Below are 95,545 nucleotides of genomic sequence, written 5' to 3'. Positions count from 1 at the left end.
CCGCCCGCCCGGCCGGCGGGCGCCGCGGCGCAGCGTGTGCCCGGCGCCGCGGCGCACGGCGAGCGTCGCGGTGCGGGTGCGTTCCGGCGGTGCCTGCGCGGACACCATCCGGTGCAGGTCGGTGCCGGGGGGCACCCGCACGGCGCCGGCGGGGCCGACCAGGCGCACGGTGCCGGCGACCCGCGACAGGCGGAACACCCGCGGCGCGGCGCGGACGAGGTCGTGACCCACCAGGTACCAGCGGCCCCGCCAGGACAGCACGCCCCACGGCTCCACCTGCCGCTCGGCGACCGCCGCCTCGCCGACCTTGCGGTAGGGGAAACGGATCGCCCGGCCGGACTGGACGGCGGCGAGGCACGGTTCGAAGGCGGGCTCGGCGGCGTCGACCCGTGGCTCGAACCCGTCGAGGGCGGCGAGGCCCCCGCCCTCGTCGACCGCCGCACCGCCGGCCGCGAGCTTGCGCAGGGCGCTGGCAGCCGGGCCGGCCAGCGCCGTCGACGACCACAGCGAGCCGGCGAGGGCGAGCGCCGCCGCCTCGTCGGGGGCCAGCGCGATGTCGGGCAGCGCGTAGTCACCGCGGCGGATGCGGTAGCCGACCTCGTCACTGAGCGCCGAGTCGGTGCCGGTCTCCAGCGGAATGCCGATCTCGCGCAGGTAGGCCTTGTCCCGTTCGAACATCCGCCGGAAGGCGTCCTGCTCCTCCGCGCCGACGCCCGGCTCGTATCCCTCGACCAGTTCCCCAAGCTGGGACACGGTGAGAAAACGCGATGTCGCCATCAGGCACATCGTCAGGTTGAGCAGGCGTTCCACCCGGCGCCGGGACACACTCACACAGGCTAGCCGCACCCCGCCCGGGCCCCGACACGACCCTCGAGGTGAGATGCCTCGGCGGTCGTGTCGGGGGGCGCGCCACCGGGGCGCGCACGGTGCCGTCAGGGCTGGGCACCCTCGGCGCCGCCCGCGCCGGAGCCGGCGGAGGCGGGCGCGACGGCGAGCAGGTCCACGACGAACACCAGGGTGTCGTCGGCGAGGATCGTCGGCGGCTGGCCGCCCATCGGCCCGTAGCCGAGCGCCGGCGGGATGGCGATCTCGCGGCGGCCGCCAACGCGCATGCCGTCGATGCCCCGGCCGAACCCGGGGATGGTGCCCGACAGCGGGAAGGTGACGGCCTGCCCGCCGTTGCCGGCCCAGGTGGAGTCGAACTCGTCGCCGTTGCGCCACAGCACGCCGGAGTACTGGATGCGCACGGTGCTCGTGGCCGTGGCCCGCGTGCCGGTGCCGGTCACCAGGTCGCGGGTGACCAGCCCCGTCGGCGCGGCGCCGGAGCCCGCGGCGGCGCGGGGGGCGAGGCTCAGGTCGGTGGCGTTGCGCACCGCGGGCAGCGCGGGGCCGGCGGGCCGCGTGGCGCGCACCGGGGCGGCGCTGGTGCCGTCGGGACCGGTCGACGAGGAGCAGCCGGTGAGCGCGAGACCGGCCAGCGTCGCCGGCAGCAGCAGGGCGGCGGCGAGCGCGCGGGCACGGTGACGGGCGCGGGCGGCGGGCAGGACGGCACGGACGGGCCGCGGGAGGGACGTCACGGACGGGGGGTTCCTCACATGCTGGCGATGAGCTTGTCGACGCGGTCGTCGACGGAGCGGAAGGGATCCTTGCACAGCACCGTACGCTGGGCCTGGTCGTTGAGCTTGAGATGGACCCAGTCGACGGTGAAGTCGCGGCGCTTCTCCTGGGCCCGCTTGATGAACTCGCCGCGCAGCCGGGCGCGGGTGGTCTGCGGCGGGCGGGACTTCGCCTCGAACACGTCGAGGTCGCGGGTGACCCGCTCGACGAGGCCGGCGCGTTCCATCCGGTAGTACAGGCCGCGGTCGCGGTGGATGTCGTGGTACTTCAGGTCGAGCTCGGCGACGCGCGGGGAGGCCAGCGACAGGCCGTGGCGGTGCCGGAACCGCTCGATGAGCACGTACTTCGTCACCCAGTCGATCTCGCGGGCGACGAGCTCGAGGTCGTCGGTCTCGATCGCGAGCAGCGTGCGTCCCCACAGGTCCAGCACCCGCTTGGCGACGGCGTCACCGCCGCGGCGCTCGACGAACTCGACGGCCTTGGCGTGGTACTCGCGCTGGATGTCCAGGGCGCTGACCTCGCGGCCGTTCGCCAGCTTGATCTTACGCTGGCAGGTCATGTCGTGGCTGACCTCGCGGATCGCCCGGATCGGGTTCTCCAGCGTCATGTCGCGCAGCATCACCCCGGCCTCGATCATCCGCAGCACGAGGTCCGTCGAGCCGAGCTTGAGCAGCATCGTCGTCTCGCTCATGTTCGAGTCGCCGACGATGACGTGCAGGCGGCGGAAGCGCTCGGCGTCCGCGTGCGGCTCGTCGCGGGTGTTGATGATCGGGCGCGAGCGGGTCGTCGCCGAGGACACCGACTCCCAGATGTGCTCGGCGCGCTGGGAGATGCAGTAGACCGCCCCGCGCGGGGTCTGCAGCACCTTGCCCGCGCCGCACAGGATCTGCCGGCTGACCAGGAACGGGACGAGCACGTCGGCGAGCTTGGAAAACTCGCCGTGCCGGCCGACGAGGTAGTTCTCGTGGCAGCCGTAGCTGTTGCCGGCCGAGTCGGTGTTGTTCTTGAACAGGTGGATGTCGCCAGCGATGCCCTCCTCCCGCAGCCGCCGTTCCGCCTCCACGAGCAGACCCTCGAGGATGCGTTCGCCGGCCTTGTCGTGGGTGACGAGGTCCGGCACGGAGTCGCACTCCGGGGTGGCGTACTCCGGATGGCTCCCGACGTCGAGGTACAGGCGGGCCCCGTTCTTGAGGAACACGTTGGAGCTGCGTCCCCACGACACGACACGACGGAACAGGTACCGCGCCACCTCGTCCGGGGACAGCCGTCGCTGCCCCCGGAACACACAGGTGACGCCGTACTCGTTCTCCAGTCCGAAGATGCGGCGATCCACGTCTGTGACCCTATGCTCGGATGCCGCCCCGGCGGGGCCAGACGCTCGGGACCACGCTCACCGGGGTGCCGGGCCTCCCGGCCCGCCGCCCGCCGCCGGGTCCGCCGCGCCGTCCGCGCGGGCGTCGACGGTCGGCCCGGCGCAGGCGTCCGCGGGGCGGCTCGGCGGCACCAGCCGGACGCTGCCGGCGGACCCGGGCGCGTCCATCGGCACGGTGCGCTCCAGCGGCGCCGCCGGCTGCGTCGGCTCCGACTCCGCCAACGACGGCCCGGCCAGTGCGGGCCCGGCCAGTGCGGACTGTGTCGCCGGGGACCGGGCCAGACCCGCCTGGGCCGGCGTGGGCTGGGACAGGGTGGGCTGGGACAGGCCGGCCGGGCGCGGCGCGGTGGGAGGCGGCGCCGGGGCGGCGGGCCGCAGCCGGTCGCCGGGCGTGCCGCTCGGCGCCGACGCGCCGCCCTCGCCCACGAACGCCAGCCACAGCCCGACCAGCAGCCACCCGGCCAGCACGGCCACCGGCCGGCCGCCGCCGGCGCCGGCGAAGTAGGACGTCGAGCGCAGCAGCGTCGAACCCGCGCCGGGCGGCGCGAACTGACCGATGCCCCCCCAGGGCCGCGGCAGCATCTCCGGCGCGCTCGCCGCGGCCGACAGCGCCGCACCGACGACGACGACGAGCACGACGCCGACCAGGCCCGCCGTCCCGGCGACCGCCCCGGCGCCGACGACGGGGGCGGCCACCGCGAGGGTCAGCAGCGTCACCACCGCCATCGTCGTCAGGAACGACCCCGGCAGGACGTGCAGCGCGCCGCGCAGCGCCACGGCGCCCGCGAACCCGCACAGCACCGACAGCGCGGCGATGCCGGCCAGGCGCACCGCCCGCGAGCGCACCAGCCGGGTCAGCAGCACCGCGGCGGCGACGATGACGAGCACCAGCGGCAGGTAGCCGGCGGCGAGCCCGCCACCACCCTGGTCGCGGGGCGCGTTCGGGACGACGTCGACGACCGGGATCTCCAGGCCGGGCATGAACACCCGGATGCCCCGGGTGATCGCCTCGGTGACCGCGGGGCTCGCCGCCGACGCGACGCGCAGGGTCAGCCCGTCGTCGCCGATGACGATCGCCGCGTAGGCGTCGCGGTCGCGCAGCGCCCGGTCGGCGGCGGCGACGTCCGGCACGGTGCGCACGGACAGGGCGCCGGGCTCGACCCGGCTGATCTGGTCGGCCAGCGCCGTCGCCGCGGGTTCCGTGCCCACGGTGAGGATCGGCAGGTTCCGGGGCCGCAGGCTGGTCACCGACGTGCCGTACAGCCAGACCAGCAGTCCCATCAGCAGGGCCATGCCGACGGTGATGACGGCGGCGCGCCGCACCCCTCGCAGGCCGAGGACGTCGCCGACCGAGGGCGTGCCGGCCCCGTCGCGGCGGGCCGCGGGAACCGCGACGGCGCCGCTCGCCGCCACCTCGGCCGCCTCGCCGGCCCGGCCCGCCTCCCGCGCCGATCCGCCGTCGGCCACGGGCTCCGCGCCGGTGGCCGATCCCGCGGCGGGCGGCTCGGCGGGCACCACCGCGCCGGTGATGTCGTGGCGGTGGCCGTAGGCGGCGCGGTGCTGCGCCGTCGCGGGCAGTCCCGGCCCGTGATCGTGCACCGGGTAACCCGGATGCGCGTGCGGACGGCCGGGGGCGGCCAGCGGGTCGGGGGCGGCCAGCGGGTCGGGGCCGGTGGCCGCGGCCGCGCCGGAGACCCGGTCGTCGGGGGCGGCCTCGGCCCGCCCGATCCCCGCGGCCGGGTGGCCATCACCCGCCGGAGGCGGGTCGGGCCGCGGGTGGTCCCGCAGGCGCTGGTCGGGAAGAGGATCGTGCTCGCCTGGACGGTCCCGCCCGCCGGTCACCACGGCAGCGCTCCCCCGGACTCGCCGGCCCCGCCGTTCGGGCCCGCCGCCGCGCGCGCATCCGCCGTCCTGTTCGGCCGCGCTCTGCTCACCGCATCCTCCCCTCCGTCCGGCGGAGCCGCCGGGACACCTACGGGAAGTAGCCTGGCGCCTTCGATGGGTCACGTCCTGTCCGACGCTCCCTCGGACGGCGTGTCGCCGCCGGGCGTGTCCCGGCCGATCCGGCCCGACCGGACCGATCCGGGCACGGTCGCGGCGCCGGGTCGGGCCCGGCTCGGCCCCGGCACCGGCACCCACCGGGGCGGTCACGGCGGCGAGAACAGGGAAGGATGGCCGGCATGACAAGCGGAACGAACGACGCGACAGCCCGGGCGGCGCGGCGTGCCGGCGCCCTGAAGAGCAATCTGCGGGTGGAGGTCGACCGGCGGGGCTCGGTACCTCTGACGATCGTCGCCCCCGCCGCGGACGACCCGCCGCGCGGCGGAGTCGTCGTCGTGCAGGACGCGCGGGGCATCACGCCGTACCTGGTGTCCGTGTGCGACCGGCTGGCCGACGCCGGCTGGCTGGCCGTCACGCCGCACCTCTACCACCGCGACGGCTTCGACGAGGTGGACCCGGAGGGCAGCTGGCCGTCAGCCTCGACGACCATGCTCACCCTCACCGGCACGGGCATCGACGCGGACGTGGACGGGGCGCTGGGCCATCTGGCCGACGCCGGGTTCGGGCCGGCGCAGCAGGCGATCGTCGGCTTCTGCATGGGCGGCACGGTGGCCCTGCACACCGCCACCCGCCATCCGCTGGCCGCGGCGGTGTCGTTCTACGGCGGCGGGGTGAGCGAGCCGTACTGGTCGGGGGTGCCGCCGCTGGTGGAGGCGGCACCGGGGCTGCTCGGGCCGTGGCTCGGTCTGTACGGCGAGCAGGACGCGCTCATCACGACCGAGGAGATCGCGGCGCTACGGGCCGCGGTCGCCCGCAGCGGCCGGCGCGCCGAGTTGGTCAGCTACCCGGACGCGGGCCACGCCTTCCACAGTGAGGACCGCGCGGCGACCTACCGGCCGGTCGCCGCGGCCGACGCGTGGACCCGGGCGCTCGCGTTCCTCGACGAGCACGTCCGCCCGCGCTGACCCACGGCGCCGGCGGGTCACGCACCCGCGACCCGCGCGCACGCCACGCCCGCCGCCGGACCTCGCGCGTAGGCGAGGGCGCCCGGCGGCGGGCCCCGGTCAGGAGCTGGCGGTCTGGGCCAGCAGGTCGGACAGGGTGCTGTCGGCGATGCGCTTGAACTGCCGCCGCGCCCGGGTGCGGTCGAGCATGCCGACCTCCAGGTTCGCCGCGGTGAGCACCCGCTCGCCGTTCTGCGGGAGGCCCGGCGGGACGCTGACGGTCAGCGCCCGCACGGCGATGCGCAGGGCGTCGGCGAGGGACTGGCCGTCGCGGTGGTGCTCCTTGAGCGAGGTGGTGACCTGGTCGGAGGCGCCGCCGATGGCGACGAAGCCGCGCTCGTCGGCGATCGACCCGTCGAAGGTCAGCTTGTAGATCTGGTCGTCGTCGCTGCTGCGGCCGACCTCGGCGACGACGATCTCGACCTCGTAGGGCTTGACGCTCTCGGTGAAGATCGCGCCGAGGGTCTGCGCGTAGGCGTTGGCGAGCGCCCGGCTGGTGACGTCGCGACGGTCGTACATGTAGCCGCGGGAGTCCATCAGCCGGATGCCGGCGGTGCGCAGGTTCTCGAACTCGTTGTACTTCCCGACGGCGGCGAACGCGATCCGGTCGTAGATCTCGCTGATCTTGTGCAGGGTCGCCGACGGGTTCTCGGCGACGAACAGGATCCCGTCCGCGTAGGTGATGACGACGACGCTGCGCCCGCGTGCGATGCCCTTGCGCGCGTACTCGCTCTTGTCGCGGACCTGCTGTTCGGGGCTCGCGTAGCCGAACGGCATGGTCACGTCAGCCTCCTGTGCTTGTCGTGCGATCCGCGATGATGGCGCTCACCACGGGTTCCACCTCATCGTCCGCGTAGCGGTGGTACCCGTCGGCGGTGACCGCGGCGACGATCGGGTACAGCCGGCGGATCGGGTCCGGGCCGCCGGTGGCGGTGTCGTCGTCGGCGGCATCGTAGAGCGCCTCGACGGCGATGCGCACCGCGTCGTCCTGGCTGTGGTCGGCGCGGAAGCGCTTCTTCAGCGAGCCCTTCGCGAACACCGAGCCGGACCCGATCGACTCGTAGGCGCGCTCCTCCGACTTCGCGGCCGCGATGTCGTAGGAGAAGATCCGCCCGGCGTCGGTGTCCGGGTCGTAACCGGCGAACAGCGGGACCACCGCGAGGCCCTGCAGCGCCATCGGCAGGTTGCCCTTGACCATGGCGGCGAGGCGGTTGGCCTTGGCGTCGAGGCTGAGCGTCGCGCCCTCGATCTTCTCGTAGTGCTCGAGCTCCACCTGGAACAGCCGGATCAGCTCGGCGCCGACCCCGGCCGTGCCGGCGTAGCCGACGCAGGAGTAGTCGTCGGCGTGGTGCACCTTCTCGACGTCCCGCTGGGCGATCATGTGTCCCTGCGTCGCGCGCCGGTCACCGGCCATGATCACACCACCGGGGAAGGTCACCGCGACGATCGTCGTGCCGTGCGCCACCTCGGTCACCGGCGCCGGCAGGCCCGCGGCGGAACCCGGCAGCAGGTGCGGCGCCGACTGCGACAGGAAGTCGGTGAACGACGACGTCCCCGGCGTCATGAACACAGCCGGTAGACGCCCGGCGCTACCCAATGGATCAGCCACGCATCCCCCTTTCGATAGACGTCCCACACGGGCGGCGGCGTCCCGGCGGCTCCGGGCACCGCGCTGGCGTGCGCATGTGCACAACATAGGGCCATCGGCCGTGGATGCGGGCGGGGAGCCCCGCCGGTCGGATCACGCCGGCGGACACGCACCGGACATCGGCCGCCGCGGCGTACCCGCCGCCCGCTCGACCACCCCCGACGGGCCTCACCGGGAGCACTCCTGGACGGCACCTGCGGGCGAGCCCGCGCCCGCCGGGAGCCGCTTCGCCACGGCCGCGGCACCGCGCCGCACCGACCGCGCAACCCCACAGCCGCGGCGCGACCGCGCGCTCCCGCCGAACGGGCACGCGCCGCAAAGGCAGGGAACCCGGCGGGCACGGGCGAGCGATGCCACAACCCCGGTTCCGGCCGCGCCGTCCGCAGTCCGTTCGGCGGCCCGCGGCGCACCCGCCAGGGCGCGCGGCCGCGACGCCGCCTCGGCGCCTCAGAGCACCCGCGCCGACGAACGGCTCAGAGCACCCGCGCCGAATGGCGGGGCCCGCGCGGGGCCGGCGCGGCCGTCACTCGCCGCCCTTCTGGACGTAGCCCTTCACGAACTCCTCGGCGTTCTCCTCGAGGACGTCGTCGATCTCGTCGAGCAGCGAGTCGACGTCCTCGGAGAGCTTCTCGTGCCGCTCCTTGAGATCGGAGGCGTCCGTCGACTCGGTCTGGACCTCGTCGGCCTCGTCCTCGCGCCGGTTCGTGTGCTGCTGCCCGCCGCCGCTGTCCCTGGTGGCCATGAAGCCCTCCTTCGATCGCCTGGCGCGACACTATCCCGCCCCACCGACACCATCCGCCGGATCGGTGAGAGGTCCACTCCATCACGAACTGGCCGTCTCGTGGCCGCGTCCGCCCAGGGCGCAACCCGTCCGCGCCGGCGCCGTCGCCGCGGCCCACCGACACGGCCCGCGATGGCACCTTCGTGCCCCCGCCGGCCGGCGTCATGCCGCCGGCGGGGCTCAGGTCAGCGCCCGGCGAGCGCGTCGACCAGGTCGGCGGCGGTGGCGCAGCGCTCCAGCAGCTCCCCCACATGGGCCTTGGTCCCGCGCAGCGGCTCGAGGGTCGGCACCCGCTGCAGCGAGTCCCGGCCGATGTCGAAGATGACCGAGTCCCACGAGGCGGCGGCGACCTGCTGCGGGTAGAGCGCCAGGCAGCGGCCACGGAAGAAGGCCCGGGTGTCCTCGGGCGGTTCGGTGATCGCCCGGGTCACCTCGTCCTCGCCGAGGATCCGCTCGAAGCGGCCGCGCTCGACCAGCCGGTTGTACAGGCCCTTCTCCGGGCGCACGTCGTGGTACTGCAGGTCGACGAGCTCCAGGCGGGGCGAGTCCCAGGCGAGGCCGTCACGGCCGCGGTAGCCCTCGAGGATCGACAGCTTCGCGACCCAGTCGAGCTCGCGGGCGCAGCTCATCGGGTCGACCTCGAGGCGGCCCAGCACCGACTCCCAGCGGGCCAGCACGTCGGCGGTCTGCGGGTCGACATCGGCGCCGAAGCGGTTCTCGACGTACTTGCGGGCCTGCTCGTAGTACTCCATCTGCAGCTGGACGGCGGTCATCCGCCGGCCGTCGCGCAGGCTGACGAGGTGCTTGAGCGACGGGTCGTGGGAGACCGCCCGCAGCGCCGCGACCGGCCCGTCCACCGACAGGTCGACGCTGAACCAGCCGTCCTCGATCATCGCCAGGACCAGCGAGGTGGTGCCGGCCTTGAGGTAGGTGGCGACCTCGCTCATGTTCGCGTCGCCGATGATGACGTGCAGCCGGCGGTACTTCTCCGGGTCGGCGTGCGGCTCGTCGCGGGTGTTGATGATGGGCCGCTTCAGCGTCGTCTCCAGGCCGACCTCGACCTCGAAGAAGTCGGCCCGCTGGCTGATCTGGAAGCCGGCCTCGCGGCTGTCCACACCGAGGCCGACCCGGCCCGCGCCGCACATGACCTGGCGGGAGACGAAGAACGGGGTCAGATGGCGCACGATCTCCCCGAAGGGGGTGGACCTGGCCATCAGGTAGTTCTCGTGGCAGCCGTACGAGACGCCCTTGTTGTCGGTGTTGTTCTTGTACAGGTGCACCGGCCTGGTGCCGGGCACGGTCAGAGCGCGCCGGGCGGCCTCGGCCATCACCCGCTCGCCGGCCTTGTCCCACAGCACCGCGTCACGCGGGTTGGTGACCTCCGGCGCGGAGAACTCGGGGTGGGCGTGGTCGACGTACAACCGGGCCCCGTTGGTCAGGATGACGTTGGCCAGGCCCAGGTCGTCCTCGTTCGCCGGGGCGCTCGGGTCGACCGCCGGTTCTCGTGGCAGCTCGAAACCCCGGGCGTCGCGCAGTGGTGACTCCTCCTCGAAGTCCCACCGGGCGCGACTGCCCGGGGCCGACGTCCGGTTGGCGTAGGAGTTCACCACCAAGGACGAGGCCAGCATCTGGTTCGTGTTGGGCTGACCGGGCACCGACACCCCGTACTCGGTCTCGATCCCCATGATCCGGCGCGCGCTCACTCTGCAAGCGTAGGTGCTGCGCGGGCCGTCGGTTGGCCGGACGCCTGCCTTGTTTGCTCTGGGCGATGCGCGCGGAGCTCTCCCACCCCGCACCGATCCGTCCCGGCCGGGGGTGGTTCGGCCCGCCCGGCGCCTGTTTCGCGCCGGGCACGCGGCGGCGCCCGGGACCGAACTCGGTCCCGGGCGCCGTCGTCACGCGCGGTGGGAAGTGCTCCCGCCCGCCCTGCTACAGGTACTGGCCGGTGTTGGCGATGGTGTCGATGGAGCGGCCGGCCTCGGTGCCCTTGGTGCCGGTGACGAGCGTGCGGATGTACACGATCCGCTCGCCCTTCTTGCCGGAGATCCGGGCCCAGTCGTCCGGGTTGGTCGTGTTCGGGAGGTCCTCGTTCTCCTTGAACTCGTCCATGCAGGCGGCGAGCAGGTACTGCATGCGCAGCCCCTTCTTGCCGCCCTCGATGTGCTCCTTGACCGCCATCTTCTTGGCGCGGGCGACGATGTTCTCGATCATCGCGCCCGAGTTGAAGTCCTTGAAGTACAGGACCTCCTTGTCACCGTTGGCGTAGGTCACCTCGAGGAAGCGGTTCTCCTCGCTCTCCGCGTACATCCGCTCGACGACCCGCTGGATCATCGCGGCGACCGTCGCCTCCCGGTTGCCCTCGAACTCGGCGAGGTCGTCCGGGTAGAGCGGCAGGCTGGGCACGACGTACTTGGCGAAGATGTCGCGGGCCGCCTCGGCGTCGGGGCGCTCCACCTTGATCTTCACGTCGAGCCGGCCCGGCCGCAGGATCGCCGGGTCGATCATGTCCTCGCGGTTCGACGCGCCGATCACGATGACGTTCTCGAGCTGCTCGACGCCGTCGATCTCGCTGAGCAGCTGCGGAACGATCGTGTTCTCCACGTCGGAGGACACGCCCGAGCCACGGGTCCGGAAGATCGAGTCCATCTCGTCGAAGAACACGATCACCGGCATGCCCTCGGACGCCTTCTCGCGCGCCCGCTGGAACACCAGCCGGATCTGCCGCTCGGTCTCGCCGACGAACTTGTTGAGCAGCTCCGGACCCTTGATGTTGAGGAAGAACGCCCGGCCGTTACCCTCACCGGTCTTGGCCTCGACCTTCTTGGCCAGCGAGTTCGCGACCGCCTTCGCGATCAGCGTCTTGCCGCAGCCGGGCGGGCCGTAGAGCAGCACGCCCTTCGGCGGCTTGAGCTGGTGCTCCCGGTACAGCTCCTTGTACAGGAACGGGAGCTCCACCGAGTCGCGGATCGACTCGATCTGGCTCTTGAGGCCGCCGATCTGCTCGTAGCCGATGTCCGGGACCTCTTCGAGGACGAGCTCCTCGACCTCGGACTTCGGCACCCGCTCGAAGGCGTAGCCCGAGCGGGGCTCGATGAGCAGCGAGTCACCGACGCGGATCGGCCCGTCGAGCAGCGGCTGGGCGAGCATGACCACCCGCTCCTCGTCGGTGTGGCCGAGCACCAGTGCCCGGTCGCCGCCCTCGAGGACCTCCTTGAGCAGGACGATCTCGCCCTGCCGTTCGAAGGCCCGCACCTCGACCACGTTGAGTGCCTCGTTGAGCATGACCTCCTGACCGGGGGCCAGCCCACTGACGTCGACGCTCGGCGACACGGTCACCCGGAGCTTTCTGCCCTGGGTGAACACGTCGACGGTGCCGTCGTCGTACCGAGAGACGAAGATCCCGTAGCCGCTGGGCGGCTGCGCGAGTCTGTCGACCTCCTCCTTCAGGGTGACGATCTGGTCGCGCGCCTCGCGCAGGGTCGAGACGAGCCTGTCGTTCTGGCCTGCGACCGACGACAGCTCCGCCTGTACCTCCGCGAGCCGTTCCTCCAGCACCCTGACCTGCCTGGGCGATTCGGACAACCTACGCCGCAGCATGGCCACTTCCTCTTCCAGGAAGGCGACCTGCGTCGTGAGCTCGTGTGATTCCTTCTCGTACGCCGACCGCCGTGATTCGGCATCACCTGGACGACCCGTGCTCCCATCGGAGCCAGAGCCCGAACGGGGACCGGACACTGCGCCTCCACCTCCCCCGTGCTGACCGGGACGCACCCACACTACCGTTGTGACCGCCGCTGGCAGGCCGGTCACGCAAGGACGACCGAGCTTTGCCGTAAACAGCGGGTTACGGTGCCATGGTGACAGAAGATCGGAGCCCTGTGGCAACTCCAGCGAAGCCGGGCGTTTCGGCCGACCTGCGCGTGCGGGTCGACCAGGGCGCCTGCACCGGTGACGGCCTGTGCGTCCAGCTCGCTCCGAGCGTCTTCGAGTTCGACGTCGACGGGCTGGCCTACGTCAAGGACGAGACCGGTGACCTGCAGACGTCCGAGGGAGCCTACGTCGGCGTGCCGCTGCCCGTCGTGAACGCCGTCCTCGACGCGGCCGACGAGTGCCCCGGCACGTGCATCTACGTCACGCGCCCCGACGGCACCATCGAGGCCGGCGGCCCCGCCGACTGACCGCTACCAGCCAGCGACCGGCCCGGAGTCGCCCGGCGTGGTCCCCGGGTCCGGCGCGGCCTGGGCGTCGGCGGCGTCGGGCAGGGCGCCCTTGGCGGGGCGGCGGCGGCGCACCGGCGGGGTGACCCCGTCGGCAAGGCGGCGCGCGGTGACCAGGAAGCCGGTGTGACCGACCATGCGATGGCCCGGGCGTACCGCCAGGCCCTCGACATGCCAGTCGCGCATCATCGTCTCCCAGGCCGCGGGCTCGGCGAACGTGCCGTGACCGCGCAGGGCCTCCACGACGCGCGAGAGCTGGGTCGTGGTGGCGACGTAGGCGCACACGACCCCGCCGGGCACCAGCGCGGCGCTCACCGCGTCCACGACGTCCCAGGGGGCCAGCATGTCGAGGACGACCCGGTCCACGTCACGCTCGCTGGTCTGAGCGAGGTCGCCGACGCGGACGGTGTGCGCCGGATGCGGACCGCCGAAGAAGGCCTCGATGTTGCGGCGGGCGATCTCTGCGAAGTCCTCGCGCCGCTCGTAGGACACCAGCCGGCCCGCGTCGCCGATCGCGCGCAGCAGGGAACAGGACAGCGCCCCCGAGCCGACGCCGGCCTCCAGGACCCGGGCGCCGGGGAAGATGTCGGCGTAGGTGATGATCTGCGCCGCGTCCTTGGGGTAGACGACGGTCGCCCCCCGCGGCATGGCCAGCACGAAGTCGACGAGCAGCGGCCGCAGCGCCAGGTAGTCCGTGCCGCCGGTGCTGGTGACGACGATCCCCTCGGGCCGGCCGAGCAGCGCGTCGTGCTCCAGGGCACCGCGATGGGTGTGGAACTGCCTGCCTGGTTCGAGCACGATCGTGTGCCGGCGGCCCTTGGGGTCGGTGAGCTGGACCCGGTCGCCCTTGGTGAACGGGCCCCGCCGGTGCGCCGCACCCGTCGGGCGCGGCCGGTCGAGCAGGGCGTCGCGCTCGTCCGGCGCGGGGGCGGCCAGGGGCTGGTCGCCGGTGGGCTCGGCGCAGCTGTCGCTCAGCGCGGCGTCGAGAACAGGAGTGTCGATGTCCACAGGGGTGTGCTCGGCGTCCAGGGTGAGAGGGGCGGGCGGCGGGGCCTGCCCCGCGGGTCCAGGGGTGTGGTCGGGGGCGGTCACCGGTGGGCCACCATGCGCGCGGCGGCCGCCGGGTCGAGCCGGGCGACGAGGTCGACCATGACGAGCACGCCGACCGGCCGGCCGTGCTGGGTGACCAGGTACTCGGAGGCGGGCACCCGCTGCACGGCGGCGAGCAGGTCCTCGCCCTCCAGGTCGGCGTCGAGCACCATGCCGGGCCCGATCGCCCGACTCACCTCGTCCACGGTCATCCACGGCCTCCGATGCTCGGGCAGCGCGTCGACCGCCGAGCCGTTCATGATCTTGATGGGGCTGCCGTCACGATCGATGACGGCGACGGAGGTCGCGCCGACCTCCTGGGCCCGGCGCAGCGCCTCGGCGAGCGGCACCGCGCCCTCGACGGGCAGCGTGCGGCGCACGAGCCGCCCGGCGGACAGCCCGGGCAGCCGCCCGCGCAGCTGGGCCGCGCGCAACGACTGGAAGGCCGCGAACGCCAGGAATCCCGCCAGAGCATATGTGTAGAACAGGCCGAAGCCGGAGCCGGCGACCGTCGTGCCCCACACGAGCAGCCCCGCCGCCACCAGGAAGCCGCCGTACGCCCCGGCGCGCAGCCCGCGCAGCTTGTCCTTGGTCAGCGCCCACACGCCGGCCACGACCACGCCGCCGCCGTCCAGCGGCAGGCCCGGAGCGAGGTTGAACACGAACAGCGCCAGGTTGATGTACGCGAGGTCGCGCACGGCGACCCCGACGTGGGTGTCCGCCCCGACGGCGAGCAGCACCAGCTCGCCCGCCCCGGCGAGCACCCCGTTGACGGCCGGGCCGGCGAACGCGATCAGGAACATCCGACCGGCGCTGCGCGGCTCGGGCTCGTAGGCGGTGAACCCGGCGAACCCGTGCAGCGTCACCGAGTGCACGACGTGGCCCAGCCGCAGCGCGACGAGGCAGTGGCCGAGCTCGTGGGCCAGCAGGGAGGCGAGGAACCCGACCGAGATCACCGCGGCGATGGCGAGGACCTGACCGTCGGAGGCCGTGGGTAGCCGGTCGCGGATCGACCCGGACATCAGGTAGGCGACCAGCACGGCGAAGATCAGGGCGAGCGGCGAGACGTAGATCGGGACGCCGCGGACGCGGCCGACCATGACGCCGGAGGAGCGGTCCTCCGGGTGACGCGCGACGCCACCCGGGCCGCCCTGGGCATCCGAGCCGACACTGCCGCGCTGATCCGTCATGGATCCGATGCTACGGACCCGATCCGGCGGCGTCTGCCGGCCCTGTGCGCGTCCGTGACCAGCACGCCGTCCGGTGGCGGCACCCCCGGGCCCGCGGGGCCGACCCGCGGCGCTGTCGGTGGCGGGATCTAGGGTCGTGACCATGACGCAGCCGCCGCCCCGGCCCGACCCGGCCACGCCCCGGCCCGGCCCGCCCGCCCACGGGCCCGCGGAGGTGGCGGCGCCCGATCCCACCGCCGCCCCCGGGGGGCGGGAGCTGATCGGGTCACTGTCGCCGTCGCGGGCGGCGGACTTCGTCAGCTGCCCGCTGCGCTACCGGTTCCGGGTCATCGACCGGCTGCCGGAGCCGCCCAGCCCCGCCGCCACCCGCGGCACGGTCGTGCACGCGGTCCTGGAGGGACTGTTCGACCTGCCGCCGGCGGGGCGGACCCTGCAGGCCGCCGCCGAGCTGGTCGAGCCCGCCTGGGCGCGGCTGCGGGAGCGGGAGCCGGCGGTCGGGACCCTGTTCGACGACGACGAGGCGGCGCTGGCGCAGTGGCTGGAATCGGCCCGCGAGCTGCTCGCCGGCTACTTCGCGCTGGAGGATCCCACCCGGCTCGCCCCCGCCGCCCGCGAGCTCTACGTCGAGCATGTGCTGGAATCAGGGCTGCGGCTGCGCGGCTACGTGGACCGCCTCGACGAGGCGACCACCGCGCAGGGGCTCGCGCTGCGGGTGGTGGACTACAAGACGGGCCGCTCGCCGGGGCCGGCGTTCGAGAACTCGGCGATGTTCCAGATGCGGTTCTACGCACTGCTGCTGTGGCGGGTACGCGGCGTGATCCCCCGTGAGCTGCGCCTGTACTACCTCGGGGACCGCACCTGGCTGCGGGCGACGCCGGACGAGGCGGACCTGCGTGCCACCGAGCGGCGCATCGAGGCACTGTGGGCGGCGATCGACCGCGCCCACCGCACCGGCGACTGGCGGGCCACGCCGAGCCGGCTGTGCTCCTGGTGCGATCATCAGGCGCGCTGCCCGGCGTTCGGCGGGACGCCCCCGCCGCTGCCGGCCCCCCGGTCCGCGGCCGCGGCGGCGCTCGCGGAGGCTGTGCCGGCCGTCTGCGAGGCCGACGGCTAGGGGCGGGTCGGGGGACGGCCCGGGCGAACGGGCCTGGCATCGGGTTGTCCACAGGCCCGGGCGGCGCCGAGATGCGGATCATGTCTCGCTCGTTGAGGGATCGGACGATGGCGGCGCAGCTGTCCGGACGAGCCGGGTTGGGCGCGGTGCGGTCCTCGTCGCGCCGATAGACGTACATAGGACGAAGGCACGCTCATGACCCGGCCCCAGGGCGGTCGGGGACACCGACACCCGCCCTGGGGGGCGCGGCGCGCGAGGAGGACGGCTGATGGCCCGACGGACCGGATCATCCCCGGGCGGGCAACGGGACGCGGGCGACGGCGGATCACGCGGCCGTGGGCGGCGCACGGGCGGCGGTGCGACGGGCTCCTCCGGCGTCGCGGCGGCGCGCGCCAGCCAGCTGACGAAGGTCTACGGCTCCGGGGACACGATCGTCACCGCCCTGCGCGGGATCGACCTGGGCTTTCCCCGCGGACGCTTCACCGCGATCATGGGGCCCTCGGGGTCGGGCAAGTCGACCCTGATGCACTGCCTCGCCGGTCTGGACACGGTGACCCGCGGCCGGGTGTTCATCGGGGACGTGGATCTGTCCCGGCTGTCGGACAAGGAGCTCACCCGGCTGCGCCGCGACCGCATCGGCTTCATCTTCCAGCAGTTCAACCTGCTGCCGACGCTGACCGCGGCGGAGAACATCACGCTGCCGCTGAGCATCGCCGGGCGCGCCCCCGACAAGGAGTGGATGCGCACCGTGGTCGACGCGGTCGGTCTCGCCCCCCGTCTGGGGCACCGGCCCCCGGAGCTGTCGGGCGGCCAGCAGCAGCGTGTCGCCTGCGCCCGGGCGCTGGTGACCCGCCCGGAGATCATCTTCGCGGACGAGCCGACGGGCAACCTGGACTCCCGCTCGGGCGCCGAGGTGCTCCAGTTCCTGCGCGACTCGGTGACCGACCTCGGCCAGACGATCGTCATGGTCACCCATGACGCGACGGCCGCCTCCTACTCCGACGAGGTGATCTTCCTCGCCGACGGCCGGCTCGTCGACGCGATCGAGCGGCCGACCGCCGACGAGGTGCTCGACCGGATGAAGCACCTCGACGCCGCCCAGCGCGGCCTCGTCTCCCCCGCCGCGGACACCGGCGGCTACGAGGCCGAGGACGACTACGACGACGAGAGCGACCTCGACGAGGAGAGTTACGGGGCGTCGCGCCACCGCGGCGGCGACCGGGGTGGGCGCTACGACGACGGCTATGACCGCCCGGACGAGGACCCCGCCGACCGGAACCGTCGCGGCCCGCGGCAACCCGGCAGGGACTACCCGGCGCGGGACTACCCCGACCAGCGTTATGGCGACGACGGCGGCGGCGCGGGCGGCTACGACCGGCGCTACGCCGAGCAGCTGACCGGCGAGTTCGACGCGATCCCCGACGGACCGCCCGCGGGGGCGCGGGGGGGCCGCGGCCGGCGAGGGCCGGCGAGGGCCGATCCGGGCGGGAGCGGCGGGGGCGGGCCGCACCCCGGCGAACCGCACGATCCCGACGGCGGCGGTTACGGCGCGCCGTCCTACCGGGAGTCCGGCCGCTACCGCGCGGACGGCCCGGAGTCGGCGGGCTGGGCCTGATCCATGCTGCGCGCGACCCTCAAGAGCCTGCTGGCCCGCAAGGTCCGGCTAGTCCTGTCCATGCTGGCGGTCGTCGTCGGTGTGAGTTTCGTCACGGGGACACTGGTCCTCACGGACACGCTCAACCGGACGTTCGACACGCTGTTCGCCGACATCAACAAGAACGTCAGCGTCGCCGTGCGGGCGGTCAACCAGATCGACCCGTCGAGTGACAACGGCCGGCCGCCGCTGCCCGCGACGGTCCTGCCCGCCCTGGCCAGAGTGGACGGCGTGCGGGCCGCCGTCGGGTCCGTCAGCGGACAGGCCGTGCTCGTCGACCCGCGCACCGGCAAGGCGGCGGACGGCGGTGGCGCGCCCGGCATCGGGACGAACTGGACCGGCGGGCAGCCGACCGCCTCCGAGCAGATCGCCGAGGGCCGCGCACCCGGCCCGGGCGAGATCGTCGTCGACCGGGCGACCGCGCGGTCGATGCACCTCGCCCTGGGCACCCGGATCGTGGTGCAGACCAAGGGTCCGCCCGGTACCTACACGCTGGTCGGCACGTTCCGCGTCGCCGGCCAGGACAGCGTCGGCGGCGCGGCGGTGACCGCCTTCGACACGGCGACCGCCCAGCGGGTGCTGCTGGCGCCGAACGAGTTCAGCGCCGTGCACCTCGCCGCGGCGCCCGGGATCGGACAGGAGCAGCTGCGGGCGCGGGTCGCCGCGGTGCTGCCCGGCGGCGTCGAGGCGATCACCGGCAAGCAGCTCGCGGACGAGAACGCGGGCGCCGTGCAGCAGGCGATCCGGGGGTTCTCGACCTTCCTGCTGATCTTCGCGGCGATCTCGGTGTTCGTCGGCGCGTTCATCATCTTCAACACGTTCACGATGCTGGTGGCCCAGCGGGTGCGGGAGCTGGCGCTGCTGCGCGCGATCGGTGCGAGCCGCCGCCAGGTCCAGCTCTCGCTGCAGGTCGAGGCCGCCATGGTCGGCTTCGCGGGCGCCACCGCGGGGCTCGTCGTCGGGGCAGGCCTCGCCCTGCTGCTGCGGGCCGCCGTCGGCGCGTTCGGGGTGAGCCTGCCCGGCGGGTCACTGGTGTTCAGTCCCCGCACCATCGTCGTCGCCTACGCCGTCGGCGTGGTCATCACCTCGGTGGCGGCGTTCGTGCCGGCACGAAAGGCGGCGTCGGTGCCGCCGGTCGCGGCGATGCGGGAAACCTACGTGCTGCCCTCCCGGTCGCTGCGCCTGCGGGCGATCTCCGGGTTCGCGCTCAGCACGCTCGGCGTGCTGCTGCTGGTGCTGGGCACGGCGTCGGCGGGCAAGTCCGGGGCGACCTCCGTCGGCGTCGGCGCCGCCGCGATCTTCCTCGGGGTGGCCACCCTGTCGCCGCTGCTGAGCGGCCCGGTGATCCGGGTGCTCGGCACGCCGTTCGTGTCGATGTTCGGGACGACCGGCCGGCTGGGGCGGGAGAACGCGATGCGCAACCCGCGCCGCACGGCCTCGACCGCCTCCGCGCTCATGATCGGCCTGGCTCTGGTCAGCGCGTTCGCGATCCTCGGCCAGTCGATCAAGGAGTCGGTGCGGGCGACGGTGACCGACAGTCTCGGCGCCGACTTCTACCTGTCCGCCAAGGGCTTCGGGCAGGGTTTCAGCGGCCAGGTCGCGCGTGACCTGGCCGGCAAGCCGGGCATCGACACCGCCACCGGCCTGCGCGGCGGGCTGGCCAAGGTCGACGGCTCCAGCGTGCAGCTGCTCGCCGGGGATCCCGCCGGCCTGCTCAAGGTTCTGGCGATCAAGAAGGTGTCCGGGGACATCCACGCCCTCGGCGACCGCACGATCCTCGTCGAGGACGGCGTCGCCGCCGACCACCACTTCACGGTCGGCCAGAAGATCCGGGTGGCCTTCCCCGACGGCAGCGAGGACCTCACCCTCGTCGGCACCTACAAGAAGAGCCAGGTCGCCGGCTCCTGGATCATCTCGACCGCCCAGTACGCCCGGCACACCCCCGACGACCTCGACCTGTTCGTCCTGGTCAAACGGGCTGACGGTGCATCACCCGCGGCGGTGCGGGCGCAGATCGACGCGGTGGTCAAGCCGTTCGCGACGGTGGAGGTGCGCGACCAGTCCGAGTTCGTCGCGCAGCAGGAGAAACAGGTCGACCAGCTGCTCGGCTTCATCTACGTGCTGCTGGCCCTGGCGGTCGTCATCGCCCTGTTCGGCATCGTGAACACCCTCGCCCTGTCCGTGATCGAGCGGACCCGGGAGATCGGACTGCTGCGCGCGGTGGGCATGTCCCGCGGCCAGATGCGGGCGATGGTCGTCATGGAGTCGACGATCATCTCGGTGTTCGGGGCGGTGCTCGGCGTGGCCGTGGGCAGCGTCTTCGGCTGGGCGTTGACCCGCGCGCTGGAAGGCCAGGGCATCACCGCCTTCGCCTACCCCGCCAGCACGATCATCGTCGTGATCCTCATCGGCGTGCTGCTCGGCATTCTCGCCGCCGTGTTCCCCGCCCGCCGCGCCGCCCGGATGGACGTCCTGCGCGCCATCTCCACCGCCTGACGCCGGTCGCCCGGGCCCGGCCCGGGCGACGCCGGGCCCCGGGGGACCTTCTCAGACCCGCGTCCGGCTCAGGCCCGCGTCCGGCGCGCGGCCACCAGCTCCTCCAGCAGCCGGGGGCTGACCTCGTGCAGGCTCGCGACCACGGCGGCGAGGCCCTCGGGCAGCGGCGCCCGCCCGGCGTCGCGGCGGGCCACGTCGACGTCCGACGCACGGGCGGCACGCAGGTCCGCGGCAGCCGCGGCGGGCGTGTCCACCCGGTCCGCGGCGGCGGGGGTGGTCAGGTCCAGCAGATCCGGCATGGAGGGCACCATCACCGTGGCGCAGGCGGCGGCGACACCCGCCTGGGCTCCGGACGGGCTGTCCTCCAGCACCACGCAGGAGCGCGGGTCGGCGCCGAGGTGGCGCGCGGCCACCAGGTAGGGCTCGGGGTCCGGCTTGCGCCGGCTCACCTCGTCGCCGGCGACGGTCACCGCGAACAGCTCGCGGCCGATCACGTCGAGCACCGGGTCCATCAGGTCCCGGAACGAGGAGGAGACCAGGGCGGTGGGCACGCCCCCGGCGTGCAGGGCGCCCAGCAGCTCCACAGCGCCGGGCTGCGCCACGATCGCACCGGGCTCGCGGAACAGCTCGGCGGAGCGGCGCAGCAGGAAGCGGGCGGTGTCCGCGACGGCGGCAGGCGGCTGGCCGAGCATCTCGACCATGATCGGCACTGCGGTGTCGATGCCGTGCCCGATCATCGCCCGTTTCATGGCGGGGGTGAACGTGCCGCCGAGACGGGCGGCCGCCTCCTGCTCGGCGACGGTCCAGATCGGCTCGGTGTCGACGAGCAGGCCGTCCATGTCGAAGAAGACCGCCGCGAGGCTACCCACGTTCGCTCCTAGCTCGATTCGGTGCGCACCGGCTGGTCCGGGAACGCACGACACACGGCCCCGGGCCTGGTCGCGACGGGGCCGGCCCGCCGGGACGAGGCCGGGCCGATCGGACAGGACGGCATGCCCGGGGCCAGCCGCGCGGCCGGTCCCGGGCGAAACCCGCCCGGGTCGTATGCTGCCGGACCGATGCCACGATGCCGTCGGTCACCGGAGCGTCGGATCTCACACCGGATCACGGCCGCGGCCGTCGTTCCCGGTGCGCGCCAGGCCGTCCAGAATGCCCTATCGGCGCGGGCCGCCGCTCGCCACCATGGTGAGCGTGATGCCGGTCGACATCCGTGGCGCCGACGCCGGCCGTGCTGCCGGCGGTGACCGGCCGCGCGGGCCAGGACCCGCGGTGGGCTCCGGCGGACCCACCTCACCCCGGGGCCGCGGACGGCGGGATCATGTCCGTCGGCCGCCGGCGTGCGCAGCCGGAACCGGGCATGGCGGGCGGCGGGGGAACGGAGGGGGATGTCTCGACGGCGACAGTCCTCACCGCGACCGTTCACGCTCCCGCGACGGCGGGTATCCGTCCCGAGCCGGTACGGTGCAGCCACCGGGGCGATCCGGACCGGATGTCCCGTCCGCCCCGCGCTGTTCGGCATCGCCAGACCGAGGAAAGGCGTTCCCACGAGAACACCGGCAGACTGGTCCCGCGGGGGTCCCCCACGGGCATGGGAAGGGTCCCCAGCGGATGCAAGGAGGGCTGACGTCGCGGATGTCGGCTCTGGGCAGGAGTCGTCTCCGTGAGGACGTACCGTTGCACTGTCACGGGGGCAGTGGGCCGCCACTGGGCGGCAGGAGGTGGTAGGTGATCGAGTTCTCCGGCGTCGGCCAGTTGCGGTCGCCGGTCGTGGTAGCCGCCTTCGAGGGATGGAACGACGCCGCCGACGCCTCATCGGCGGCCGTCGAGCATCTCGAGACGGCGTTCAAGGCCCGGGTGATCGGTGCCATCGACCCGGATGACTACTACGACTTCCAGGTGAACCGCCCGACGGTGAGTGGAACCGACGGCGCCTCCCGGAAGATCACCTGGCCGACGACACGGCTGTCGGTGGCGCGGCCGCCCAAGTCCGAGACGGACCTGGTGCTCATCCGCGGCCTGGAGCCGAACATGCGCTGGCGCGGCTTCACCGACGAGCTCATCGAGGCGGTGCACGCCCTCGGCAGCGACATGGTGATCTCGCTGGGGGCGTTGCTCGCCGACTCGCCGCACACCCGCCCGGTGCCGATCAGCGGCACCGCCGGGGACGCGGCGACGGCGGCGCGGCTCGGGCTGGAGCCGTCACGCTACGAGGGACCGACGGGGATCGTCGGCGTGTTCGGCGAGGCGTGTGCGCGGGCGGAGCTCGCGTCGGTGTCGTTCTGGGCGGCGGTGCCGCACTACGTGGCGAACCCCCCGTGCCCGAAGGCGACGCTCGCCCTGCTGCGCCGGGTGGAGGATCTGCTCGACATCGAGATCCCGCTGGGTGACCTGCCCGAACGGGCGAAGGCGTGGGAACGTCAGGTCGACGAGCTCGCCGCCGGGGACACCGAGGTCGCCGAGTACGTCCGCTCGCTGGAGTCCCGGGAGCCGGAGACGGCGTTGCCGGAGGCCAGCGGGGACGCCATCGCCCGCGAGTTCGAGCGTTACCTGCGCCGCCGCGGGCAGTGACCACCGCCCGCATCCGGGCGCGTCTGCGTACGCGCCCGGATGCGGATCCGGCGGCGGCCGTGACCGGCCCTCGGGGCCGATCGGGCGGCCGGGCCGCGGCGCGGGGTGCTACTCCTCGACGATCTCGGCGTCGATGATCTCCTCGTCGGCGCCGCGGCGGAAGGGCACGTCGGCGGTGCGCACCGACGCGCGGGGTGGCACCGCGCCGGGCTCGCCGTCGGCGACGTCCCCCTGGCGGTGCCGGCCGGGGGGGCGGCGGCCGAAGCCGAGCGACGACCCACCGGCGCCCGCCGACCCGATGACGGTGCCCGAGCCGTGGCCACGGGCACCGAACGCCCGGGAGGCGGCCGCCGCCGCCCCGGCGCCGTAGCCGCTGGCGCCGTCCGCGGTCGTCGCGCTGTACACACCACCGGACGCGCCGCGCATCGCCGCGGACCCGCTGCCGCCCGCGGAACCGCCCACCCCGCCGCCGTCGGCGTCGCCGGAGCCATGGGCATCCGCCGAGCCGTAGGCGCCGGGGGTGAAGGGGGCGGCGCCATACGCGCCGTACGCGCCGGCATCCGCCTGCCAGGACCCGGCCGTGGGGTCGTCGGCCGCCGGGCCGGCGGGGCCGGATGGGCCGCCAGGGGGACCCGCGACGTCCGCGGGCGCCCAGCCGTCGGCCGCGGGGGGCGGCGTGCCGGCCGGGGCCGCCGTGGGGCGCGTCAGCCCGTCCCCGGGAGGCGCCGAGCCGACCGGTGCGTCACCGCCGCCGGCGGGCCCGGATCCGGGGTCCTGCGCCGCGCCGACGCCCGGCATGCGCCCCCCGGCGGGATCGCCACCGCCCACGCCACCACCGCCCGCCCCACCTCGCACGCCGCCGCCGGGGACACCTCCGCCGGGGACACCTCTGCCGGGGACGTCGCCACCGGGGACGTCGCCACCGGCGCTCGGGGCGGCGCCGGCACGGGCCAGGTCGGTCACGGCCCGATCGACCTCGTCGGAGCCGAGGATGGCGCGCAGCCGCAGCACGGCGCCGATGATCTCGCCCTGCTGGTGGCGCAGCGCGTCGAGCGAGGCGGCGCTGCGGGTGATCTCCTCCCGCAGTTCCAGGTGCCGCTCGGCGGCGATGCGGCGGCTCTCCTCGACCGCGTCAAGCAGCAGCCGCTCGGCCTGGTCGCGGGCCTCGCGGACGATCGGGTGGTTCGCCCCGGCGTCCTCGATGGCCTCCTCGAGCGCCGACTCGGCGATCACCCGCGCGCCGTTGATGATCTCCTCGGCCTCCTGGTGGGCGATGGCGAGCATCTGCCCGATGCGCCCGCCGGCCTGCGCGGCGAGCTGTTCGTCGGCGCCCGCCGACGCGGATCGCTCGCGCTCGGCCTTCAGCGCGCTCTCGGCCGCGGCCGCGCGGGAGGTCACCTGGCTGGCGTAACGCCACAGCGTGGCGAGGTAGTCGTCCACCTGGCGCGGGTCGTAGCCATGGGTGACCTCGTCGAAGGCCGGCCGCTCGGCGCCGGCCCCGGGATCGGTCCTGCGGTGGTGCGCCCCCATCCCTCAGCTCCCTCTGGGTCGGACGGGTTCAAGGTCTACACCGAGCAGTGTGTCAACCAGCCGGGCGACGAGTGCGGGCGCCTCCCCCCCGACTCCCGCGGCGTCGCCATAAGACCGAGCGTGACCGGCCTCGGCGACCGCGTCGCCGCCCGAACCGCCCGCGCGGACCACGGCCCCGTCGGCGAGCGCGGCGGCGGCCCAGGCGTCGACCGCGGCGAGGGCGCCGGGGGCGTCCAGGTCGCCGGCGAGCCGCTCGCGCACGGCGGCCAGCACCGGTGCGGCGTCCGGGCCCGCGGGCAGTGCCACCGCGGCCCGCCAGCGCTCCAGGCGCTCGCGCGCGGCCGGCAGACTCGCCGGCGTCCACTCCCACGCGTCGGTGTGGTGGTGCTCCAGCAACGCCAGGCGCAGCGCCGCGGGGTCGGCACCGGCGCGGCGCAGCCGGGAGACGAACTCGAGGTTGCCGCGCGACTTCGACATCTTGTGCCCGTCGAGACCGACCATCGCGGTGTGCACGTAGCGGCGGGCGAACGGGCGGGTGCCGGCGGCCACCTCGGCGTGCGCCGCGGAGCACTCGTGGTGCGGGAAGGCGAGGTCCGTGCCGCCGCCCTGGATGTCGACGACGCCGAGATGGTGGCGGGCGATCGCCGCGCACTCGATGTGCCAGCCGGGCCGGCCCGCGCCGAACGGCGACGGCCACGACGGCTCGCCGGGCCGGTGCGCGCGCCACAGCAGCGGGTCGAGCGGGTCCTTCTTGCCGGCGCGGCCCGGATCACCGCCGCGTTCGGCGCACAGGGCGAGCATCTCGTCCCGGGGCAGGCCCGCGACCTCGCCGAAGGCGGGCGCGGCGGCGACGGAGAAGTACACGTCGTCATCGACCTGGTAGGCGGCGCCGCAGGCGACGAGCTCGCCGACCATCTCGACGATCATGTCGATGGCCTCGACGACACCGACGTAGGCGTCGGGGGCCAGCATCCGCAGCGCGGTCATGTCCTCGCGGAACAGCGCGATCTCCCGGGTGGCGAGGTCCTGCCAGTCCATCCCGTCGCGCGCGGCGCGTTCCAGCAGCGGGTCGTCGACGTCGGTGACGTTCTGGACGTAACGCACGGCGTGGCCGGCGTCGCGCAGAGCGCGCTGGGCGAGGTCGTAGGTCAGGTAGGTGAAGGCGTGGCCGAGGTGGGTCGCGTCGTAGGGCGTGATGCCGCAGACGTACAGACGCGCCGTCGGCCCGGCGTCCAGAGGGCGCACCGCCGCCGTGGCCGTGTCGAGGATCCGCAGTGGTCGCCCACGGCCGGGAAGGGGACGGATCGGAGGAGAGGGCCACGCCTGCATGCGTGTCAGCGTAACCGCGAACCGTGTGCCCGGCGGGCACAAGACGGGTAAGCCCGCCGTGACCGACCTGCGCAAACGGCCGGCCGGGACGCCGCCGGCCAGATCAGAACGGCGGCCAGGGGATCGGCGGCCAGTCACCGGAGGGCAGCGGGAAGCGGCCCTCGTCGAGCAGCCGGTCCACCCGGGCAGCCAGCGCCGTGATCTCCGTCACCGTGAGCAGCGGTTCGAGTCGCTCCCCGAGCTCTCCGGCGAGCTGGCGGCGCAGGCCGGCGAGCAGGGCGGTCTCCTCGGCGCTCAGCCGCCGGCCCCGCCAGGTCCATAGCAGGGTGCGTAGCTTGCCCTCGGCGTGGAAGGTGACGCCGTGGTCGATGCCGTGGACGCGCCCGGACGGCGCGGGCAGCAGATGGCCACCCTTGCGGTCGGCGTTGTTGATGACGGCGTCGAACAGGGCGATGGCGCGCAGCTGCGGATCGTCGGCGCGGGTGAGGGCGACGAGGTCGACGGTGACGTCGACGTCGATCCACAGCTGGACCATGCCGGGGCCGAACGGCCCGTCCCGCAGCACGGTGGGCGGCACGATGCCCAGCTGCAGCGCCGCGGACACCTCGTAGGCGGCGAACTCGCGGTCGGCGAGGGTGCCGTCGGGGAAGTCCCACAGCGCCCGCTCGCCGCGCACCGGCTTGTAGACGCAGCGCCCGGCCACGTCCCCGGCGGCGATCTCGCAGTAGAGGGTGGCGTTGCTGGCGTCGGTGAGCCGGCCGGTGACGGTGAGCTCACCGCGGCGCAGCAGGTCCAGCGCGGCAGGGGCGTCCAGGCCGCCGCCGTCGATCGGGTCGAGAGGCGGTCGCCGCCCCGACGGGGGGCTCGCCGCGGGAACGGCCATCCGCCCAGTCTCGCCGCCGCCGGGCGATCCTGTCGCCGGGTCGCGGACGTGAGGGACGTCTCCAGGCGCAGCGCCCGCGCCGCCCCGGCCCCTCACGACCGGTGCCCGTTGTGCCGCGGGCAGACGTGGCCGTCGTCGAGCGGAGCGCCGCACAGCGGGCACGGCGCCCGGCCGGCGGCGACCACCCGCCGGGAGCGGGCCGCGAACGCCCGCGCCGACCCCGCCGCCAGCAGCACCCGCACCGCGTCGGGGCCCTCCGGGTCGTCGGTGAAGCCCGCGACGGCGTCGGCGTCGCCGGCAGCCCGCATCTCGACCACGACCCGCTCACCACGCGGGTCCCAGCCCAGGGCGATCGTCGCCGCCTGGAACTCCGGGTCGACGGGCTGCTCGAGGGGATCCGCGTCCACCGGCTGCGCCGCGGGCGCGCGGGCGGCCTCCACCCCGCGGGCGCCGAGCTCGTCGAGCACCTCGGTGACCTGCTCGGCGAGCAGGCTGACCTGCATCTTGTCCACGGCGACGGTGACCAGCCTGGTCTCGTCGCGTACCTGCAGGTAGAACGCGCGGGCACCGGGCGAGCCGACGGTGCCCGCGACGAAGCGCCGCGGCGGGTCGAACACGTGGATCCGGCGCGCCATGGCCGCTCAGCCGGTCCCGGACTCGGCCCCGGCGCCGCCGGTCGGCGGCGACCATCTCCCGGCCCCGCCGCCCACCGCCTCGTCGCGGTCGAAACCGGGATCGGCCCCGCCCCGCCCACCACCGCCGGCCCCCGAGACCGTGCCGGCGGCATCGGGCGCGGCGCCGGGGTCGCGCGGGCCGCCCGGCGCCCCCTCGCCAGGCGGCACGGGCCGCTCGCCGGTCGCATCCTGGCCGGGTGGCGGTGGGAGCAGATCGGCGACGTCGCCGCCGACGTCGTTGAGGCGGCGGACGAACGGGCGCCGCTCGCCGTAGCGCACCACCGTCAGCGAGCACGGGTCGACCGTGATCCGGTGGTACATGTCCAGGTGCATGCCGAGCGCGTCGGCGACGATCGTGCGGATGACGTCGCCGTGCGAACACAGCAGCCAGGTCGCCTCCGGGCCGAGCCGGTCGTTCCACTCCCGCACCGCGGTGACGGCCCGCGCCTGCGTGTCGCGCAGCGCCTCCCCCTCGGGGCCGGGGAACACGACGGCGCTGGGATGGGCCTGCACGACCGGCCACAGCGGGTCCTTGGCGAGCACGGCCAGCTTCTGACCGGTCCAGTCGCCGTAGCGGCACTCGCCGAGGCGCTCGTCCTCGTCGACGCGCTGCGCCTCACCGGAGACCGCCGGACCCGCGGGGCGGCGCGACGCGATGGCGTCCGCCGTCTGCCGACAGCGCTCCAGCGGACTGGAGACGATCGCGGCGAGCGGGACGGACGCGAGCCTCCCGGCGAGCGCCGACGCCTGCGCGCGGCCCCGCTCGTCGAGGCCGACACCGGGCGTCCAGCCCAGCAGGATCGTGCCCGTGACGGCGGTGAGGCCGTGGCGGACCAGCAGCACAGTGGTCACCCGTCCGCCCCTTCCCGGATGCGTGGCGCCGGCCGGCGCCGAACCGGCCAGCCCGCTCCGGCGCCACCACGCTACCCAGCGGGCGTCGCCGGGCGGGCGCCGGTGCGTCGTTACGCTTCCCGGCATGCCCGACGCGTATCCGACCAGCCCCGGCGTGGGACCTGACCCGGTCGGCCCCGGCACCGACTCCCCTCCCCCGCCGACCGCCGGCGACGACGCCGATGGCGGTGGCGCGCCGCCCGACCCGGCGGCGGTGTTCGCCGCGTTCTGCGAGGCCGCCCTGTGGCCGGGGCTGGGCCGCACGACCGCGGCCCGGCTGCCCGCCGCCGGCATCACCCTGCCCGAGCATGTCGACGTCGGCCGGCTGGGGATGGTCGAGGGCGTCACCGGGCCGCGGGCCCGGCGCCTGGCCGACTCCTTCCGCGCCGCCGCCGGCACGTACGCGGTCGTCGAGCTGCTGCGCGCGGCCGACCTGCCGGCCCGGCTGGCCCGCGCGGCGACCGAGCGCCTCGGGCCCGGCGCCGCCGACGCGCTGCGCGCGGACCCGTGGATGCTGCTGGTCGCCGCCGACGCCGAGATCGGCCAGGCCGACCGCTTCGCCCGCCACCGTGGCCTGCGCCGCGACGACGCGCGCCGCGGCCCGGCGGTGCTCACCCACCTGCTCACCCGCGCCGCCTCGCGATCCGGGGACACCGCCGGTCCCTTCGACGCGGTGCTGCGCGCGGCGGCCCGCGAGGGCGTCGCCGACCCGCGTGCGGCCCTGGACACCGCCCTCGACGACGGGCGCATCATCGCCGTCGGCGACCGCATCGCGCTTGAGCGCTACGCGATGGCGGAGCAGTCCATCGCCGACGGCATCGAGCGGCTGACCGCCACCGCCGAGCCGCTGCGCGCCGGCGCCCCCCGCGCCCGCCGCCGCCCCGACCACGACGACGAGGCTGACACCGACAGCTCGCCCGGGGACGGGCCCGCCGCCGCGGCACCCCCGCCGCCGACGGCCCTTCTGTTCGACGATGAGGACGACCCCGACAGCGACGACAGCGACGCCGAGGGCGGCGGCGGCGGGGACCGGACCGGCGGAGGCGACCCTGACGGGGCCGGCACCGGCACGGGCGCCGAGCACGCCCGCGGCACCGGTGGCACCGGATCGGGCGTCGGGGGCACTACCGCCGACGGCTCGGGCGATGCCGGCGTCACCGAGGACGACGCGGGCGCCGACGATCCCGTGGCCGGCCTGGACGGGACGCAGCTCGCCGCCGCCCACGCGGCGTTGGCATGCGGTGTCAGCGTGCTCACCGGCGGGCCGGGCACCGGCAAGAGCCGCACCGTGGCCGCGGTGGTCCGCCTGGCCTGGGCCGCTGACGCCGAGGTCGCGCTCGCCGCGCCCACCGGTCGGGCGGCCAAGCGGCTGGAGGAGCTGTGCGGGGCGCCGGCGAGCACCCTGCACCGGCTGCTCGGCGCGCAGGGCCGCGGCGGCGGGTTCGCCCGCGGCGAGCACAACCCGATCGACGCCGACCTGGTCGTCGTCGACGAGGCGTCGATGCTCGACGCGGAACTCGCCGCCGCCCTGCTCGACGCCTGCGCCGACGGCACCCACCTGATGTTCGTCGGCGACCCGGCGCAGCTTCCCAGCATCGGCCCGGGTCAGGTCCTCACCGACCTGCTGGAATCCGGCGAGGTGCCGGTCACCGAGCTGCGCCGGCTCTACCGCCAGGTCGACGGCGGCGCGATCGCGATGATGGCCGCCGCGGTGCGCGGCGGGGAGCTGCCGCCACCCCCGCCGGGCCCCGACCGCGAGGTCGTCGTCGTGCCCGCGAGCAGCTCCGGCGAGGCGGCGCACCGCGCCGTGCAACTCGTCACCGACTCGATCCCGCGGGCGCTGGGCATCCCCGCCGCCGACATCCAGGTCGTCACCCCGGTGCACGCGGGCCCCGCCGGCACCGGGGCGCTCAACGCCGCGCTCAAGCGGGTCCTCAACCCCGGCTCGGGCGCGATGTCCGGCTTCGACGTCGGGGACCGGGTGGTGGCGACGGCGAACCACATCGACGTCGGCTTCGCCAACGGCGAGATCGGCACCGTGGTCGCCGCCGGCGAGCGCGGTGCCGTGCGGGTCGCTTTCCCGGGCGGGGTCGTGGAGGTGCCCACCGGGCTGTTCGGTGACCTGCGCCATGGCTGGGCCGTCACGGTGCACCGGGCGCAGGGCAGCGAGTGGCCGGCCGTCATCGCCGTCTTCCCGCCGGAAGCCGGCCGGATGCTGACCCGCCCGCTCATCTACACGGCGCTCACCCGCGCGGCGCGGCACCTGTCGATCGTCGCCGTCAACGGGCCCGCGGTGCGCCACGCGGTGCGCAACACCGGCGGCCGCCGCCGTCTGACCTCGCTCGCCTCGCTGCTGGCTGGTCAGGAGGCCGGCGAGCTGGACGAGGATCTCGACGACGGCATCGACGACGGCACCGACGACGGCACCGCGGACCGGACCCCGACGCTGCCCGCGGCCACCTGAGCGCCCGGGCTCCCGCGCCCGCCGCCGACAGCCCGCGTGCGGGCGCCATCGGGAAGGACCCGACAGCCCTCCCGTTCCTGACCGAGAGCGCCGGTGTGGCCCCCGCCATCTCGCGCGACACCCATGTTCCACGCCGGCCTGGCGCTGCTTCTGGCGGGCCTGACGAAGCCATGGCCTCCCGTCCCGCCAGGTCCGGCGTGAGCACGAGGGGCGACGGTGGCGGTCATGGGCCGGTGGCGGCCCGGTGACAGCAGGATGACAAGCTGAGGGCGAGGTGATGGTGGACCGACCTCGCCGCCGCCGGGGCTGGTTCGCGCCCGGCGTTCGGCGTGCCCCTGACAGGAGGCAAGATCGTGCACCATGAGGATGGGTAGCGTTCCCATCGTGGACGCAGACGCAGCGGGGTCGCCGGCCAGCGGCCCTGATGCCGGCTCCGCGCCGGCGCTTCTGCCCGGCCCGCGAGAGCCCGCGGCACCCGCCCCGGACCCGCGTGCCAGCGTCCCAGACAAAGCCAGCGTCCCACACAAGGCCAGCGTCGCCGAGAGCACGGACGTCGTGGACAGCGCCGACGTCATCGAGCGAGCCGAAGCCGCGGCCGTGGCCGGCGTGCCCGGCCAGGTCAGTGTCGCGGACGATGCCGGCATCCCCGCGGCCGCCCCTCGGCCAGCAGCGACATCGCTGACGGCGGCCACACCGGCGACGACAGCGGCGACGGCACAGCCGGCGCCGGCCGCGACGGTGCGGGCGCGGGGCGTGGCCCGGGTGGCCGGATGGGTCGGCGCGGGCGGGCGCGGCGCGCTCGGATGGGTCCGGGCGCACGCGCGGCGGCTCCTGCTCGTCGCCGTCGGGGTCGCGGTCGCCGGCGGCGGGGTGATGCGCTTCGCGACGCCGAGCCATCTGTGGCTCGACGAGTCGCTGACCGTCGCGATCGCGAACCGGCCCGTCCCGGACCTGCTGCACGCGCTGCGCCACGACGGCTCGCCGCCGCTGTACTACCTGCTGCTGCACGCCTGGATCGCGGTGTTCGGCGACGGTGACGTCGCGGTCCGGGCGCTGTCGGGCGTGCTGTCACTGATCACCCTGCCGGCGGCGTGGCTGGCCGGGCGCCGCGTCGGGCGCACCGCGTTCGGGGCCGGCAACGCCTCGTCCGACGCGCCCGCCTGGGTGGCCCTGGCGACACTGCTGATGTTCGCCTGCTCGCCCTACGCCATCCGCTACGGCAGCGAGACCCGGATGTACTCGCTGGTCGTGCTGCTGGTGCTGGTGTTCGGGTTCGCCGCGGTACGGGCGCTGGAGCGGTCCAGTCCGCCGCGGCTGGCGGTGCTGACGCTCGCCACGACGGCGCTCGTCTACACGCACTACTGGACGTTCCTGGTCATCTTCACGGTGGCCGCGTTCCTGCTGGTGCAGGCCCGTCGCCGGCCGTACTACCGGCGGGTGACGCTGCGCGCGTTCGGCGCGATGGCCGCCTCGGCGCTGCTGTTCGCCCCGTGGATGCCGTCGTTCCTGTTCCAGATGCTGCACACCGGTACCCCGTGGGCGCCGAGGGTGCAGGCCCAGGTGCTGCTGGACACCGTGTTCGACTGGGCGGGCCCGCAGTCGACGGGCGCGCTGCTCGGCGTGGTGCTGCTCGGCGGCGCGCTCATCGGGCTGACCGCCCGGCCGGGCGGCGGGCGCGAGCTCGCGGTGAAGGTGACCGGTCGGGTGCCCGGCCGGTACCTGGCCGCGATCTGGCTGCTGCCGCTGGTGCTGGCGTACCTCGTGAACATGTTCGGGGGCAGCGCCTACGCCGAGCGGTACACCGGCATCGCGCTGCCCGCCTGCCTGCTGCTGGCCTCGCTCGGCATCGCCATCCTGCCGGGCACCCGGGTGCGGGCCATCGTGCTCGCCGTCGCGGTGTTCAGCGGGCTGGTCGGAGGCTGGCAGCTCACCCGCACCGAGCGCACCCAGGCCGGGGAGATCGCCGGGCGGATCGTGGCGCTGGCCCGGCCAGGGGACGTCGTCGCCTACTGCCCGGACCAGCTCGGCCCGGCCGTGCACCGGGCGCTGGCCCGCCACGGCCCACTCACCGTCCGGGAGATCGTCTACGCGGACACCTCCGGGCCCGCGCTCGTCGACTGGGTCGACTACGCGGATCGGATGAAGCGGGCCAACGGCACCACGTTCGCCGCGGAGGTCAACCGGCTCGCCGGGCCCGACCACGCGGTGCTGCTCGTGCGCGCCGACGGCTACCGCTTCCTCGAAGGCGCCTGCGCTGTACTGTCCGACCAGCTCTCGGCCCTGCGCGACCGCACCGTGCAGGTCGAGCGGCGCAACCTCTACGAGGGCGCGTCGCTGGAACGGTTCTCGACGCTGCGCTGAGGACCGTCGGCAGGGGGCGGGGCCGGCACCTCCCGCGCGCCCCCGCCATCCCGCTCGCCCTGGCCGTTCCCGTTCCCGTGCTCGGACGGGGCGGCGGCCAGGGCGGCGGCTGCGAGGACGAGCAGGCCCATCGGCAGCGTGTAGTGGTTGAAGAACGTCTGCTTGTTCATCAGGGCCGCCGTGGCGGTGACGAGAGCCGCGCCCAGGCAGAACCCGGCCGCGTCGCCGCGGGCCCGCCACGCGGCCGCGTAGGCCGCCACCAGCGCCACCAGCGCCGGCCCGAACCCCAGCGCGAGCCCGAAATGCGCCGCCCAGCCGGGCACGGACAGCGACTCGGCCAGCACCTGGTAGTGCAGGTTCGTCCAGATCGCGTCGTCGACGAAGTCCCGCGGCCCGGCGAGTACCCAGGGCGCGACGAGCAGCGCCGCCAGGCCCGCCGCCCCCGCCGCCCGCCGAACGCCGAACGCCGGCCACGCCGCCGCCACCGGCAGCAGCAGCACGACGTGCTGCTTGGCCGCCAGCGCGAGCGCGAACGCGACGAGCGCCACCCATCCGCGGCCGCCGCGTGCCGCCAGCACCGCCACCGCGAGGCAGGCGACCAGCAGCGGCTCGGTCCACGACTGCTGCAGGGCGTACATCGACTCGGGGAAGATCACTACCAGGAGTGGCAGCACGGCCGCCGCCATGCCCGCGCCCCGGCCGGACGCTCCGGGCCGGGCGGCGCCCATCAGGCGGCGCGTGCAGGCGGCCGCGAGGGCCAGGGCGGCGAGCAGACCGTAGCGGACGTCGCCGAGCAGCAGCCGGAACGGTGCGAGCAGCACCGACGTCCACGGCAGGTACGGATAGACGTCGAACAGCCCCCGCACGCCGTACTCGGCGCGTGACGGCGCCCACTGCTGGCGGTACATGTCCGCGCCGTGAGGCAGCCCGGCCGCGGAGACCTGCAGCAGGTGGAACACGTCGATGCGGGGCTCGGGCGCCGCGCGCACGGTCGCGATCCCGGCCGCGCAGGCGAGCCCCAGCACCACCCAGAACAACCCCGCCGACTCCCCCAGCCGCGCCCACGGCGCCCGTCCTGGCACCGCCGACCGCGGCAGCCGCGCCGAGCGCCCGGTCGGCCCCGCCGTCGCGACGATGATCGCGGCGGCGGCCAGCAGGCCGGCGGCGATGGCGAGCGTGTCGGCGAGGACCGCGAGCGGACCGCAGGCGTAGTAGCGGGGATGGCGCACGATCGGACCGAGGCCGAGGGTCAGCGCGGCCAGCGGCCACGCCGAGCCCGGCAGGCGACGCGCCACGGATCGCAGGTGATGCATCACAGATCGGTGCCGGTCGGGGGTGACCGGCCGGGCGCCGTCGGCCGGCCCCCCGCGACCGGGGGGCGAGGCCGCGGCAGGGAGTCGGCCGGACGGGTGCGGCGGCGCCGGTACGGGCCGGTGGCGGGCGACGGCGAGGCCGGTCGCGGCGACGCCGAGCAGCACGCTCGCCATCGCCCATCCGCCGTAGCGGCCGTCCTTCGCCGCGATGCCCCAGGCCAGAGCGCACCAGCCGACGAGGGCCGACGCGAGCACCGGGCCGACGCCACCATTACCCCTACGCCGGGGGTTGGCCGTGCGTTGGGGGGGCACCGACACGCTCATGTGCGCACGATGCCAGAGCCGGCGTCCGCGTTCCGCGGCGGACCCGGTGGGCGTCGCGTATCACGGATGATCGGGTCCGGGCGTCGAGGGGGTGCGGACGGGTGTGCGCCGCGCGCGTGTAAGACTTCCCCCCGAGGCCGGCCCCCGGGGGTCCGGCGCCCCCACGGCCGATGCGCGGACATCCGGCCGCGGGAGTGACCATGAAGGTGTGTTGAGGAGAGGTCCGGCACAGTGACCGAAAAGCCAGAGGTAGTCGTCATCGGGGCCGGGCCGGCCGGCCTGTCCGCCGGCTGGGAGCTGGTGAAACGGGACGTGCCCGTGACGATTATCGAGGGTGACTCGGTCGTCGGCGGAATCAGCCGTACCGCGCAGCGCGACGGCTGGCGTTTCGACATCGGCGGCCACCGTTTCTTCACCAAGGTGCCGGAGGTCGAGAAGCTCTGGCACGAGATCCTTCCGGACGAGGACTTCCTGCTCCGGCCGCGATCGAGCCGTATCTACTACGACGGCAAGTTCTTCGACTACCCGCTGAAGGCGACGAACGCGCTGGGCAATCTCGGTGTCGTCGAGGCGGCGCGCTGCATCGCCTCCTACGCCGCGGCCCGGGTGCGCCCGCCCAAGGACCAGAGCAACTACGAGAACTGGCTGGTCGCGCGCTTCGGCTGGCGACTTTACCGCACCTTCTTCAAGACGTACACGGAGAAGCTGTGGGGCGTGCAGGTCAGCGAGATGCCCTCGGACTGGGCGGCGCAGCGCATCAAGAGCCTGTCCATGATGAACGCCATCGTGAACGCGGTGATGCCGAAGCGGAACCAGAAGGACATCACCTCCCTCATCGAGGAGTTCCAGTACCCGAAGTACGGGCCCGGAATGATGTGGGAGACCGCCACCGACAAGATCGTCAAGCAGGGTGGCCGGGTCGTCTTCGAGGAGAAGGTCCGCAAGATTCATCACGCGGACGGCCGGGCGACCGGCGTCACGACGATGGTGACCGGTGGCTATGGCCCGGGCGCGGGCGCGCCGGAGTCGTCGCGTTCCGACGTCGGCAGCGAGTACCAGTACTCCGCCGACGAGATCATCTCGTCGATGTCGTTCTCGTCCCTGGTGCGGGTGATGGATCCGCCGGTGCCGGAGCACGTGCTCGCCGCGGCGAACGCGCTGAAGTACCGCGACTTCCTCACGGTGGCCCTCGTCGTGCCGGAGTCGGCCGGGTTCCCGGACAACTGGATCTACATCCACTCCCCCACGGTGAAGGTCGGCCGCATCCAGAACTTCGCCTCCTGGTCGCCGTTCCTGGTGAAGGACGGCAAGACCTGCCTGGGTCTTGAGTACTTCGTCTTCGAGGGCGACGAGATGTGGAACAGCTCGGACGAGGACCTCATCGCGCTGGGCACCCGCGAGCTCGTCGAGCTCGGGCTCATGCGGGCGAGCCAGGTCGAGCAGGGGTTCGTCGTCCGCATGCCGAAGGCGTACCCGTACTATGACATGGATTACAAGAAGAACGTCGACATCATTCGGGCGTGGCTGGCGGAGAACACGCCGAACGTGCACCCCGTCGGCCGCAACGGCATGCACCGGTACAACAACCAGGACCACTCGATGCTGACCGCGATGCTCACCGTCGAGAACATCATCGACGGCACCCGGCACGACGTGTGGGAGGTCAACGTCGAGGAGGACTACCACGAGGAGGTGTCGTCGTCGAAGAAGTGACGACGACGCTCCCGTCCCAGCCGACGTCAGCGGCCGGCTGGGACGGCCGGCGGGTCCGGCGTGCCGGCGGCGGCGGGCCCGGACAGAATGCGGTACGGCACGGTCCGTGACCCTCGGAGCCCGTGACGCGGTCGCCGCCACCCTGGCCGCCGGCCACCCGCCACCACCCAGCAATCGCGGACTGTCCCCCGCGGCGACCCGTCTCGCCGGGTTGCGGGGGCCCGCCGCACGAGACCAGCTCCGGGTGCGGGCCTGCCTGGTCGGCCGATCGTGGCCCCGCGGCTCCCGCACCGCGGACCACGTGGACGGAAGGGAAAGACCGTGACAGACGTCGCGGTCCGGCCGGCGGAGCAGCTCCCCGGGCCGGTCGACGAGGTCGGGGACACGCCCGACCGCGCGGGGCGCGTGTTCGCCGTCGTCGTGGGGGTGCTCGTCGCCGCCTCGGTGATCGTGCGGTTCACCGCCAGCCAGGCGCTGTGGCTGGACGAGGCGCAGAGCGTCGCGATCGCCCGCCTCCCCCTGCACGGCGCGAGCCCCACGATGTGGGACGGCCTGCTTCAGGACGGCTCGCCGCCGTTGTACTACCTGCTGCTGCACGGCTGGATCGACGTGTTCGGCGAGAGCACCCTCGCCGTCCGCTCGATGTCCGCGCTCCTCAACATCGTCGCGGCGTGGCCGCTGTACGTGCTGGCCTCCCGGGTGGTCGGCCAGCGGGCGGCGAAGGTCGCGGTGGTGCTGTACCTGACGTCGCCGTTCGCGCTGTACTTCGCGACCGAGACCCGGATGTACAGCCTCATCGTGCTGCTCACCACACTCGGTGGCCTCGCTCTCGAGCGGGTCCTGCGAGCGCCGTCGCCGCGGGCGGTGGTGAGCCTGGCGTTCGCCGCCGGCTGCCTGGCCCTCACCCACTACTGGTGCCTCTACCTACTGCTGACCGTCGGCGTCTGGTTGATCTTCCTCCTGACGATCCGCCCCTGGTACCAGGCCCGCCGTGCCCGCCGTGGCGGGTCCGGTCCCCTCAGCACCGACGGTGCGGGCGCGGTCGGCGTCCGCCCCGCGGACGGCCTCGGGGCGGACGGCCTCGGGGCCTCGGCGGCCGGCACCGGCCTGGCGACATCCCCGCCCGACCCCCTGGCCACGCCGCCCGCCGACGGCTACCGCAGCACGCGCGTCTACCCGGCGACCGGAGCTGCCTACGCCGCCGGCAACGGCCACGCCGGCTATCTGTTCCCGGCGGGACCCGACGGTGGCCCCGCCGGACTCGCCGCCCGACCTCCCTATGGCGACCTCGCGGCGCGCTCCGCCGCCCCCGAGGCCCATCCGGCCGGCACACCGGGGGCGCGCGGCGGCGGGGCGGCACGGCGGCACGGCGCGCGCCGTGGACCTGCGCCGGCAGGCGCCGCCCGCCTCGCCACGGCGCGCCGCGGGCCCCTGTACGGACTGATCGGCATCATCGGCGGCGGCCTGGTGTTCGCGCCGTGGCTGCCGAGCTTCTTCGACCAGCTCGCCCACACGGGCACCCCCTGGGGCGAGCCGGCCAGCTACGCGGCGATCTCCCACGCCTACGGCCAGTGGGCCGGCGGGCCGACGACGCTCGGCCGCCTGCTGCTGTTCCTCATCACCGGGCTGGCCGCCGCCGGCGTCGCCGGGCGCACCGCCGGCGGCCGGTTCATCCTGCTCGACCTGCGCGGCCTCGAACCGGGCCGCACCCTGTTCCTCCTGGCCACCGGCACCCTGCTGGTCGCGGTCACCGCCGGCAAGGTCGTCGGCAACGCCTGGGCCGACCGTTACACCGCCACCGCCTTCGTCCCGTTCCTGCTGGTCCTCGGCCTCGGCTCGACGATCATCGGGGATCGCCGGGTGTTCCGGGTCGTCATCGCGGTCGCGGCCCTGATCGGGCTGCTGGCAGGCACCTCCGACCTGCGTCGCGAACGCTCCCAGGCCACCGAGGCCGCCGGCGTCCTCGAGCGGCTCGCCCGGCCGGGCGACGTCATGCTCGTCTGCCCCGACCAGATCGGCCCCGGCCTCGCCCGCACCGTCCCGCCGTGGATGAAGGTGTACGTCGTGCCGACCTACGCGCCGCCGGACCGGGTCGACTGGGTCGACTACGAGGACCGCAACATGCACGCCGACGGCCGCGCGCTCGCCCAGCGCGCCCTGGCGGAAGCCGGCCCGCAGCACACTGTGTTCCTCGCTGGTTCCGGCGCCTACCGGACCTACGAGGAGCTGTGCACCGTCGTGCAGACCACCCTCGCTCAGGCCCGCCCGCACGCCGACCAGGTCATGGAGCAGGGCCTGCCCACGAAGGTGTACGAGAACTACGCGCTGCTGCGCTTCCGGGCGTCGTGAGCGCCGCGCGGGGGACGTCCGCCCACCCCGGTCCGCCGATGGACGGTCCCGCCACGGGAACCCGCCGCGCGGCGCCCCCCGCGCTCGACTCCGACCCGACCTGCGCCCGCCCGGCGGAGGCGGCTGGCCACGGCCCCGCCGACCGAGCGGACACCGTCGCCGCACCGCCCCCACCCCCGCCCCCACCGCCGGCCGCCCCGCGGCGCCCGCGAACCCGACGGCACACCGCCGCGCGCCGCGACGACGTCTGGCGGCTGCGCGACGTCGTGCTCGCCTGGCTCGCGGCACGCCTGGTCGTCGGCGCCGCCCTGGCGATGACGAAGTTCATCGCCGACCAGGCCCGTGGCGACCAGGGCGCCCGGTTGCAGACCACGGACCTGCTCGGCTGGGACGCCGGTTGGTACCGCACGATCGCCGAGGCCGGCTACAGCGGCGCCGGCGCGGAGAGCCGACGTTTCTTCCCGCTGCTCCCGACGCTCGTTCGGGCCCTCGACCAGCTGCCGGGCGCCGGCGGGCACAGCGGCGCCGTCCTTCTGCTGATCGTCAACGTCTGCGCGCTCGGCCTCGGCCTGGTCCTGGTCCGGCTGGGCCGCCTGGAGGGCCTGGACGACGCGGCGACGTTCCGCCTGATCTGGTTCACTGCCCTCGCACCTCCCGCGTTCGTGCTCGTCATGGGCTACGCGGAGGCGCTCGCCGGGCTGCTGGCCGTGACGGTGTTCCTCGGCGCCCGCACCCGGCGCTGGGAGCTCGCCGCCTGCGCCGGGCTGCTCAGTGGCCTGTGCCGGCCGCTCGGGATCCTGCTCGCCGTCCCCGTCGCGCTGGAGGCCGCCCGCGGCCTGCCCTGGCCGGGTCTGCGCCGTCTCGGTGCCCCGCCCACGGCTGTGGCGGCGGCCCGGACCGGTGCCCCGGAGATCGTGCGCCGGCTCGCCGCGATCGTCGCGCCGCTCGCGGGCGCGGGGATCTACGTGCTCTGGTCCGCGCATACCTATGGCGACGGGCTCGCGCCGTTCACCCTGCAGCGCGACGCGGCCCGCCACGGCAGCACCGGTAACCCGCTCGCGGTGCTCTGGCATGCCACCCGCGGTGCCTTCCACGGTGAGCTGGGTACCGGACTGCACGTGCCGTGGCTGCTGTTGGCGCTTGCGGGCCTGGTCGTGATGGCGCGCCGGCTACCCGTCTCCTACACCGGGTGGACGGCGCTCGTCCTCGCGGCGGTGCTGACCGGCAGCAACCTCGACTCCGCCGAGCGCTACCTGTACGGGGCGTTCCCGTTCCTGCTCGTCGCTGCCCTGCTCACCGCCCGCCGCGAGATCTTCACGGCGGCGCTCGTCGCCTCCACCGCCGCCATGACCCTCTACGCGACCCTCGCCTTCACCCTCGCCTACGTCCCCTGAGGGGCGCCGCCGGCGGCAAAGGTGAGGTTTCGGTGGGCTGGTACGGCGCGGACCCTTGCGGGAGGTAGCGGGACGGTTAACGTGGTGGGACCGCGCGGTGGTCGGTGGCGCCGGCTCGTCCCGCTGGGCCGTTCCCACGTCCGCCCGTGCCTCGTTGTCCGCCACGTCGAGGTCAGGTCGCATTGGCTGGAGTCGAACTCGAGTACCAGAAGCTGTACCTGCCGCCGGGCACCGACCGCCGGGCGGCCGTCCAGATCCTCACGATGCACGCCGAGTTCGGCGACTGGGAGCTGGAGCGCCTGCGCCTGTTCCCGGACGGGTCGCGCCGCGCGGTGCTGCGCCGCCGCCGGCGCCCAGGCGGTCTCCCCGGCTATCTGCCCACCTGACCCGACCTCCGCCTCATCCCCCGATCTCCGCCTCATCCCCCGACCTCCGCTCGGACCTGGGCCGGCGTGCGTACCTCGACGGCGTCCGGCGCGACGCCGTAGGACTGCAGGTGGCGCCCGGACAGAGCGATGCCCCGGGTGTCCCGGGTCGTGCCGGCGCCACGGTCGACAGCCGGATCGCCCGCGGCGCCGGACTCGAGAGACCAGACGTCGGCGCGGAACCACCGGTCCCGCCAGTGGGTGTCGACGTCGGCACGCAGCTGCAGGAAGCGGCGGCGCAGCACCTGCCGGGCGACCTGCGCGGCACAGCGTGGGCTGCGTTCGAAGCCGCCGGAGGGCTCGGTCCAGTCCGCCGCCCACCGGCCGCCGTCCGTGCTGACCTGCACGAGATAGGCGTAGGTGACCGGCCGGCGGGCGGGGTCGACGTCGGTCGGGTCGTCGAGGCCGAGACCCAGGCTCAGCGCGGACAGTGCGTCGTCGGTCACACCAACCATCATGTCACGCTGAAGCGTCAATGAATTTACGATGAGTAGCGGTTCGCCGGGAACGGCCGGAAAAATTTCCCCGCGGCGCCATCCCATTACTCCCGGTGTCCGCGGGGTAGCGGTCAACACTGTGGACTACAGTGGCGTGGACCATCGCCCGGCGCGGCGACGCTCCCCCGGGGGCGGCCCCCGGCTCAGCAGGCGTGCAGGAAGCGGTCGAGAACGCGGACGCCGAACCGCAGCGCCTCGATCGGCACCCGCTCGTCCACCCCGTGGAACATGCCGGAGAAATCCAGGTCGGCGGGCAGCAGCAGCGGCGAGAAGCCGAAGCAGCGGATGCCGAGCCTGGAGAACGACTTCGCGTCCGTCCCACCGGAGAGCATGTAGGGCACCGGGCGGGCGATCGGGTCCTCGGCGCGCAGCGACGAGGCCATGGCGTCGACCAGCGCGCCATCGAAGCCGGTCTCGACGGCGCCGTCGTGGACGACCCACTCGCGGCGGATGTCCGGCCCGAGGATCTCGTCGAGCTGGCGGAGGAACTCCTCCTCCTGCCCGGGCAGGAAACGGCCGTCGACGTAGGCGACGGCCTCGCCCGGGATGACGTTGACCTTCTCGCCGGCGGCCAGCTGGGTGGGGTTGACGGTGTTACGCAAAGTCGCGCCGATCATCCGGGCGACCGGGCCCAGCTTGGTCACCGTGGAGGCCAGGTCGTCCAGATCGAACTCGGTTCCGAGTGCGTCGCCGAGCTCGCCGAGGAAGACCCGCACTGTCGGAGTGAGCACGAGTGGGAACTCGTGGCGGCCCAGGCGCGCCACCGCCTCGCACAACGCGGTGACCGCGTTGTCGTCGCTGATCATCGAGCCGTGGCCGGCGCGGCCCGTCGCGGTCAGCTTCATCCAGGCCAGGCCCTTCTCGGCCGTCTCGATGAGGTAGAGCCGCAGATCGTCGGAGACCGTGTAGGAGAAACCGCCGACCTCACCGATCGCCTCGGTGCACTCGGCGAACAGACCCGGATGGTTGTCGACGAGCCACCGGGCGCCCAGCACGCCGCCGGCCTCCTCGTCGGCGAGGAACGCGACGACCAGGTCACGGGCGGGGGGACGACCGGTGCGGACGAGGTCGCGGACGACCGCGAGCGTCATCGCGACCATGTCCTTCATGTCGACGGCGCCACGGCCCCACAGAGCGCCGTCGAGCTCCTCGCCCGAGAACGGCCCCACCCGCCACTGACTGGCGTCGGCGGGCACGACGTCGAGGTGGGAGTGCACGAGCAGCGGCGGGCGGGACGGGTCGGCGCCCGCGATGCGGGCGATGACGGAGGTACGGCCCGGCTGCGACTCGAGCAGGGTCGGTTCGATGCCGACCTCGGCGAGCTTGGCGGCGACGTACTCGGCGGCGGGACGTTCATGGCCCTCACCGCCGCCGCGGTTGACCGACTCGAAGCGGAGCAGATCGCGGCAGAGCTCGACCACCTCACGTTCGGCGTCAGGGGCGGTCACCGGCAGGCGCAGGGGGCCGGTCGGGTCGGGTGTGGGGAACGGCTCGCTGGGCATGGCCTCAGTCTGCCCCGCCCGGGACAGGCCCGCCGGGCACGACCCGTACCGCGTAACAGTCCGGTAGCGGCGGCGCAGCACATCACCGTCGACCGCCATCCGCGAAGGGGGCCCACCGTGGCGCTCTACCCGTGCCCACGCACCGATCTCGGCTGTACCGCCGTCACCGCCACGGCCGGTGACCTGGATTACCACTTCCACCTGGCGCACGGCTACCGGGGCGCATGGCGCATCGCCGTGAGCGTCCGCCCGCCGCGCCCGCTGCCAGTCGGACCGCCGCCGGCCCGCCACGTCCCCGACGGCCTCGTCGAGGGCCCGGGCAGCCTCACCCTCGCCGAGCGCCGCGCCGCCCGCCACGATGACACGCCCGACGACGCCCCGCACACGGACAGCCGACGCGACCTCGCCCGCCGCGCGGACGAACCCGCCGGCACAGGGGTACTCGCCGGCACAGGGGTACTCGCCGCAATGCGCCCCTCCGGGACCGGCGGTGAGGCGGCCGGCCGCCGCCGACGCCTGCGCCTGCCGCGCTGAGCCCGCCGGACACGGCGCCCTGTAACGGGGCGATCCGCACGAGCCTCACAGGTCGTCGTAGCGGGGGGGATGTACCGCCGTCTCCTCACCCTCCGGCGTCGTCACGACGAAGTGCCCCGACTCCGGCTGGCGTATCCCCCACGCGGCCACCACCAGTGGCTCACCGGTGAGGGGGTCGTGGGCGACGCGAGCCGGGGCGTGCCGAAGCCGGTGATGATGGCGACACGCGGGACCGAGGTTCCCCTCGCGGGTCTCCCCGCCACGCGAGTGCGGGCGGGTGTGATCAAGATCGCAGGCGACCGACGGCCGGTCGCAGCCGGGGAACAGACAGGTCGGGGTCCGCAGCCGCACGTACCGGGCCAGCGGCGCGGAGGGATAGCGCCGGCGGGAGACCTCGTGGATCGCCCCGTCCTCGGGATCGACCAGGATCCGCCGCCAGGTGCAGCGCTCGCTCGCGGAGATCTCCCGCGCCACCTCGGCGGGGATCGGGCCGTAGCCGGGTACCTCGGCGGGATTCTCGGACAGTCCCAGCAGCGTCGCCACCGACACGATGACCTGCATCTCCACCCGGACCTGGTCACGGTCGCGCCCCAGCAGCAGGTCGACCAGGACGTCGGCGCGCCGCTGGTCGAGATCCCGCTCGTCGCCCGGCACCCAGGCCTTGCGCGCTAGCTGGTCGATGCGGCGAAACGCGGCGAGCATCCGCTCGGCGGGCAGGAGCGCGGACAGCCGTCCCATCCCCTCCTCCTCGGGACGGACTGTGACGCGGCGGGACGCGCAGGCCCTGCGGCGCCGCCGCTGCGCGCCGTCGGGATCCACCCGCGCCACCCGTCGCCGGACCGCGGCCGCGAAGGCACGCCGGCTGGCTCGGCCCCCGCCGTTGTCCAGCACCGGCCCGACGATGTCGGCCACCTGCTCGTCGCTGAGCGGCGCCGTCGCCCGCGCCAGCACGGTCAGGCGTTCCAGGTCGATGCTTCCCGCACCGAGCGCGCACACGGCCTGCGGCATCCGGCGCACGGCTCCCACCGCGAGCGCGAGCCGCCGCTGCGCCTCGGCCGTCTCCCACCGCAGCCGCAGGGCCACCTCGTCGGCCGCGAACTCGTCAAACGCCTGGAAGCCCTGTTCACCCCCGTCCAGCTCCGCTGGGCGCTGCTGGCCGAACCGCGCCAGGACCACCACCTGCGCCGCCTGCCACCGGTCGATCTCGCCCTGGATCATGGCGCACGCCGCCAGACACTCACCCGCGTCGAGATCCGTCACACGACATCCGTCAATGAGCGTCGTATCAAAGATCTCCCTTCCGCTGCCGGCATTCGGATCCACCGTTCCCATCCGCACGGAATGAACGACCGCGCCGGAGGAACTGGAATTCAGGTCCATCATTCCGCCTACCCGAGAGGTCAGCCAGGACAAGCGGCTTTCAGGCCGGCGACCTGGAGAGATGCATCCCCGACCGCCACGCGATCCCACAGCGATCGAACATACATTCGACGATACCCGGCCAGACCACCCCCGACAACCACGGCTTCCGGCCACCACTTCCACAAAGAAAGAGTCTCCCCGTCACATTCTCGCGAATACGGCCGATACCTCGCCGAGAACGACCGCCACAAGGACGAGCGGAATTGTCACGGCACGCGGGCGCCGAGCCCGCCAGCCATCCGGCGACACGCACAGACCTCCACCGGCGCCGGCCGATGGCCGGACATCAGGTGCCCGCGGCGACAGGTCCGGGCAGGATGGACGCCACCGCGCAGGCAGATCCGCAGCCGGAAAGGCGGCCGTCCCATGTCCTCGCAGACGCCCGAGCCCCGCACGATCCTCGAACCCACCTCGGACCACGCCGCCGCACCGCACCACGCCGCCGCACCGCACCGCGGCGCTGCCGGGCCGCGCGGCGCCACCCGAGCACACGAGCACGAGCACGAGCGCGCCGCCGCGGCGTCAACGCCGACCGGCGCGCCGGCGAGCACCGGCCAGACCGAGGTCCTCATCCGGCGGGAGGGCCCCGACGGCCGGCTCGGCCGGCTCACCCTCAACCGGCCCGCGACGATCAACGCTCTGACCACGCCGATGGTCCGGCTGATCGACGACGCGCTGCGCGCGTGGGCGGACGATCCCGGCGTACGCGCGGTGGTCCTCGACGGCGCGGGCGAGCGGGGCCTGTGTGCCGGCGGCGACATGCGGGCGGTGCGGGCGGCCGTCCTCGCCGGACGCCCGCAGGACGCCCGGGACTTCTGGGCGCACGAGTACCGGCTCAACGCCCGCATCCGCAGCTTCCCCAAGCCCTACATCGCGATCATGGACGGTATCGTGATGGGCGGCGGGATCGGCCTGTCCGCGCACGGCAACGTCCGCATCGTGACGGAGCGTTCCGTACTCGCCATGCCCGAGGTGGGCATCGGCTTCATCCCCGACGTCGGCGGCACCTGGCTGCTCGGCCATGACGCGCCCGGCGAGCTCGGCACCCACCTGGCGCTCACCGGCACCCGCTTCGGCGCCGCGGACGCGATCCTCACCGGCCTCGCCGACCACTACCTGCCCGCGGCCCGCCTCCCCGACCTGCTCGACACCCTGCGCGCCGCCGACGACCCCGCCGCCGCCATCCTCTCCTGCGACCTAGGCGCCCACTCCCCGCCGCCGGGCCGCCTGGCCGCCGACCGGGTATGGATCGACGACCTCTATCGCGGCGACGACCTCGCCCGCATCGTCCGCCTGCTCACCCACAGCGTGAAGCCGGCGGCCCGGGACGCCGCCGCGGAGATCGCCACGAAGTCACCGACGTCGTTGACCGTCACCCTGCGCGCCCTGCGCACCGCCGCGTCCATGACGAGCCTGGAGGAGGCCCTCGACCAGGAGTATTCACTGGCCCTGGCGAGCCTGACCAGCGCCGACCTGATCGAGGGCGTGCGCGCTGCCCTCGTCGACAAGGACCGCACTCCCCGCTGGTCTCCATCGCGTCTCACCGCCGTCACCCCGTCCGACGTCGACCGCTTCTTCGCCCCCACCGGACCCGGCCTCGGCCTCACCGCCGCACGGCCGCCCGCGCACGCGGCCCGCTGACGGTCCACACCGACGTCAAACCCGCTGCCCGGGCTGGCCCGGCTCGGCGCCCTGCCATGGACACCCGCCCACGAACGCGGCCAGCCATCCAGGCGCTGACGCTCTCAGCCTGACCGCGCCGGCTCCGCGTCGGCGAGCCGCTGGGCGAGCGCGAGGACGACCTCCTGGTCAGGTGCCAGAGCGACGACGGCAGCCAGACCGTCACGCAGCGCGCGCACGCCCGCCTCACCCAGCTGATCGCGCAGGATCCGCTGGTCAGCCTCGCGGCGCCGGCCGACGACACGGATCGCCTCCCGGGCCCGTGGGGTGAGCGCGAGCGGGGCCCGTCGACGGTCCGCGCGATCGGTGAACCGGGTGAGGTAGTCGCGCCCGACCAGGGTGTCGACGACCTTGCTGACGGCCTGCTTACTGACCGTGAACAGGGCGGCGAGCTCACCCACCGTCGCGACGCCGCCCTCCACCAGCCGCAGCAGCTGCACGTCGGGCGGGCGCAGATCACCGAACCCGGCCTGCGCGAGCGCCGTGGCCGTCCTGGCCCGCCACACCTGGTGGGCGGACGCCAGGACCAGCCCCAGCTCCCAGTCGGCGGGCGTCTCGCCACCGGCACCGGACGGCGAAACGGGGTGGGACGAAGCCATGACAAGAGCGTAACCGTCCTTGACGGTCAACCATAGTTGACTACTATTCCCTCATGCTCCGGTCTGCGTGTTTCGTCCGATTCCTGTCCCGCCGGGCGCTGGCCGTGCTCGGGGGTGTCGTCGCCGTTCTGCTCGCCACCGCCTGCACGACCGACCAGGGCGGCACGCCACCTGGCGCCACCGCGGACTCCGCCACCGCCTGCACGCCGACGAAGCCCGCACCAGCGGCCGGGCCCCACACCATCCGGTTCGGGACGACCGACCGCGCCTACACGCTCGCCCTCCCCGCCGGCTACGACGGCCATCGGGCTCACCCGCTCCTGCTGAACTTTCACGGGTTCGGCGGCAGTATGACCGACCAGGAGGCCAACACGCCGATGGCCCGCTCCGGCACCGCCCGCGAGTACATCGTCGTCACCCCGCAGGCCGCCGGCAGCCCGGCGAAGTGGAACATCCTCGCCCAACAGGGTGACGCCGACGACTACGGCCTCCTCCAGGTGCTGCTCACCGACCTGACGACCCGGCTGTGCGTCGACCGTGACCGCGTCTACGCGACCGGGCACTCCAACGGATCCGCCTTCGCCGGCTTCCTCGTCTGCAAGCCGCCGTACCCCTTCGCCGCCGTGGCGATGGTCTCCGGGGTGGCCCCTGCGTCCTGCCCCGACGGCGGCCCCGCCCCCGCGACGCTGGCCATCAACGGCACCGCGGACGAGACGGTGTCCTACCAGGGCAGCGCCTCGTTCATCGCCGACTACGTCAAGGACTACCACTGCGCCACCACCCCGGACCGGACCTCCCCGGCCGACGGCATCGACCAGCTGCGCTACCGGGACTGCGTCCACGGCACCGAGGTCGTGTTCATCACGGTGGTCGGCGGCACGCACGCCTGGCCCGGCGGCCCGGCCACAGGCGGCGACCGGCCCTCGGCCCACGGCATCTCCCAGGCCGGCCGCACCTTCCCCGCCACCACCACCATCCTCGACTTCTTCGACCACCACCGTCTGGTCGCGACGCCGAGCACGACCGCCGCCACTCCAACAGCCGAACGCTGACGCCGAACGCCGAACGCCGAACGCCGAACGCAATGGTCATCAGGGCAGGAACAGCGGAGCGCCCCGCCGCGCGGCGCACCCGACCTCGAGCCCCGGTGTCCGGGAGAGGATGGCGAGACGGGTCGATGACGGCGCAGGGAGTGCGGATGGCGCGACGGTCATTCGTGCTCGGAGGGACAGGCCAGGTCGGACGGGCGGCCACCCGGCGCCTGGCTGCGCGCCCAGGTCACCGACGCCGCCTGGCGCCGCAGGCTCCCCCAGGCCGCCGCCCTGCCCTGATTGTTCGCCTCCGACGCCGAGGACGCCTTCCTGCGCCGGCTCGCCGGCCCCCAGGACGGCCGCGACCGTCACCACCGAGGATGGTGAGTACGGTCGGCGAATTCGACGCAGTGCACGCAATCCACCATCACGTGGATCCACGCTTTCCCGAGCATCTCCTCCGGTGACACGAGATCGTTGTACCCGATTTCCGATTCGTACGAAGGTGGCATGCTCGGTGAAGGAAACGAGACCGGAGAACGCAACGCCTCGACCGGAGAGCCGCGCCATTCCCCACCCGCACACACCGCTGTGTGAGCACGTCCAGGTGGCGAAGGCAATCTATGACCACGGACAGTTCTATCTGTACACCGATACCTGGGAGGAGGTGGACGTGGTCGGGACCGTGGAGCGCGCGATCACCAGCGACGGCATCGCGCAGGACGGGCCGCTGCTGGTCGTCCTCTCCCCGCACCAGAACAACTTCGCGGTGGCGCTGCGCGTGGAGCGCTGGTCCGCGACGCCACCGGACGACCTGCGCAGCTGGCAGGAGGCGTTCACAGCCTCGATCGACGTCGACACGTTCGGACTGTTGTACGAGTCGACCACGACAGTCCAGAACCTTGAGCTGGAGATTCCGCCCGGCCAGTACTGCGTCCTCATCACCGGCCGCGGATTCGTGCGGCGTGGCTGGCCGGGCTCGACCACACCGGGGGACGAATGGCGTCTGCGTCTGTGGCCGCGCGACGCGGACCCACGCGAACCGGCGAGGTTGAAGGCATGGGACGGCTGAACCGCCGTCGGAGCACGCGGGCCACTACCGGGGCAGGCGATCGACGAGCTCGACGCGGCGGTTGAAGTGCTGGCCGGCGGGGCTGGTGGAGCCGTCCGGGTTGATCTCCTCGACCAGGGGGTGGGCGCTGCCGAGGCCGACAGAGGTAGCCGACACATGGGTGCCTGCGGCGTCACGGGCGCGGGACGAGGTCACCCTGCACGCGACGCAGCCACGCATCGGCGGCGGGGCGGCGGAACGTCAGTCGGCGACGGGACGCAGCCTGGCGGCGAGGGTGTGGATGGCGTCGGCGTCGCGGCCCCGGATCCAGACCTGGGTGGCGTCGCGCTCGAACCGGAGGTGGACCTGCTCGGGGTCGGTGGCGGGCGACCAGCGCCAGGCCGGGGTGCCGTCCGACAGTGTGATCGGCTCCCAGGCCGCGGGGTCCGCCATCTGCGCCCCCCGGGACTGGATGAACGAGACCTGCCGGTCGTGACGAGGGTTCCCCGCGAGATGGGCCACGACCACCGGGCCACCGTCCTCACCCGTCCCGCCGTCGCCGCCCGCCGCGGGCTGCACCACGCCGACCCAGTACTCACCGGGCGGGGCGAGCAGGGTGAAGTCGACCTCTGCGGCCAGCGTTGCCAGCGGACGCGCCGTCCGGATCACCGGCTCGGCCTCCCACGGATCGCCGAGCGTCGCACGGTCGAACACGCCCGTCTCAACACGATCGTCGACGCGCAGGTCACGCAGCGCGAGCCAGGTGGTCTCCTGTCCGTTCCAGGAGGCGACGATCTCCACGAGGATCCCGGTGGCCGCGTCGACGACGAGCTCGAACACGTCGCCTTCGGGCAGGCCGTGGAACTGGCGCAGCATCCGCAGCTCGCCGCCGCGCGCCTCGCCTCGCAGCCGGATCGTCGCCCGACCCTCGCACTCGGTCCGGTCGCTCGCGGCAAGCCGCAGGTGCGACAGCACGAGCCACGGGCGCGGCGGGGCGAGCTCTGGCACCGCCGCCATCCTCACGCGATCAGCGCGGCGACCAGGGTGTCGGCGAGCCAGCGTTCGTAGTCGTCGGGGGACCAGCCGCGGTCGGCCACCAGCAGGCGGTGGACGTCGGGTGAGATGAGGGTCCAGACCGTGTCGCGGGCCTGGTCTGCGTCGAGGCCGGCGCGCAGGCCGCCGGTCGCGGCGAGGTGGGTGACGAGCGCGGTGGCGCCGCGCAGACGTTCCTCGTCGATGGTGGCGGCCAGGGCCTCGAGGTCGGGGTCACCGCCGCCGCGCGCGCCCGCGAGCAGCACGCTGCTCAGTGGCCCGATCCGGTCGGCCAGGGTGCGGGCCACGGCGGCGTAGCGGCGCAGCTTCGACGCCGGGTCGGGGTCGGCGAGCAGCGCCCGCATCTGCGGGCGGGCGGCGAGCGGGACGGGTTCGTCGTCGCCGACCAGCGCGACGTCGTACGTGGCCTTGACCAGGGCGGACTTGGTGCCGAACGCCTTGTAGACGGTCTCGGTCGACACGCCGGCGGCGCGGGCGACGCCGGCCATCGTCGTCGCCCGGTACCCCTGCGCCAGCAGCTGGTCGCGGGTGGCGTCGACGATGCGCGCGCGGGTGCGTCGCGCCTGCTCGGCCCGACCGCGGTTGTCGTACCCGCGACGGTTCCCGGAGTTGGCCTCCACCATCTATTACAGTCCTCCAGTAACGAATACAGTCATGCTGTCTTCAAAATGCTTACCAGACTGACACGAGGTGATCCCATGCAGGACACGCACCCGTTCGAGATGCTCGCCCGACGCAGCATCGAGATCATGGCCACCGGCGACGTCGACGACTTCGCCGACGTCGTGCACCCCCGCGCGGTCAACCGCGAGGCCGCCCAGGAGCCGCCGGCCTGCCGCGACCACGGCCCCGGCGCCTTCCTCGCCACCGCGCACTGGCTGCGCGACGCCTACGCCGACCTGCACTGGGAGATCCACGACACGGTCGTGCAGGGCGACGTGGTGGCGGTGCACTGCACGATGAGTGGCCGCCACGTCCGACCGTTCGTCACCTACGGCGCCGACGGACGGGTCGCGCGCGCCTTCCCGCCCACCGGGCGCTCCTTCGCCACCACCCAGACGCACTGGTTCCGCGTCGCCGACGGGAAGGTCATCGAGCACTGGGCCAACCGGGACGACCTCGGCACCGCAACCCAGCTGGGCTGGGTGCCACCGTCGCCGGCCTACCTGGTCCGCTCGGCGCTGGCCACCCGCCGCGCCACCAGGACGCCCGCCTGAGCCTGGTCGACGCGTTCCGGCGGCGCCGCCCGTACCCGCACCCCCGCCCAACCGTTGCCGGGCTTCGCCCGCCCACCCCCGACATCGCCGGACGCTCCCCATCACGACGGCGGCCAGCCGCCCGGCCGCGTTCTCGCGAGGTCGGGGGTGGAGACTCCCGTCCACGCTGCTGCCGGCCGGCGCGGAACCGGGTGTGCCGCCAGTCACATCCAGGTGTCAGATCAGGTGTTTTCGCGCAAGACGTCACCCCGCCTCGACAGGGACGCTCCTCACATCGACCGGCTCGCCAAGCCGACACCGACAGTTGGGAGAAGGGTGACCGTCACCATGGCCGTCCCGGAGCAGCCAGACGTTCTCTCCGCGGAGTTCGCACGCGACCCCCACACGTACTACAAGATCATGCGCGACCACTACCCAGTGTTGTACCACGAGGCCAGCGGCTACTACTTCGTCAGTCGCTACGAGGACGTGGCCCGGATCTACAAGGACTCCACCGGCTTCTCGAACGAGAACTACGGCTTCCAGATGGAGCCCGTCATCGGTCGGACCGTCATCCAGATGGGCGGCCGGGAGCACACCATCAACCGGCATCTGATCACGCCGGCGCTGCGCGGCAACTACCTCGAGGAGCTGCTCCCCCAGGTCGACGAGCTGGCGACCGAAATGATCGACACGTTCCGATCCTCAGGTCGCGTCGACCTGGCCGAGAACTTCAGCAAGTGGTTCCCGATCAACGTGATCGTGCGGATGCTCGACCTGCCGAGGGAGGACCTGCCGAAGTTCCACGACTGGTACTCGTCGCTGATGGCGTTCCTGTCGAACCTGACGAACGACCCGGACATCCACGCCTGGGGCATGCGCACCCAGCGGGAGTACCCCGCCTACATCCTGCCGATCATCGCCGAACGGCGGCGCAATCCCGGCACCGATCTGATCTCGCGCCTCACGCAGGCCGAGATCGAGGGCGAACAGTACTCCGACGAGCAGATCAAGGCGCTGATCGGCCTGCTGCTGATCGCCGGCGGCGAGACCACCGACAAGTCGATCGCGAGCACCCTCAAGTACCTGATCATGCATCCCGAGCAGCTGGAGGCCGTGCGACGGGATCCCACGCTCGCGACCCGCGCGCTCGTCGAGACTCTTCGCTACCACCCGCCGGTCCAGATCATCCTGCGCACGACGACCGACGACGTCGACGTGGCGGGAACGGTGATCCCGGCGGGCAGCGTCGTCGGCTGCGTCAACGGCGCGGCCAACCGGGACGAGCGCCGGTTCGACGACCCGGACACCTACAACATCTTCCGCGAGGACATCAACATCCGGCAGGCCTTCGCCGGCTCGGCCGACCACATCGCCTTCGCGCTCGGCCGTCACTTCTGCGTCGGCTCGCTGCTGGCCAGGCGGGAGGCCGAGACGGCCATCAACCAGATCCTCGCCGCGATGCCGGACATCCGCTTCGCCGACGGCGTGGTGCCGCCCGACGTGGGCCTGTTCACCCGCGGCCCCGAGTCGCTCGTCGTGGAGTTCACCCCCGCCACCTGACGGCTGCCTCGCGGGCACCGCCATCCTCTCGGCAAGGACACGCAATGACTACCACCATCGAAAGTCCTTCCTTCGCCTCCAGCGAGACCTCGCTCCCGCGTTACCGGATGTTCATCGACGGGCAGTGGGTCGACACCGCGGACCAGTACGTCCTCGTCAGCCCGGCCACCGAGGAGCCGATCGCCACCGCGGCCAGGGGCGGCATCGAGCATGCCGATGCCGCCGTGGCGGCGGCCCGCCGCACGTTCGAGCAGGGGGTGTGGCGCGACCTGCCGCCGGCGCGGCGCGCCGCGGTGCTGGAGGCCGCCGCCGACGCGCTCGAGGCCCGCTCCCAGGAGCTGGCCACGACGGCCACCCGCGAGGGCGGCGCACCGCTGTACCTGTCCCTGGGCCTGAACGCGATCACGCCCATCTCCAACCTGCGCTACTTCGCCGAGCAGGCCCGCGCCTACCGGTTCGAGGCGCCCGGGCCGCTCGTCGGCGGCATCGCGCACTCCGGCGTCGTCCGCCGCGAGGCGATCGGGGTCTGCGCGGCCATCGTGCCCTGGAACTTCCCGCTGGCCCTCGCGGTGTGGAAGATCGGTCCCGCCCTCGCGGCCGGCAACTCCGTGGTCCTCAAGACCGACGAGAAGACCCCGATCGGCGCCTTGGAGCTCGCGCGGGAGTTCCAGGCCGCCGGTCTCCCGGACGGCGTGTTCAACGTCGTCACCGGCGACGGCGAGACCGTCGGCGCCCACCTCGCCACCCATCCCGACGTGCGCAAGATCGGCTTCACCGGCTCGTCCGAGGTCGGCAAGAAGGTGGCCGCCGCCGCGGCCACGAGCAACCTCAAGCGGGTGACGCTCGAACTGGGCGGCAAGAGCCCGAACATAGTGCTGGACGACGCCGACATGCGCACCGCGGTCGACGGCGCGATCTGGGCCTTCCTCATGCACGCCGGGCAGGCCTGCGAGTCCGGCACGCGCCTGCTGCTGCCGCGTGCGATCCACGACCGGTTCGTCGCGCGGCTCGTCGAGCGACTGGGCGACGTCAGGATCGGGGATCCGCTCGATCCCGCCACCACCCTCGGCCCGCTGATCAGCGCGGAGCAGCGAGACCGGGTCCTGCGCTACGTCGAGCTGGCCCGCCAGGAGGGCGCGACCGTCGCCTGCGGCGGCCGGGTGCCGCCGGGGGTCGACGCGGGCTACTGGGTGGAGCCGACCGTCCTCACCGACGTCACGAACGACATGCGGGTCGCCCGGGAGGAGATCTTCGGGCCCGTCCTGTGCGTCCTGCGCTACGACACGGTCGACGAGGCGATCGCGATCGCGAACGACAGCGACTTCGGCCTGTCCGCCGGCGTGTGGAGCGCCAGCGTGGACGCCGCCCTGGACGTGGCCCGCCGCCTGGAGGCCGGGTCGGTGTGGATCAACGACTTCCACATGGCCAACGAGAACTACGCCTTTGGCGGGTTCAAGCAGAGCGGGATGGGCCGCGAGCTCGGCGCGAACGCGCTCGACGCCTACACGGAGCCCAAGTCCGTCCAGGTCAGCCTGGAGCCGGACCTGCGGAAACGGGCCTACGGCCTGGCGCTCCCGACGCCGGCGCCCGACTGGGACTGACCTTCCCGGCCCCGGCTCGGCCCCCTCTCCCACCCCCTCCCCGCCTCAGCGCGGACCCCACGACGCACCTGCGCCATCCGGCGCGCAGGAAGGAAAGGACGACTCACGTGAAGACCAAGGCTGCGGTCCTCTACGAGGCAGGCAAGGCGTTCGAGATCGAGGAGCTCGAGATCGTCCGGCCGGACGCCGAGGAGGTGCTCGTCCGCTACGACTACTCCGGTCTGTGCCATTCCGATCTCCACATGGTGAAGGGCCACCTGCCCTTCCGTGCCCCGATGGTCTTCGGGCACGAGGGCGCGGGCGAGATCCTCGAGGTCGGGTCGCACGTCACCGGATTCGCCCCCGGCGACCATTTCGTCGCGTCGTTCTACCCCGTGTGCGGGCGGTGCCGCTGGTGCGCGACTGGCAACTCGCGGCTGTGTGACCTGGGCGCGAACGGCCTGGAGGGCTTCCTTCCCGGCGGGCGTTTCCCGTTCACCGGCCGCAACGGCGACTACGGCTCGATGATGACGCTCGGCACCTTCAGCCAGTACGCGACCGTGCACCGGAACTCGATCGTCAGGATCGACGGCGACCTCCCGCTCGACAAGGCCGCTCTGGTCGGCTGCGGGGTGCCCACCGGCTGGGGTTCCGCGGTCAACTCGGCCGAGGTCCGCCCGGGTGACACCGTGGTCGTCTACGGGATCGGCGGCATCGGCATCAACGCGGTGCAGGGCGCGGCGTACGCCGGGGCGCAGCACCTGGTCGCCGTGGATCCGGCGCCGAACAAGCTGGAGTACGCCAAGCGTTTCGGGGCCACCCACACCGCTGCGACCGCCGCCGAGGCGCAGGAGCTGGTCCGCCAGCTCACGCACGGGGTGGGCGCGGACAGCGCCATCATCACGGTCGACGAGCTCGTCGCCGACGTCGTGGCGGCCGCCGCCGAGGTGATCTCCAAGGGCGGCACCGTCGTCATCACGTCGATGGGTCAGTACGAGGACGAGACGATCAGGCTCTCCGGGGTGCAGTTGGCGCTGTGGGGCAAGCGGATCCAGGGCTCGCTCTACGGCGGGTGCAACCCGCTGTACGACATCCCGAAGCTGCTCTCCCTCTACCGCACCGGGCACGTCAAGCTGGACGAGCTGATCACCAACGTCTACTCCCTGGAGCAGGTCAACCAGGGCTACGACGACCTGATGGCGCACAGGAACATCCGCGGGATCATCGCCCACGAGCACTAGCCCGGGGTGTGGACTCCCGCCGCGGCGCAGGACAGGTCGGGTCCCGCACGGGCGCGGGACCCGACCGCACCCGCCACGGCGCCGGCGGGCGGCCGGCGCCCGTCCGCGTCAGCTCCCGGACTCGACCGGCTCCCGGCGCGCCATCCACACCGCGACCTGGGAGCGGGAGCGGAAGTTCAGCTTGGCGAGGATCCGGTTCACATGGCCCTCGACGGTGCGCCGGGAGATGGTGAGCGACGCGGCGATGTCGGCGTTGCTCAGCCCCTGGTAGATCAGGCGGCTGATCTCCCGCTCGCGGGCGGTCAGCGCGTCCTGGCGGGACAGCCCCACCGGGGTGAGACGGTCGGGTCCGACGCAGGTGTCCAGGACGAAGGCGGCGGCCTCCACGACCTCCAGCTCGCGGCCCGCGGCGAACTCGCGCTCGTAGGCGTCGGCGCCGATCGCCTGCCGGATCCTCGCGACGTACCGGGCACGCCGCGCCGTCAGCAGGGTCGATCCGAACAGTGGGTGCCGGCCGCCCATCGCGCGGCACAGGGTGTGGCCGATCCCCAGCAGCCGGGCCGCGTAGGCCATCCGGCCCAGGTCGGCCGCGTTCCAGGCCATGATCTCGACGCAGGCCGACGCGCCCAGCCAGTCGCACAGGGCGGCCTTGGCGGTGAGGGCGGTGCGCAGGGACACGACGGACCGGGACGCCTGCCCGGCGAAGTGGTCGAGCAGCCCGCGGTTCCAGCGGGCCCAGGAAGCGGCCCACCGCTCGTCGTGGGCCTCCGCCCGCGCGACCGCCGCGTCGCACTGGCGGCGCGCCTCGTCGAGGCGGCCGGCCAGGCAGTGGGCCATCGCGAGCTGGGCGCCGCACAGGATGCTCAGCGCGCCCTGCTCACTGGCCTCGCGGTGGTGGCGCTCGGCCTCCTCCAGCAGCCGCATGGCGCCCTCGGTGTTGCCGTCCAGCTCCTCGAGCGTGCCGAGGAACTGGGTGGCGGTCGCGGTCGCCACCCGGTCGCCGAGGGCCCGGCCCATGTCCCGGGCCGTCTCCAGATGCAGGCGCGCGTTCGCCTTGTCGCCCTGGACCATCTCGTACCACCCGAGCACCCACAGGGCCTTCGCCCGGGCCGGCGTGGACTCGGGGTTCTCCTCCAGGGCGCGCTGCAGCCAGCGGCAGCCGTCGCGCAGGTGTCCGCAGGCGTTCCAGTAGAACCACAACGCGCCGGTCATCTCCAGGCCGACCAGCCGGTCGGCATCGCGCGACAGGGAGTAGTCGACGGCGGAGCGGATGTTGGGCAGCTCCCCCTGCAACCGGCGGACCGTGACGAGCTGCTCGTCCCCGGTCGAGGTGTGCGTGCTCGCCAGCGCGAGGCCCAGGTAGTAGTCACGGTGCCGGCGCCGCCACGTCTCCCGCTGCTCGCAGCGTTCGAGCCCGAACTCGCGCAGGCTCTCCAGCAGGCGGTAGCGGTGGGCGCCCTCGATCACGTTGCAGGTCACCACCGATTTCTCGACCAGGTTCCCGATCAGCGCGACCACGTCGTCCCCGGTCAGGCCGTCGCCGGCGCAGACCTCCCGGGCGGCGGCGAGGCCGAACGATCCGCTGAAGACCGCCAGCCGGCTCCACAGGGCCTGTTCCCGGTCGGTGCACAGGTCGTGGCTCCACTCGATCGCCTTGCGCAGCGTGTGGTGACGGCTGGGCCCGGTCTCGTTGCCCCGGTCGAGGACCCGGAAGATCGGTACCTCGTCGGAGAGCATCTGCGGCAGGTCGAAGGCGCGGGTGCGCACCGCGGCCAGCTCGATGGCCAGGGGGATGCCGTCGAGCCGGCGGCAGAGGTCACCGACCATCCGCAGCCGCGCGTCGGTCACGGCGAACTCCGGCGCGACCGACAGCGCGCGGTCCAGGAACAGCTGGACGGCGTCGCTGTCGATGCCGGGGTTCGACGCCGGCGCCGGGAGACTGAGCGGAGGAACCCGCCAGGTGCGCTCGCCGAGGATACCCAGCGGTTCCCTGCTCGTCGCGAGCACCCGGGCGCCGGGCGCCAGCGGCAGCAGCGCGCCGATCAGGCGCCCGCACGCCGCCAGGACGTGTTCACAGTTGTCGAGCACCAGCAGGACCTCACACTCGGCCAGCGCCGTGGCGAGGCTTCGCGGCGACTCGCCGCCGTCCAGCGCCAGGCCCAGCGCCCCGGCGATCGTGGTGAAGACCTGGTCGCCCTGGGCGACCTCGGCGAGCTCCACGAAGACGACGGAGTCCGCCAGGTCGCCCGCCGCCCGGCGCACGACCTCCTTGGCTAATCGCGTCTTGCCGACGCCACCCGGCCCGGTCAGGGTCATCAGCCGCCCGGCCGCGAGGAGCTCCGCGACCTGGGCGCACTCCCTGTCCCGGCCGACGAACCGGGTGAGGTCGGCGGGGACCTGCGAACGCGTCATGACAGCTCCGACCTGAGGCCCCGCGATCCTTCCCGGCCCCCGAACGCGCGACGACGGAGAACCTGATCCAGAAGACTCGATCGGGGCAACCGATTCACACTCATCCTGATGAGTGACGTTAATCACTCGATACAGCTTTTGCTACTGGTCACGGCCGGGGAGGGTGCGGACCGGCCGTGGTCGCCGTGGTCTCAGCACCGCTCGACGATCGTCGCGTTGGCCATGCCGCCGCCCTCGCACATCGTCTGCAGCCCGTAGCGGCCGCCGGTGGCCTCCAGATAGTTGATCATGGTTCCCAGCAGGCGGGTCCCGGAGGCGCCCAGCGCGTGGCCGAGAGCGATCGCGCCACCCCGGGGGTTCAGCCGGTCGGGATCCGCGCCGAGCTCGCGCCGCCACGCGAGCGGGACCGGCGCGAAGGCCTCGTTGACCTCGTAGACGTCGAGGTCGTCGAGGGTCAGCCCGGCTCGGGCGAGGACCTTCCTCGTGGCGGGGATCGGCGCGGTCAGCATGAGGATCGGGTCGTCCCCGGCCAGCGCCATGGCGTGCACGGCGGCGCGCGGTGACAGGCCGAGCCGCGCGGCGGTGTCCTCCCCGACGAGCAGCGCGGCCGAGGCGCCGTCCGTGAGGGGCGAGGAGTTGCCCGGCGTGATACTCCACGCGATCTCGGGGAACCGCTCCACCATGTCCGCGGTCGCGAACGAGGGCCGCAGCGCGCCCAGGCCCTCGGGAGTGGTGCCCGGCCGGATCGTCTCGTCGGCGCGGACCATCTGCTCTGAGCCGTCCGGGTGGCGGACCGTCACCGGCACGATCTCGTCGGCGAAGCCACCGCGCTCGGCCGCGGCCGCGGCCCGCCGGTGGGAGCCGGCGGCGTAGGCGTCCAGCTCCTCCCGCCCGAAGCCCCAGCGCCGTGCGACGAGCTCCGCCGACACTCCCTGGTTGACCAGGCCCGGCGCGTACCGCCGGTGGATGCGCTCCCCGTACGGATCGAGGCCGATCGTCGGCGCGCCGATGGGCACCCGGCTCATCGACTCGACCCCACAGGCGACCGCGACGTCGTACGAGCCCGCCATGATGCCCTGCGCCGCGAAGTGCACCGCCTGCTGGCTGGAACCGCACTGCCGGTCGATCGTCGTCGCCGGGACGCTGTCGGGCCATCCCGACGCCAGCACCCCCTGGCGGCCGATATTGACCGCCTGCTCCTTCGCCTGGCCCACACAACCGGTGATCACGTCGTCGATCAGCGCCGGGTCGATCCCGGTCCGCTCCACGAGCGCACTGAGCACCGTCCGCAGCAGCTCGACCGGATGGCACGCCGAGAGCGCGCCGCCGGGTTTGCCCCGCCCGGCGGGGGTCCGAACGACGTCCACGATGACGGCCCTGCGCATGGTGGTTCCCCTCTGCTCCCGGTCGGGTCGCGCGGCGACGGTCATCGCCGGCGCGACCACTTGTGGATGTTGTTGCGCTGGATCGCCGACGAACCGCCGATGATCGGCATCAGCAGGACGTCGCGGACGTAGCGCTCCACATCGACGTCGGCGACGTACCCGTAGGCACCGAGGATCGTCTGAGCGGCGAGCACGACCCGCTTGCCGGCCTCGGTGACGAACAGCTTCGCCATGGACGTCTGCACGCCACACGGCTCGCCGCGGGCGGCCCGCTCGGCGGCGTCGTCGAGGACCAGGCGCGAGGCGTACAGGTCGACCCGCATGTCGGCCAGGCTGTGCGCGACCGACTGGTGCCGGACGACCGGCACGCCGAACTGCTCGCGCTGCTCGGCGTAGACCGCCGCGTCCTCGTAGGCGGCGCTCCCCAGGCCCAGCGCCATGGCGGCGACCTCGAGCTTCTCGATGTCGAGGCCGGATCCGGTGATCATCGACCAACCGTTGTTCCAGCCGTCCGCGCCCCCCATCAGCAGCCCGGCGGGCACCCGGACGTCGTCGAAGGTGACGTCGGTCGTCTGGCTGCCCTTGACGCCCATCGCGTCGATCGGCGTGATGGTCACGCCGTCGGCGTCGGGTGGGACGAGGACGAGGCTGAGGTTGTGGTAACGCGCGCCGTCGGGGTCGGAGTTCGCCAGCGTGTAGATGTAGTCGCTGATGCCCGCGCCGGTGCAGAACCGCTTGGCGCCGTTGACGACGAGCTCGTCGCCGTCGCGGCGGACCGTGGTCCGCACGCTGGCCAGGTCGGCACCGACGTCGGGCTCGGTCCAGCCGTAGGCGAACAGCATCCGTCCGGCGGCGATCTCGGGCAGCCACCGGGCCTTCTGCTCCTCGCTGGCGCAGTCGACGACCGTCATCCCGGCGTAGCAGCTGGCCATGATGTACGGGATGGCGACGGCCATGCTCCGCTTCGACAGCTCCTCGATCACCATCAGCGTGGCGTGGATGTCGCGGCCGGCGCCTCCGTGTTCCTCGGGGATCGCCAGCCCCATCACCCCCAGCTCGGCCAGCGCGTCGAAGACGTCCCGGGGGAAGCGCGCCGCCTTGTCCCACGCCGCGGCGTCGGGGCGGGGCATGCGCTCGGCCACGAAACGGCGCAGGATCGTCCGGAGTTCGAGCGCCTCCTCGCCGAGGTAGCGGCTGGTGTCGGTGGGCATCGCCGTCGTCCTCAGCGTCCCGCTCCGGCGGCCTTGTAGGTCTCCCGGGCGATGATCGTCTTCATGATCTCGCTGGTGCCCGCGCCGATCTCGTGGTGCTTGGCGTCGCGGTAGAGCCGAGCGGCGGGGTACTCCTCCATCAGCCCGTAGCCGCCGAGGATCTGGACCACCTCGCGCGAGGCCTCGACCGCCACCAGGGAGCTGTGCAGCTTGATGATCGCCGCGGACCGGGTGACCTCCTCGCCCCGCTCCAGCTCGCGGATCAGGTGGTAGAACATCACCCGGGACGTCTCCACACCGGTGGCCATCCGGGCGATCTTGTCCTGGGTGAGCTGGTAGGACGACAGCGCCTGCCCGAACACCTCCCGCTGGCTGGAGTACTCGACCGCCAGCTCCAGGCAGGCCTGGGCGATGCCGGTGTTCGACGCGCCCTCGAAGACCCGTTCCAGGTCGAGGCCCTCGAGCATGTAGTAGAAGCCCATGTCGACCTCGCCGAGCACCTGGCCCGCCGGGACCCGCACGTCCTCCAGGAAGACCTCGGCGGTCGGCGAGCTGCGCAGCGACAGCTTGTCGAACGGCCTGCCCACCGACAGTCCCGGCGTGTCCTTCTCGACGAGGAACGCGGTGCCGCCGCGGGCCCGGCGGTTCTCGCCGCTGGTCCGGGCGAACACCAGGAACACGTCGGCGATGGGGGCGTTGGTGATGAAGGTCTTGGAGCCGTTGACGACCCACTCGTCCCCGTCGAGCCGGGCGGTCGTGCGGGGGCTCAGCGCGTCCGAGCCGCCGTGCGCCTCGGTCAGGCAGATCGACGCCGAGGACGTGCCCGCGATGAGGGGCACGAGATACCGGCGCTTCTGCTCCTCGGTACCACGCTGGATCAGGTGACGCGCGATGAGGCTCATGTTCACGAACAGCGTCGCGTCGAGACCGGCGTCCACCCGCGCGGTCTGCTCCGCCACGATGGCGCGGCTCATCAGGCTTCCGCCCCCGCCGCCGTACTCCTCCGGGGCGAAGCAGCCCAGCAGCCCCTGGTCCCCCATCAGCTTCAGCAGCTCGGCCGGCGGGCGCCCGGCCCGCTCCATCTCGGGCACGATCGGCCTGACGTGCGTGTCCATGAACTGGCGCACGACCGCCTGGAACTCGCGCTCCTCCTCGGTCAACAGCGACTGGGCCACGGAACCGTTCACGATCTCCCTCTTTTCTGGCATGGGGTCTGCGGGCGCGGGTCTGCCGGCGGGGGCCGTCGGTCAGAGCCCGAACAGGGTGCGGACCCGGTCGGTGTCGGCGTCGGCGAGCCGCTGGGTGTAGCCGGCGCGGCTGGTCGGGGGCAGGCCGCCCCTCTGGGTCAGCTCGACGCGCAGTTCGAGGGTCTTGAGACCGACGCTGAGGGTCTCGAAGACCGGAATGCCGCCGTCGATGCTGTGCAGGCCGGCGGCCGCCGCCATGGTGCTCAGGCCGGCCGAGCCGATGACGATGGCGCCGGCGCCCGCCTCGACCAGCGCGTCGGCCTGGCGGCGGATGTCGTCCACCACGAACGCCGGATCGGCGAAGCCCTTGGTGAACGCCGTGGCCGACGGGGTCTCGATCCGCCGCACCCCCACACACCGGTCCAGCAGGCCGTTGCGCGCGATCAGGCTGTGGCAGGTCTCGGCCCAGGCGCGGTCCTCGACGGTCACCACGCCGAACCGGTAGGCGTACGAGCTGGCGAGATGCAGCGTCGCCTCCCAGGGGCCGACCACGGGGACGTCGACCAGGGTCCGCGCCTCGGTGATGCCGGGGTCGCCGCTGCAGGCCACCATCGCGCCGTCGACCCCGCCGCGCGCGGCGTCCAGGATGTTGTGGATCACGTCGACCGCGTTCAGCAGGTACGGATAGCCAAAGACGGTGTCGGAGGCGCGCCGCAGCCGGGCCCAGCGGTGGACGATCTCGGTGTCCGGGCGCTTCACCCGGTTGAAGACCTCGGTGACCATCTCGGTGTACGGCTCGGAGCCACGCTCGGCGTTGATGTGCACGACCGCCAGTCGCATGTCGCATCTCCCTGAGATAAAATCAAGCGCTCGTTCGATAATGCGGGACGGATATGCGCGGGTCAAGACCCTTCCGTCCGCTCAGCGCAGAGCGCCGACCGACAGGCCTCCGCAGACCGTCAGGGTCTGCCCGGTGATGTAGGCGGAGTCCGGCGAGAGCAGGAAGGAGACGGCGGCCGCGACCTCCTCCGGGAGCCCCGCGCGGCCGGCCGGGATCTGCGCCACCTGGGACGCCTGGAACTCCGCCGGCGCGCCCAGGAACATGCCGGCCGCGATCACCCCGGGCTCGACGCAGTTGACCGTCACCCCACGGCGGGCCAGCTCCAGGGCCGCCGACCGGGTCAGCCCCTCGATCCCGCCCTTGGCCGCGCTGTAGCTGATCCCGGCGACGACGCCCCGCGCCGCCACCGAGCTCGTGTTCACGATCCGGCCGAAGCCGGCGGCCTTCATCCCGGGCGCGAAGGCCCGCACCGTGTGCATGGTCGCGAACAGATGCGTGCGCAGCACCACGTCGAAGTCGGCGTCGGACAGCCGGGAGAGCACCGCGTTGCGCACAGCGCCGGCGAGGTTCACCAGGCCGGTGGCCGGTCGGCCGAGGCTCGCCGCGACCTCGCCGGTGAGCTCGTCGACCCGGCCCGGGTCGCTGAGGTCGGCCACGAGCGCGACGGCCCGGCCCCCGGCCGCGGTGATGGACTCGGCCACCGCCCGCGCGCCCGGCTCGGCGATGTCGACCACCGCGACGCTCCAGCCGTCTCCGGCCAGCCGCCGCGACACCGCCGCGCCGAGACCGCCCCCGCCCCCGGTCACGACGGCGACTCCCCCGTTCCCCAAGCCGCCGACCCGCCCGTCCCCCGAGCCGTCCGCGCCGCCCCGCTCAGCCACGCCGCTCACCGCCGCTCGTACACGGGAGTGCGGCGTTCGAGGAAGGCGGTGATGCCCTCCCGATGGTCCGCGGTCTCGAACAGGGCGGAGAAGATCTCGACCTCGCGGCGGTGCCCCTCGTCGAGGGAGTGTCGCAGGCCGTGGTTGGCCGACCGTTTGGCCGCCTCGACGGCCAGCGGGCCGGCCGCGTTGATCCGGGCCGCGCACGCCAGGGCGGTCTCGACGGCCGTCCCCCGGTCGCACACCTGGTCGACGAGGCCGAGGCGGGCCGCCTCGGTGGCGCTCAGCCGGTCGCCGGTGAACAGCAGGCGCTTCGCCGTCCCGGCCGCGAGCGCCGAGAACAGCATCTGGGTGCCGCCCGCGCCGGGGATCAGCCCGAGCCGCACCTCGGTGACGCCGATCGTGGCCTGCTCCTCGGCGAGGGCGAAGTCGCAGGAGAGCAGGAGCTCCAGGCCACCGCCGAGAGCGTGCCCGTTGACCGCGGCGATCACCGGTACTCGCAGGTCGAACAGCACGTTCTGCATGCGCTGCACCCGCAGGGCCATGTCGGCGGCGCCCTGGCGGTCGATCTCGGTGAAGTAGCGGATGTCGCCGCCCGCGACGAAGCACCGTCCCTGGCCGGTCAGGATCATCGAGCGCAGCGTGGTGTCCGCCGCGATCTGCTGGGCGGCCCGCTCGATGTCGGCCGCGACGTCGGGGTGCAGGGCGTTCACCGGGGGGTTGGCGATGGTGACGACGCCCGTGGCGCCGACCCGCTCGAACCGGACATACTGGTAGCTCATCTGGAGCGTCTCTCCTCACTTCTCCCGCGACGGGTGGGCTTCGGGGTCAGAGCATCCGGCGGACGACGGGCATGGGCAGCAACCGCAGCCCGGCGGCGAAGACCAGCCAGGGCCAGCGCGGCACGCAGGCGTCGCGGACCTCCCGCTGGATGGCGTCGACCATCGCCGCGGTGCCGACGTCGGCGTCGGTCAGCAGCGGGTGGCGCCGCCCGGTCCGGGCCTGCATCTCCGAGTCGATGTAGCCCGGCCGGATCGTCGACACCGTGATGGGCAGTCCCCGGGCCCGCACGTCGGCGCGGATGCCGTCGGCGACGTGGGTGAGCGCCGCCTTCGAGGCCGCGTACACGTTCATCGGCCCGGGCAGGCCGCGGGCCGCGACGACGGAGGAGATCACCACAAGCTGGCCCCGACCCTGCTGGTAGAGGACGCGCATGGCGGCCTCGCACTGGGCGATGCCGCCCACGACGTTCGTAGCCGCGGTGTCGCGGTTGCCGCCGAAACGTCCCTCGCCGAGCGTCGAGCCCTTGCCCAGGCCGGCGTTGACGACGATCCGGTCCAGGTGCCCGAGGCGCCGCGCCGCGGCGTCGAACGTCGTGAAGACGGCGTCGTGCTCGGTCACGTCCAGGGCGTAGGGCACGACGGTCCGGCCCGGGTGCTCGGCCTCGAGAGCGTCACGGAGCTCCTCGAGCCGGTCGAGGCGACGGGCCGTGATCGCGAGGTCGGCGCCCCGGGCGGCGAAGATCCGGGCCATCCCGGCGCCCAGACCGGCACTGGCCCCGGTGATGAGCACGGTCTCGGTCATGACGGTCCCGGTGCCGGCTCGCCCGCCCGGGCGAAGACGGGGACCACGCGGCCGGCCCGCTCGGCGAATCCCAGCTCCAGGCGAGCGCCGATGGCCAGGCCCACGACGTCCCCCACGACGTCCCCCACGACGTTCGACATCATCACTGGCCCCTCGTCGAGGCGCACCAGCGCCACCACGTACGGCGCGTGCTCGGCGAACGCCCCGCTGCCCCGGTGGACCACGCTGAACGACTGCAGGACCGCGCCGCCGCCGGGACGCCGCCACTCGAGCGCGCCCGTCGGGGCCCAGCAGTGCGCGCAGAGGCTGCGCGGGTAGAACTGCCAGGCGTCGCAGGACGTGCAGTGCTGCAGCCAGAACTCCCGGCGCGCGCAGCCGTCCCAGAAGAAGGCGGCCACGTCGGCGGCCGGGTCGGCGGCCGGGTCGACCGTCCGGGAGACGGCCGGACCCGCGCCGGGGGTGCCGGTGGCGCCGCTGTCGCTCATCATGACCTCCCCAGGACCGCGAACCCGTTGGTCGCGAGCCAGCTGCCCTGTCCGTGCACGAGCCCGAGCCGGGCGTCCGGCACCTGTCGCGCACCCGCCTCGCCGCGCAGCTGGGTGACCGCCTCGACCACCGAGTCGAGTGCCGCGCCCATGCCCGGGTGCCGGAAGGCCAGCGTGCCGCCGTGGGTGTTCACCGGCAGCCGGCCGCCGATCTCGAGGGCGCCGTCCTCGACGAACGCGCCGCCCTCGCCCGGCCCGCAGAACCCGAGGGACTCCAGCAGGATCAGCGGGACGATCGTGGCCGGGTCGTAGAACTGCGCGAAGTCGAGGTCCGCGAGCGTTACGCCGGCCTGGCGCAGCGCGAGGTCCCCCGCCTGGCGGATGTGGGGGAAGTGCGTCAGGCTCGGCGCCTGGGACAGGCTCATGAACGCGCTCGCCTCGCCGTACCCCAGCAGTGTCACCGAGCGGGCGTCGACGCGTTCCCGGGACACGACGAAGCCCTGCGCCCCGCCAGTGGAGATCAGCGCCAGCATCGATCGCGTCAGCGGCGTCGACACCACGGTGTCGGCGACGACGCCGGCGACGGTCAGCTCGCCGGTGACCTCGGCGTGCGGGTTGAGCAGGCCGTGTCTGCGGATGCTGACCGCGACCTGGGCGAGCTGCTCCAGGGTGGTGCCGTGGTCGTGGATGTGCCGGGCGGTCATGAGCGCGAACGCCGTCGGGATCAGCGGGCCGAACGGCCGCTCGTAGACGGCGTCGAAGCTCTTCATGTAGAGCTCGATCGCCCCCTCCAGGCCGAGAGTGGTGGCGAAGGTGTCGGCCGACAGCACGAGCACGGTGCTGGCGAGGCCGGCGTGGATGGCCGAGCGGGCGATGTGCAGGACGTCGGTGGCCGGCCTGCCGCCGTAGGGGGCCATCGCCGTGTAGACGGTTCCCAGACCCAGGTACTCGGCGACCTCGGCGGGATTGCACTCGAACGGCTGCGGGATCGAGGAGGACAGAACGAGACCGTCGACGTCCGAGCGGTCGAGACCCGCGTCGGCGACGGCGCCGGTGGCCGCCGCCGCGAGCAGGTTGCGGTACGCCGGGGCCGGCCGGCCGCGGCCGACGATCTCCTGCGCCGCGCCGGCGATGTGGACGGGGGCGCTCCGAGCGGCGCTCATCCGGCGGCTCCCGCCACCGGGCGCCGGGCATCGGGCCGGCCGTTCACGCCCGCTCCTCGAGCAGTCCGTCGGCGAGCTGCTGGCGCAGCACGAACTTCTGGACCTTCCCGGAGGCCGTGCGTGGGAGCTGGCTGACCACGACCAGGCGCTGCGGCCAGAACGGCTTCGCCATGCCGGCCTCCTCCAGGAAGGAGACGAGGGCGTCCAGGGTGAGCCCGCGGTCGGCCCCGTGCGCGACGACGACGGCGCAGACCCGCTCGCCGAGCCGGTCGTCGGGATAGGCGACGACCGCGACCTCCTGGATCTGGGGGTGCTGGTAGAGCACGCTCTCGATCTCGACGGCGGAGATGTTCTGGCCGCCGCGGATGATGATGTCCTTGCTCCGGCCTGCGATGCGGATCGCGCCGTCGGGGAGAACCGTGCCAAGGTCGCCGGTGTCGTACCAGCCGTCGGCGGTGAACGCGTCCGCGGTGAGATCACTGCGGCCGAAGTAGCCGGCGAACACCCCGGGGCCGCGCACCTGCAGGTTGCCGACAGTGCCGGCGGGCACGGGGGTCAGGTCGTCGTCCACCACCCGGGTCTGCTGCCAGGGCACCGGATAGCCGTCGCTCGCGTCGAGCACGTCCGGCGGGGCGCCGAGGTGGTGGATGCTGGCGATCCCGGTCTCGGAGCACCCCCACAGCGGCACCAGGCTCGTCGCGAAGATCCGGTCCATCTCGATCGCGACGCCGGGCGGGATCGACGCGCCGCCGCAGGCGAAGGCCCGCAGCCGGCTGGCCAGCGGCAGGTCCCGGCGCTTCTGCGCCTCGACCAGGTCGAGCGCGAAGGTGGTCGCCGACAGCGTCCAGGTGAGCCCCTCCGTCTCCATCATGTCGAGCATGCCGTCGACATCCCAGACGTCCTGGTAGACGACCTTCTGCCCCATCGACAGGGGGACGAGCATGCCGTGGATGAACCCGGTCAGGTGCCCCAGGGTCGAGGCCATGAACGCGACGTCGTCGGCCGTGAGGTCCAGCGCGTTCACGACGACGTTGCGGTAGCCCGACCACGCGGTGTTGAAGGTGTGCAGAGCGGCCTTCGGCAGGCCGGTCGTGCCGGAGGTGAACACGAGCATCGCGACGTCGTCGGCCCCCGGGCGCAGCGACTCCAGGGTCGCGCCGAGGAAGGGATCGAGCTCGCGCCGGGGTTCGACGAACCGGCCGGTGAAGGACAGCTCCGGGTCCACGCTCTCGTCGGCGTCGAGTAAGAAGACGTTGTCCAGCGTGACGATCTCCCGCTGGAGGCGCAGCGCCATCGCGGCGAAGTCGTACCCGCGGAAGCGTTGCGGCGCGACGTACACGGTGCTTCCCGCGTCGGTGAGGATGTGCCGCACCTCGTGCTCCCGGTAGATGATCGGGATCAGGTTGGGGATCGCGCCCACCCGCATGGCGGCCAGGGCCATCGCCGGGCCCTCCCAGCCGTTGGCGACCTGGATCGACACCACGTCGCCCCGGCCGACACGCAGGTCGAGCAGGGCGGCGGCGAACCGGTCGACGTAGGCCCGCAGCTGGCCGTAGGTCACGGTCTCCGGCAGCGGGCGGCCCCGGACGTAGGAGACCACGGCGGCCTTGTCCGGGGTACTGGCGGCGTGGTCGAGGAAGTCGTCCAGGAAGGTCCGGTCACGCCACTGCCCGTCCGCCCGGAAGCGCTGGACCTCGGCCGGGTCGAACGCTCGCGCGCCCATGCCCAGCCGGGTCCTCCTGAGCTGCTCAAGCCCCATCGCCGTCTCCTTGATCACGCGGCGTCCGTCGCCGGCTCGATTATTCGAGCGGTCGCTAGATTTATAGCTTAGTGCTGCAGATCACCCCCGGTCAACGGTCCGGCCGGCGCGACGTCGGCCCGGCGCCCGCGTCACGTCCGGCTCGCCCGGCTCGTCCGGGCAGCGAGCGCGACGGCGACGATGAGGGCGGCACCGTTGAACAGGTCGCTGACGTAGGAGGGCGCGCCGGCGAGCTGAAGGCCCTTCACGCCCACGCCCAGCAGGTAGACGGCGACGAGGGTGCCGAGCACGTTGACCCGACCCGACCTGATCTGGGTCGCCCCCAGGAACGCCGCGGAGAAGGCGGGCAGCAGGTAGGGCGGACCGACGTCGGGACTGCCGAGTCCCAGTTTGGCGGCCAGGATCGCGCCGCCCAGGGCGGACAGGAATCCCGCGAGGATCAGTGAGCGGGCGACCAGCCGGTCGACCCGCAGGCCGGCCAGCCGGGCGGCCCGCGGGTTCGCGCCCACCGCGTAGAAGTACCGGCCGAGCGGCGTGTGCTCGAGGACGAACCACAGGACGAGGGCGGTGCCGACCAGGTACAGCACCGTGACGGGGATGTGCGCCGGCTGGGCGCGTCCCGCCCGCAGCAGGTCGGGGGAGAATCCCTTGATGAGGGTCTGGCCACCGGTGATCCAGTAGGAGGCGGCGGCCAGCAGGCTGCTCATTCCCAGCGTTCCGATGAACGAGTTCACCCGGAGGACGACGACGACGAAGCTGTTGACGGCGCCGATCACGATGCCGACGGCCAGCGCGGCCAGCACGCTGAGGACGGGGTTCACATGGTGGCCCTGCAGCCAGGCGACCAGGCAGACACTGAAGCCCAGGGTGGCCGCGACGGACAGGTCGAAGGCTCCCGCGGCGAGCGGCACGACCAGGGCCAGGGCGACGATCGCGGCGATCGCCTGGCCGTCCGCGACGCTGCGTGCCGTCTCGCTCGTCAGGAACGTGTCGGGCAGCCAGATGCCGTAGGCGAGGACGAGCGCGCCCAGCACGTACAGGCCGCTGAACCGGTCCAGGCCCAGCCTCGGAACGACGCGGCCGCGCGGGCGCCTCGCGGGGATCGCCACGTCCCGGTCGGATTCCTGGGTGGCCGCGGCCGTGGCCTCGGTGGTACTCACGATGTCTCCTTCTGCTTCGCGAGGGTCGCGGCGCTGATGTCATCGGCGCTCAGGGGAGCGGTGAGTTCGTCGACGACCTGGCCGCCGCGCATGATCAGCACCCGGTCAGCGATCTCGGACAGCTCCTCGCTGTTGGAACTGCAGGCCAGGACACCGAGGCCGGTCGCGAGCGAGCCGCGGACGAGGCGGTGCAGTTCGGCCTGCGCGCCGACGTCGACCCCCTGTGTCGGCTCGTCGAGCACGAGGACCCGCGGTTCCAGCCGCATCGCCCGGGCGATCATGACCTTCTGCTGGTTGCCACCGGACAGCGCGTCGACCGGCTGCTCCGGGAGCGTGGGTCGGATGTGGAACGTCTCCAGCAGGGTGCGGACGTCGGAGCGTTCGGCGGAACGGCGGAGCACCTTCCACCGCGTGTAGGGAGTGAGGTCGGAGATCGTCAGGTTCTCCCGGACGGAATGCTCCGGGAGGGCCGCGTTGGCCTTGCGCTCGGCCGGGACGCTGACCACGCCGGCCCGGATGAACAGGTCCGGCCGGTTCGGTCGCAGCGGCTGGCCGCCGGCGTCGATGTGCCCGACGAACGGGGCACCGCCGCCGACCAGCCGCGCCAGCTCGTCGCGGCCCGAGCCGGTGATACCCGCCACCCCGACGACCTCGCCGGCGCGCACGGTGAGGTCGACGTCCCGCACGACCTCACCGCTCACCCCCCGCACGGTCAGCACCGCCGCGCCGACGTCGGACCGCACGTCCCCGCGCACCGTGCGCAGGGCACGGCCGAGCATCGCCTCGATGAGGGTGTCGTGGTCGAGCTCGCTCACCGGGCGGGTCGCGACGACCTCACCGTCGCGCAGGACGGTGACGCGGTCGGCCAGCTCGAAGATCTCCTCGAGGTGATGGGAGATGAAGATCAGCGCGACGCCACGGTCACGCAGGAGCCGCAGCAGCCGGAACAGCCGTTGGATCTCCGCCCTGGGCAGGTTGACGGTCGGCTCGTCGAGGACGACGACGTGGGTCTGCCCGCCGTGGACGGACACCGCCCGCGCGATGGCGACCGCCGTGCGTTCGCTGACCGACAGGTGCCCGACCGGCCGGCGCGGGTCGATCTCGTAGCCGAGCGAGGCCAGCGCCGCACGAGCTGCCTCGTGCTCGCGACGCCACCGGATGCGCCGACCGAACGCGGTGTCGAACCCCCGGCCGATCGCCAGGTTCTCCGCGCAGGTGAGCTCGTCGATGAGCCCGAGATCCTGATGGACGAAGCGGAGCCCGGCGGTCTGAGATGCCTCGGCATCGCCAAAGGAAAGCGCCGCTCCACCGACCTCGACCACGCCGCCCGATTCCGGACTGTGGTAACCCGACAGAATCTTCACGAACGTGGATTTCCCCGACCCGTTCTCGCCGACCAGCGCGTGAATCTCGCCCGGCACGATCTCCAGACTGATGCCTTTGAGCGCCTGGGCCCCGCCGAAGGTCTTCGTCAGGTTCACCACCCGCAGCGCGGGTGACGACGAGCTGCTCATCCAGAAACCTCACTCGTGAGCGATCCGATGGGTATCCGCCGGCGCCGTCCCACGCCGGCGGTACGGCGTCAGGCGAGCAGCCAGAGCTTCTTGTAGATGTCGGCGAAGTCCTTCACCCCTAGCCAGAAGCCCGCGCTGTCGAACGAGGCGGCGCCGATGTTGTCCGACGTGAGCACCTGGGACACCGGCGCCGTGTCGGTCACCGTGCTGATGGGGTCACCGACCGCGGCGCGGACCGCGATGTCCATCTCCCGCCAGCCGGCGATCGGCGCCTGGTCCTGGGCCCAGAAGACCTGCTTGTTGTCGCGCAGGCCCTGGTACTGGTCGACTCCGGGCAGGTAGCCGCCGATCCTGACCTTGCCGGACAGGCCGGCCGCCGCCAGCGCCGGCTCGAGGCCGGTCATGGCGTCCCCGAAGGACGAGACGATGTAGGTGGTGTCGGGATCGCGCTGGATCGCGCTGACGACCATGCCGGGAAGCTTCGTGCCGAGGTCGGAGAGCTGGAACGACACCGTCTTCACCTGGCACTTGGGGCACCAGGGCCTGAGCTGGGTGGCCAGCGACTTCCCGTAGTAGTCATCGATGGGGAACGACGTCGACGACAGCAGCTGGATGACGTCGTGACCGTTGCCGTGCGTCGCGATGTAGGCGGCCGAGGCCTTGGCCATGAGGTCGGTCGAGCGCAGGTCGCAGTCCACGGCGATGAGCGGGCCGGACGGTTTGTCGGTGATGCACTGCGCGATGATCTTCACGCCCTGGCTCTGGGCGCGGGCCACCTGATCACCGAACGCCGACATGTTGTAGCCGGCCTCGAAGATGAAGTCCGGCTTCTGGTCGAGCGCCTGCGACATCGCCTTCGCCGCGTCCTCCGCACCCGTGCCGATGACGATCTTCGAGAACTTCCAGCCCAGCGCCGCAGCGGCCGCGGCGCGTTCCTCGTCGATCCGCCGGGCGATGGGCACGTTCGCCTCCAGGACGACGACCCTGAGCCCACTCGGCGCCCTCTTGGTGATCGGTGTCGAGTACCCGATCCCCTGGGGGGCCGCGACGACCTTGGCGAGGTAAGCCGCCGCGTCCGCCTGCGTCGACGAGGACGCGCCCTGCGACGCGGCGGTGCCGGGTGACGCCGTATCGCCGCCTGAGCCACTCGAGCCGCACGCGGCGACGCTCAGGAGTGTCGTGGCCAGCGCCACCGCACCGAGGGCTGCCCTTCTTCTAACACGCACTGCGTTCCTCCGATGACTACAGGTGAGGCGGAACCGTCGGCCCATGGCCCGGATGACGGCGCCGCCGGCGTGGGCACGAGACCGGATCCTTTATGTCTGATATGCCGGATGGCGCCGCCGTGGTGTCGACGACTGTGCCATTGCCGGTGACCTGTGTCTCAGGTGAAAACACCTGGTTGCTCACGTGTTCTGGTGCGATCCGTTGTCGCGCGGCACAGGTGGGCGGCACGCGAGGTGAGCGGAACTCCTCCGATAGGCGCCGGCCGCCACGACGGCGGGGAATACGCCGGTTGCACACCATGCGCGGGCATGGAGGGATATATCCCCAGGTGTTCTCACCCGGGGCCGGGAACCACGGCGGCGGACCGCCGCGGTTCTTCCGCGCGGACACCGCGGAGCGCTCGGCATCGCACCGGCGAATATCGCCCGGATATCACCGGCCCCTGGCGGCCGCCGGCAATCCGCGGCGCGCAGGAAGCCGGTTCGCGCCCCGTACCGCGCCGCCGACCCACCAGCCGCGGCCGCCCCACCCCCCGCAACCGGCTCGCGCGCGAGCCGCGGGCGCGGAGTGCGGACTGTGGTCGCGGAGTGCGGCACGGAGCCGTCTGCGCTAGATTCGAACGGTCGCACGATTTATCCGTCGAACGAGGGACGCCGTGATGCTCGCGATCCGCCTGACCGCCCCTGGTGGCATCGAGTCCCTGCTCCTCCAGTCGGTCGAGGACGCGGCGCCAGGCCCGGACGAGGTGGCGATCGAGGCGATCGCGACGTCCATCAACCCCGCCGACGTCAAGATCCGGACGGGAGCCGTCATGCCGGCGCGGGGGGACTTTCCCTTCACCCTGGGTTACGACCTGGTCGGAACGGTCGTCGGGACGGGCGGGGAGGTGGCCGACCTGCCGGTGGGCACCCGGGTGCTCGCCATGTCGGCCCTGGCGCTCACCGGCCGGGGCACCTGGGCGGAACGGGTGTGCCTGCCGCGCGCCGGCGTCGCCCGCCTCCCCGCCGAGCTGGACCCCGTCCCGCTGGCGCGGCTCCCCCTCGTCGGCCTCACGGCCTACCAGGCGGTCCGTCGGGTGGACCCGGCACCGGGTGCGGAGGTCCTCGTCGCCGGGGCCGGCGGCTCGGTCGGTCGCCTCGTCGTCCAGCTGCTGCTCCGGCGGGGCGTGCGGGTCCACGGTCTGGTCCGGCGCCCGGAGCAGGTGGATCGCCTGCCCGTCCACGACCTGATCATCCCGCACGTGGGCCAGGCCCCGCCGCGCCCGGTCGACGTGGTCATCGACGCAGCCGGCGGCGACTTCTCCTCGGCGCTCGCCGACGGCGGCCGCTACCTCGGCCTGGTGCCCGACCGCCTGCCGACGCGGGAGGTGCTCGCGCGCCGGTCCCTGTCGCGCGCCGTTCTGATCACCCAGGAGTCCGGTGCGCAGCTCGCGGAGCTGGTCGAGCTCGTCCGCGCCGGCGCCCTCACGCTCGAGACGCCCCGCGTCCTGCCCATGACAGACGTTCACGCCGCGCACAAGGAGTTCGAGCACGATGGTCAACGCAACGTCGTCCTCATCCCCGACCACCGGTGAACCGGTGCTCGACGGGCACCGGTTCGCACACCTCGACCTGGAGATCGGGGACGCCATCGCCACCGTGTGGCTCGCCCGCCCGCCGGTGAACTCGGTGTCCCAGGCCATGTACCGCGAGCTGGAGGCGCTGTTTTCGCAGCCCGAGCGCTACCTGCCCGGCGCGAAGGCGATCGTGCTCGCCGGCCGCGGCCGCCACTTCTGCGCGGGCAACGACCTGCACGAGTTCGCGACGCTGTCCCCGGAGAACTCCGACGAGCGGATGGCCGAGGTCCGCGCCGCCTTCTTCGCCATCCAGGACTGCCCGACCGCCGTCGTCGGCGCGGTGCGAGGGGCGGCCGTGGGCACCGGCCTCGCGATCGCCGCCTCGTGCGACTTCGTGGTCGCCGCCGAGGACGCCCGGTTCGGCACCCCGGAGATCGGGGTCGGCATCATGGGCGGCGCCCGCCACCTCGCACGCCTGGTGCCCGAGCCGATCGTGCGCTGGATGTACCTGACCGGCGAGCCCGTCGACGTCCACCGGCTGGTGGCGTTGGGCTCCGTCGTCGCGACGACCTCGCCGGACGACGTGGTCGCCCTGGCCCGGGCGCACGCGGCCCGTATCGTCCGGCACAGCACGGCGGCGATCCGGATGGCGAAACGGAGCCTCAACGCCATCGAGGTGATGGACCTGCAGCCCGGCTACACCTTCGAGCAGGGCCTCACCCGGGAGCTGTCGGGTCATCCCGACTCGCTGGAGGCGCGCCGGGCGACCCTGGAGCGCCGCCCGGCCAACTACTCGGCGTGACAGCCCTGTGCGGGCTGCCGGAACGCGTACGGGCGGGCGGCGATCCACAGGCCGGCCGCCTCGGCCGTCAGCGTCTCGCCGTGGCGCATCTCGCCGCGTACGAAACCCTTGCGGCCCTCGACCCGTTCGATCCAGACCCGGCAGGACAGCGCGACCTCCAGCGGTGCCGGGCTGCGGTAGTCGACCCGCAGGAACGCGGTGCGGGCGACGCCGCCCGTCACCGCGGCGTTGGCGACCCTGCCGAGGGCGTCGTCGAAGAACAGGCTGAGCGCACCGCCGTGCACGGCGGCGGTGCCGCCGAAACGCGGGCTGAACCGCACCTGCCCGGACAGCCGCCCGCCGTCGCTCTCGGCCACGGCGTACGCCGGGACGAGCCCCCGCTCCGCCGGCTGGAACCTCGGGTTTCCCGGCGCGTGCGCGGGTGCCGTCACGTCCTCCGGCAGGGTGGGCAGCACCCGCAGGGCGACCTCCACCCCCGCCAGGGCCGCCTCGCAGCGGCGCATCGTGTCGGCATCAGGCGCGAGGACCGCCAGCTGGTCGAGGATGCGCGCGGCCCGGTCGACGACACGCCGGTAGGCCGCGCGGTCACGCGCCCTCGGAACGGCACCAGCCGGGTCACGCATGTCGCTCTCCCTCGCAGGGTCGTGTCGTGTGCGATCCACGTCGCTCTGTTGACGAACGTGGAGCGGCGACCTACGTTATCTAGCGGTCGCTCGATAGAATCTAACCCCAGGGAGGCGTCGGATGAGTCGGACCCAGGGTCGTCTGTTCGACGAGTTCACCCTTCGCGGCGTCACTTTACGTAATCGCATCGTAGTCTCGCCGATGTGCCAGTACTCCGCCACCGACGGGCTCGCGAACGACCACCACCTGGTCCACCTGGGACGCTTCGCCATGGGGGGGTTCGGTCTGGTCATGGCCGAGGCAACCGCGGTCGCGGACGAGGGCCGCCTCACCTACGGTGATCTCGGACTGTGGCGCGACGACCAGATCGGGCCGCTGCGCCGGATCGCGGACTGCGTCCACGACGCGGGTGCGTGCTTCGGGATCCAGCTCGCCCACGCCGGACCCAAGGCGGCCACCCTCCCGCCGTGGGCGTCCGAGGCGGATCGACCCGCCGCGGGCCGCTGGGACATCCGGTCGGTGACCGACGCGCCGTACCTCGACGGGTGGCAGCGGCCCGTCTCGCTGCGGTCGGAGGAGCTGCCCGCGCAGCTCCACCTCTGGGGCGCCGCCGCCGAGCGCGCGCACCGGGCCGGGGCGGACGCCATCGAACTGCACATGGCACACGGGTACCTGCTGCACTCCTTCCTCTCACCGCTGAGCAACACCCGGGACGACGCCTACGGCGGCTCCCTCGAGGGCCGGATGCGCTTCCCCCTCCAGGTCGTCGAGGCCGTCCGGGCGGCCTGGCCGGACACCAGGCCACTGCTGGTCCGCGTCGCGGCCGTCGACAACGGCGCGGACGGCATCGGCATCGGCATCGGCATCGAGCAGACCGTCGAGTTCGCCCGGCGCCTGCGCCAGCTCGGCGTGGACGCGGTCGACTGTTCCTCCGGTGGCTACGGCGGCGCCTACACCCACGTCATGGGTCCCGGCTACCAGGTCGCCTGGGCCAGCGAGGTCCGGGCCCGGGCCGGTGTGCCGACCGTCGCGGTGGGCCTGGTCACCGAACCGGCGCAGGCGGACGCCATCGTGCGGGACGGCCACGCGGACCTGGTCGCGCTCGGCCGGCAGGCGCTGGCCGAGCCCAGCTGGCCGATCCGCGCGCGCGAGGAGCTCGGCCAGTACGACGCCGCCGACCGGTTCGACCTCCTGCCCCTGCAGAGCCGGTCCTGGCTGGCCAAACGGCAGCGGCAGCTCGACCGCCTCGCCCGGGACGCGCGGCCCGGCGGCACGCGGTGATGGCCGACCCGCGGCGGACAGCCGACCGCGTCGAGGAACTCTGGGTGCGCACCCGGTGCGTGGAGCTCGGTGCCCGGTACTGTCACGGCGTCGACCAGGCCGACCAGGCGACGTTCCTGTCTGTCTGGCATGCCGACGGCGAGTACGTCATCGGTCGGCGAGCGGGGCGCTTCCGCGGCCACGCCGAGCTCGCGTCCGCCCTGGACTTCGTGCGCGCGGCGTACGTGTCCACACATCACTGGACCACCAACCAGGTGGTGACCCGGACGGGCACCGGATCAGCGACCGGGGTGAGTGACTCCTTCGCGGTCTGCGTCGACCATGACGACCGGCCGACCCTGGTGGCGGCCACCTACGACGACGAGTACCGACTGGTGGGCGAGGAGTGGAAGATCTGGCGGCGAATCGTGCGGAGATGGCTGGTCTCGGACGGCATCGAGGTGGCTCTTCGGCACCCGGCATCGGTGCAGGCGCGCCCCTGACGCCGTGTGCGCGGACACCGCCGCCCGCGGACGCCGCTCCCGACCGGCGCCGCTCCCGGCGGGCCCGTTCCCCGCGGACAGCGGTGCCGTGCCCGTCGACGGCCGGGCCGGTGACGCGGTGGGCGTCGAGTCGGTCCGGCCGGTCCCGACAACTGTCCTATCCTCGGGTCGTTGGTGTGAAAGGGGCTGGAGGGGCCCGTCGCGGGCCTGTCGGCCATGATCGGACCGGGCACCGCCGTCGGGACGTCATCGTCGCGCCGCCACGGCCGGCGAGAAAGGTGAGGGCGTGAGAGTCGCGGGGTCCAACCGGGACGAGACCTGGAAGCGCGTGCGCGCGGCCGGGGTGGATCTGCTCTACCGGCATGGCTTCGAAGCCATGAACACCCGGCAGCTCGCGGAGGCGGCCGGACTCAAGCCGGGATCGCTGTACTACTACTTCGCCAGCAAGGAGGAGTTCCTGCACCGGCTCCTGGTCGACCTGCTGGACGAGATCATCGTCGACCTCGAGCAGAACCTCGACGGTCTCCAGGAACCGGTCGACCGCCTCGACGCCTACGTCCGCACGCTGGTGCGGTGGCATGTCGTCCGGCGTGAGGAGACCTTCATCGCGAGCATCGAGGTCCGGTCGCTCACGCATGATCGGCAGGAGGCGTACATGCGCCTGCGCGACAGGTTCGACGTGATCCTCGCCGACATCCTCCGCGACGGTGCCGCGGACGGGGTGTTCGACCTCACCCACCCCCGGATCACACGCAACGCCATCCTGTCCTCGCTGACCGCGATCTCCAGCTGGTACGACCCGGCCGGCCCGTTCGGGCTCGACGTGCTGACCGCCGACTTCCTCGAGCTGGCGCGCCGGATGGTCGGCCTGCGAAGCGCCGGCTGACGATCCCCGTCCGGGGACACGGCCCATGCCCGGTGGCGGCAGCCGCGGGCATCGCCGCCCGAGGAGCCCGCAAACCTGCCAGGAAACTGCCACGATGTGCCGCCGGCGACGGCGATCATCGCGCGCCCCGGGCAGGCACCTGCAGCAGGACCAGGCGTCAGGGGGCGGGCGACGGGGCGGGGCCGTCGGCGTCGGTCGCCCTCGCCTCGGTCTCGGCGCGGCGCAGCCGGATCACCGCGGTGGCGTCCAGCTTGCCGTCGCCGCGGTCCTGCGCTGCCTGGTAGTCGCCCTCCGCCATAGCCGTCAGCGGCAGCGGGATTCCGCGCCGCGCCGCCTCGGCCAGGCAGATCCGCAGGTCCTTGCGCATCCAGTCGACGGCGAAGCCGAAGTCGAACTCGTCGCGGACCATCGTGTGCCCGCGGTTGGCCAGGTACCAGGAGCTGGCTGCTCCCCCGGTGACGGCCGCGAGCACGAGGTCGGTGTCAAGCCCGGCGGCGGCGGCGAAGTTGATCGCCTCCGCGGCGCCCTCGATCGCACTGGCGACGAGGATCTGGTTCACCATCTTGGTCAGCTGGCCGCTGCCCACCGGCCCGATCCTGGTGATCGTCGACCCGTAGCACTCGAGTACCGGCCGGACGGTCTCCAGTACCGACGGCTCGGACCCGCACATGATGCTGAGCCGCCCCGCCTCGGCGCCCGCCTGCCCGCCCGACACCGGCGCGTCGACGAACCCGACGCCGACGGCCGCCGCCCGCGCCGCGATCTCGGTCGCCACCTCGGCCGAGGTGGTGGTGTGATCCACGATCACCGCGCCCGGGTTCAGGGCAGCAAGCACCCCGTCCGCGCCGACGGTGACCTCGCGGACGTCGTCGTCCGCGCCCACGCACAGACACACGACCCGTGCGCCCGCCGCGGCCTGCGCCGGCGAGTCGGCGGCCCGCCCCGCGTACTCCTCGACCCACCGTGACGCCGTTCTCGCCGTGCGGTTGTGAACGACGGTCGAGAAGCCCGCCCGCGCTATGTGGCCCGCCATGGGGAAACCCATGTTCCCGAGACCGACAAAGGCAACCCGCATAGCTGGACGCTCCCGTTACACCGAGGTTTCACCAACAGAGCCGGCCGTCGCGGACATGGTCCACGGGCGACCATCGGCCGAAGCATTGGCCGAGGCACCAGTATAGGATGCGGGCCGCTTCAGGGGCGGCCGTGGCGGCCAGCTTGCCGCGCCGGTCCGACGAGGTCGGAACCCGTCGGGCGTACCGGTGCTGTCACTGCGCGGAATATCGGAGAATGATCCCGCGTCACTGCACCGTCTCGCCGACGAGATCGACACCGCCTGCCGTTCCTTGGGATTCTTCGGCATCGTCGACCACGAAATACCGGCCGAGATGATCGAACGTGCGCTGACGGTATCTGCGCGGTTCTTCGCCCTGCCGGCCTTGGTGAAGGACCGCAGCCGAGAGCCCGGGAGCACCGCGTGCCGCGACGCGACTCCGTGCCGCTCGGCGGCGAGGCGCAGGCGGCCGCGGCGGGCCGCTCGGAGAGCTACTGCCTCGCGCCCAGCCCACCACACAATGCGGGCGACGACCCACGGCGATCGACGAAACCAGGCCGCGGGTGCCAGGCGCCACGGTTGAATGGGTTCGGGCCATTCCGTGGCGTCTCCGCCCGCGGCCGTTCCGGCCGGCGCGCTTCGCGGGCGGCCCGGGGAGTCCGGGTGCGGATCGCCAGTTACAACGTGGAGAACCTGTTCAACCGGGCTCGGGTGCTGGAGCAGCCGACGTGGGCGGCGGGGCGGCCGGCGCTGGAGGCGTTCGAGCAGATCTGCGCGCTGCTGGAGGAGCCGGAGTGCACCGCCGAGATCAGAGCCGGCATTCTGCGGCTGCTACGTCGACTCGGCCTGTTCACCAGTGACAGCGCTCGCTTCGCCCGGCTGCGGCAGAACCGCGGGAGATTACTCCGACGCAAGCGTGACGGCACGGTCGAGATCGTCGCCGGCGGGCGCGGTGACTGGATCGGCTGGGTGGAGCTGACCACAGACCGGGTCGACGAGCAGGCCATGCTCAACACCGCCCGGGTCATGCACGACGTCGCCGCGGACGTGCTCGGCGTGATCGAGGCGGAGAACCGGATCGCGCTCAAGCGGTTCACCGACGCAAGCCTGCTCGTCGCGGGCCGACCGCGGTATCCGCAGGTCATGATGGTCGAGGGCAACGACGAACGCGGCATCGACGTCGGCATCCTGGCCGCCGCCGGGTACCGGCTGACCGGGCAGCGCAGCCACGTCGACGACACCGACGCGCACGGTCGGATCTTCAGCCGGGACTGCCCCGAATATCATCTCCGGACGCCGGCGGGACGGCCGCTGGTCGTGCTGGTCAACCACCTCAAGAGCAAGGGCTACGGCGGCAAGGTCGCCTCCGACGCCCTGCGCCGCCGGCAGGCACAGCGGATCGCCGAGATCTACCGCGGCCTGGTCGACGACGGCCTGCGCGACGTCGTCGTGCTCGGCGACCTCAACGACACCCCGGACAGCGATCCGCTGGCACCACTGCTGCGCGACACCGACCTGCACGACATCAGCGAGCATCCCGCCTTCGACGACGGCGGCCGGCCGGGCACCTACGGCTACTGCACCGCCCGCTGCAAGATCGACTACGTGCTGCTGTCCCCCGCGCTGTACGCGGCGGCGACCGGCGGCGGCATCTTCCGCAGGGGCGTCTGGGGTGGCAAGCGGGGCACGCTCTGGCCGATCTACGACACGATGACCAAGGAGGTGCACGCCGGTTCCGACCACGCCGCCATCTACGCCGACCTCGACCTGTCGCGCTGACCGCTCCTCCCCGCCCCGATCTCCCCGGTCTCCCGGTTCCGGCCGCTGCTCGCCTGCCTACCTGTGCTCGCCTGCCTACCTGGACGGTCCGGACTCTGGGTCAACGAGGCCGCTGCGCGCCTCTCGCAGCGTGGCCGGGGAGGTGGGGCGCGTAGGCGGCGAGCGCGTGCCGGCCGACCGGCCGGTGCTGGAGCCACTGCCGCAGCAGGGTGGTGAAGGCCGACGCCACGGCCCAGTCTGAGTTCGGGATGTCGAGGAGCCGGATCGCGCAGCAGCCTCGCGGCGAGCGCCTGCACCATGTGTTCGAACTCGGCGGGCCCGAGTCGGGTGAGGTCATAGTCAGCCACGTCACCAGTCTGGCCTGTAATTATGACGTACGACACAGCAAGCATACGAACCGTAGCCGGCTACTACGGTTACCTGTGGTGAACATGTGCCCCAAATGACCACCTCGACCGTCACCGCGAGGCCGTCCGACGTTCCGTTGTGCGCTGGCCCGACGCGGACGCGATCCTCATCCTGGCTACGTCGTGCAGGTAGCCGAACGCCTGCCGGTAGGACTCCAGCGCCGACGTGTGCGCGTAGGGAATGTCGTGGGACCGGCAGAACTCCGCCACCAGCGGCCGCGCCCCGCGCAGGGCCCGCCGCGGCATGCTCGGGAACAGATGATGTTCGATCTGGTGGTTCAGCCCGCCGTACAGATAGTCGACGAGCCAGCCTCCGTCGATATCGCGGGCGGTCACCACCTGCCGCCAGACGAAGTCCGCCCGCGGAGCACCCCGCACAATCGGCAGTCCGGTGTGGTTCGGCACGGCGACCAGCGCGAAACAGGTGCCGAACACCCCCTGCTGCACCAGGACGAACACGAAGGCGCGCGGCGGATCGAGCACGGTGGCGACAAGCCCGGCGTACACAGCCAGGTGCAGGGTGAGCCCGAGAATCTCGAGCGCGCGGTGGCGACTCCCCCGCCGCGCCAGGAACAGCGCGCTCTTGAGGTGCAGGGCGGTGGCCTGCATGGGTATGGCGAGGCAGATGACCGGTACCTGGAACCGGACGGCGAGCCGGGCAAGCCGTCCGCGCCCGGCCGCCGGCCGCGGACAGAACGCGACCACCTTGTTCTCGATGTCCGGGTCGAGGCCCTCGTGATTGGGGTTGAGGTGATGGCGCCGATGTTTGTCCACCCACCAGCCGAAACTCAGCCCGATCGCGACGTTCGTCGCCAGCAGGCCCAGCATGTCGTTGCCCCGCCGCGACCGGAACACCTGACGATGGCCGGCGTCATGCCCGAGGAAGCCGATGCGCGTGAAGGCCACTCCCAGCACGACCGCGACTCCCAGCTGCCACCACGACCGTCCGACAAGAACGAAGGCGACCCAGCCGAGGACGAGCAACGCCCAGTCCGCCGCGAGACACCACCCGTAGTAGGCCGGATTCCGGTCCATGAGCCCGGCGGCGCGCACCAGCGCCAGCAGTTCCGCGTTACGTCCCCGGTCGTCCGCCGTCGTGAGACTCTGCGCCGACCGGACCTCCACCAGGCTTGCCATGGATACGCTCCTCGAGCAATACCGACCCGGCCCACGGGAAACCGTTCCACCAGGCCTGCCGATCAGGGCTGGACGTGGCATTTCCGCGCGGTAGAATCATCATGAACACCGACCCGGATGACGCCGCCACCCTGGCCGCTACCGAGCCGTGCCCGGCCCGACGTTTCCTGCCCGTCAGTGTGGCAGCAATGCCCAGCCGGTGGAGCGCGCGATCGTCGGATTCGTCATGAATTCGACGAACTCGTCAGCCAGAATTTGGCCGTCAGACGCCGTTTCGCCGCGCATTGTCGCACGACGGGTACGGTTCACGGAGACGGCGCGGGCGGGGGGTCGCGGCGCAGGAGGTAGACGTCCATGATCCAGCCTTTGCGGCGACGGGCGTCGGCGCGGGTGCGGGCGATGGAGCCGCCGACGTCGCCGACGCGGCCGGACAGCAGCAGCTCGTCGTCGGTGCCGAGGTAGGCGCCCCAGTAGATGTGCAGGTCGGGGTCGTCGAGGTCGCGCAACGCGGTGCCGGCGTCGAGCATGACGACGGCGTCGTCGACGCCGGGCGGGAAGCCGTCCTCGGCGAGACGGCGACCGGTGGTGATCGTGACCGGACCGCCGACGCGGTTGAGGACCAGGCGGTGGCGGGCGGCGAGCGCCTGCACGCTGGTGATCCCGGGGATGACCTCACAGTCGAACGCGACCGCGCCGCGCGCCTCGACCCGCTCGAGGATCCGCAGTGTGCTGTCGTACAGCGACGGATCCCCCCAGACGAGGAACGCGCCGACGCAGTCCTCCGGCACCTCGTCCGTGATCATCCGCTCGTACAGCTCGGCGCGGCGGGCATGCCAGTCATCGACCGCCACGCCATAGCCGGCGGTGTTACCGGGGTCGCGGTCGCGGCGCGGGTCGGCGGCCTCGACGATCCGGTAGCTGTCGGGGACGAGATGCTGGTCGAGGATCTGGCGGCGCAGGGCGACCAGATCGGCTGCGGACGGGCCCTTGTCGAGGACGAAGAACACGTCCGCGCGGCCCAGGGCCCGCACCGCCTGCAGGGTGAGCTGGTCGGGATCGCCGGCGCCGATCCCGATCACCAGGATCGTCCGCACCGGCTCGCCTAGCCCGCGGCCCGACCGGCCGCCGCAGCGGCTCCGACGCCCCCCGCCGCCTCCGACGGCTCGGCGGACGCCGCCGGCTCGGCGGGGGACTCGGTGGACACCCGTGCCTCGACCACCGCCGGCTCGACGGCCTCCGCCTTGACAACCCGCGCCGCCGCGATCTCCGCCGCACCGAACTCCGCCTCGGTGCCCGCCGCCTGGTCGACCACTCCCGCGTCGACCACCGCGTCGATGACGGCGGTCTCGACGGCGTGGGCCACGAAGGCGGGGGACAGCGCGGGCGGCGAGCCGGCAGGGATGATCTTGCCAGGGTTGAGGTTGCGGCCGGGGTCGACGCCGTCGAACAGGGCGGTCAGCAGGCTCACGCCCGCCGGCGAGATGTCGTCGGCGAGCCAGGAGGCGTGCTCGACGCCGACGGCGTGATGGTGCGACAGGGTGCCGGCGAGGTCGATGAAACCCTGCTGGATCGCGGACTTCACCGTGTCGTAGCCGACGATCGCGTCGAGGGTGATCGGGGTGGCGTAGGCGAAGGTGAAGTACAGGCAGGCACCCGAGTGGTACGAGTGCGAGAGGTGGCACATGATCCACCCCTTGACGCCGATCTCCTCGAAGGCCTTGTTGGCCCGGGCGACCACACCGCGGTAGAGCGGGGCGAGCGTCGACCAGCTCGTCGCCGTCTCCGACACGTCCGCCACCGCGCCCTGGCCAAGCAGGAAGTCGCGGATGTAGGGGGTGTCGAACTTCTTCTGGTCGTAGAGCTGGCCGGGGCCGGTGCCGACGCACAGCCCGCCGTGGCGCCCGACGATCTCCCCGACGAGCTTGCGCTGGGCGCGCACATGCCCGGCGCTGCCCTCGAAGCCGATGAACGACAGGCACATCTGCTCGAGGTCCCACTTGCGCACGCGGCGCAGGTACTGCTTCATCCCCGAGGAGACGAGCCCGGAGGCGAGCGAGCCCTTCTTGCGGGTGGCGAAGGAGAACCGGGTCTCGTTGGCGTCGGAGACGCGGGTGACGGTCACCTGCGCCTCGCTCTCGGCGATCTCCCGCATCGCGACGAGCGCGTCGTCCCAGGTCGGGAAGAAGTAGCCGAGGATGACCCGCTCCTCGGGCACCCGGTGGACCTGCACGGTCGCCTCGGTGATGATGCCGAGCCGGCCCTCGCTGCCCAGCACCATCTCGCGCACGCTCGGCCCGGTGGACTGGCTGGGCACCGGCCGGGTGACGAGCACCCCGGCGGGGGTGACGACCCGCACCGCCCGGGTGATCTCGGCGATGTCGCCGTACTTGTCCGACTGCATCCCCGAGGAGCGGGTGGCGATCCAGCCGCCGAGGGTCGAATGGCTGAAGCTGTCCGGGAAGTGGCCGAGCGTCCAGCCCTGGGCGCCGAGCTGCTCCTCCAGGTGCGGGCCGAGCGCCCCGGCCTGCACGCGGGCCAGGCGCGCGTCGGTGTCGACGTCGAGCACCCGGTCGAGGCGGCCGAGGTCGACGGAGATCACCGGCCGGATCTCGTCGCGCGGCGCCTCCAGGCTGCCGGAGATGTTCGTCCCGCCGCCGAACGGGATCACGACCGCGTCGGCGTCCAGGGCGGCCGTGAGCACGGCGCGCACCGCGTCCTCGTCGCCGGGGTAGACGACCACGTCGGGCAGCCGGCCGAGGTCCTGGTTGCGGATGCGGACAAGGTCCCGCAGGCTCTTTCCGTACGCGTGGATCACCCGGTCGAGGGTGTCGGTGTGCACGTGCTCGGCACCGACGGCCTCGACCAGCGCGGCGCGCAGCGGCTCTGGGAGCGTCGGCTCGGCCACGTCGAGGTCCGCGAACGCCGGCGCCTGGGCCGGCGGGCGGGTGATGTCGAGCCCGATGTGGGTGCGGATGAACGGCGCGAGTTCCGGCTTGTCGCCGTGGCTGAACGAGACGCTCTCCCGCCCCCAGCCCCACCACTTCATGTGCTCGACCAACGAAGGCTCCTTGACGACGGCGAAACAGCTCGGACGATGGCGAAACAGCTCGGACGGCGGGTGACGGGCGGCGGTGGCGGGCGGTCAGGTTCCGGCGAGGCGGGCGACGACGGGCGCGAGGTCGGTGAGCGCGTCGAGGGCGACCCCGAGGGTGGACAGGCCGAAGCGCTCCCGGCGTTCCACCAGATCGTCGCAGATCTGGTCGACCGAGCCGACCAGGGCGTGCGGGGTGACCAGGGCCTGCTCGGTGGTCAGCCCGAACCCGGCGGCGAGCTGCTCGGCGATCTGGTGCCGGTCCTCGGTGACGATCGCGAGGTGGATGCGGACCTGCAGGCTCAGCTCGTCCCAGCGGGCGCCGGCGGCCTCGCGGATCCAGCCGATCTTCTCCTCGGTGGCGGCGGCCGTCGCGTTCGGCCCGAGGGAGGCGTCGATCACCCCGCCGGCCATGTTCATGTTCAGCCCGATGATGTCCGCCTCGCGCGCGGCCAGGGTCAGCAAGCGCCGCCCGCCACCGCCGATGACGATCGGCGGGTGCGGCCGCTGCGTCGGCTTCGGCGTGCCGTTGAGGCCGTCGACCTGGTAGTAACGCCCGTCGTAGTACAGCGGCTCCGGCGCGAACATGCCCTTGATGACGGCGAGGGACTCGGCGAGGCGGGCGATGCGCACCCCGGGCGGGTCCAGCGGCAGGCCGGCGCGCTGGTAGTCCGACGTCATCCAGCCGGCGCCGAGGCCGAGCTCGAAGCGGCCACCGGACAGCGCGTCGAGCGTCGCGGCCTCCTTCGCGAGCACCACCGGATGCCGGTAGTCGTTGCTGAACACCATCGCGCCGATGCGCAGCGTCGTCGTCGCGTCGGCGGCGGCCATGAGCGCGGCGATCGGGGCGACCTGCTCGTCGAGATGGTCGGAGACGGTGAGTGTTGCGTAGCCGAGGTCCTCGACCTGCCGGGCGAGCGCGGCCCACGAGGCGGGATCGACCCGCTCCGGGGACGAGCACTGGATGTTGAACCGGAACGGCCGCTTGTACGGCCCGCCGGAGATCTCGGTCACGGTCACCCCTCACTCACCGTCGTCCTCGCCGCACGCGAGCGCCCCCGTCCCGCCTCGCCGGCCCTGCCCCCACCCGCCGTTACCCGCTCCCGGCACGACCACGACCACGACGGCGCGCCAGCGAACGAAGGATGTCACGATAGCCCGCCCGGCCGTGCCCCTTCACGCCTCTCCCCGCGCCCGGCCACCGCCGTCGCCCGCCGCGTCCCCGGCGCACCGCGCCCCCGAAGCCGGGAGCAGGCCGTCCGCCGTCTCTCGCGTTGGGCTCGATGCCCGGTCAGTGCTCGGCGCGGCGCAGGGCCCGCAGCTCGTCGCCGGCCGCCTGGACCCGCGCCGCGTCCGGCGGTGGCTCACGCAGCGCCCGCGCGGCGGCCGTGCGGGCGTCACCGGTCAGCCGCTGCAGGTAGAGCATGCCGTCGAGATGGTCGACCTCGTGCTGGAAGCAGCGCGCGAGCAGCCCCTCGCCGGCGTACTCGACCGGCGCACCCGCCGCGTCCACCCCGCGGACCGTCGCGCACAGCGCCCGGGTGGTCGGGAAGTGCAGGCCGGGCACGGACAGGCAGCCCTCGGAACCATCCTGCCGCGCGCCGTCGTCGACGATCGTCAGCACCGGATTGACGACCGTGCGGGCCACCCGGGGCACGGCCAGGTCGCGCGGGTCGTAGTCACAGTCGAAGACGAACACCCGCAGGCCCACGCCGATCTGCGGCGCGGCGAGCCCCACCCCCGGGGCGTCGTACATCGTGTCGATCATGTCCGCGACGAGCCGGTCCAGCGCGGCGTCGAACCGGGTGACCGGCTCCGCCGGGGTGCGCAGCACCGGGTCGCCGACGGTGCGGATGGGAAGCACGGCCATGCCGGACACTCTGTCACAACCCGCCGCACCACCGTGTCCTCGCACCATCACTCCCGCGCGGCACTCCCCCGCGGCACTCCCCCGCGGCGACGCGCCTGACGGGCGCACACCGCGGCCGGTACGCGATGATCGGCAGGCGGAGCCGGGAGCGCGCCGCCACACGCGAACGTTTCGTCGGAGGTGGACGCCATGCCCGACCAGGGCCCGGGGAGCGCGCAGCGCACTGCCGCCGGCGGGCGCCGCGGCGAGGAGGACAACGCCCTCGTCGCCGCTGGGATCGCCCGGCTGCGCGCCCGCGGCGAGCGGGTCACCCCGGCTCGCCGCGCCGTGCTGCGCGTGCTCGCCGAAACCAGCGAGCACCTGTCGGCCGAGGAGGTGCTGGCCCGCGCGGACGAGATCGTGCCCGGCATGCACCGCACGACCGTCTACCGGGCGGTGGAGTCCCTCGGCGAGGTCGGCCTGATCACCCACGTGCACCCCGCGCACGGGCCGGCCGTCTACCACCTGGCCGCCGCTCTCACCGGCGGTGCTCACCTGCACACCCGCTGCCGCCGCTGCGGCGAGATCGCCGACGTCCCAGCCGACCTGCTCGACGACGTCGCCGCCCGGCTGGCCGCCACCGTCGGCTTCCGCCTGCAGCCGGACCACGCCGCGCTCACCGGCCTGTGCCGATCGTGCGCCGACGCGCGTGCCGCGGGCGACGGCGGGGCCGCCGCCCCGGCGTAGGCTCGACAGGCGTAGCCCCGCGAGCAGAATCGGCCCCTGCGCAGGCACGGCGCACCACCGGCTGGCCGGGCCGCCGAGCGGGCAGGGCACCACGAAGCAGGCAGATCACACAGGCCAGGCACACAGGCCAGGGACGCACGAGCAGGCACACGAGCAGGCAAGGAGGCCGCGGGGAATGCCGGCGCAGCACGGTCCGGTGGGCACGGGCGGTCCCGTGGTGATGGGCATCGAGACGTCCTGCGACGAGACAGGCGTCGGGCTGGTGCGCGACGGCGTGCTGCTCGGCGAGGCGCTGTCGACGAGCATGGACCAGCACGCCCGCTATGGCGGCGTCGTGCCCGAGATCGCCGCACGGGCACACGTGCAGTCGCTGGTCCCCTGCGTGCGCTCCGCGCTGGACGCGGCCGGCCTGCGCCCGGCGGACATCGGCGCCATCGCCGTCACCGCCGGGCCCGGCCTCGCCACCGCGCTGCACGTCGGCGTGTCGGCGGCGAAGGCCTACGCCACCGCGCTCGGCGTGCCGCTCTTCGGTGTCCATCACCTCGCCGGCCATCTCGCCGCCGACCTCGTCGACGGCGAGCCGCTGCCGAATCCGCTGATCGCGCTGATCGTCTCCGGCGGGCACACGTCGCTGCTGCGCGTCGGCGACCTCGCCCGCGACCCGATCGTCCACCTCGGCGACACTCTCGACGACGCCGCCGGCGAGTGCTTCGACAAGGTCGCCCGGGTCCTCGGCCTGCCCTATCCGGGTGGTCCCGCGGTCGACCGGGCGGCCGTCGGGCATGACCGGGCGGCGCTGGCGTTCCCCCGGCCGCTGACCGGGCGCACCGACGCTCCGTACACGTTTTCGTTCTCCGGGCTGAAGACGGCCGTGGCCCGCTGGGCCGAGTCGCATCCCGACTCCGACGTGCCGCCCGGTGACGTGATCGCCTCGTTCCAGGAGGCGGTCGTCGACGTGCTGACGGCCAAGGCGATCCGGGCCTGCCGCGACCACGGCATCGCCGACCTGCTCGTCGTCGGCGGGGTGGCGGCGAACAGCCGGCTGCGCGAGCTCGCGGCGTCGCGCTGCGCGGAGGCCGGTATCCGCCTGCGGGTGCCCGCGCGCCGGCGCTGCACCGACAACGGCGTCATGATCGCCGCGCTCGGCGATCTGCTGGTCCGCGCCGGCGCCGCGCCATCCCCCCCGGACCTGGCCGCGATGCCCGGCGCCTTCCTCGACCACGCCCAGCTCGGCCTGCCCACCCCCGCCGCCCACGCGGCCTGACCCGAGCGCGGCGCCGCACCCGCGCCGGACCAGCCCAGCCCACGGGTCGACGACGCCCCTGCGGGACCAGACCGGACCCGATCTCCCAGGGAGAACGACGATGCACCTCGGCCACGACCACGACCTGAACCCGCACGTCTCCGGCGGCGGTGGCGCGCCCGCCTGCGCGTCATCCCCCCTCGGCCGGGCACCGCGGATCGGGATCGGCGGCCCGGTCGGCAGCGGCAAGACCGCGCTGGTCGCCGCCCTGTGCCGGTCGCTGGCGGGGACGCTGCGCCTGGGTGTGGTGACCAACGACATCTACACCACCGAGGACGCCGACTTCCTGCGCCGGGCCGGCGTCCTCGACACCGCCCGCATCCGCGCGGTGGAGACCGGCTGCTGCCCGCACACGGCGATCCGCGACGACATCACCGCCAACCTCGACACCGTCGAGGACCTGGAGGCCGACACCGGCCCGCTCGACCTGGTCCTCGTCGAGTCCGGCGGCGACAACCTCACCGCGACGTTCAGCTACGGCCTCGTCGACCGGCAGATCTTCGTCGTCGATGTCGCCGGCGGCGACAAGGTCCCGCGCAAGGGCGGCCCCGGCGTCACCTCCAGCGACCTGCTGGTCATCAACAAGACGGACCTGGCCCCCCTCGTCGGCGCCGACCTCGACGTCATGGCCCGCGACGCCGCCGCCGCCCGCGGAACCCGCCCGGTGCTGTTCACGTCACTCGCGGCCGACCCGCGCGCCGCCGACGTGACAACCTGGGTGCTGACCCAGCTCGCCGACCTGGCACCGGGCGGCACCCGGCAGACCACCGTGCCGTCCGCCGCTGGGTGACGAGCGGGAGGGGACACGCCACGATGGCAGCCGCGCTGTTGCACCGCCGGTCGATCGACATCGAGGTGTACACCGACGACGACGATGACGTGTTCGTCGTCCGGACTCGGCTGCGCGACATCCGCCCCTGGCATCCCGACGCCGACCGCGTCGTCATGCACGACATCGAACTCGACCTGCACGTACGCCAGGACGACCTGCGCATCGTCGCCGTCGAGCCGCGGATGAACGCCTACCCGCACGCCGAGTGCCCGCTGATCAACCCGAACCTGCAGCGTCTCGTCGGCCTGTCGGTGCGCGGTGGATTCACCCGCGCCCTGCGCGAGCACATCGGCGGCGCCGAGGGCTGCGCCCACCTGCACGAGCTCGCCCGCACCGCCGGCCCCGCCATCATGCAGGCCACGATGGGTGCCCGCGCCGTGCGCCGGCTCGGCGTCACCCTCGACCCCGCCACCGCACCCCCGCCTCGGCCCGCAGCCGCAGCCGCAGCCGCAGCACCCATCATCCCTGGCGCTGCCACCCCGGGCGCCGCCGCTGCCACTCCCGCCGGCGGTGCCCCCACCGCCACTGGCGCGCCGACCGGCGAGGCGGTGGCCGTAGCGGGCGACAGCCGCCCGGGAGGTGTGCGGGGCACGCGGACCCCGCCGCCCCCGCGCGGCGCCGAGCAGGCGTCCGCGCCAGCGGCGGCCGAGGCCGGGAAACAACCGGTCGGCCCGCCGCCCGGCGCTGCCAGCTGCCACATCTGGGCGTCCGACGGCGTCGCCTCGCGCAAGCTCGCCGCCGGCTGGATCCCCGGCGTCGACGCCTACCCCGCGCCCGTCCTCGCCGCGTTCGAGCAGGCCCGCCAGCAGGACCCGGTCGGCTGACGGCGCGTCCCGGCCGGGACGCGCCGCCCCCGCCCCGGGCAGCCCCGCCGCGGCCTGCCGGGTCAGGCGCGGCGGTAGACCTCGATGCGGAACACGCCGGGATAGTCCTCGGTCTTGACGTCGGTGAGGGCGACCGCGACCCGCAGCGCGCCCGTGCCCGTCTTGGAGTTCACCAGGGTCTGGGCCGGGTCGAGGGCGCCGGTGGGGGTGTAGACCGGCGTGTGGACGAGGGCCGAGTGGTACGGCTCCTTGGACCACCAGACGAGCACGTCGTTGGCCTGCAGGCCGGCGGCCGTCGGCACCTCACCGATCTTGCGGTACTCGTCGGCGAGCACCTGCGGCACGCTCGAACCGAACAGCGTGTACCCGCCGACCGCCCCGAAGGCCAGATAGGACGTGCCGAAGCCGTAGCCGTGGCAGAAGAACCGCTGGTCGTTGACGGCGACCGTGGCGGCCGGCTGCCAGGCCACCACCCGGCTGCCCAGTGCCGTCCGCACGCTGACCGACCGGCCCGGTACCCCGTTCGCCGAGACGTTCGCGTTGGCCACCGTGTCGCCCGCGTTGGCATCAAATGGATGCATCGTCGCTCCCACCCGTGAAATCCACCGACTTTGCAAGGACGCAGAAGAAATCCCGGACCATCCCCGACACGAAACAGGCCCAGACGTTCGCCTACCGCCGAAATCGCTGTGACGCCAGACCGAACAAGGTCGGCGTACATTGTTCCGAGAAGGCCCTGGGGTGAATTACCCCGAATTCTCCGCGCAGAGGGAAGTCTGCACGATCACAGGACGGATCGTTACCCTTTTCGACCGGGTGCTCCGGACCGGTTGCCCACTGCCCGCTATGACCCGCTCCGCCCATTGCCGGGAGAGTTCCTGCGCAGGGACAGGCCGTCTCATCGAGGCGCCCGTGTTCGGCCCGGCGGCACCCGGGCCCGATCACCCCGCCCCACGGTCACGGTACTGTCAGCGTCGTCCCGCCGATGGCTCCGCCCGGGAGGCGCCCGATGCCGGCCGACCGCACACCTCCCTCCCCCGAGGCCGGCGCGCTGTTCGACCTCGCGCGCACCATCGCCGCGAAGGAGATCGAGCCCCGCGTCGTCGAGGACGAGGCCCAGGCGCGCTTTCCCCGCGAGGTCGTCACGACCCTCGGCGAGGCCGGCCTGCTCGCGCTGCCCTACCCCGAGCGTTATGGCGGCGGCGGCCAGTCCTACGAGGTCTACCTGCAGGTCCTGGAGGAGATCGGCTACCGTTCGGCGTCGCTCGCCGTCGGTGTCAGCGTGCACAGCCTGAGCGCCTACCCCCTCGCCGAACACGGCACCGAGCCACAGCGCGACGCCCTGCTCTCCTGGCTGCTCGGCGGCCGCACCCTCGGCGCCTACTGCCTGTCCGAGCCGCACGCCGGCTCCGATCCGGCCGCGATGACCACCGCCGCCCGCCCCGACCCGTCCGGTGCCGGCTGGCTGCTGTCAGGAACGAAGGCGTGGGTCACCCACGGCGGCATCGCCGACTTCTACACCGTCTTCGCCCGCACCCGCGCCGACGACCGCACCGGCGGCGTCTCGTGCTTCCTGGTCGACGCCGGCACCCCCGGCCTGCGGATCCAGCCCCCGGAACGCAAGATGGGCCTGACCGCCTCCCCCACCACCCAGATCGTCTTCGACGACGCGCCCGTCCCCGCCGAGCGCCTCATCGGCGGTGAGGGCGACGGTCTGCGCATCGCCCTGTCCGCCCTGGACGCCGGCCGTCTCGGCATCGCCGCCGCCGCCGTCGGCCTCGCCCAGCGCGCCCTCGACGACGCCGTCGCCTACGCGAAGCAGCGCCACACGTTCGGCAGGGCGATCATCGACCATCAGGGCCTCGGCTTCCTGCTCGCCGACATGGCCGCCGCCGTCGAGTCCGCCCGCGCCACCATGCTCGCCGCCGCCCGCCGCCGCGACGCCGGCCTGCCCGCCAGCCGCCAGTGCAGCATCGCCAAACTCGTCGCCACCGACGCCGCCATGAAGGTCACCGAAGACGCCGTCCAGGTCTTCGGCGGCGCCGGCTACACCAGGGACTACCCCGTGGAGCGCTACATGCGCGAAGCCAAGGTCATGCAGATCTTCGAGGGCACGAATCAGATCCAGCGGATGGTGATCGCCCGCCACCTCGCCCGCCCCTGACCAGCACAGTGTTTTCGCAGGTCACAGGCCCAGTTCGGGTGGTGGCGGCGGCTCGGCCGGCGCCGGGATGCTGTCCGGCTGAGTCTGGTTCGGTCCGACTGTTTCCGGCCCGCTGCGGATAGGGCGCGGATGAGAACGGGGCGCCTCGGCGACTCCGGGCGCCTGTGCAGAGGCTCCGGGAGCCTCCGCCGACTCGACCCAAGTGGCCAGGGCGGCGTCGATGCGCTGTTTGGCAATCGTGTCCTGTCCGACGATGCAGCGGGCGTAGACGAGGAGCAGGACGCGCACCGAGTGGCCTGCCCACGCGGCTGCCTGGGTGACGGGGACGCCGGCGTTCAGCCAGCCCGACACCGCGGCGTGCCGCAGGTCGTAGGGCCGCGGGCCAGCGGTGATGCCTGCTCGGCCGGCGACAGGGCCTCCTTGCGGGCCTCCCGCCACACCTGCAGGTAGCGGGTCGCCTTCACCGCGTTCCCGCGTCCAGACCGGAACAGCCGCCCGTCCGGGGTGACCCCGAAGGTGTCGATGTGCCGGCGCAGAACGGCGACAAGCCGCGGATTGAGCGGCACCGGCCGCACTTCGCCCTTCGCCCGATGTTTGAGCTCGCGGGCCTGGCGCGGCCCGTGCGGACTATCGGACCAGCGTGGTGAGATCTCCGGGTTGTTCGCCTCCAGCAGCACCTCACCCCACCCCGAGACGGGCAGGGTCAGCTGGTCGAGGCGCAACTCCTGCAGTTCACCGGGGCGGACCGCGGCGTGGTATATCGTCGCGAAGAACGCCTCCAGCTCCGGGGCCCGCCGCGCGACCGCCGCGAACAGACGGCCGGCCTGTTCGGCGTTGACGACCGCCCTGCGGTCGACCTCGACCACCGTGCGCGGCACCTGCCAATCCGCACCCACCAGCGGATTGACCTCCAGATCGCCACGCGACACCGCGTACTTGACCGCCATCTCGAAAACCTGCCGCCGTCGAATGACCGTGTTCGCCGCCGCCGGCCTGCCATCAAGACGTCGGGTCAACGCACCCAGCACCAGGCGCACCACATCCGGATCAGCCAGATCGGTGACCGGCCGGCTGTGCGCCTCCATCCACGCCACCACCCCCGCCCAGCCCTGCGGCGGCGCCACCTCCCGACGAACACCACCACGCCCCACCGTGGTCCGCGCACCCGTGTTGAACGACCAGCCCGGCAGCGCCTCGCGCACCAGCTCCTCCACCTCCACCGGAACCGGACCGTCGAACAGCACCACCGTCACCGCGGTCAGCACATTCGCGATCGACCGCCTGCTCCCCGGGGCCTGCCCCTGCTCCCACTTCGCATCCACAAACGCCCGCGCCACCTGCAACCAGGTTCTTGCCACCGCAGGCGGCTCCGCCGCCCGCCGCGCGAGCACCTCCCGCACCGGAAGACCCGAGGAAACCTCAAACGCCTCCCCTTTCTTCACCGCGGTCAGGATCTCCGCGCGACGCGCCTCCGCCGCCCCCTTCGTTGTGAACGAACGCGAGTTCTCCGATGGCCGGCCGGCTACCCACCACCGGGCCTGCCACGTCGTCCGCCGCTTCCCCTTCACCTCCCGCACAGCCCAGACCCGCACATCAAACGTGGACCGCGGCTCGTCCCCGCCGCCGACGTTCCCGCCAGACCGAGAGGAGCCGTGCCCGCTCACCGGGACGGATCCCGGGTCAGGCCATCAAGCCACGCATTCAGATCATCACGGGCAACGCGGATCTGCCCGTTCGGCAACTTGATGACCTTCGGACCCGTGCCCTTACGCTGCCAGTCCTGCCACGTCGACCGCGGCAACGGCCCCTCCGGCCCACCCAACTCCACCAGCACCTGATCAAGAGTCAGCAACACCCGCTGACCAGCCCCACCAGGCTGTCTACTCCCACGGCCACGCGCCGCCGACCGGCCAGCCGACTCCGAACCAGCGCCCCCGCCACCCGCAGGCCGCGCGACCACCGCCCGCGGAAACGCCGCCGCCCGGCCGTGATCGGGAATACCCGAACCACTCGGGACACCCTTCGAGACTCGACCCGCCGACACATCACATGAAGTGCATGCGGACCCATGCGAGGAAGGTCGCGCCCCTGGTCCCCAGCATCACCCCATCACCCTGAGGACGGACCACGACACCAGGCGCCGTCCATCGCGAGTCAAGTCCAATCTCTCGCGCTGTCGATCGCATTACCAGCGGAATCCACGGGAGTAGGGAGGACCGCACCGTATGGCTCACCTCAGTACATCTCGCCCACGCGGGAGGACGGATCACCCCCACGGGCGTGGGGAGGACACGACGTACCCGCCGCGGGCGCGGGATGTCGATCGGATCACCCCCACGGGCGTGGGGAGGACGGTGGCCTGATGCAGGCGATGACGGCCGGGCACGGATCACCCCCACGGGCGTGGGGAGGACCCCGAGCCGGCGCCCGAGTGCCGGCCTCGGTCACGTCCACGGGGGTGGTGTACGGAGAGTGACTCCGCGTGATCTGGGTTCAGGTTATGCGGTGAGGGCTTCGGGTGTCACGCTGATCTCGGGTGTGTCGGGTGGCGTGTTTCCCGCGTCGACTT

Annotated in this window: 81 protein-coding genes; 32 read left to right on the top strand and 49 right to left on the bottom strand. The window is 73.3% G+C overall.

The annotated features are described in order from the left end of the window. The 4 genes from AC6EXY_RS15845 to AC6EXY_RS15830 all read right to left on the bottom strand — a co-directional run. Nucleotides 1-831: helix-turn-helix transcriptional regulator (locus tag AC6EXY_RS15845; RefSeq protein WP_499842354.1), on the bottom strand; the 831-nt coding region annotated here is incomplete at its 3' end. Nucleotides 832-932: 101 nt separating this feature from the next. Further along, nucleotides 933-1,577 carry an FKBP-type peptidyl-prolyl cis-trans isomerase gene (locus AC6EXY_RS15840; protein WP_101832305.1) on the bottom strand — a complete coding sequence of 215 codons (645 nt, stop codon included), beginning with the start codon at nucleotides 1,575-1,577 and terminating at the stop codon, nucleotides 933-935. A gap of 14 nt (nucleotides 1,578-1,591) precedes the next feature. Further along, nucleotides 1,592-2,950 carry a Pup--protein ligase gene (gene pafA / locus AC6EXY_RS15835; RefSeq protein WP_101832306.1) on the bottom strand — a complete coding sequence of 453 codons (1,359 nt, stop codon included), beginning with the start codon at nucleotides 2,948-2,950 and terminating at the stop codon, nucleotides 1,592-1,594. A gap of 57 nt (nucleotides 2,951-3,007) precedes the next feature. Continuing rightward, complete coding sequence (locus tag AC6EXY_RS15830; RefSeq protein ID WP_499842353.1) at nucleotides 3,008-4,834, bottom strand: hypothetical protein; 1,827 nt, start codon at nucleotides 4,832-4,834, stop codon at nucleotides 3,008-3,010. 335 nt (nucleotides 4,835-5,169) lie between these two features. On the opposite strand from AC6EXY_RS15830, the gene AC6EXY_RS15825 reads away from it, so the two are divergent. Next, nucleotides 5,170-5,955 carry a dienelactone hydrolase family protein gene (locus AC6EXY_RS15825; RefSeq protein WP_101831365.1) on the top strand — a complete coding sequence of 262 codons (786 nt, stop codon included), beginning with the start codon at nucleotides 5,170-5,172 and terminating at the stop codon, nucleotides 5,953-5,955. A gap of 99 nt (nucleotides 5,956-6,054) precedes the next feature. On the opposite strand, the gene prcA is transcribed toward AC6EXY_RS15825, so the two are convergent. The 5 genes from prcA to arc all read right to left on the bottom strand — a co-directional run bounded on the left by prcA (nucleotide 6,055) and on the right by arc (nucleotide 12,158). Further along, the gene (gene prcA, locus AC6EXY_RS15820) at nucleotides 6,055-6,777 is read right to left on the bottom strand and encodes a proteasome subunit alpha (protein WP_101831364.1); all 723 of its coding nucleotides are present in this window, start codon (nucleotides 6,775-6,777) and stop codon (nucleotides 6,055-6,057) included. 1 nt (nucleotide 6,778) lies between these two features. Further along, the gene (gene prcB, locus AC6EXY_RS15815; protein ID WP_207770252.1) at nucleotides 6,779-7,603 is read right to left on the bottom strand and encodes a proteasome subunit beta; all 825 of its coding nucleotides are present in this window, start codon (nucleotides 7,601-7,603) and stop codon (nucleotides 6,779-6,781) included. A 562-nt stretch (nucleotides 7,604-8,165) separates the two neighbouring features. Next, nucleotides 8,166-8,384: a ubiquitin-like protein Pup gene (locus AC6EXY_RS15810; RefSeq protein ID WP_499818707.1), complete on the bottom strand. Its 219-nt coding sequence runs from the start codon at nucleotides 8,382-8,384 to the stop codon at nucleotides 8,166-8,168. Between the two features lie 224 nt (nucleotides 8,385-8,608). Continuing rightward, on the bottom strand, nucleotides 8,609-10,126 hold the full coding sequence (gene dop, locus AC6EXY_RS15805) for a depupylase/deamidase Dop (RefSeq protein ID WP_341477211.1): 1,518 nt from the start codon (nucleotides 10,124-10,126) through the stop codon (nucleotides 8,609-8,611). 226 nt (nucleotides 10,127-10,352) lie between these two features. After that, nucleotides 10,353-12,158 (bottom strand): proteasome ATPase, encoded by a 1,806-nt coding sequence (gene arc, locus AC6EXY_RS15800; protein ID WP_101831361.1) that lies wholly within the window; start codon nucleotides 12,156-12,158, stop codon nucleotides 10,353-10,355. Nucleotides 12,159-12,277: 119 nt separating this feature from the next. Here arc and AC6EXY_RS15795 point away from each other — a divergent pair, with 119 nt between their 5' ends. Next, complete coding sequence (locus AC6EXY_RS15795) at nucleotides 12,278-12,601, top strand: ferredoxin (RefSeq protein WP_101831360.1); 324 nt, start codon at nucleotides 12,278-12,280, stop codon at nucleotides 12,599-12,601. Nucleotides 12,602-12,604: 3 nt separating this feature from the next. Here AC6EXY_RS15795 and AC6EXY_RS15790 read toward each other — a convergent pair whose 3' ends face one another. Both AC6EXY_RS15790 and AC6EXY_RS15785 read right to left on the bottom strand, forming a co-directional pair. Continuing rightward, a complete protein-coding gene (locus tag AC6EXY_RS15790) occupies nucleotides 12,605-13,576 on the bottom strand; it encodes a tRNA (adenine-N1)-methyltransferase (RefSeq protein WP_101831366.1) in 972 nt (323 codons plus the stop codon). Between the two features lie 152 nt (nucleotides 13,577-13,728). Next, on the bottom strand, nucleotides 13,729-14,919 hold the full coding sequence (locus AC6EXY_RS15785; protein ID WP_101831359.1) for a zinc metalloprotease: 1,191 nt from the start codon (nucleotides 14,917-14,919) through the stop codon (nucleotides 13,729-13,731). 142 nt (nucleotides 14,920-15,061) lie between these two features. Here AC6EXY_RS15785 and AC6EXY_RS15780 point away from each other — a divergent pair, with 142 nt between their 5' ends. The 3 genes from AC6EXY_RS15780 to AC6EXY_RS15770 all read left to right on the top strand — a co-directional run bounded on the left by AC6EXY_RS15780 (nucleotide 15,062) and on the right by AC6EXY_RS15770 (nucleotide 20,183). Then, on the top strand, nucleotides 15,062-16,033 hold the full coding sequence (locus AC6EXY_RS15780; RefSeq protein WP_499818708.1) for a RecB family exonuclease: 972 nt from the start codon (nucleotides 15,062-15,064) through the stop codon (nucleotides 16,031-16,033). A 268-nt stretch (nucleotides 16,034-16,301) separates the two neighbouring features. Further along, nucleotides 16,302-17,648, top strand: a complete 1,347-nt coding sequence (locus AC6EXY_RS15775; RefSeq protein ID WP_499818709.1) for an ABC transporter ATP-binding protein — start codon at nucleotides 16,302-16,304, stop codon at nucleotides 17,646-17,648. Nucleotides 17,649-17,651: 3 nt separating this feature from the next. Beyond that, nucleotides 17,652-20,183: an ABC transporter permease gene (locus AC6EXY_RS15770; protein WP_101832083.1), complete on the top strand. Its 2,532-nt coding sequence runs from the start codon at nucleotides 17,652-17,654 to the stop codon at nucleotides 20,181-20,183. 68 nt (nucleotides 20,184-20,251) lie between these two features. Here the strand turns inward: AC6EXY_RS15770 and AC6EXY_RS15765 are convergent, their stop codons facing one another. Beyond that, entirely contained in the window at nucleotides 20,252-21,052 is an 801-nt protein-coding gene (locus AC6EXY_RS15765; RefSeq protein WP_243407562.1) for an HAD family hydrolase, read from the bottom strand. Nucleotides 21,053-21,908: 856 nt separating this feature from the next. Here AC6EXY_RS15765 and AC6EXY_RS15760 point away from each other — a divergent pair. Beyond that, nucleotides 21,909-22,751, top strand: coding sequence for a PAC2 family protein (locus AC6EXY_RS15760; RefSeq protein ID WP_009737775.1), 843 nt, complete (start codon nucleotides 21,909-21,911; stop codon nucleotides 22,749-22,751). Between the two features lie 108 nt (nucleotides 22,752-22,859). Here AC6EXY_RS15760 and AC6EXY_RS15755 read toward each other — a convergent pair whose 3' ends face one another. The 5 genes from AC6EXY_RS15755 to AC6EXY_RS15735 form a co-directional block, all read right to left on the bottom strand. Further along, complete coding sequence (locus tag AC6EXY_RS15755) at nucleotides 22,860-24,281, bottom strand: DivIVA domain-containing protein (RefSeq protein WP_499818710.1); 1,422 nt, start codon at nucleotides 24,279-24,281, stop codon at nucleotides 22,860-22,862. Between the two features lie 3 nt (nucleotides 24,282-24,284). After that, nucleotides 24,285-25,610: a cysteine--1-D-myo-inosityl 2-amino-2-deoxy-alpha-D-glucopyranoside ligase gene (gene mshC / locus AC6EXY_RS15750; RefSeq protein WP_101832084.1), complete on the bottom strand. Its 1,326-nt coding sequence runs from the start codon at nucleotides 25,608-25,610 to the stop codon at nucleotides 24,285-24,287. 103 nt (nucleotides 25,611-25,713) lie between these two features. Then, a complete protein-coding gene (locus AC6EXY_RS15745; protein WP_101832085.1) occupies nucleotides 25,714-26,493 on the bottom strand; it encodes an SCO1664 family protein in 780 nt (259 codons plus the stop codon). A gap of 92 nt (nucleotides 26,494-26,585) precedes the next feature. Beyond that, nucleotides 26,586-27,128: a DUF3090 family protein gene (locus AC6EXY_RS15740; protein ID WP_499817845.1), complete on the bottom strand. Its 543-nt coding sequence runs from the start codon at nucleotides 27,126-27,128 to the stop codon at nucleotides 26,586-26,588. A 6-nt stretch (nucleotides 27,129-27,134) separates the two neighbouring features. Beyond that, a complete protein-coding gene (locus AC6EXY_RS15735) occupies nucleotides 27,135-28,019 on the bottom strand; it encodes a histidine phosphatase family protein (protein WP_499817846.1) in 885 nt (294 codons plus the stop codon). 124 nt (nucleotides 28,020-28,143) lie between these two features. Between AC6EXY_RS15735 and AC6EXY_RS15730 the strand changes: the two genes are divergently transcribed. Together AC6EXY_RS15730 and AC6EXY_RS15725 are read left to right on the top strand one after the other, a co-directional pair. After that, nucleotides 28,144-30,522: an AAA family ATPase gene (locus AC6EXY_RS15730; protein ID WP_499817847.1), complete on the top strand. Its 2,379-nt coding sequence runs from the start codon at nucleotides 28,144-28,146 to the stop codon at nucleotides 30,520-30,522. Between the two features lie 366 nt (nucleotides 30,523-30,888). Next, entirely contained in the window at nucleotides 30,889-32,883 is a 1,995-nt protein-coding gene (locus AC6EXY_RS15725) for a glycosyltransferase family 39 protein (RefSeq protein WP_101829691.1), read from the top strand. Here AC6EXY_RS15725 and AC6EXY_RS15720 read toward each other — a convergent pair. Further along, a complete protein-coding gene (locus tag AC6EXY_RS15720) occupies nucleotides 32,841-34,520 on the bottom strand; it encodes a glycosyltransferase (protein ID WP_423748018.1) in 1,680 nt (559 codons plus the stop codon). The genes AC6EXY_RS15725 and AC6EXY_RS15720 overlap by 43 nt on opposite strands. A 231-nt stretch (nucleotides 34,521-34,751) precedes the next feature. On the opposite strand from AC6EXY_RS15720, the gene AC6EXY_RS15715 reads away from it, so the two are divergent. The 4 genes from AC6EXY_RS15715 (at nucleotide 34,752) to AC6EXY_RS15700 (ending at nucleotide 40,362) form a co-directional block, all read left to right on the top strand. After that, nucleotides 34,752-36,233 (top strand): NAD(P)/FAD-dependent oxidoreductase, encoded by a 1,482-nt coding sequence (locus tag AC6EXY_RS15715; protein ID WP_101829693.1) that lies wholly within the window; start codon nucleotides 34,752-34,754, stop codon nucleotides 36,231-36,233. A 321-nt stretch (nucleotides 36,234-36,554) separates the two neighbouring features. Further along, on the top strand, nucleotides 36,555-38,582 hold the full coding sequence (locus AC6EXY_RS15710; protein WP_101829694.1) for a glycosyltransferase family 39 protein: 2,028 nt from the start codon (nucleotides 36,555-36,557) through the stop codon (nucleotides 38,580-38,582). Nucleotides 38,583-38,620: 38 nt separating this feature from the next. Next, complete coding sequence (locus AC6EXY_RS15705; RefSeq protein WP_499817848.1) at nucleotides 38,621-39,976, top strand: putative hexosyltransferase; 1,356 nt, start codon at nucleotides 38,621-38,623, stop codon at nucleotides 39,974-39,976. 182 nt (nucleotides 39,977-40,158) lie between these two features. Then, nucleotides 40,159-40,362: a DUF5703 family protein gene (locus AC6EXY_RS15700; protein WP_101829696.1), complete on the top strand. Its 204-nt coding sequence runs from the start codon at nucleotides 40,159-40,161 to the stop codon at nucleotides 40,360-40,362. A 32-nt stretch (nucleotides 40,363-40,394) separates the two neighbouring features. On the opposite strand, the gene AC6EXY_RS15695 is transcribed toward AC6EXY_RS15700, so the two are convergent. Together AC6EXY_RS15695 and AC6EXY_RS15690 are read right to left on the bottom strand one after the other, a co-directional pair. Further along, a complete protein-coding gene (locus AC6EXY_RS15695; protein WP_101829704.1) occupies nucleotides 40,395-40,856 on the bottom strand; it encodes a hypothetical protein in 462 nt (153 codons plus the stop codon). Nucleotides 40,857-41,041: 185 nt separating this feature from the next. Further along, nucleotides 41,042-42,400 carry a M20/M25/M40 family metallo-hydrolase gene (locus AC6EXY_RS15690; protein WP_243407060.1) on the bottom strand — a complete coding sequence of 453 codons (1,359 nt, stop codon included), beginning with the start codon at nucleotides 42,398-42,400 and terminating at the stop codon, nucleotides 41,042-41,044. Between the two features lie 117 nt (nucleotides 42,401-42,517). Here AC6EXY_RS15690 and AC6EXY_RS15685 point away from each other — a divergent pair, with 117 nt between their 5' ends. After that, nucleotides 42,518-42,934: a hypothetical protein gene (locus AC6EXY_RS15685; RefSeq protein ID WP_499817849.1), complete on the top strand. Its 417-nt coding sequence runs from the start codon at nucleotides 42,518-42,520 to the stop codon at nucleotides 42,932-42,934. Between the two features lie 45 nt (nucleotides 42,935-42,979). Here AC6EXY_RS15685 and AC6EXY_RS15680 read toward each other — a convergent pair whose 3' ends face one another. Continuing rightward, nucleotides 42,980-44,194, bottom strand: a complete 1,215-nt coding sequence (locus AC6EXY_RS15680; RefSeq protein WP_499817850.1) for an HNH endonuclease signature motif containing protein — start codon at nucleotides 44,192-44,194, stop codon at nucleotides 42,980-42,982. 528 nt (nucleotides 44,195-44,722) lie between these two features. Between AC6EXY_RS15680 and AC6EXY_RS15675 the strand changes: the two genes are divergently transcribed. Further along, the gene (locus AC6EXY_RS15675) at nucleotides 44,723-45,997 is read left to right on the top strand and encodes an enoyl-CoA hydratase/isomerase family protein (protein ID WP_101829697.1); all 1,275 of its coding nucleotides are present in this window, start codon (nucleotides 44,723-44,725) and stop codon (nucleotides 45,995-45,997) included. A gap of 104 nt (nucleotides 45,998-46,101) precedes the next feature. On the opposite strand, the gene AC6EXY_RS15670 is transcribed toward AC6EXY_RS15675, so the two are convergent. Beyond that, a complete protein-coding gene (locus AC6EXY_RS15670; protein ID WP_101829698.1) occupies nucleotides 46,102-46,635 on the bottom strand; it encodes a MarR family winged helix-turn-helix transcriptional regulator in 534 nt (177 codons plus the stop codon). A 53-nt stretch (nucleotides 46,636-46,688) separates the two neighbouring features. On the opposite strand from AC6EXY_RS15670, the gene AC6EXY_RS15665 reads away from it, so the two are divergent. Further along, nucleotides 46,689-47,687, top strand: coding sequence for a CE1 family esterase (locus AC6EXY_RS15665; protein WP_499817851.1), 999 nt, complete (start codon nucleotides 46,689-46,691; stop codon nucleotides 47,685-47,687). Nucleotides 47,688-48,273: 586 nt separating this feature from the next. Beyond that, a complete protein-coding gene (locus AC6EXY_RS15660; protein WP_499817852.1) occupies nucleotides 48,274-48,738 on the top strand; it encodes a hypothetical protein in 465 nt (154 codons plus the stop codon). Nucleotides 48,739-48,762: 24 nt separating this feature from the next. On the opposite strand, the gene AC6EXY_RS15655 is transcribed toward AC6EXY_RS15660, so the two are convergent. The 3 genes from AC6EXY_RS15655 to AC6EXY_RS15645 all read right to left on the bottom strand — a co-directional run bounded on the left by AC6EXY_RS15655 (nucleotide 48,763) and on the right by AC6EXY_RS15645 (nucleotide 50,393). Beyond that, nucleotides 48,763-48,894, bottom strand: a complete 132-nt coding sequence (locus tag AC6EXY_RS15655; RefSeq protein WP_499817853.1) for a hypothetical protein — start codon at nucleotides 48,892-48,894, stop codon at nucleotides 48,763-48,765. 84 nt (nucleotides 48,895-48,978) lie between these two features. Further along, nucleotides 48,979-49,725, bottom strand: coding sequence for a hypothetical protein (locus AC6EXY_RS15650; protein WP_133150534.1), 747 nt, complete (start codon nucleotides 49,723-49,725; stop codon nucleotides 48,979-48,981). A gap of 11 nt (nucleotides 49,726-49,736) precedes the next feature. After that, on the bottom strand, nucleotides 49,737-50,393 hold the full coding sequence (locus tag AC6EXY_RS15645; protein ID WP_101829701.1) for a TetR/AcrR family transcriptional regulator: 657 nt from the start codon (nucleotides 50,391-50,393) through the stop codon (nucleotides 49,737-49,739). Between the two features lie 75 nt (nucleotides 50,394-50,468). On the opposite strand from AC6EXY_RS15645, the gene AC6EXY_RS15640 reads away from it, so the two are divergent. The 4 genes from AC6EXY_RS15640 (at nucleotide 50,469) to AC6EXY_RS15625 (ending at nucleotide 55,350) form a co-directional block, all read left to right on the top strand. Beyond that, nucleotides 50,469-50,987 (top strand): ester cyclase, encoded by a 519-nt coding sequence (locus tag AC6EXY_RS15640; RefSeq protein WP_101829702.1) that lies wholly within the window; start codon nucleotides 50,469-50,471, stop codon nucleotides 50,985-50,987. Between the two features lie 315 nt (nucleotides 50,988-51,302). Further along, nucleotides 51,303-52,529, top strand: a complete 1,227-nt coding sequence (locus AC6EXY_RS15635; protein WP_243407858.1) for a cytochrome P450 — start codon at nucleotides 51,303-51,305, stop codon at nucleotides 52,527-52,529. Nucleotides 52,530-52,573: 44 nt separating this feature from the next. Further along, nucleotides 52,574-54,130, top strand: coding sequence for an aldehyde dehydrogenase family protein (locus AC6EXY_RS15630; RefSeq protein WP_101833458.1), 1,557 nt, complete (start codon nucleotides 52,574-52,576; stop codon nucleotides 54,128-54,130). Between the two features lie 107 nt (nucleotides 54,131-54,237). Continuing rightward, nucleotides 54,238-55,350, top strand: coding sequence for a Zn-dependent alcohol dehydrogenase (locus AC6EXY_RS15625; protein ID WP_101832001.1), 1,113 nt, complete (start codon nucleotides 54,238-54,240; stop codon nucleotides 55,348-55,350). Between the two features lie 108 nt (nucleotides 55,351-55,458). On the opposite strand, the gene AC6EXY_RS15620 is transcribed toward AC6EXY_RS15625, so the two are convergent. The 14 genes from AC6EXY_RS15620 to AC6EXY_RS15555 all read right to left on the bottom strand — a co-directional run bounded on the left by AC6EXY_RS15620 (nucleotide 55,459) and on the right by AC6EXY_RS15555 (nucleotide 72,158). Further along, nucleotides 55,459-57,762, bottom strand: coding sequence for an ATP-binding protein (locus AC6EXY_RS15620; RefSeq protein ID WP_101832002.1), 2,304 nt, complete (start codon nucleotides 57,760-57,762; stop codon nucleotides 55,459-55,461). Between the two features lie 191 nt (nucleotides 57,763-57,953). Continuing rightward, complete coding sequence (locus tag AC6EXY_RS15615; protein WP_101832006.1) at nucleotides 57,954-59,147, bottom strand: thiolase family protein; 1,194 nt, start codon at nucleotides 59,145-59,147, stop codon at nucleotides 57,954-57,956. Between the two features lie 41 nt (nucleotides 59,148-59,188). After that, the gene (locus AC6EXY_RS15610) at nucleotides 59,189-60,358 is read right to left on the bottom strand and encodes an acyl-CoA dehydrogenase family protein (protein ID WP_101832003.1); all 1,170 of its coding nucleotides are present in this window, start codon (nucleotides 60,356-60,358) and stop codon (nucleotides 59,189-59,191) included. Nucleotides 60,359-60,369: 11 nt separating this feature from the next. Continuing rightward, the gene (locus AC6EXY_RS15605) at nucleotides 60,370-61,545 is read right to left on the bottom strand and encodes an acyl-CoA dehydrogenase family protein (protein WP_243407543.1); all 1,176 of its coding nucleotides are present in this window, start codon (nucleotides 61,543-61,545) and stop codon (nucleotides 60,370-60,372) included. Nucleotides 61,546-61,605: 60 nt separating this feature from the next. After that, a complete protein-coding gene (locus AC6EXY_RS15600) occupies nucleotides 61,606-62,385 on the bottom strand; it encodes an aspartate/glutamate racemase family protein (RefSeq protein ID WP_101832004.1) in 780 nt (259 codons plus the stop codon). Between the two features lie 81 nt (nucleotides 62,386-62,466). Next, the gene (locus AC6EXY_RS15595; RefSeq protein ID WP_499817854.1) at nucleotides 62,467-63,276 is read right to left on the bottom strand and encodes an SDR family oxidoreductase; all 810 of its coding nucleotides are present in this window, start codon (nucleotides 63,274-63,276) and stop codon (nucleotides 62,467-62,469) included. Continuing rightward, nucleotides 63,273-64,049, bottom strand: a complete 777-nt coding sequence (locus AC6EXY_RS15590) for an enoyl-CoA hydratase/isomerase family protein (protein ID WP_101836322.1) — start codon at nucleotides 64,047-64,049, stop codon at nucleotides 63,273-63,275. The genes AC6EXY_RS15595 and AC6EXY_RS15590 overlap by 4 nt, the downstream gene beginning before the upstream one ends. A 46-nt stretch (nucleotides 64,050-64,095) precedes the next feature. After that, nucleotides 64,096-64,851 (bottom strand): SDR family oxidoreductase, encoded by a 756-nt coding sequence (locus AC6EXY_RS15585; RefSeq protein ID WP_101836321.1) that lies wholly within the window; start codon nucleotides 64,849-64,851, stop codon nucleotides 64,096-64,098. Continuing rightward, nucleotides 64,848-65,336, bottom strand: coding sequence for a Zn-ribbon domain-containing OB-fold protein (locus AC6EXY_RS15580; protein WP_101836320.1), 489 nt, complete (start codon nucleotides 65,334-65,336; stop codon nucleotides 64,848-64,850). The genes AC6EXY_RS15585 and AC6EXY_RS15580 overlap by 4 nt, the downstream gene beginning before the upstream one ends. Then, the gene (locus AC6EXY_RS15575) at nucleotides 65,336-66,499 is read right to left on the bottom strand and encodes a thiolase family protein (protein ID WP_499817855.1); all 1,164 of its coding nucleotides are present in this window, start codon (nucleotides 66,497-66,499) and stop codon (nucleotides 65,336-65,338) included. Before AC6EXY_RS15575 ends, AC6EXY_RS15580 begins: the two co-directional genes overlap by 1 nt. Nucleotides 66,500-66,542: 43 nt before the next feature. Beyond that, the gene (locus tag AC6EXY_RS15570) at nucleotides 66,543-68,258 is read right to left on the bottom strand and encodes an AMP-binding protein (RefSeq protein ID WP_101836331.1); all 1,716 of its coding nucleotides are present in this window, start codon (nucleotides 68,256-68,258) and stop codon (nucleotides 66,543-66,545) included. 131 nt (nucleotides 68,259-68,389) lie between these two features. Continuing rightward, the gene (locus tag AC6EXY_RS15565; RefSeq protein ID WP_101836318.1) at nucleotides 68,390-69,418 is read right to left on the bottom strand and encodes an ABC transporter permease; all 1,029 of its coding nucleotides are present in this window, start codon (nucleotides 69,416-69,418) and stop codon (nucleotides 68,390-68,392) included. Further along, nucleotides 69,415-70,932 carry a sugar ABC transporter ATP-binding protein gene (locus AC6EXY_RS15560; protein WP_101836317.1) on the bottom strand — a complete coding sequence of 506 codons (1,518 nt, stop codon included), beginning with the start codon at nucleotides 70,930-70,932 and terminating at the stop codon, nucleotides 69,415-69,417. Before AC6EXY_RS15560 ends, AC6EXY_RS15565 begins: the two co-directional genes overlap by 4 nt. A gap of 68 nt (nucleotides 70,933-71,000) precedes the next feature. Further along, nucleotides 71,001-72,158, bottom strand: coding sequence for a type 1 periplasmic-binding domain-containing protein (locus AC6EXY_RS15555; protein ID WP_207770601.1), 1,158 nt, complete (start codon nucleotides 72,156-72,158; stop codon nucleotides 71,001-71,003). A 659-nt stretch (nucleotides 72,159-72,817) separates the two neighbouring features. Between AC6EXY_RS15555 and AC6EXY_RS15550 the strand changes: the two genes are divergently transcribed. Together AC6EXY_RS15550 and AC6EXY_RS15545 are read left to right on the top strand one after the other, a co-directional pair. Then, a complete protein-coding gene (locus AC6EXY_RS15550; RefSeq protein ID WP_133150911.1) occupies nucleotides 72,818-73,732 on the top strand; it encodes an NADP-dependent oxidoreductase in 915 nt (304 codons plus the stop codon). Beyond that, on the top strand, nucleotides 73,692-74,516 hold the full coding sequence (locus tag AC6EXY_RS15545; RefSeq protein ID WP_499817857.1) for an enoyl-CoA hydratase-related protein: 825 nt from the start codon (nucleotides 73,692-73,694) through the stop codon (nucleotides 74,514-74,516). The genes AC6EXY_RS15550 and AC6EXY_RS15545 overlap by 41 nt, the downstream gene beginning before the upstream one ends. On the opposite strand, the gene AC6EXY_RS15540 is transcribed toward AC6EXY_RS15545, so the two are convergent. Next, a complete protein-coding gene (locus AC6EXY_RS15540) occupies nucleotides 74,504-75,139 on the bottom strand; it encodes a PaaI family thioesterase (protein ID WP_101836313.1) in 636 nt (211 codons plus the stop codon). The genes AC6EXY_RS15545 and AC6EXY_RS15540 overlap by 13 nt on opposite strands. Before the next feature lie 121 nt (nucleotides 75,140-75,260). Between AC6EXY_RS15540 and AC6EXY_RS15535 the strand changes: the two genes are divergently transcribed. From AC6EXY_RS15535 to AC6EXY_RS15525, 3 genes are all read left to right on the top strand, one after another. Then, a complete protein-coding gene (locus AC6EXY_RS15535) occupies nucleotides 75,261-76,421 on the top strand; it encodes an NADH:flavin oxidoreductase/NADH oxidase (RefSeq protein ID WP_499817858.1) in 1,161 nt (386 codons plus the stop codon). 44 nt (nucleotides 76,422-76,465) lie between these two features. Beyond that, the gene (locus tag AC6EXY_RS15530; RefSeq protein ID WP_165818692.1) at nucleotides 76,466-76,903 is read left to right on the top strand and encodes a nuclear transport factor 2 family protein; all 438 of its coding nucleotides are present in this window, start codon (nucleotides 76,466-76,468) and stop codon (nucleotides 76,901-76,903) included. 286 nt (nucleotides 76,904-77,189) lie between these two features. Then, complete coding sequence (locus tag AC6EXY_RS15525; protein WP_101836310.1) at nucleotides 77,190-77,789, top strand: TetR/AcrR family transcriptional regulator; 600 nt, start codon at nucleotides 77,190-77,192, stop codon at nucleotides 77,787-77,789. Between the two features lie 157 nt (nucleotides 77,790-77,946). Here the strand turns inward: AC6EXY_RS15525 and AC6EXY_RS15520 are convergent, their stop codons facing one another. Further along, nucleotides 77,947-78,864, bottom strand: a complete 918-nt coding sequence (locus tag AC6EXY_RS15520; protein WP_101836309.1) for an NAD(P)-dependent oxidoreductase — start codon at nucleotides 78,862-78,864, stop codon at nucleotides 77,947-77,949. A gap of 187 nt (nucleotides 78,865-79,051) precedes the next feature. On the opposite strand from AC6EXY_RS15520, the gene AC6EXY_RS15515 reads away from it, so the two are divergent. After that, nucleotides 79,052-79,426: a 2-oxoglutarate and iron-dependent oxygenase domain-containing protein gene (locus AC6EXY_RS15515; protein ID WP_499817859.1), complete on the top strand. Its 375-nt coding sequence runs from the start codon at nucleotides 79,052-79,054 to the stop codon at nucleotides 79,424-79,426. A gap of 80 nt (nucleotides 79,427-79,506) precedes the next feature. Beyond that, nucleotides 79,507-80,622 (top strand): endonuclease/exonuclease/phosphatase family protein, encoded by a 1,116-nt coding sequence (locus AC6EXY_RS15510; protein WP_499817860.1) that lies wholly within the window; start codon nucleotides 79,507-79,509, stop codon nucleotides 80,620-80,622. Nucleotides 80,623-81,080: 458 nt separating this feature from the next. Here AC6EXY_RS15510 and AC6EXY_RS15505 read toward each other — a convergent pair whose 3' ends face one another. From AC6EXY_RS15505 to def, 5 genes are all read right to left on the bottom strand, one after another. Beyond that, nucleotides 81,081-82,166 carry a fatty acid desaturase family protein gene (locus AC6EXY_RS15505; RefSeq protein WP_165818691.1) on the bottom strand — a complete coding sequence of 362 codons (1,086 nt, stop codon included), beginning with the start codon at nucleotides 82,164-82,166 and terminating at the stop codon, nucleotides 81,081-81,083. Between the two features lie 305 nt (nucleotides 82,167-82,471). Further along, nucleotides 82,472-83,260 carry a precorrin-6A synthase (deacetylating) gene (gene cobF / locus AC6EXY_RS15500; protein ID WP_207770600.1) on the bottom strand — a complete coding sequence of 263 codons (789 nt, stop codon included), beginning with the start codon at nucleotides 83,258-83,260 and terminating at the stop codon, nucleotides 82,472-82,474. A gap of 8 nt (nucleotides 83,261-83,268) precedes the next feature. Beyond that, nucleotides 83,269-85,224 carry an FAD-binding oxidoreductase gene (locus AC6EXY_RS15495; protein WP_243408157.1) on the bottom strand — a complete coding sequence of 652 codons (1,956 nt, stop codon included), beginning with the start codon at nucleotides 85,222-85,224 and terminating at the stop codon, nucleotides 83,269-83,271. Between the two features lie 84 nt (nucleotides 85,225-85,308). Continuing rightward, nucleotides 85,309-86,277, bottom strand: a complete 969-nt coding sequence (locus AC6EXY_RS15490) for an LLM class F420-dependent oxidoreductase (protein ID WP_499817861.1) — start codon at nucleotides 86,275-86,277, stop codon at nucleotides 85,309-85,311. A 271-nt stretch (nucleotides 86,278-86,548) separates the two neighbouring features. Then, nucleotides 86,549-87,127 carry a peptide deformylase gene (gene def / locus AC6EXY_RS15485; protein ID WP_101836328.1) on the bottom strand — a complete coding sequence of 193 codons (579 nt, stop codon included), beginning with the start codon at nucleotides 87,125-87,127 and terminating at the stop codon, nucleotides 86,549-86,551. Nucleotides 87,128-87,316: 189 nt separating this feature from the next. Between def and AC6EXY_RS15480 the strand changes: the two genes are divergently transcribed. From AC6EXY_RS15480 to AC6EXY_RS15465, 4 genes are all read left to right on the top strand, one after another. Beyond that, nucleotides 87,317-87,853, top strand: a complete 537-nt coding sequence (locus AC6EXY_RS15480; RefSeq protein WP_101836327.1) for a Fur family transcriptional regulator — start codon at nucleotides 87,317-87,319, stop codon at nucleotides 87,851-87,853. Nucleotides 87,854-88,028: 175 nt separating this feature from the next. Then, nucleotides 88,029-89,117, top strand: coding sequence for a tRNA (adenosine(37)-N6)-threonylcarbamoyltransferase complex transferase subunit TsaD (gene tsaD / locus AC6EXY_RS15475; protein WP_101836305.1), 1,089 nt, complete (start codon nucleotides 88,029-88,031; stop codon nucleotides 89,115-89,117). 100 nt (nucleotides 89,118-89,217) lie between these two features. Next, a complete protein-coding gene (gene ureG / locus AC6EXY_RS15470) occupies nucleotides 89,218-89,946 on the top strand; it encodes an urease accessory protein UreG (RefSeq protein ID WP_101836304.1) in 729 nt (242 codons plus the stop codon). A 23-nt stretch (nucleotides 89,947-89,969) separates the two neighbouring features. Continuing rightward, nucleotides 89,970-90,812 carry a DUF2889 domain-containing protein gene (locus AC6EXY_RS15465; protein ID WP_165818690.1) on the top strand — a complete coding sequence of 281 codons (843 nt, stop codon included), beginning with the start codon at nucleotides 89,970-89,972 and terminating at the stop codon, nucleotides 90,810-90,812. A gap of 62 nt (nucleotides 90,813-90,874) precedes the next feature. Here the strand turns inward: AC6EXY_RS15465 and AC6EXY_RS15460 are convergent, their stop codons facing one another. Next, complete coding sequence (locus AC6EXY_RS15460; protein ID WP_133150910.1) at nucleotides 90,875-91,393, bottom strand: hypothetical protein; 519 nt, start codon at nucleotides 91,391-91,393, stop codon at nucleotides 90,875-90,877. A gap of 428 nt (nucleotides 91,394-91,821) precedes the next feature. On the opposite strand from AC6EXY_RS15460, the gene AC6EXY_RS15455 reads away from it, so the two are divergent. Then, nucleotides 91,822-92,976 carry an acyl-CoA dehydrogenase family protein gene (locus AC6EXY_RS15455; protein ID WP_101836302.1) on the top strand — a complete coding sequence of 385 codons (1,155 nt, stop codon included), beginning with the start codon at nucleotides 91,822-91,824 and terminating at the stop codon, nucleotides 92,974-92,976. Between the two features lie 335 nt (nucleotides 92,977-93,311). Here the strand turns inward: AC6EXY_RS15455 and AC6EXY_RS15450 are convergent, their stop codons facing one another. Continuing rightward, complete coding sequence (locus AC6EXY_RS15450; RefSeq protein ID WP_499817863.1) at nucleotides 93,312-94,334, bottom strand: tyrosine-type recombinase/integrase; 1,023 nt, start codon at nucleotides 94,332-94,334, stop codon at nucleotides 93,312-93,314. Between the two features lie 302 nt (nucleotides 94,335-94,636). Then, the gene (locus tag AC6EXY_RS15445; RefSeq protein ID WP_243408155.1) at nucleotides 94,637-94,831 is read right to left on the bottom strand and encodes a helix-turn-helix transcriptional regulator; all 195 of its coding nucleotides are present in this window, start codon (nucleotides 94,829-94,831) and stop codon (nucleotides 94,637-94,639) included. Nucleotides 94,832-95,545 lie beyond the last annotated feature (714 nt).

The organism is Frankia sp. RB5 (genome assembly GCF_059816245.1).
Note: the sequence above shows the minus strand (reverse complement) of the source record. Positions and strands in the feature narration are given on the sequence as shown.

Coding starts and splice junctions, on each gene's coding strand:
- AC6EXY_RS15825 (WP_101831365.1), top strand. CDS start 5,170: ATGACAAGCGGAACGAACGACGCGACAGCCCGGGCGGCGCGGCGTGCC.
- AC6EXY_RS15810 (WP_499818707.1), bottom strand. CDS start 8,384: ATGGCCACCAGGGACAGCGGCGGCGGGCAGCAGCACACGAACCGGCGC.
- AC6EXY_RS15795 (WP_101831360.1), top strand. CDS start 12,278: ATGGTGACAGAAGATCGGAGCCCTGTGGCAACTCCAGCGAAGCCGGGC.
- AC6EXY_RS15785 (WP_101831359.1), bottom strand. CDS start 14,919: ATGACGGATCAGCGCGGCAGTGTCGGCTCGGATGCCCAGGGCGGCCCG.
- AC6EXY_RS15780 (WP_499818708.1), top strand. CDS start 15,062: ATGACGCAGCCGCCGCCCCGGCCCGACCCGGCCACGCCCCGGCCCGGC.
- AC6EXY_RS15775 (WP_499818709.1), top strand. CDS start 16,302: ATGGCCCGACGGACCGGATCATCCCCGGGCGGGCAACGGGACGCGGGC.
- AC6EXY_RS15770 (WP_101832083.1), top strand. CDS start 17,652: ATGCTGCGCGCGACCCTCAAGAGCCTGCTGGCCCGCAAGGTCCGGCTA.
- AC6EXY_RS15755 (WP_499818710.1), bottom strand. CDS start 24,281: ATGGGGGCGCACCACCGCAGGACCGATCCCGGGGCCGGCGCCGAGCGG.
- mshC (WP_101832084.1), bottom strand. CDS start 25,610: ATGCAGGCGTGGCCCTCTCCTCCGATCCGTCCCCTTCCCGGCCGTGGG.
- AC6EXY_RS15745 (WP_101832085.1), bottom strand. CDS start 26,493: ATGGCCGTTCCCGCGGCGAGCCCCCCGTCGGGGCGGCGACCGCCTCTC.
- AC6EXY_RS15740 (WP_499817845.1), bottom strand. CDS start 27,128: ATGGCGCGCCGGATCCACGTGTTCGACCCGCCGCGGCGCTTCGTCGCG.
- AC6EXY_RS15730 (WP_499817847.1), top strand. CDS start 28,144: ATGCCCGACGCGTATCCGACCAGCCCCGGCGTGGGACCTGACCCGGTC.
- AC6EXY_RS15725 (WP_101829691.1), top strand. CDS start 30,889: ATGGGTAGCGTTCCCATCGTGGACGCAGACGCAGCGGGGTCGCCGGCC.
- AC6EXY_RS15720 (WP_423748018.1), bottom strand. CDS start 34,520: ATGAGCGTGTCGGTGCCCCCCCAACGCACGGCCAACCCCCGGCGTAGG.
- AC6EXY_RS15705 (WP_499817848.1), top strand. CDS start 38,621: ATGGACGGTCCCGCCACGGGAACCCGCCGCGCGGCGCCCCCCGCGCTC.
- AC6EXY_RS15695 (WP_101829704.1), bottom strand. CDS start 40,856: ATGGTTGGTGTGACCGACGACGCACTGTCCGCGCTGAGCCTGGGTCTC.
- AC6EXY_RS15690 (WP_243407060.1), bottom strand. CDS start 42,400: ATGCCCAGCGAGCCGTTCCCCACACCCGACCCGACCGGCCCCCTGCGC.
- AC6EXY_RS15675 (WP_101829697.1), top strand. CDS start 44,723: ATGTCCTCGCAGACGCCCGAGCCCCGCACGATCCTCGAACCCACCTCG.
- AC6EXY_RS15670 (WP_101829698.1), bottom strand. CDS start 46,635: ATGGCTTCGTCCCACCCCGTTTCGCCGTCCGGTGCCGGTGGCGAGACG.
- AC6EXY_RS15665 (WP_499817851.1), top strand. CDS start 46,689: ATGCTCCGGTCTGCGTGTTTCGTCCGATTCCTGTCCCGCCGGGCGCTG.
- AC6EXY_RS15645 (WP_101829701.1), bottom strand. CDS start 50,393: ATGGTGGAGGCCAACTCCGGGAACCGTCGCGGGTACGACAACCGCGGT.
- AC6EXY_RS15640 (WP_101829702.1), top strand. CDS start 50,469: ATGCAGGACACGCACCCGTTCGAGATGCTCGCCCGACGCAGCATCGAG.
- AC6EXY_RS15630 (WP_101833458.1), top strand. CDS start 52,574: ATGACTACCACCATCGAAAGTCCTTCCTTCGCCTCCAGCGAGACCTCG.
- AC6EXY_RS15620 (WP_101832002.1), bottom strand. CDS start 57,762: ATGACGCGTTCGCAGGTCCCCGCCGACCTCACCCGGTTCGTCGGCCGG.
- AC6EXY_RS15615 (WP_101832006.1), bottom strand. CDS start 59,147: ATGCGCAGGGCCGTCATCGTGGACGTCGTTCGGACCCCCGCCGGGCGG.
- AC6EXY_RS15610 (WP_101832003.1), bottom strand. CDS start 60,358: ATGCCCACCGACACCAGCCGCTACCTCGGCGAGGAGGCGCTCGAACTC.
- AC6EXY_RS15600 (WP_101832004.1), bottom strand. CDS start 62,385: ATGCGACTGGCGGTCGTGCACATCAACGCCGAGCGTGGCTCCGAGCCG.
- AC6EXY_RS15590 (WP_101836322.1), bottom strand. CDS start 64,049: ATGAGCTACCAGTATGTCCGGTTCGAGCGGGTCGGCGCCACGGGCGTC.
- AC6EXY_RS15585 (WP_101836321.1), bottom strand. CDS start 64,851: ATGACCGAGACCGTGCTCATCACCGGGGCCAGTGCCGGTCTGGGCGCC.
- AC6EXY_RS15580 (WP_101836320.1), bottom strand. CDS start 65,336: ATGAGCGACAGCGGCGCCACCGGCACCCCCGGCGCGGGTCCGGCCGTC.
- AC6EXY_RS15575 (WP_499817855.1), bottom strand. CDS start 66,499: ATGAGCGCCGCTCGGAGCGCCCCCGTCCACATCGCCGGCGCGGCGCAG.
- AC6EXY_RS15570 (WP_101836331.1), bottom strand. CDS start 68,258: ATGGGGCTTGAGCAGCTCAGGAGGACCCGGCTGGGCATGGGCGCGCGA.
- AC6EXY_RS15560 (WP_101836317.1), bottom strand. CDS start 70,932: ATGAGCAGCTCGTCGTCACCCGCGCTGCGGGTGGTGAACCTGACGAAG.
- AC6EXY_RS15550 (WP_133150911.1), top strand. CDS start 72,818: ATGCTCGCGATCCGCCTGACCGCCCCTGGTGGCATCGAGTCCCTGCTC.
- AC6EXY_RS15545 (WP_499817857.1), top strand. CDS start 73,692: ATGGTCAACGCAACGTCGTCCTCATCCCCGACCACCGGTGAACCGGTG.
- AC6EXY_RS15540 (WP_101836313.1), bottom strand. CDS start 75,139: ATGCGTGACCCGGCTGGTGCCGTTCCGAGGGCGCGTGACCGCGCGGCC.
- AC6EXY_RS15535 (WP_499817858.1), top strand. CDS start 75,261: ATGAGTCGGACCCAGGGTCGTCTGTTCGACGAGTTCACCCTTCGCGGC.
- AC6EXY_RS15520 (WP_101836309.1), bottom strand. CDS start 78,864: ATGCGGGTTGCCTTTGTCGGTCTCGGGAACATGGGTTTCCCCATGGCG.
- AC6EXY_RS15505 (WP_165818691.1), bottom strand. CDS start 82,166: ATGGCAAGCCTGGTGGAGGTCCGGTCGGCGCAGAGTCTCACGACGGCG.
- def (WP_101836328.1), bottom strand. CDS start 87,127: ATGGCCGTGCTTCCCATCCGCACCGTCGGCGACCCGGTGCTGCGCACC.
- AC6EXY_RS15480 (WP_101836327.1), top strand. CDS start 87,317: ATGCCCGACCAGGGCCCGGGGAGCGCGCAGCGCACTGCCGCCGGCGGG.
- tsaD (WP_101836305.1), top strand. CDS start 88,029: ATGCCGGCGCAGCACGGTCCGGTGGGCACGGGCGGTCCCGTGGTGATG.
- ureG (WP_101836304.1), top strand. CDS start 89,218: ATGCACCTCGGCCACGACCACGACCTGAACCCGCACGTCTCCGGCGGC.
- AC6EXY_RS15465 (WP_165818690.1), top strand. CDS start 89,970: ATGGCAGCCGCGCTGTTGCACCGCCGGTCGATCGACATCGAGGTGTAC.
- AC6EXY_RS15460 (WP_133150910.1), bottom strand. CDS start 91,393: ATGCATCCATTTGATGCCAACGCGGGCGACACGGTGGCCAACGCGAAC.
- AC6EXY_RS15455 (WP_101836302.1), top strand. CDS start 91,822: ATGCCGGCCGACCGCACACCTCCCTCCCCCGAGGCCGGCGCGCTGTTC.